Below are 115,343 nucleotides of genomic sequence, written 5' to 3' on the forward strand. Positions count from 1 at the left end.
ACCGGACCCCGGCCTGGGGGGGTGGGGGGTAGCGGAACTGAGTTTTCCAGGCTAAAGTGGGGCACAGGAAAATACTCAACACACCGGGGCCGCCAAATTCCCCAGGCCGCCCCGTCAAAGCGCGAGGGGGTTGGCCATGGGCCGCGGCCGAGCTAAGGCAAAGCAGACCAAGGTTGCAAGGCAACTCAAGTACAGCTCGCCGTCCACCGACTTCGAGAGCCTTCAACGAGAGTTGGCGGGCGGTGCAACGAACTCGCACAGGGACGAGGTCTTCGCCGACCAGGGTTCCTCCGGTTGGGACGACGACCACGAGGACGACTGGCGCCGCTGACCAGACGTGTACCACCAGCGGAGGGGGAGCCGAATCATCGGCTCCCCCTCCGCTGGTGGTGTAATCAGGTAGTCCCCGGCCACATCTTCACAACATGGCAAAGGTCGGGGTGCTGCGCACACGCAGCACCCCGACCTTTGCGAATCTCCGGTCTGTCCCGGTGAAAATCAGAAGCGCGGGTGATCGCCCAGAAGCAGCGCACGCTCACCGTCGGCGTCCTGCGCCTTGCGGACAGTACCGAGAGTCCAGCTCTCGATGTGCCGAGCCGTGAGCACCGCAAGGGCGCGGTCGACGTCCTCCGGCGCGACGATCGCGACCATTCCGACGCCCATGTTGAAGGTCTTCTCCATCTCAGCGCGCTCGACCCGACCGCGCTGAGCGATGAGGCCGAACACGGGTGCCGGACTCCACGTGGTGCGGTCGAGTTCCGCGACGAGGCCCTTCGGCATCACGCGTCCGAGGTTGGCAGCAAGCCCGCCACCGGTGACGTGGCAGAAGGTGCGCACCTCGGTCTCGGCGGCGAGAGCCAAGCAGTCCTTCGCGTAGATCCGCGTCGGCTCGAGCAGTTCCTCGCCGAGCGTGCGGCTGAACTCGTCGACGTGGGCCGTCAGGCTCATCTTGCCGATCTCGAGCAACACCTTGCGCGCGAGGGAGTATCCGTTGGAGTGCAGTCCCGACGACCGCATGGCAATCACGACGTCGCCCGGGCGGACGCGGTCGGGTCCGAGGAGCTTCTCGGCCTCCACCACACCGACACCGGTCGCGGACAGGTCGTAATCACCGTCGGCCATCACGCCCGGGTGTTCGGCGGTCTCGCCGCCGAGGAGAGCGCAGCCTGCCTGGACACAGCCCTCGGCGATGCCGGAGACGATCTCGGCGACACGCTCGGGCACAACGCGCCCGACAGCGATGTAGTCCTGCAGGAACAGCGGCTCGGCACCGCACACGACCAGGTCGTCGACGACCATGGCCACCAGGTCGAGACCGACGGTGTCGTGCTTGTCCAGTGCTTGCGCCACCGCGAGCTTCGTACCGACGCCGTCGGTGGACGCGGCGAGGAGCGGTTCCTTGTAGTCGCCCTTGAGTGCGAACAGGCCCGCGAAGCCCCCGAGACCTCCGAGCACCTCCGGTCGTGTGGCCCTCTTCGCGTGCGGTGCGAACAGTTCGACGGCCTTGTCGCCCGCCTCGATGTCCACGCCTGCCGCTGCGTAGGACGCTCCGGGGGTTGTCTCCTCGGTCATGGGTTGTCGGCTCCAGCTTCGAGTTGTGAATAGGGTTGTCGGTTGCGTGACGGCACGTTCGTGACCGAAATGCAGGGTGGTCGGTGTCCGTCGGAACGCATGCGAAAGCGGGCCCGAGAGAGCCGACCGCGCACTCACGGTACCGGAACCGGATCTACGGGCGGCTCAGAACATCCGCGTTGGCGTTGTCCAGGACGGTCGGAGTGACCGATTCCGCATCGACGACACCTTCGAGGACGTTCTTGCCGATCGCATACTCGGTGGGCAGCGCAATCGGGTACTGCCCGTCGAAGCACGCCGCGCACAGGCGCGAGGACGGCTGCTCGGTGGCGCCGATCATGCCGTCGATCGAGATGTAGCCGAGCGAATCGGCACCGATCGACCGGCGCACCATCTCGACCATCTCGTCGTAGTCGTGCTCGTCGACGTCGGTGTCGCGGTGACCGCCACCATTGGCGATGAGCTCGGTGGGCGAGGCGAAGTCGATGCCGTAGAAACAGGGCCACTTCACCGGGGACGACGCGATCCGGACGTGGATCTCGAGCGCCCCGGCCTCACGCAGCATGCGGATCAGTGCACGCTGGGTGTTACCACGCACGATCGAGTCGTCGACGACGACGAGACGCTTGCCGCGGATGACCTCGCGCAGGGGATTCAGCTTGAGCCGGATACCGAGCTGACGGATCGTCTGGCTCGGCTGGATGAAGGTGCGGCCAACATAGGCATTCTTCATCAGACCCTGCCCGTACGGCAGGCCCGAGCCCTGGGCGTAGCCGACCGCAGCGGGAGTGCCGGATTCGGGGACCGGAATCACGAGGTCCGCGTCGATCGGGTGTTCCTTCGCGAGGCGCCGTCCGATCTCGACGCGGGTCGCATGCACCGAACGTCCACCGATCGTCGAGTCGGGACGTGCCAGGTACACGTACTCGAAGACACAGCCCTTCGGCTCGGGCGCCGCGAAACGGGACGACCGGACACCGTCGGAATCGATGGCGAGCAGCTCACCGGGCTCGATGTCGCGGACGAAGGACGCACCGACGATGTCGAGCGCCGCGGTTTCGCTGGCGACCACCCAGCCACGATCGAGGCGGCCCAGACACAGCGGACGGATGCCCCAGGGGTCGCGAGCCGCGTAGAGGGTGTGTTCGTCCATGAAGGTCAGGCAGAACGCGCCACGGAGCGTCGGAAGCAGCTTCATCGCGGCGCCCTCGATCGTGCTGTCCGCCGCCGCATGGGCGAGGAGCGCACCGACGAGATCGGAATCGGAAGACGCGGCGCCCGGACGATTCTGGTCGAGCGCGCCCAGCTCCCGAGCCTTCTGTGCAAGTTCGGCAGTGTTGACGAGGTTGCCGTTGTGGCCGAGTGCGATACCGGTGCCGGCCGCGGTCGTGCGGAAGATCGGCTGCGCGTTCTCCCAGGTGGTCGACCCGGTCGTCGAATAGCGGCAGTGGCCGACGGCGATGTGGCCGGGCATCGCGGCGAGCGTCTGCTCGTCGAATACCTGGCTCACCAGGCCGAGATCCTTGAATACGAGCACCTGCGAACCGTCGGAGACGGCGATGCCCGCAGCCTCCTGACCTCGGTGCTGAAGAGCGTACAACCCGTAGTACGTGAGTTTCGCCACGTCCTCGCCGGGAGCCCACACTCCGAAGACTCCGCACTCTTCGCGCGGCTCGTTCTCGGGTTCGTCTGAGGCGAGAAGATTGCGTGTGTGAACCGACAGATCGGCACTGGTCACCGGGGTGCTCCCTGGGGCTGGACAAAATCGGGGCATCCCCATTCTACGTGCCGTCGGGGACGGCCCTGACCACACACCCGAAAGGGCTCCCGGATCAGAGGCGCAGCAGGGGAAGCCAGTGCGCGATTTCGCCCGTCCGAGTGCCCGACGCATCCACGCCGCCGGTATTCACCGCGTCGTCGAACACCTCGAGACCCACCACGAGGCGCAGCCACGTGCGCGGGTCCGTCTCCACGACGTTGGGGGGCGTCCCACGCGTGTGCCGGGGGCCTTCGATGCATTGCACCGCGACGAACGGTGGCACCCGCACCTCGACACTGGAACCGGGCGCGATCTGCTCGAGGATCCTGGCGCTGAGCCTCACTGCCGCCGCGAGGTCGGCCCTCGCGGGTTTCTCGTCGCTGCCGCCCGACACCCACGGCCCGACTCGGAGGAGGGCCGCACGGAGTTCAGCGGGATCGACGGTCTTGCGCGGTGCCATGGCAACCCAGCGTAATTCGCCGGCTACACCTGTTCGGACGCGGTCCGGGCCGTAGCATCCCCCGTCGCTTCGCTCGCCCCCGTAGCATCCCCCGTCGCTTCGCTCGCCCCCGTAGCATCCCCCGTCGCTTCGCTCGCCCCGTCGCTTCGCTCGCCCCCGTAGCATCCCCCGTCGCTTCGCTCGCCCCCGCGACAACCCGCACTGCGATCGCGCCCCCGACGTTGACCGCGAGATGGGCCAGGGCCGGAGCGAGCACGCTGCCGCTTCCCCTGCGCAACCACGCGAACGCCAGGCCCGACAAGCCTGTGACGGCCACTGTGGCCGCAATGTTGTCGCCGGCCACGATCGCGGGACGCACATGCCACAGTCCGAAGGCCACCGCCTGCGGAAGGGGCCCGACGAGCGCCGTCAACGCGCCTCGGAAGAGCAGCTCCTCGGCGAGGACGGTTCCGATCGGAATGTGCAGTCCGATCCATTCGTAGAAGTCCTCGCGCCGGCCGCGCTCGCCGTCGACGAAGTGGATGCGCAGCGCCGGAACGGACAGCGCGACGACGTAGCCGGCCCCTATCGCGCCCGCCGCCACCGTTCCCCAACGCAGACCGGCACGCAACCGCGACACGTCGAGGCCCAACGCGTGTCGATCGAGACCCGACGCGCGGGTCAGCGCCACGGCGCCGATCCCGGCGCCGACGGCAAGCAGCGCGCGGCCACGCGGCCCGACGGGGGCTGCGGGAAGAATCGCACCGAGTGCGACCGCAGCCCCCGCGGCGACCGGTCCGCGCCACGACCCGACTCTCACTTCTCCGGCCCCTGCGTCTTGCGCAGCGCCTCCAACGCGATCCGGACCCGTTCCGTGTCGGTGTCGGTCCACCCTTCGGGTTGCGTCACCGCCACCCATCCGTCGAGCACGGTGGTGCCGTAGTTGTGCCCGTGCCCGTCCGGCACGCCCGCCGCATTCGTGAGATCGGCGGAGACCTGCCAGAACGTGACGAACGGGAACCACCGCATCTGCGGCAGCCGGTCCGGCCCCGGCGGCTCCGACAACCAGTCCGGCCGCGTGAACAGCAGTTCCGGCGACCACCACACAACGGGATCCGACGCGTGCTGGATGTACAGCACACGCGGCGACAACCACGGAGTGTCGGGAACACCGATCTCCTGTCGGCTGTCCGCGAACCGTACGACGAGCCCATCGGCATACACCGGCTCGACCTCGGTACTGCCCGGATCTCGGCGCTCGACGAGCTGGCCCCACAGGCGATTCGAATTCGGCGGTCCGACCCACAGCACACCGTCGACGGTCTCCCGGATCTCGGCAAGACTGTCGAAAGCGCCCTCACCCGACTGGGTTCCGAGGCTCTCGCCGTAGACGAACAGTTCGGGTCGCTGGTCCTCGGGGAGCTCGAGCCACCGCTGGTGCACGCGGTCGATCAACATCTCGCCTGCAGCCGCGGCCTTCTCCTTGTCGGCGAGGAACGAGATCCAGCTCGGCAGGAACGAGTACTGCCACGCGACCATTGCGACATCTCCGTTGTGCACGAGTTCCATCGCCTGCGCCGCCGTGGGATTGACCCAGCCGGTCCCCGTAGTGGGGATGAGTACCAGCACAGAGCGGTCGAAGGCGCCGGTCCGCTCGAGCTCGTCGACGACCAGATCCACACGTTCCTCGGGTGTTTCGGCTGTGTCGAGCCCGACGTAGACGCGAATCGGCTCCTGCGCGGGCCCACCGTTGATCGCGGTGAGTTCGTCGGCGTCCAGCCCCCGCGACACGAAGTTCCGGCCCTCGAAACCCAGGGTCTCCCACGGCGCGAAGGATTCGGGGCTTCCGGATTTCGAAGGGTCCAGCGGCTGTACAGCACCGGGCCGGGTGGTGTCGTCCTGGAGGCTGAATGCCGAGTTCGTGATCGCGTACGCGACACGGAGGAGCACACCGTCGATGAGCATGAAGGTTGCGAGTACGACCAGCATCACCGCGAGGGTGCGCGCGAGGCCCACCGGCATCCGTGTGCGGCGAATGAGTTGTCCGGCGATCCAGCGGCCGATGTCGCGCAGTCCGCGCCACAGCGAGATCAACAGCGCGGCAACGGCCAGGCTCAGCAGGCATGTCCGCAGGTAGCCGGACGTCGTGGTGCCCTCGGCATTCATGAGTGCGGCCAGCTGCCGTTGCTGACCGGCGGCGAGCACGAGCGCGACCAGAGCCGCGAGAACTCCGGCGACGGGCACCGCCACCATGATCGCGCGTTCGACGGGCAACGGCAGAGGCCACCACGATCTGCCCCTGAGCACAAGTCGGGTGACGGCCCAGCCGACGACGCAGCCCAGCCCGTACCCGATCGCGGCGTTGATCCCGCCGATGATGCCTTGGAACAGCCAGTCGCGCGGCAGCAGCGACGGCGACAGTGACCAGCAGAAGAACAGAGCGGCGAATGCTATCCCGGTCGTATCGAGGCTGAGCCACCCCAACACCCGAGCGGTGGAGGGGTGGCGTTCACCGAAATCGGTGACTGCAGCGATGATCTGTCCCTGACGGGCTTCGATCGCTGCCAGCCTGTCGACCTGGGCAGCCGCCATCCGGTTACCCGAACAGCGCCGGCAAGGTGCCTTCGTAGACCTCGCGGAGTTCGCTCATGGGCACGGAGAAGTGTCCCTGGACTTCGACCGAGTCCGATCCCTCGTCGACAACGCCGATCCGGACCCACGGCAGGTTGCGCGCCGTGCACATACCGGTGAACCGGGACTCCTCGGTACGCGGGACGGCGACGAGCACCCGGCCCGCGGATTCCGAGAACAGCGCCACGAACGGATCCGCATCCTCGGGCAGCAGAATCCGGCATCCCGTCTCCCCCGCGAGTGCGGCTTCGACGACCGCCTGGGCGAGCCCGCCCTCGGACAGGTCGTGGGCAGCGGAGATCAGTCCGTCGCGCGACCCGGCGAGGAGGATCTCCGAGAGCAGACGCTCGCGCTCGAGGTCTACCTTCGGCGGCACACCACCGAGGTGATCGTGCTCGACCTGCGCCCAGATGGATCCGTCGAACTCGTCGCGGGTCTCCCCCAGCAGGATCAGCGTCTCGCCGGGTTCGAGACCCAGTCCGGTGGGGATGCGACGGTGCACATCGTCGATCACACCGAGGACCGCGACGACCGGCGTCGGCAGGATCGGCGTGGAACCGGTCTGGTTGTAGAAGCTGACGTTGCCGCCCGTGACCGGGATGCCCAGCTGCGCGCAGCCGTCGGCGAGGCCGCGCACGGCCTGCTGGAACTGCCACATCACGCCCGGGTCCTCCGGCGACCCGAAGTTCAGGCAGTTGGATACGGCCTTCGGGGTGGCACCGGTGGTGGCGACGTTGCGGTACGCCTCGGCGAGCGCGAGTTGCGCCCCCGTGTACGGGTCGAGCTGCGTGTAACGGCCCGACGCATCGGTAGCCAGCGCGATACCGCGGCCGGTCTCCTCGTCGATACGGACCACACCGGCGTCGGCGTGCTCGGCCAGAACGGTGTTGCCACGCACGTACCGGTCGTACTGCTCGGTGATCCATTTGCGGCTGCACAGAGCCGGCGATGCGAGCAGCTCGAGCAGCGTGGCCTTCAGCTCGTCGTTCGTCTCGGGACGCTTCAGCTTCGCGGTGGTATCGGCGATGAGCGCATCCTGAGTGTCGGGGCGCTGCACGGGACGCTCGTAGACCGGGCCCTCGTGCGCGACCGTGCGCGGCGGCACGTCGACGACGGTCTCGCCGTGCCACGTGATGACGAGACGCTCACCGTCGGTGACCTCACCGATGTCGGTGGCGAGCACATCCCACTTCTTGCACACGGCCATGAATGCGTCGACGTTCTCGGGCGCCACGACCGCGCACATACGCTCCTGCGACTCCGAGGAGAGCACCTCGGCCGGGGACATACCCGTCGCACGCGTCGGAACACGCTCGAGGTTGATGTGCATGCCGCCGTCACCAGCAGCGGCGAGCTCGGATGTCGCGCAGGACAGTCCGGCACCGCCGAGGTCCTGGATCCCGACGACGAGCTTCTCGCGGTAGAGGTCGAGGCAGCACTCGATGAGCACCTTCTCCGTGAACGGGTCGCCGACCTGCACACTCGGGAGCTTCTTCGGGCGGCCGCCGCCCGAGCCGTCGAAGGTCTCGGACGCGAGAACCGACACGCCGCCGATGCCGTCCAGACCGGTGCGCGCACCGAACAGAATGATCCGGTTACCGGTACCGGACGCGAACGCCAGATGCAGATCCTCGACGCGCATAGCGCCCGCGCACAGGGCGTTGACGAGCGGGTTGCCCTGGTAGGACGAGTCGAACACGGTCTCGCCGCCCACATTGGGCAGGCCGAGGGAGTTTCCGTAGCCGCCGACACCGCGCACCACACCGTCGACTACACGCCGGGTATCGGGGTGGTCGACCGCGCCGAAGCGCAGCTGGTCCATCACCGCGATCGGGCGGGCACCCATTGCCATGATGTCGCGGACGATGCCGCCGACACCTGTCGCTGCACCCTGGTAGGGCTCGACGTAGGAGGGGTGGTTGTGGGATTCGACCTTGAAGGTGACGGCCCAGCCGTCGCCGATGTCGACGACGCCGGCGTTCTCACCGATGCCGGCAAGCATCGACGAACGCATCTCGTCGGTGGTGGTCTCACCGAAGTACTTCAGGTGCACCTTCGACGATTTGTACGAGCAGTGCTCGGACCACATCACCGAGTACATCGCCAACTCGGCGTCCGTGGGGCGGCGCCCCAGGATCTCCGTGATGCGGGTGTACTCGTCTTCCTTCAGCCCCAGCTCCCGATAGGGCTGAGCGACATCGGGGGTTTCGGCGGCGTGGGTGACGGTATCCACGTGCGATGACACTGGGCGTCGGGTCCCTTCACTCTGGGATCGAGAAACAGCAGGATCGAAAACAGCAGGCCGGGCGGGCACTGCCGGGAGTCAGTCTATCGGGGGTCGGGCCCCTCCGGCGCTTCCGGTGCCGTGGCAGTGTCGGCGGCCACTGCACGGCCATTGTCCGGAGGGCCCTTCACGCTGTGTCCGGCAGGTGCAGCAGCCCCCTGATCTTCAGGTGCGGAAGCGTCCTGTTCGGCGAGTCCGCGGAGGTCCACCGTGACCTCGTTGCCCGCTGCGGTCAGCGTCGGTGCGCCGCTGTGTTCACCGTCGTACCGATACCAACCGGAGTCGAGTGTGAACACCGCAATCACCGGCGGACCGGTGAGATCGACGATCCAGTACTGCGGAATCCCCGCCTCCGCATACTCCGAGAATTTCGTGACACGGTCGGTGCGGGCAGTGCCGTCGACGGTGACCTCGAGCACCAGCCGCACCTCGGAGGACGGAGCTCGATCGGGATCCGCATCGACGAGGGCCCGATCGACCACGATGGCATCGGGCACGCGCACCGTGAGCGGCTCCGACATCACCAGAACCTCCACCCCACCCAGCACACACAGATTGCCGGGGAGCTGGTCGTCGAGCTGCAACGCCAGCGCAAGCGCCGCGTGGTCGTGTGCCGACCCGGGTCGCGGTGATGCGACCAGAACCCCCTCGCAGAGCTCCACGTGGAAGCGGTCGTACTCGGGCAGCCGTACCCACTCGTCGAGGCCCAGCAGGTGATCGGGGAAGGACGGAACACTCACCTCGACACCCCCGATCGCGAACCGGACTGGACGACCTCAGTCTCGCATCGGCCGGCGCGCCGGTCTCAGGAATGCGACAAGCGCGGTGTGAGAAACGCGGCCAGTGCATCCGCATATGTCGTCACATCCGCCGCACCCATCAACTCCCGCGACGAATGCATCGCAAGTTGCGGCGCACCGACGTCGACGGTGGTCAGGCCGGTCCGGGACGCAGTGATCGGGCCGATCGTCGAACCGCACGGCAGGTCCGCCCGGTGGACGTACCGCTGCAGGGGAACACCGGCCTGCTCGCACGCGAGGGCGAAGGCACCGGCGCCCTCGGCATCGGTCGCGTACCGCAGATTCTGGTTGACCTTGAGCACCGGCCCCCCGCCCACCGCGATCCGGTGGGCGGGTTCGTGCCGGTCGGGATAGTTCGGGTGCGTCGCGTGTGCCATGTCGCCGGATGCGACGATCGACCCTGCCAGGGCACGCAGGAACTCGTCGCGCCCACCGCCGCGCACCAGCACGATGCGCTCCAGGACGGTGTTCAGCAGATCGGAGAACGCCCCCCGGTCGGACATGCTGCCGACCTCTTCGTGATCGAACAGGGCCAGCACGGGCATCGGCCCCGCATGCTCGGCGACGTACCCGGTTGCGGCGAGAAGCGCCTGCTGGCCCGCGTAACACGTGGCCTGGTTGTCCAGTCGCGGTGCGCTGACGAGATCTCCCTCGGCGCCGACGAGCGAACTCGGGGCGAGGTCGTGGGTCATGAGCTCCCAGCCGAGGACCGCCGAGGCGTCGATACCCGTCTGCTCCGCGAGGTATTCGATGAACGACCGCGGTTCGCGGCCGATCCCCCATACACCGTTGACATGGCGTTGCGGGTCGAGTTGCACACCCTTCCGGTCCTCCGACAGATGGATGGCGAGCTGCGGCACGCGCAGAACAGGCTTGTCGACTCGCACGAGCACGTCCTCGGTGGCGTGCCCGGAACGGACTGTGAACCGTCCGGACACCCCGAGGTCGCGGTCGAGCCACGAATTGAGCCACGCCCCTCCGTACGGTTCGAGACCGACGAGCTGCCACCCCGCCGACGCGAGATCCGGGTGCTGCTTGACCCGCAGATTCGGGCTGTCGGTATGTCCCCCGACGATGCGGAACGGCCGGGCCGGGCTCGTGTCGTCACCTTCGGTGCTCCACGCGATGAGCGAACCACCTCGGATCACGTAGTACCTGCCCGGATCGGCCGGCCAGCCGGTGGTCTCGTCGAGTTCGGTGAACCCGTTGTCGGTCAGCGTGGCCGCAACGGTCGCGCACACGTGGAACGGTGACGGCGACAGATCGACGAAATTACACAGACCCTGGGCATCGGCATGCGTGATCGAAGGCATACCAGCATCTTCGCACTCGCTGCTGCGCCCTCGCCGGCGCCACCGTCGCCTTCTACTCAGCGTCCCGACACCGCAGGATGGGCCTGCCCCACACTCACCGTGACGGTGTCCTGGTAGAACGCCACGAAGCCGCGTATCCGAGCGACCTGCTCCCACGGCTCCTCATAGCTCCAGCACAGCGGCTGCTCGCCGTCGCCGTCGAAACGCCAATACGTCGCCTCGCCCTTGAACGGACACCGCGACCCGCCGTCCCCTGCCGGTGTCAGTTCCACCACGACGTCCGCGCGTGGGAAGTAGAACACCAGGCCGTGGTCCTGCTCGTCGACCAGCAGAGATGCTGTGGTCTCGGCGAGGAGCACCCCGTCCAGAGTTGCGCGCACCACGTTGCGGCGGGCATGGATATCGACCCGGTAGTCCGGCCTGGCCGCGAAGCCCGTGCTGCCCTGAGGGCGTGGCTCGGCGTCGTGCACACTCATCGGCACTCTCCTGTGCTGTGTTCCGGCGGTCTCACAACCGCGCGCTTGCGGGTATCGCAGAGTGGTCGGCCTGCAACGGCCGGATCATCGCTTCCTGAGTGAACGATGCGAGCAGTTCCCCGCTTTCGGTGTGCACCTGTCCTCGAACGTAGGACATTCCGCCACCCACCTGGGTGCTCTCGTGCGAGTAGAGCAGCCATCCGTCCCATCGGACGGGGTCGTGGAACGCGACCGACACGGTCATGATCCCGGTCGAAATCGTCCGATGGGCCTGGCTCGTTCCGACCCCGTCGTGTGCACGCATGGTCGCGGAGACCGACAGGTGCCCGGTGAAGTGCGCAATGAGCGCCTTGGCCAGGTCGGTACGCGTCGGGATCGGGTCGTAATGCAGCCAGGCATACAGTTCCGGCGGCCCGACCTCCTCGGGGCTGCGGACGTCGACGACATCGACGACCCTGAGCTCCCGCCCGGTCATGGGCATTTCGTTCCGATGGGCTTCGCCGGGCGGGGCGACGTCGGGCCGGGGTGCGTGATGGCGGATCACATCCGGGGTGGGGAGGTCCGCGAGGACCGCCACCATCGCGTGGCGTCGACCGTTCTGGCAGACGGCCACGTCGGCGCTGACCATGGTGCGTCCCGCATGAACGACATCGATCTCGAAATCGACCGGCTCGTCCGCATCGACCGCGCGCGAGAAGATCGCCCGCGCAGATCGGATCTCCTTGTCGGGAAATCGCTTCGCTACCGCAACGATCGATTGGGCGAGCAGTTGGGTACCGTCGACCACGCGTCGCCCTCCGCCGTCGCTCTCGCCGGTGAAACTGTCCTCCCCGGTGGGCGTCACGTCGAAGATACGCAGCATGCGCTCCACCGAAGACTCTTCGGGCACAGGTGCTTCGCCTGCAGTGGCGGGATTCGCAGCGACGGGATCGGACGGTGCCGTATCCGGAAATGCCATTTGCCGGTCCTTCATGAGTGGGATCGGGAACAATGCGCTACAGCGTACGTCCGCACGGTCCAACTGTGGATACCCAAAGTTTGCGTATTCCTACTCAGGACAAGATCGGTCGAGTCCGGCACACTCGAGGTCGGCGCCATCGGAGGGGGATGGGGGTGGCACCGGCTCGGGACTCGATCGGGGGGTTGAATTCCGGGTGCAATACGAGCGAGGGACCTCGAAGCCGATCGGGACGGCAACGGGGTCCCTCGTTCAGTCTACGAACGACAAGACTCCGCTACCCAGGGGCAGCGGAGTCTTGTAGTGCCACGAATTCAGGCGGTCACAACGGTCAGGCGTTCACAACGGCGTCGAGAACGCTGTAGAACATGCCCAGCCCGTCGTCGCTGGGACCGGTGAGCGCCTCGGTGGCGTGCTCCGGATGCGGCATCAGACCGACGACGCGACCGTTCGCCGACGAGATGCCCGCGATGCCGCGCTGCGAACCGTTCGGGTTGTCGCCCGCGTAACGGAACACGACACGCCCCTCGCCCTCGAGCTCGTCGAGCACCTGCTCGGAAGCCTGGTAGCGACCCTCACCCGACTTGAGGGGCACGAGGATCTCGGCGCCCGATTCGTAGCGCGACGTCCACGCAGTGTCGGTGGCCTCGACCTTCAGCCACTGGTCGCGGCAGATGAAATGCAGACCGGCGTTGCGGGTCAGTGCGCCCGGCAGCAGACCGGCCTCGCACAGCACCTGGAAGCCGTTGCAGATACCGAGGACGGGCATACCGCCCTGCGCTGCCTCGACGACCTTGCCCATCACCGGAGCGAAGCGGGCGATCGCGCCGCAGCGCAGGTAATCGCCGTAGGAGAATCCGCCGGGCACGATGACCGCGTCGACGTTCTTCAGGTCGGCGTCGCCGTGCCACAGGCTCACGGCCTCACCACCGGCGAGCTTCACCGCGCGGGATGCATCGACGTCGTCGAGCGTTCCCGGGAACGTGATGACCCCGATGCGGGCGCTCATGCCTCACCGTCGATTCGACGGACCGTCCAGTCCTCGATCACGGTGTTCGCGAGGAGACCTTCGGCGATCTTCTCGAGCTCGGCGTCGTCGACGCTGCCGTCGATCTCCAGCTCGAACCGCTTTCCCTGACGGACGTCGGTCACGCCCGCGAAGCCCAGCCGCGACAGCGCCCCGACAATGGCCTGGCCCTGGGGGTCGAGAATCTCGGTCTTGGGCATGACTTCGACGACGACACGCGCCACGTGCTGCTCCTCGGTAGTAGTGCTGACGTCCGGAGACGGACACCGGACACGCTGCAGTTTACCGGCCCACACGGAACGGTCGAGCCCGGCATACTCGGATCCATGCGACTCACGCACTTCGGACACTCCTGCATCCTCCTCGAACACAACGGCACGACGATCCTGTTCGACCCGGGCAATTTCTCGCACGGATTCGAGGGGATCACCGGACTCGACGCCATCCTCGTCACCCACCAGCATCCCGATCACGCCGATCCGGCGCGACTTCCCGCGCTGCTCGAGGCCAATCCCGGCGCCGAGCTGTTCTCGGATCCTCAGTCGGCGTCGATGCTCGACGGCGAATGGTCGGCGGTGCGTCCCGGCGACACGTTCGCCGTCGGCACCCTCACCGTCCGCGGCACCGGCGGACGCCACGCGGTGATCCATCCCGAACTGCCCGTGATCGACAACACGGCGTACCTCGTCGGCGACGACGAGAACCCGGCCCGGCTGCTCCATCCGGGCGATTCGCTCTACATCCCGCACGAGCAGGTCGACGTGCTCGCGCTGCCGTCGGCAGCTCCCTGGCTGAAGATCTGGGAGTCGGTCGACTACCTGCGCGCGGTGAACCCGCGGGTCGCGGTGCCGATCCACCAGGGCATCATCACCGACCAGGCCAGCGGAATCTTCTACGGCCGGTACTCCGAGATGGCACCCGAGGGCACCGAGTTCCGGGTGCTGAAGCACGAGGACGACCAAGAACTCTGACAGGTCACCGGGCTCTGCCCGATCACCGGCATCCGGTGGATCAGCGGGCGGCGCGACCCGCCGCCCGGCCCGAGAAGATGCAGCCGCCGAGGAACGTACCCTCGAGAGCCCGATAACCGTGGACGCCTCCGCCACCGAAACCCGCGACCTCGCCCGCGGCGAACAGACCGTCGAACACCGATCCGTCGGCTTTGCGGACCCGCGATGACAGGTCGGTTTCGAGTCCGCCGAGCGTCTTGCGGGTGAGCAGGTGCAGTTTGACGGCGATCAGCGGGCCTGCCTTGGGGTCGAGGATCCGGTGCGGCGACGCGATCCGCGCGATGCGGTCCGGCTTGTAGGCGCGGGCTGCGCGCAGCGCGGCGACCTGCAGGTCCTTCGTGTACTTGTTGGCGATCTCGCGGTCGCGGGCCTCGACCACCGACCGCACCGTCGCGTAGTCCAGCGGCGCGTCCGGGGTGAGTTCGTTCATGCCGGCGACGAGATCGGCGAGGTTGTCGCGCACCACGAAGTCGACGCCGCGTTCCTTGAACGCCTCCACCGGGCCGGGGGCGCCGGACTTCACGCGCTGCAACAGCAGTCGGATGTCGCGACCGGTCAGGTCGGGGTTCTGCTCCGAGCCGGAGAGCCCGAACTCCTTTTCGATGATCTTCTGATCCAACACGAACCAGGTGTGATCGTGGCCGGTACCCACGATGTGCTCGAGTGTGCCGAGGGTGTCGAAACCGGGGAACAGCGGCACCGGAAGTCGCTTGCCGGTGGCGTCGAGCCACAGCGACGACGGTCCGGGCAGAATGCGGATGCCGTGGTTCGGCCACACGGGGTCGTAGTTGGTGATGCCCTCGGTGTAGTGCCACATGCGGTCGCGGTTGACGACGTTGCCACCGGCGTTCTCGGTGATCTCCAGCATTCTGCCGTCGACATGCGCGGGCACCCCGGTGAGCATGTGCGCGGGCGGCTCACCCAGCCGCTTCGGCCAGTTCTTCTTCACGAGGTCGTAATTGCCTCCGATGCCGCCGGAGGTGACGATGACAGCTCCGGCGGAGAACTCGAAGTCGCCGACGGCGGTGCGCGACGACTTCACGCCGCGTGCGGCAGTGGTCGGTTCGAGGACGGTGCCGCGCACGCCTGTGACCGCGCCGCCCGTCACCACCAGCTCGTCCACCTGGTGGCGGTGCTTCAGCGTCACCAGCCCGCGGTCGACACCGTCACGGACCTTGCGCGCGAACATCTCGACGAGTGCGGGACCGGTTCCCCACGTGATGTGGAAGCGCGGAACTGAATTGCCGTGGCCGCCGGCGTCGTAGCCGCCGCGTTCGGCCCAGTTGACCATCGGGAAGATCTTCAGGCCCTGCTCCCGCAGCCAGGCGTACTTCTCGCCTGCCGCGAACTCGACGTAGGCCTGCGCCCAGCGGCGCGGCCAACGGTCCTCGTCGTCACGATCGAAACCTGCGGTGCCCATCCAATCCTGGAGGGCAAGTTCGTACGAATCCTTGATGCCGAGGCGACGCTGATCAGGGCTGTCGACGAAGAACAGTCCGCCGAATGACCAGAATGCCTGTCCGCCTAGGTTGTTCGAATTCTCTTGGTCGACGAGCATCACCTTGCGGCCGGCGTCGATCAACTCCCCCGTTGCGACCAATCCTGCGAGACCCGCGCCCACCACGATCACGTCTGCGTCCATGGACGGAAAGACTACCGATCGGTAGTACACGATGGGAGGTGAGTCCGATCATGTCTCCGAGTGGACTCAGGCCACGCTGCGATCGAATACGGTGCGCTGCCAACGGTAGACGCTGGGCTCGGCGCCGTGATGCAGCGCGATGTCGACCGCATCGAGCATCGCTTGCCGGGGCCCGGGCTTCGCAAGATGCGCCCCCGAGATCGCGACACGCAGCAGTTCGCCACGACGGGCGACGCGCCCCGCCCCGATCACCATCGCGCGACACCACCACGGTTCGGTCTTCGCACCGTCCCCGATCCCGTAGACGCGGGACTTGACGACGGTGTCGCGTTCGAGATCGCGGATGCCCGCGATGTCGGCCATGAGACGGAACCCGGCCTGAGGGAGCGCGGCGACCGCCCCGGGCGACGCGAGCCAGCGCGGCGGCGCGAACAGGCGAGTGCGCAGGCCCGTCTCTTCGAGCACCCGGTCGGCCGCGAGCAACCGCAGGCGCGCCTCGTGTTCGGGCAACGCGGCGAACTCGGCGCGACGCCGTTTTGTGGCGGCCTGGTCGTAGCCGTGCAGCACGATCGCGTCGCCGCCCTCGCGACGTTCGAGCAGCCACTCCTGGGTCTCCGGATCGTTGATCAGCCGGTAGTGGTCCTTGAGCCTCGGCGCCACGAACAGCGACAGCGCCACACCGCGTGCGTCCATTTCGCGCGCAAAACTGTCGATGACGTCACGCGTCGCGTCCCTGATCCCCGACACCGACACGATCAGTTGTCCGCTCATGCCCGCCACGATGCCCCACGCGCGTGAACGGAAATCGTCGGGGGCCTGAAAATCGGCACAACACGTACTCGTGTCGGCACAGTGCCCACCGGAGTGGACTCGATCCGCCTCCCGCACCGCTCAGGTTTCGACGCTGATCTGCCAGACGTGGCCATCCGGGTCGGCGCACAGTGCCGTGTATCCCCAGGGCCTGTCTTCCGCTTCGGCGAGGACTCGGCCTCCAGCGTTACCGATGCGCTCGGCGAGGTCGGCAACCTCCTGCTCCGTGGCCACTCCCATGCCCAGAACGCACTCGCTGGTCCCGGTAGGAGCCAACGCACGGCTGTCTCCGAGGACGAAGCCGAGGCCGCCCGACGGAATGAGCGCCAACACGGTGTGCTGGTCGACGCGAAACATCAAGGGTTCCGGCACACCGTCCTCTGCGGGTTCGCCGACAGTCTCGAAGCCGAAGGTGTCGAGGTAGAACCGCATCGAGCTGACGCGATCGGCAATCGGCAGACTGATATGGACGCCACGGGCCCTCACTGACATCACTACTCCGTTCGGTTGATCACCCGGTCCCCACTACTGACCTCCGGCGACCACAGAAGTCATCACCTGTGCGACGAGACGTACTCCGCATATCCGGCGGCGCTTTCATGTCGCTGTCCACTTCTTGTTGTGCGGAGACGTGTGGGAGCGGTCTCGAAGGCCGGGACCGCGCCGGCATCGCGGCCGCGAGGAGTCTACTTTTCGGGCGTGACGAACCGGCTTCAGACGTACCCCAGCTTGCTCTCTCCCGGCACCATCGGCCCCATCTCGCTGGACAACCGGGTGGTGCTACCCGCGATGGACATGAACCTGTGCGAGGACGGAGAGATCGAGCAGGGCGACATCGATCATTTCGTTGCCCGCGCCGCCGGCGGAACCGGGCTGATCATCACCGGCTGCTGCGCCGTCGCGTACCCGGCGGGGTGCGCCAGCACGAAAGAGCCCGGCCTGTCGGAGGATCGATTCATCCCCGGGATCAAGGCGCTCGCCGACGCCGTTCACGAGGCCGGTAGCAAGCTGTGCGTGCAGATGACACACCACGGCAAGGTCGCGCGCATCGACACGATTCAGGATCGGCCGCAGTTGGTTCCGAGCGCGCCGAAGCCGCCGAGCGACATGAGCGCGTTCATCGACAACACCCCCGAAGAACTGAAGAAGATGGCCGGCGTCTCGGGGGGCAAACAGACCACGTATCACGAAGCCACCAAGGATGATCTCGAGTGGCTGGTGCGGATGTTCGCCGAGGCAGCCGGCCGTGTGAAGACGGCCGGAGGCGATGCCGTCGAGATCCACGTCGCCCACAACTACGTTCTCGGCGCGTTCCTGAGCCGATACTCGAACCAGCGCACGGACGAGTACGGCGGGTCGCTGGAGAACCGTGCCCGGCTGACGGTCGAGGTGATCCGCGCGGTCAAGGACGCGGTCGGCGGCGACCTGGCCGTGATCGTGCGACTGGCCGGGCAGGAATACGGCGAGACCGACGGTCTCACCATCGAGGAGTCCACCGCCGCCGCCGTCATGTTCGAGCAGGCCGGCGCGGATGCCATCCACGTCACGGGCACCGCACTGAACGCCTTCGCGAACTTCACCGACGGCCCGCTGCCCGACAAGGTCGGTTTCTACACCGACAACGCGTCGGTCATCAAGCGTGCGGTGTCCATCCCGGTCATCACGGTCGGGCGCATGCTGCCCGAGGTCGGCGAGAAGATGATCGCCGAGGGCCGCACCGACTTCGTGGCGATGGGTCGCCAATTGCTGGCCGACCCCGATCTGGTGAACAAGCTCGAAGCGGGGCGCACGGAACAGATCCGCCCCTGCATCAACTGCTACGTGTGTGTCCAGGAGAACTTCTGGGACGCCACCCCGATCTGCGCGGTGAATCCCGCGCTGGGCGACGAGGCACTCGTGCCGTTCGTGCGAGGCGCGACGAGCAAGAACGTCGTGGTGGTCGGAGCCGGACCGGGCGGTCTGGAGACGGCCCGGGTCGCGACCGAGCGCGGTCACCGCGTCACTGTGATCGACAAGACGGACCGGCTCGGTGGCACGCTGTGGTTCTCGTCGCTCACCACGCCCGACAACGAACGCCTGCTGAAGTGGCTGACGGAGGAGGTCACCCGGCTCGGCATCGACGTCCGGCTCAACACCGAGGCGACTTCGGAATCGATCCGTGCACTGGACCCGGACGTCGTGGTCGTGGCCACCGGCGCGGTCCGTGAACGACCGGCGATCCCCGGCGGCACCCTCCCCCACGTGCACACCGGCGACAGCATGCGTGCGCTGATGACAGGTACCGGCGACGCGTCGGACCAGTCGCTCTTCCTGCGTGTCGCGGGCAAGCTCGGCAAGCTGGCCCGCATCACCACGAGCCCCGAGAAGATCCGCACCCTCAGCCGCAGGTACCTGAAGTTCGTGCCGATGGCGAAGGACGTCGTGGTGATCGGCGGCTCGCTGGTCGGGCTCGAACTCGCGGAGTTCATGGCCGAACGCGGCAGCCACGTCACGCTGCTCGCGGAGGGTCAGCAGCTCGGGGTGCCGATGGCGATGCCGCGCCGGTGGACCGCCGTCAAGCACGCGCGCGAGGTCGGTCTCGAGGTGCACCGCAACGCGACAGTGCAGCGCATCACGCCGAAGACCGTGGAGTTCGTTGTCGACGGTAAGGCCATGTCTGCGAAGGCTCGCATGGTGATCGTCGCGTCCGGCGTCTCGGCCGCGGCGCCGCTCGCCGATCAACTCGCAGACTCCGGCCTCGATGTGCGCGTCGTCGGCGATGCCGGGAGCGTCGATTACATCGAGGGCGCCATCCACACTGCGTGGAAGGTCGCGACCGAACTCTGATCAGTCCCGATATCCGCAACGGCCGCCGACATGGGAATGTCGGCGGCCGTTGCGGTCCGATGTCAGGCGTCGGCTGTGTAGTGCGCGTCACGCCTCCGCGATGTCCTGCTCGAGTGCGGTGCCCACGAACGTGTCGCGGTGCACGGCGTCGGTGAGCGGGCGCCCGGTGCGCCACCCGAACCGTTCGAGGTCGGGGACCTCCTGCAACGCAGTGACCGGTCCGACACACAACCACGCGATGGGCCGGACCGGGCCGGAGGCACCGACGAAGTCGGCGAGGAACGGCTCCTCGTAGAACGACACCCAGCCGACACCGAGGCCCTCAGCGGTCGCGGCGAGCCAGAGATTCTGGATCGCGAGCACCGCGGAGAACAGGCCGGACTCGTCGATGGTGTGACGGCCGAGGATGTGCTTGCCCCCACGTTCCGGGTCGTAGGTGACGACGATGCCCGTGCCCGATTCGACGATGCCCTCGACCTTGATCGGACCGAAGGTCCCCTTGCGGTCCTCCGGCAGCGAGTCGGCGAACGCCTGACGGCATCCGGCCACGTGCTCGGCGAACTGCTCGAGACGTTGCCGATCCTGCACCACGATGAAGTCCCACGGCTGGGTGTTGCCGACGCTCGGTGCGTGGTGCGCGGCCCCGAGGACACGCCACAGCACATCATCGGAGATCACGTCGCCGCTGAACTCGGCGCGCACGTCGCGGCGCATTCGGATGATGTCGTACAGCGCGTCGCGCGCATCGGTGGAAAACATGTCTCTGCTGCTCTGTTCTCGTGCTGTGTCGATCAGGATCAGGCCGGAAGGATCTCTTCGAGCGCGTCGATCACTTCGGGTGCGTCGGGCTCGGTGCGGGGGCGGAAGCGGTTCACGACCGTGCCGTCGGGCGCGATCAGGAACTTCTCGAAGTTCCACTGGATGTCGCCGGCTTCACCGCTCGCATCGGCCTGCTTCGTCAGCTCGGCGTACAGCGGGTGCCGGTTCTCGCCATTGACCTCGATCTTCTCGAGCAGCGGGAACGTGACCCCGTAGGTGGTGGAGCAGAACTCCTGGATCTCCTCGGCGGTGCCGGGTTCCTGACCCATGAATTGGTTGCACGGAACACCGATGACGAACAGCCCGCGATCGGCGTAATCCTTCGCGAGCTGTTCGAGCACGGTGTATTGCGGTGTCAGGCCGCACTTGGAAGCGACGTTGACGACGAGCAGCGCGTGGCCGTCGTACGCACCGAGGGTGGTGGGCTCACCTGAAAGGGTGTTGATGGCGATGTTCTGCAATGGCGTGGTCATACGACCAAGCTATCGTGCCTGCTGCGCCACAGGCCCGGCACAGCCGCGCGGCCTGCGGACAGCCGCGCTGGGTCGGCACGATTTTTCTGTCCGCAGGCGTCGCGGTCGCGTACTTCGAACGCTATGCGTCCACCTTCTCGAGCCGCGACGGCTCTTCGGACCGTGCGGGCACGTCGTGGTCGTCACCGAGCATGCTCTCGTCGAACGGCAGCCGGCCCGAGAGCACCTCGTCCACGCGATCGCGGTCGACGGAACGGGTCCAGGTGCCGATCAGCAGCGTGGCGACGGCGTTGCCGGAGAAATTGGTGACCGCGCGCGCTTCCGACATGAAGCGGTCGACGCCCACGATCAGCCCGACACCGTCGAGCAGGTCGGGGCGATGACTCTGCAGGCCACCCGCCAGTGTCGCGAGGCCGGCACCGGTGACCCCGGCCGCACCCTTCGAAGCGATCACCATGAACACCAGCAGCGACACCTGCTCCGACAGCGTGAGCGGACTCCCCATGGCGTCGGCGACGAACAACGCGGCCATCGTCAGGTAGATCGCGGTTCCGTCGAGGTTGAACGAGTATCCCGTGGGCACGACGACACCCACGGTGGTGCGCTCGACGCCGAGGTGCTCCATCTTGGCGATCAGACGCGGCAGCGCGGACTCGGAAGACGACGTCGCGAAGATCAGGAGGTATTCACGGGCCAGATAGCGGACGAGCCTGAACACCGAGACTCCCGCCACGGCCTTGAGCAGCGAGCCGAGCACACCGAACACGAACACCAGGCACGTGAGGTAGAAGGCGAGCATCAACGCACCCAACTGCACGACTGCGTTCAGCCCCGTCTGACCGACCACATTGGCGATTGCGCCGAAGGCTCCGATCGGTGCGAGCCACAGGATCATCGTCAAGATCTTGAACACGAGTTTCTGGATATGCGCGACACCGCGCAGGATCGGTTCACCGGATTTCCCGATGCCCTGGATCGCAAAGCCCACGAGCAACGCCACGAACAGTGTCTGCAGCACGCTGCCCGCGGTGAGCGACGACAGCAACGACGTGGGAATGATCGACGAGATGAACTCGGCAGTGCCGCCCGCAGCGTGCGCCTGCTCCGCGAGTGCGGCGCCCGAGTCTGCGGTCGCCGGATCGAGCGTCAGGCCCGAACCCGGGTCGAGAAGATTCCCGACGCCGAGCCCGATCGCGAGGGCGACCGTGGACATCCCGATGAAGTAGGCCAGGGCCAGTCCACCGATCCGGCCGACGCTGGCCGCGGCACGCACCGATCCGATGCCCAGCACGATGGTGCAGAAGATCACCGGGCTGATCATCATCTTGATGAGATCGACGAACATCGTGCCGAGCACACCGAGCGACTTGCCGGTCTCGGGTGCCTGCCATCCGACGATCACGCCCGCGACCACCGCGACGATGACTCCGATGTACAACCAGTGGGTGCGGTCGCGGCGTTTCGCCCCGCGCGTGGTGATACTCATGTGTGCCCTTCACGTTGTGGTGCGGTGTCGGCGACGAACCTGCTCGAGGCCGCGGCGACGACGGCGTGACCCGCATCGGGGTTCCACCGGCTCGGATCCGGTGACCGAAGTCACGCTCACTTGTGAACATGGTGGAGTGAAGGGCGTTGTCCGCAGAAGATTGCGTGCATTGTGTTCACGAGGACACGCGCGCGTGAACGATCGACGAAATCGCGCAGCGGGAGGTCGAGATGAGGTCGGGACCGGGTCGTGGCCGTCCCCTGAGCGTCGCGCGGCAACTGCTGATCCTGCAGCTGGTGGTGTTCACAGTGATGGCCGTCGTGGCGGGGGTCCTCTTCGTGCTCGACGAACGCCGCGAGGCCGATAGCGCAACCGGTCGCGAAGTGATCGATATCGCCGACACCTTTGCACAGTTTCCCGAGGTCGCCGAGGGCATCGTCGCGGGCGACCCGGACGGCGACCTGCAGGTGCGAGCCGAGCAGGTTCGCACCTCCATCGGGGTCGATTTCGTGGTCGTGATGGGCATGAACGAGATCCGGCTGACCCACCCCACCCCCGAACAGATCGGGCTGCCGTACACGGGCCACACGGACGCCGCCCGGGCGGGCGAGACGTTCACCGAGACGTACACGGGTTCGCTCGGCCCGTCGATCCGGGCCGTCGCGCCCGTGTACGACGATGCGGACGACCTCGTCGGCTTCGTGTCCGTCGGCGTGACGCGCACACATATCTGGGAGGAGTTCGTCGCGGGCCTACCCACGATCCTCGGAGTGGTCGCGGCGGGAGTTGCGGTATCGGCGGTCGGCGCGTACTTCATCGCCCGGCGGTTCCGCCGGCAGACATTGGGGCTCGACGCGCGGCAGCTCCGCACTCTCTACGAGCATCACGACGCGGTGCTGCATTCCATCGGCGAGGGATTGCTCGTACTCGACATCGACGCGCTCACGCAGAAGAAGCATTCCGCGTCGTCACGACCGCGGATCGACGTCGCCAACGACGAGGCCCGTCGACTCCTCGATCTACCACGCACGGGTCCGGTGCCGTTCGACGCGCTGCCCGCCACTCTCCGCGATCTGTCGACCCGCCACGACGTGCGGGACGAACTCCACGTGACCGACGGCCGCGTACTCCTGGTCAACAGCGATGCGGTGCGGTGGGACGGGCGGACGCTCGGCACGGTCGTGACGCTGCGGGACCACACGGAACTGCAGAGCGTGCTCGGAGAACTCGACGCGGTGAAGGGTTTCGCCGATTCACTGCGGGCGCAGGCCCACGAATCCGCCAACCGTCTCCACACGATCATCACCATGGTCGAACTCGGCAGAACCGCCGAAGCGGTCGCCTTCGCGACCGACGAGCTCGCGCTGTCGCAGGCTCTCATCGACCGTCTCACCACCGCCGTGCGTGAACCCGCGCTCGTCGCGCTGCTGCTCGGGAAGAGTGCGGACGCCTCCGATCGGGGTATCGAGCTGACGATCACCGAGGACACCGCGCTCGAATCCACCTCGACCATGAGCACTCGCGACCTGGTGACGCTCGTGGGCAACCTCATCGACAATGCGATCGACGCCGCGCGCACGTCGGACGAACCATGGGTCGAGGTGGGGATACGGCAGGATGAAACCACCATGATCGTCGAAGTCGCCGACAGCGGGCCGGGCATGTCCGCGCAGACCCTTGCCCGAGCGACTGCACGTGGCTACTCCACGAAGTCCGATCATCACGGGCTCGGTCTGGCGTTGGTGAACGGGCTCGTCAGCAAGTACCGGGGAAGCCTGCGTACCGAGCAGTCCCTCGGCTCGATGGTTGTCGTGGAGATCCCGCTCGGTCGCACCGGCGCCGACGGTGTCCTCGCCGCCGATCCCGGAGACGGCGAATGATCCGTGTGCTGATCGTCGAAGACGATCCGCTGATCGCACAGGCCCATCGCGAATACCTCGCTCGCATACCGGGTTTTGTCGTCACTGCGGTCGCGCATGCCGGGCGGGATGCGCTGCGCGCTGTGACCACCGCAGCCCACGGAGGCGAGCCGATCGATCTCGTGCTCCTCGATATCGGGCTACCCGACACCAGCGGACTCGACGTCGCAGCCTCACTCAGCGTGTTCCAGCCGAGTCCCGACATCATTGCCGTGACCTCGGCCCGCGAACTCGAGGTGGTGCGTACTGCCGTTGCCCGCGGGATCGTGCTGTATCTGCTCAAGCCGTTCACCTTCGCAGCCTTCCGCGACAAACTCGACCACTACGTCGCCTACCGCGAGGCGCTCGGGAGTGCGGGCAAGGCCGCCGGTCAGCACGAGATCGATCGGGCAATGGCCGCATTGCGCTCGTCCGACAGCCGGGCCTCGAGCCCCAAGGGAATCGCCCCGGCGACACTCGATCGGATCGTCGGCTACCTCCGCGAGGCCGACGGCCCGTGCACCGCAGCCGAGGTCGGGGCCGGAATCGGGGTGTCCCGGGTGACGGCATGGCGCTATCTCGAACGCCTTGCCGACGACGGCGCGCTCGTGCGGGTCACCGAGTACGGCCGGGCCGGAAGGCCGCAGGTGCGCTACACCCGTCGGCCATGACCGGCGTGAGCCACCTCCGGCACAGGAGCCGGTGACCGAGGCGGTCGCACCCGTCCGGTTTCACTTGTCAGACAAGTACTACTCTGTGTATCTGCGTTCCGAAGGACCGGAGCCGGAGAACGACAACTGATGAGGACCGCATGACCATCGACAACCGCCCCCCGGTCCTCCAGGTACACGACGTCAGCGTCGTGCGCCAGGGCCGCCCGCTCATCGCACATATCGACCTCGAGGTCCGTGCGGGCGAACAGTGGACGCTGCTCGGGCCGAACGGCGCCGGAAAATCGACGCTGCTCGCCTTGTGCGGGGCCCGACTACACCCGACCACCGGCACGGTACACGTCCTCGGACACCGGCTCGGGCGCGTCGACATGCGCTCGTTGCGTACCCACATCGGCCACGTCGACCCGCGCACCCACATCGACCCTCACGTCACCGTGCACGAGGCGGTGCTGACGGGGCTCTACGCGTCGAGCGCGCTGCCACCCCGGGCCGAGCCCTCGGTCGTCGAACGACAGAAGACCGCGGAATTGATCGACATGCTCGGCCTCGGTGCAATCGCGGACAGTCCCTGGTCGGTGCTCTCACAGGGAGAACGGGGCCGCGCCTTGATCGCGCGCGCCCTGGTCACCGACCCGGACCTGCTGCTCCTCGACGAGCCGACCACCGGTCTCGACCTTGCGGCTCGCGAGATTCTGCTCGGCGTCATCGCCGAGCTGCAGCAGCTTCGTCCTGAGCTGTCCTCGGTGCTGGTCACCCACCACCTCGAAGAACTTCCGGCGTCGACGACACATGCCCTTGTCCTCGCCGGTGGCGCAGTGGTGGCCCGCGGCAAGGTCGACGACACGTTGACCTCCGAGACGATCACGCACGCGTTCGGGCACCCGATCGTCCTCGAGCGCCGCTCCGGACGATGGTCGGCCACGGGAGCAGTTCGAGCACACAGCAGCCGGACCGGGTGTTCCGCGGTCAACGCGTACCTGTGAACTCCACGACCGTCGAGCCCCAGCCGATCGCCCCGAATCGCGGTTCCCCGCAACCGGCTTCGGAAATCAGCGCGGACAGTTCCGCCTCGGTGCGGTGCCCCGATCCGTGAAGGCACAGTTTCAGAAGGTCGGCCTCGGTTTCGTGGTCGTCGGTGGTCTCCGGGTCGAGCAGATCTGTGACGACCACGACCCTCCGCGCGGACGCGCCGAGCGCGCCGAGAAGCATTCGCGCGTCGGCGTCCGGGTGGCAGTCGACGATGTCGACCGCGACAGCCAGGTCGACGGGTGTCGTGAGGGCGGTGAACTCGCTGGAGTCGATGTGTTCGATCCGGCTGCGGCGAGACTCCGCCACGTCGACGAGGTTCCTGGTGTTCTGCGCTGGGAGTCCGACGAGGGTCACCTCGAGCTCCGGGAGGACTCGGGCGAGGTTGTCGGCGTACACCCCGGCCCCTTCCCCGTAGATCGCGACGGTACGTACCCCATCGAAATCGACCGAGTCGGGTAGTGCCGGCGCGCGGTAGACGGACCCGAAGGCGACCTCCTCGTGGTAGCCATCGACGAACGTGGCGTCCTGCTGCTTGTCCGCGAATCCGTGTCCGGCCGCGGGGGCTCCGGTCCGAACCGACTCGAGCAACCCCAGGAATGCCATCTCGAGCCTGGTGTGAATCTTGTCGAAGTGGAGAGCCTGGCTGGCGAACGCATCCTGATCGGCGAGGATCATCCCCATCTCGGTGAGCGCGAAACGCCCCTCTCGAACCGAGACCAGATCCATCAGCACGAGATGGCGCAGCAGTTTCGCCGTCGCACCGGGGTGTGTCCCGCACTCGGCGGCGACCGCCTCTGCCGTGTCGGCGCCGCCGTCGATCGCCTCGAACAACCCGAGGGTGACCGCCGTCCTGATCGCCAACGGTGGCAGCAACTCCGACATCTCGTGCAGCTGCTCGTCCGGGTCGATCTCGACTTCCGCGGCGACCGTTGACGCCGGCCCTGCCTGCGCGACCTCACGGTGACGCCAGTATCCGGCGATCTCGACGAACTGCTTGCCGATCTCCTTGTCCTGCTTCGCCCAGCGTCGCAGCGGCTTGATCGTCAGAGTCTCGCCCGCGACCCACAGGTATGGCTGGCCCGGCCTCCACTGCGCTGCCCGCACCGTCTCGACCAACCGCGACTCACCGCCGTTCTCGGAGCGGAACAGCCACGTGACATCCAGGGGCGCCTCGCATTTCAGCTCCTGTCGATGCGACGGCTCGGCAACCTCGATCACCACCGTCGCGGGTAGATCCGAGGAAAGCTGCTCGAGGCAGTGCGCGATCGCGGGCAGCGCCGTCTCGTCACCCGCGATCAGCATCCAGTCGACGCCGGCGGGGAGGCCGGCCGAGTGCTTCGGCCCTGCCATGAGGACCGTCTCCCCCGGCTGCACGCGATTCGCCCAGTCCGAGGCCAGCCCACCCTCGTGCATCGCGAAATCGATCGCCATCTCGCGCGTGTCCTCGTCGAAGGAACGAACCGTGTAGGTCCGGGCGTACTGGAAGGATCCCGACGGCCACTCGACGGCGCCGCTGTCGGAGTTTCGCGGCACCTCGAACGGCAGTTCTCCGGTCCGGGGGTCGACCGGCAACAGCTTGACGTCGTCGTCGAAACCGCTGGTTCGCACCGGCGGCAACTCGACGCCGTCTCGAACGTGACTGTCCATGGACGGCCCGCCGACCGTCACCCGGCGCATGCCGGGGGTGACATCCTCCACCCGGAGAACGTCCACCTCCCGAATACAGATCGGAAATATCTCGACCTCGCGGACAGTCCCCGCCATCGATCGACCTTTCTCTAGAAGAATTCAGTATTCGCCGAGCGCAACGGCAACCCAGTGTGCCACGGTCGGATCGGCGGCGAGCGTCGGGAAATCGAGGTCCTGAACGCCCGCCGACCGCCATCGCTCCACAAGCCCCATGATCCGGATCGAATCGAGCCCCTCGTCGAGCAGATTCAGCTCGTCGCTGATCGCTTCCGGCGGCTGATCCAGAGCAGCGGCGATATCTCCGATGACGGTCTCACGAGTGAGCACAGTGCTTCCTTCCACATATCTCATCTTGCATTCTCGGCACCGTCGATGCCGAGTTCCTCGGCGCCGTCGGCGCGAGCAGAATCTCCGGTTGACGGACCTACTCGAGTGCGGGCAGGATCTGCCGCCATCCGGTATCGGTCACGATTCCGTCGTGATCCTCATCCACGGGGTGAACGACCAGTTCACCATCGTGGATCTGCCTCCACCGCTGCGCGAAGCCATCGGACGGCTTCCCACGCTGCGCCTCGAACAACGTCACGATGCCCGAGTACCCGGGAGCCTTCGCAGTCCTCAGCAGCGAGGACGTGTAGGCGAAGTTCTCGGCGATGTCGCCTGCCAGCTCCGCCGGAAGCTCACGTGCCGGCGCAGCCGGAGCGTCGGCTCGTCGCCCATCCAGCGGCTCGCTGTCCACGAGGCCGACGAAGGCGATCGTCTCCCCCGCATCCGTCAACATCGCGGCCATCGCGTGAGCGAGCGTTCCGCCGAACGAGTACCCGAGCAGGCGGTACGGCCCCCGCGGTTGTTCACGACGTACCGCACCCACGTGATGTTCGACGAGTTCGTCGAAGGTGCCCGGACGATCTCCCTGGGGAAGCTGCAGCCCGACGACCGGACGATCGAGCATCGACGCCAGTGATGCGAACTGCCAGGCGTAACCCCCGGCCGGATGGATGCAGAACAACGGCTCGCCTGTTCCACCCCGCCCGAATCGGATGACATCGTCCGGTACCTCGTCGACACCACCGTCACGCCGGGAGTCGATGAGTTCCGCAACCGACGCAACGGACTGACGCTCGAGCAGCTCCCGGACGTCCACTCGAACGGATGTGTCGCGCTCGAGCCGAGAAACCAACCGCATGGCGGCCAGCGAGTCGCCCCCGCAGTCGGCGAAGCCGTCGTCGGCTCCCACTTCATCCAATCCGAGCAGCTCGCAGAAGAGGGCGGCTACGGTCCACTGGGTCGGTGTACGCAACGAATCTGCGACGTTGCGACGCGGCGGCTCCGGCAGCGCCGCGCGGTCCAGCTTGCCGTTGACTGTGAGGGGGATCGTGTCCGCTCGCACGATCTGCGCCGGCACGAGGTGCGCGGGGACGATCTCGCGCAGTTGTGCGCGCAGGTCGCTCTCCGAGGCGACCTCCTCGCCCACGACGTAGCCGATCAGTCGCGCCACAGGGCCGTTCGATCGGACCGTTGCGGCCGCTCGCGTCACGCCGGGTAACGCTTCGAGTGCCGACTCGACTTCGCCGAGTTCGATTCTGATGCCGCGAATCTTGACTTGGCGATCGACCCGTCCCAGGTATTCCAGGCGGCCGCCGGCGAGATACCGCACGAGGTCACCGGTGCGATACATCCGCTCTCCGGCTGCGAACGGATCGGCGACGAACACGGAGGCCGTCTGTCCGTGCCGACCGCGATACCCGTGCGCGACACCGTCACCGGACATGTAGAGCTCACCGACTGCTCCGACGGCGACCGGACGCAGCCCGGAATCGAGGACACGTGCGAAGGCGTTGCGGATCGGCCGACCCAGGCAGGGACTTTCACTGTCCGCGACGGCCGATCCCATCGCATTGATGGTGAATTCGGTCGGTCCGTAGAGGTCGTAGCCGTCGATTCCGTCCTGTTCACGCAAGCGAGTCCACAATTCCTGCGGAACGGCCTCGCCACCGAGCATCACCAGCTTCGGGGCCCGCTCGTCGTCGAGCAGACCGGCCGCGATCAGCTCCCGTGCATACGACGGAGTCACGTTCACGACTTCGATTCCGACACTTCGATAGTGCTGGACCAGCGTGCGCGGATCGGCTCGCGCCGCCTCGTCGATGACATGCACGTGGTGGCCTGCCAGCAACCAGAACAGCTCTTCCCACGACATGTCGAAGGAGAACGACACGGTGTGCGCGATGCGCAATTGCCGGCCGTCGACGAGCTGCTCTGTCCCGCGGAAGATCTCGTCACGGTGATTGTGATACATCGTCGTCAGACCACGATGACCGACCTGGACGCCCTTGGGTGTACCCGTCGATCCCGACGTGTAGATGACGTAGGCGGGCTGGTCCGGATGGACGGGTCCACCGATGCGGCGCGTCGGCACATCCGGTGCGGGACGAGACCCCGACAGCACCTCGGCCACCGCGGGCTCCGCGAGATCGACGACGGAAATCCCTGGCAGTCCGGCAACTACCTCCCCCGCCCGCTCGGTCCGCGCATCAGCCGTGACGACAGTGCGGGCGCCGCTGTCGAGCACGATCTCCCGCAGTCGCGAACCCGGATGTTCGAGGTCGAGCGGCAGGTACGAGGCGCCGGCGCGCATCACCGCGAAGATCGCCACGACATGATCGGCGATACGCGGCAGCATCAGCGCGACCAGATCGCCGGCGCCGACGCCGGACGCAACCAGGTACCGTGCCAGCGCGGTCACGCGGTCGTCGAACTCCCGAGCTGTCAACGTCTCCGGGCCACAGGTCAATGCGGGTGCATCAGGAGTCGAGGCAGCACGCTCGCACAGGAGTGCGTCGATACTTCCTCCCACTGCGCCGGGCAGCGGGATCGCCACGCGGGGCGCCGTCAGCGCGGTAGGTTCGAGTTCGCTGTATCCGCGGCCGGATTCGGCCACCGTGACCGCACCTCGCGCCTGAAGTCCTGCGATCTCGACGAGCATGCCCGTCATGACCTCGAGAAGCGACGCGGCGGTCTCGTCGTCGACGAGATCGGGGCGGTTCTCGATGGTCACCTCCATCGCACCGCTTCGACTCCTGGGATCGACATCGACGGTGATCGCATAGTGAGTGGCGTCCGTCGCGTCCGCAGCGATGATCCCTGCGCGCTCGAACACACCGAATCGCGTCGCGTCTCCACCGACGTTGCGGAACACCAGCAGCGTGTCGAACAGCACCCCGAAACCGGCTGCCCGGGCGATCTCGCCCAGCCCGGCGTGCTGGTGTTCGATCAGACGGCTCTGTTCGACGAACAACTGGCGCAGCATGTCCGACAGGGCCGACGCCGAGCGCAGGCGCACGCGGACGGGCACGGTGTTCAGCGTCAGCCCGACCATGCGATCGACGTCGGGGACCAGCGGGTCGCGACCAGACACGGTGGACCCGAAGACCACGTCGTCGCGGCCGGTGAACCGGCGCAGCGTGAGCGCCCACGCGAGCGACATCACGGTCGACACGGTCACGCCGTGCTCCGCTGCGACCGCCGCGATCTCGTCACGTACGGAATCGTCGAGCCCGGCAGTGACGCGGTTCGGCAGGGACATCGTGCCCGGGTCCGCGTTCGGTGCCACCAATGTGGGTTCGTCGAGGTCGGCCAGGTGCAGTGCCCACGCCTTCGCCGCGACCGTCGTGTCGCGGTCGGCAAGATAGCGCAGGTGATCGGTGAAGTCGGCTGCCGGAAGCAGCACGCGCTGCAGGGCAGCCGCCACCTCCCGATCGCCCTCGCCGCCCTCCTGATGCAATCCGACCAGCATCTTGGCGACGCCGTAGAGGGTGAACAGCTCGGTGAAGAGCACTCCCTGGGACCACGCGTCCGACAGCAGATGATGCTGGGTCAGCACCAGCTGCTCCGCCGAATCGGATCCCGTCGCGAGTACCGCGCGCACCAACGGCGCGCGATCGAGGTCGAAAGGCCGAGAGAACTCCTCCGCCGCCACGACATCGAAGTCGGCGGAGGAATCGATCGTGCGTTCCTCGACCTCGAGTGACACCGGAACGACGACCGCGACCGGCTCCGGGAACATCGAATGTGTGAACGCCGCACCGAGGTTCGGGTAACGACGGACTGTCGCGGTGAGAGCGGCAGCCAGTGCCCGGCGATCGACGGGCTCCGGGAACGTGAAGCGATGCTGGACGTGGTAGCTGTCCGTGGCGCCTCGCCCGCCGGTGACGGATTGGAAGTACATGCCCCGCTGCAGCGGTGTCAGCGGCAGTACCTGCTGCCAGCCCGGATACTCGGCCTCCACGAGTGCTCTTGCAGCGGAGTCCATCTCGACGAGTTCGGAACGCTCGTGCGCCCCGTCCTCTCCGGTCGTCATCCGTACGGCACGGTCGGCCAGTTCGCCGAGCGTGTCGCACTCGAACACGTCGGCGACGGCGATGCGCACACCGCGTCCGGACGCGGACGAGACGAACCGGACCGCGGCGATGCTGTCGCCGCCGAGCGCGAAGAAGTTCGACTGCAGGTCGATCTCGGTACCGAGCACTTCTTCCGCTGCCGCAGCGAGATCGGCGGCAACCGATACCGGCACCTGTTCAGCGGTGGCCGCGAGCGCACTGCTCACCGACGCCGTCTCGGACGGTAGTGACGTCGGAGACGGCAGGGCTGCACGGTCGAGCTTGCCGTTCAATGTGCGGGGCAGTGTCTCGACAACGGTGATCGACTGGGGAACGAACTGATCCGGTAGTACCTCCGCGAGGGCCTGACGCATCCGGGCGGGATCGGCGGTCGCGCCGTCCGTGACGACGACATACCCGAAGAGTCGGGCGCTTCCGTCCGCGATCGCAGCGACCCTCGCTGCCGCGTCACCGACGCCGGGCAACGCACGCAACGCGGTCTCGACTTCACCGAGCTCGATCCGGAACCCGCGCACCTTGACCTGGTCGTCCGTGCGCCGCAGGTATTCGATCCGGCCGCGACGTGTGCGTACCGCGTCGCCGGTCCGGTACAGGCGCTCCCCCGGCCGCCGAGGGTCGGCGACGAAGCGGGCTGCGGTGAGGGCCGGTCGATTCAGGTAGCCGCGGGCGATCTGTGTGCCACCCAGATACAGCTCGCCGAACGCCCCTTCCGGAACCTCGCGGAGGAGGTCGTCGAGGATGCGGGCCTGCACGTCGATCCAGGGTTCACCGATCGTGACCGGCGCGCCCTTCGTGAGCCGGTCCGCCGTCGCCCACACCGTGGCTTCCGTGGGGCCGTAGACATTCCAGACCTCGTCGCTCACGGTGGTCAGCTGCTCGGCCAATTCTGCGGGTACCGCCTCACCGCCGACCAGAGCACGCGTCACGCGCACCGAGGGCACGGTCAGGAGCAGTCGCCACAGCGAAGGGGTCGCCTGCACGACCGTGGCGCCGGTGGTCGTGATCAGCGCAGAGAGCTTCTCCGGATCGATCACCGACGCACGCGGAGCCACCACGACGGACGCGCCGACCACCAGCGGACACAGCAGTTCGAGCACCGCGATGTCGAACGACACGGTGGTCACCGCGACCACGCGATCGTCCGGACGGACCCATTCCAGCGTGCTCACCGCATCCGCGAAGGCCGCGAGATTGGACGAGGTCACCATGACGCCCTTGGGTTTTCCGGTCGTCCCCGAGGTGTGGATGATGTACGCCAACCCGTCGTCGGCGACGGGCACTTCCGGCAGTGCCGCATCGGCATGCCGGTCTGGATCTGCGGCGTCCACCCGCACCGTCGGAAGGTCCATCCACGCGATGTCGTCGACGGTGGCGCCCGATGCCAGTACACAGACCGGCCGGGCGTCGTCGATCATGTACCGCACGCGATCACGGGGGTAGTCGACGTCCAGCGGCAGATAGGTGGCACCGCACCGGAGTACCGCGAGCAAGGCCACCGGAAGGTCCCTGTCCCTGCCGACGGCGACCCCGACGACGGATCCTGGCCGCACCCCGCGTGAGGTCAATTCGCGCGCCACCGCGTCCACGTGAGCTCCCGCCTCGCGATAGCTCGTCTCCTGCCCGTCCGCGACGATGGCTGTGGCCTCGGGTCGCTCGCCGACCTGGAGCAGGAACCGCTCCACGATCGACTGCGGGGCCACCTCGCGCATCGGTCCGTTCGCGGCGACGATGCGATCGAGTCGTGCGATGGGCCGGTCCGGCTGCTCGATGATGTGGATGAGCGTGAGGTGAAGCTCGTCGAGCATATGGACAACCGTGTCGGCATCGAACAGGTCGGCCGCCGCTCCCAGACGGATCTCGGCCTGAGCATCGCGCTCACGGAGCCAGACGGCGACGTCCATGCGCGCCGGCGGATCGAGCGGTTCGACGGGAGTTGCGGTGACATCTCCCAGCGCGATCGGTGCGCCGAGGACCTCGTGCCCGACCATCGTCTGGAACAGCGGGTGGCGTCCGGCCGCACGCTCGGGTGCGATCGCGTCCACGACACGATCGAACGGCACGTGCTGATGCTCCAGTGCGTCGAGCCCGGCGGTACGCACCCGGTCGAGGACCTGTCGGGGCGTCGGGTTTCCACTCAGGTCGATCCGGTGCACGGTCGTGTTCACCAGGTACCCGACAGTGTCGCGGAATCGTCCGTCCTCGAGGAGTTCCCGATCCGAGACCGTCGTGCCCAGAGGAATGTCGGTGCCCGCTCCGAACCGCTGCCACGTCAACGCGACTGCGGCCTCGAGCAGCATCAGTGCCGATACCCCGTGATGAATCGCAGCACGCTGCAGACCCTTCGTCGTCGTCTCGTCGAGCCGGCGTGAGGCTTCGACGGATCGATGCGTCGACTGCCGCGGGCGTGGCCGATCGGTCGGCAGTTCGAGCTCGGACGGCAGGGCGACGAGCTGTGCGGACCAGTACTGCAGTGCACGTTCCGCATCGGCAGAGCGCGTGCGTGTCCGGTCTGCCGCGGCGAACTCGTCGAAGGCGGGTACTGCGGAGGGCAGTTGTGGAGCCCTCCCCGCCAGTCGTTCGCGATATGCCAGGGCCAGGGCGTCGAGCAGCACTGGCACCGATGCACCGTCCACCGCGATGTGGTGGATCACGATCACGATGGCCACCCATCCGGGCCCCCGGAGTTGGGCGGCACGTGCAGGCACGTCGGACTCGATGTCGAATGCCGAGTCCGGGTCCTGGATTTCGAGGCGCACAGCAGTGTCGAGGTCGAGGCCTGTGCTGCGGTCGCGCAGTTGCGGGATCGCCGTCTCCGGCAGCACGTGCACTCGGGGTTCACCGTTGTCCCCCGCGGGATAGCAGGTACGAAGAATCGCGTGGTGTTCCAGCAGATCTCGCCATGCCGCGTTCAGGGCCTGAGTGTCGAGGGCATCGGACAGCGCGAGGACGATGGGAACGTCGTGAGCTCGGGATCCGCTGTCCAGCCGCTGCACGATCCACAGACGTTCTTGGGCGGACGACAGCACCGATTCGCCGGAGAGCTCCGGTGCGGGTGCATCCGGCACCTCGAGCGCGTCGACGCTCTGCGCGCGGACCGCAAGTGCGCGGGGCGTGCGCGCCGCGAAGATGTCGGCAACCGTGACGACGATGCCTTGCCGTCGCAGGCTGCTCACCGCACGCATCGCCACCAGCGAGTGCCCACCGCGATCGAAGAAGTCGTCGTCCGGGAGCAACGCGGTCTCGAGTACCTCACCCAACCGCGCCGTGACGGTGTCCACGACGTGCGGCGCCCCCGAACCTCCGGTGGCCGCCGGCACGCGCGGGGCGATGCTCCGCGGCGGCAGCATCTCGATCGTGTCCGGCACGAACTCGGCCGCCGGACGATCCAGGCCCTCGATCATGTGGGCGAGCACGATCGGAAGCGCCTCCGCGATCATCTCCGCCGTTCGCCCGTCCACGACCACCGGGTTGTGGTCGACGACCAGGCGGAAGCGGTCGCCGGGGGGAGCCAGCAGCGACAACGGGTACTGCGTCGTGCTGATGTTGCCGATCCCGATGATGTGTGTCGAATCGCCGGAATCGGCAGAGTCCGCACCGAACCTCGCGGGATAGTTCTCGAAGACCACCAGGGTGTCGAACAGACCGGTTCCCCCTCGCACGGTGCTGCAGGTCTCGATCTCGGACAACGGCAGGTGCTCGGCGTCACCGAGGTCGTACTGTTCACGTTGGCTGTCCTGCAGCACTTCCCGCAGCGGGCGATCATCCATGCACATGCGGACCGGCACGGTGTTGCTGAAGAGTCCCACCATCGTTTCGACCCGCGCGAGATCGGCGGGTCGCCCGGACACCGTGGTACCGAAGACCACATCGCCGCGCCCGACGAGCGCGGACAGCACGGCACTCCACGCCCCCTGTACGAAGGTGTTGACGGTCAGCCCGTTCTCACGCGCGGCATCCGCGAGCCGCGGACCGAGCGCGTCGTCGACCGTGATCTCGGTTGCCACGGGGTGTTCCGCGGTGCCCTCTCCTCGAGCGACCAAGGTGGGCTCGGTCAGCCCTTCCAGACGCCGACGCCACGCTGCGTGCAGTGCGTCCCGGTCCAGGCGTGCCAGCCACCGCAGGAAGTCGGCGTAGTCCGGCGCACTCGGCAGACCGGTGGCGCCGTGGTTGTAGAGGTGGACCAGTTCGCGCAACACGATCGGAGTCGACCACCCGTCGGTCACGAGGTGGTGCGCATTGAGGATCAGTTGTGTCCGCGCCCCGGGAAGCCGCAGCACGTGTGCCGCTAGCAGCGGTCCACGACGGACGTCGAAGACCCGGCCCGTGGCACTGCGGTGTGCCTCTGCCGCTGCGGCTTCTGCCGCAGCCTGGGGAAGATGACCGAGATCGGAGACACGCCAGGGGATGTCGGCGACCCGCGGGATCGTCGCTGCAGGCTCGTCCACGCCTTCGAAATGGAAGCCGGCCGCCAGATTCCGGTGCCGGGCGACGACGGCGGTGAATGCGGACTGCAGCCGATCGACGTCGAGTTCGCCGGCGAGATCGACGACCGCTGTCAGGACGTACGGGTCGTGATCGGTGAAGCGGGCCGCGTGCGCGAGCAGACCCTCCTGCAGTGGCGAGAGCGGCAGGATTTCGGCCAACGGTCCGGTCACGGATTCCAGAGCGGAGATCTGACTCTGGGTGACAGCGACGTCGGCGCAGTCGGCCGCGCTCAGGCCGCCGGGGTGAATCGCCGAGTGCGCCGCCAGGCTTTCCAGCGCTCGGCCGAAGTGGTCCTGGAGTGCGGTGACGGCTACCGCGTCGAGCAGTTCGCCCGCGGCGGTCCATTCGATCGACAGCGCCGGACCGTCCGGGCCGTCGTGCACGAACGCGTTGATCGCCAACACTTCGGTGAGCGTTCGCCCGTCCGGCTCCACCACCCCGAATCCGTCGTCTCCGACCGTGCGCCACCCGGCGCCCGACAGACCCGCGGGTTTACCGAGGTAGTTGAGCACGATCTGAGGGGCCGGAAGTGTCGTGAGCGGTTCACCGGCCTCGTCCAGGAATCGCAGAACCCCGTATCCGATTCCGTTGTCACGGAACGACCGCCGACGCGCCTTGATCTCGTGGAGGACCTCGGCGAGCACGTGCCCGCCGCCCGCCGCTTCGGCCAGGCGCTCGTCCGAGTCGATGATCGCGGCCGGCACCGAGACCGGATATTCCGTCGTGAACCAGCCGACGGTCGATCCGCGCTCGACACCTGCGTCCGCGTCGCGGCCGTGCCCCTCCATCAGGACCGGGAAGTCACCGGTCGACGTTCCGCGGAACGCACGTATCGCCACGGCCAGCGCCACGAGCAGCACCTCGTCGGGGCGTGCGCGGTACTTGGAGCACAGGTCGTCGAGGACGGCGGCGGTGACCGCGGACGGCGTGTCCGTTCGCGTCACTGTCGTCGTCGAATGGGTGTCGATTCCGCGACGCAGATCGGATTCTACGAGCACCCGCGATCCCGATCCGAGGACTGCACGCCACGCATCCAGTTCGTCGACGTATCGGTGCATCGCACCGCGGGAGGCCAACTCGGCCGCACGGTGACGCCACGACTCACCGGTGGTGGGCGGGAGTGCCCGACCACCGCAGGCCGCCACCAGGTCGGTCATCAGGACGTTCCAGGACACGGCGTCGACCGCGAAGTGATGGACCACCGTCAGCACGCGATCGCTGCCGTCGGACATGCGAACGATGATCAACCGCAGCAGGTCTCCGATGGCCGGTGACAGTCCGGCCGCAGCCTCGCGTATCCACGATGCCACGTCACGAGTGAAGTCGTCGGCGGAGACCGGTCCGCGTTCCCCGATCTGCACGGGCACGTCGGTCGCGGCCGGGATGTCCACGGATTCACCGTCACGGACGATCATCCGCAGCGCCGGGTGCCGTTCCAGCAGGGTCTTCGCGGCCTCGACCAGCGCGTCACGGTCGACGCCACCGTCGATCTCCACCGCGGTCCACTGTGCGTAGGAGGCCACGTCATCGACTGTGTTGACGGGGTCGACGGGGTCGACACTCAGAATGTTGCGCATGATCGGTGTGGTCGGCGCCGACCCGATTCCGTCGTCGTCCGCGATCTCCGTGTCATCGGCGACCAGCTCGCGTCCGATCTGTGCGAGGGTCGCCAGATCGCGGCCGGACAACAGTTCCTTGGGAGTGAGCACGAGCCCGTGGGTGCGCAGACGGCTGCTGATGCTGATCGCACCGATACTGTCGCCGCCGAGTGTGAAGAGGTCTGCGTCCAGCGACACCTCTGCGACGCCCAGCACCTCGCCGATGACGGCACACAGGGCGTACTCCGCGGGCGTGCCGGGCCTGCGGTTCGCTCCGCCGCTCCCAGCACCGGCGCCGAGCGGATCCGGCAGTCGCTTGCGATCGATCTTGCCGTTGACCGTCACCGGCATCTCGTCGAGAACGATGACGACGGAGGGAACCAGGTGATCCGGCACCCGGGACAGCAGCTCACGCCGGATGTCGTCGCCGGACAGTGCATCATCTTCGGACGTCACGTAGCCGATGAGCTTCGCCGACAGTCCGGATCCCACGACCACCGCGACCGCAGCGGAAACGGAACGGCACTGCGACAACGCGGTTTCCACCTCGCGCAGTTCGACGCGGTGGCCTCGGATCTTGACCTGATCGTCGGCACGACCACGGTATTCGAAACCGGTCTCCGGATTCCAGCGCGCAAGATCTCCGGTGCGGTACATCCGGCCGCCCCCCGCACCGGAACGAACTGCACCGAATGGATCTGCGACGAAGCGGTCGGCCGTAGCACCGGGACGCCCGAGGTAGCCACGGGCGAGTTGAGGTCCGGCCAGATAGAGCTCACCGGTCTCCCCCTCGAGGACGGGCTGCAACGCCGCGTCGAGGAGGTAGGCCGCGGTACCTTCCAGCGGCGTACCGATGTGCACATCGGATCCGGTGACCTCGGCCGCGATCGCGTCCACGGTGGCCTCGGTGGGCCCGTACATGTTGTAGACCCGGGCCGGACTCCGCCCGACCTGTTCGGCCAGCGCAGAGGGCAGTGCTTCACCACCGACGACGATCGTGCCGACGGAGTGCCGCGTGTTCTCGGGGGAAGTCGAGATCAGTCCCGCGTCGACGAGGAACGCCGCCATGGACGGGGTCGTGTCGACGACGTCGATCACGTCGTCCGTGAACTTCTGGATCTGCATATCGGCGTCGCGCTGGATATCGCTGCCGTAGAGATGGATTCGATGTCCGTCGATGATCCACAACAGCGGATCGAGAGAAGCGTCGAATGCGAACGAGGTGGTGTGGGCGACGTGCAATTGCCGTCCACCGGCGCGTGCACGCGCGTCGGCGTACACGGTGCCGCGCTGTCGATGAACAAGATGCGCGAGGCCGCCCGAGCGGACGACCACGCCCTTGGGGGTGCCCGTCGAGCCCGAGGTGAACAAGACGTAGGCCATGTCGTCGGGGTGCGGAGTGGTCGCCAGTTCGTCGGCACGCAACCGGTCGCCGGCGAGTGCGGCGAGCTCGGACTCGATCGGCTCCGATCCGAGTCGCACGATGTCGCATTCCGCATTGGTGACCGGGGGCTCGTCGCTGCAGAGCAGCAACGACGGACGTGCTAGATCGACCAGGCCGTCGAGACGCTCCGTCGGGTACGCCGGGTCGAGCACCACGTAGGCGGCACCGGCCTCCCAGACCGCGAAGATGCATGCCACGATGTCGACGGTCCGCGGAAGCGCGATCGCCACGATGTCGTCCGACCCGACCCCGCGAGATCGGATCAGCCGTGCGAGCCGGTAGCTACGCTCCGCGAGTTGCACCGCAGTCAGGGATGTTTCGGAGTCGGTCAGCACGACGTCGCCGGCGTGGAGAGCCACCATGTCCGCGAACATGTCGGCGACCGATCGCGACCCCGCACCCGGCAGCGCGGCCGGACTCCACCCGTCGGCGGGTCCTCGTCCGCTCAGATCCACCCGGCCGAGCGGCGGGTGATCGGGTGAAGACAGCGCACGAACCAGCGTGGCCAGCCCCTCTACCCTCGCGTCGACCTCGGCCGCGGACACAGTGCGGGCGTCGACCTCGAACCCGAGCATCATTCGCCCACCGTCGATGGGCGTAGCCGTCAGTCCCAGTTCCTCCGGTGGACCACCCGCGACGTTACGCAAGGTTCCGGCGGCCCCGGCGAAGTCGAGGTCGAAATCGAATGCCTTGAGGTTGATCCCGACACCGTGCAGGACGGCACCCGCTCCGGGTGCGGCCAGGTCACGTACGAGATCCTCACCGCGATAACGCTGGTGCTCGCGCAGCTCACCCAGCGCGGTCGCGACCGTCGATCCCAGCGCAGAGATGTCATCGGAGAGCGACACCGAGACCCGCAGCGGCAGCACGTTGACGGCCATCGACGGAGTCGTGAGCGCGGTGCGCGTTGTGCGCACCATGATGGGCAGCGCCAGCACGACGTCGGTGGTCCCGTGCAGTCGTGCAACGAATCCCGCGTAGGCACCGATCAGCAGGTCGGCCCACGTGCATCCGCACTCGTCGGCGATCTGCTCGAGCCGCTTCCTGACGTCGGCATCCAGGATCGCGCGCGCGGAATGCGTCTGCGCAGCAGATCCGAGGTCGGCGCCGCCGCGGCGGCCGTGCAACTCGGGCAGCGGATCGAGGCGTGCGGTCCAGTAGGCACGGTCCAGCGCCGCCTGCTCGGAGTTCCGGTACTCCACGTCCTCGGTGACGACATCGGTGATCGAGCCGAAGGTATTCGGGCGGAGACGCTTTCCGGTCATCGCGGCTGTGTAGCGCGTCGCCACCCGACGGGAGATCATCGCCGCGGAGTAACCGTCGACGATCAGGTGGTGGTACAGCTGAACACACCACACCTGCGTCGACGACAACCGGAGCAGTGTGTAGGTGAAGAGTTCCCGGTGCTCCATGTCGCGAGCTGCACGAGCGGCTTCGGCGCGGATCCGGGTGACTGCCTCGTCCGCTGCGGCGTGAGGATTCTCCTCGTTGCCGAGCTCCAGGACGGGGATCGGCAGCGCGTCGCCGGGGGCGATCCACTGGCGGGGTCCGTCTTCGGTCTCGACGAATCGCAATCTCATCGTCTCGGCCTCGGTGACGGTTGCCGAGATCTCCGCGATGAGCACCGCCAGATCGATCTCCACCCCCGCCGCGGAGCCGTCGATCTCGAGTACCTCACCCACGAGGTAGTACGGCGAATCCGGCTCGAGTCGTTGCGCGTTCCAGATTCCCAGTTGCGCTCCAGTGAGCGGAAGCAACGTCGGGGAAGCGGTCGTAGCGGCAGCGGTCGGGGCCGGGCGTCCTTCGGTGAGTGTCATCTTCCCTGACTCTTCTTGTCGATCTTGCCGACCGACGTGGTCGGAAATTCGGTGACGAATTCGAATCGATCCGGAATCGTGTACGCAGCCACCTGCCGTTCGGCTCGGAGGAAAGCGCGCAGCTGCGACACTGTGGGCATCCCGGACTCGGGGTCGCGCCGGATCACGTACGCACAGATGCGTTCACCCAGAGCGTCGTCCGGAATACCGACGACGGACACGTCGTGGATTTCGTGGTGTGCCAGCAGGTGGTTCTCCACCATCGCCGGCGCGATCTTCTCGCCTCCGCGATTGATCTGGTCCTTGCTCCGGCCCACGACGGTGAGATATCCGCGCGGGTCCCGGACCACGATATCGCCGGTCGCGTAGAACCCATCGGCTGTGAACGACTTCCGGTTGTGCTCCGGCGCCCGGTAGTAGCCGCGGATCGTGTACGGGCCGCGCGTCTGCAGGTGACCCGCCGCGCCGTCGGCCACCGGTGCGCCCGCGTCGTCGACGACCCGTATCTCGTCGTCGGGAGAGATGGGGCGTCCCTGCGTGGTGGTGACGGTCTCGTCGTCATCACCGATGCGCGTGTAGTTGACCAGCCCTTCGGCCATGCCGAATACCTGGGTCAGCGCGCATCCGAGCTCCGGGGCGACCCTGCGGGCCGCTTCCTCCGGAAGTTTTGCGCCGCCCACCCAGACGGACTCGAGGGAGGAGATGTCGCGATCGGCGAGGGCCGACGAGTTCAGCCACGCGATCAGCACCGGCGGTACGAGCGCCGCGTGAGTGACCGCGTGTTCTTCCACCAGTCGCAGGCAGGTGTCCGGGCTGGGATCCGGGGACATCACCACACAACCACCGACGGCGATCATCCCCAGCAGACCCGGCGAGCTCATTGTGAAGTTGTGCGAGATCGGCAATACCGCGAGCATCACCGAGGAACTGTCGATGTCGCAGATGCGCGCGCTCTCCCGCACCGAGTACAGGTAATCGTCGTGGGTGCGCGGGATCAGTTTCGGGGTACCGGTGGTGCCACCCGAGAGCTGGAGGAACGCCACATCCGAGGGCAGAGAGCGCTCCACTCGAGGCAAGGGTGGACCTGTTGCCCAGGATTCGTCCCCTATCGGAACGACGAAGGTCGAGATGTCAGGGAAATCGGTATCGATCTCGGTCGCGAGGTCCCCGTACGAGGTGAGACCGAACTTGTCGACGGTGACATACCCGCGGGCCGTTGCCGCCGTGCAGAACTGGCGGATCTCGGCGGAACGGTGTGCGGCCAGCGCGAACACCGGCAACGCGCCGATCTCGAACAGCGCGAACACTACCTCGACGTACTCGACAGTGTTCGGCATGTGGACGATCACGCGGTCGCCGCGGCCGAGCCCCTCGGCGGCGAACGCACCCGCGATGGCCTGCACGCGCTCCGAGAGTTCGGCGTAGGTCAGTGTGCGTCGCGGATCCACCACCGCCGGTCGATCCGGATGTGCCGACACCGCGCTGTCGAGGAGCGCCGAATGTGTCTGCCCGATCCAGTATCCCTTCTCGCGGTACTGCGCAGCGAACTCTGCTGGATAGTCCACCACCCCGTCGAGCCGAAGCGGGGAGATGGACATCGTGTGAACGGAACTCTTCGTCATTGCATCCCTCTTGCTTCGGTCTTCAGCGGGATGATCGACTCCGCCCGCTGCACTGTGAAGTCCTGTACTGCGCGCGCGATCATCACCGATGCATGCTCCACGCATCCCACAGTTCGCAGTAGCGGCCACCGCGTGCGATCAATTGCTCGTGGGTACCTTCCTCTGGCACCGTCCCGTTCTCCATCAACAGAATTCGGTCTGCGTCTCGGGTCTGCCCCAGACGATGTGCGACGACGAGCGCGCTGCGCCCGTCGAGCGCCGCGCGGGCGGCACGCTCGAGCAGCGAAGCACCGGCGCTGCCGGCATCGGCGGTGGCCTCGTCGAGAATCACCATCGGCGGGTCGGCAAGCACCAGCCGCGCCAATGCGAGTTGCTGGGCCTGCATGGGCGTGAGCGGATGTCCGGCGTCGCCGACGACGGTGTCGAGCCCGTCAGGAAGCAGATCGAACCAGTCTCCGGCGAGCACGGTCCGCAACGCCGCCTCCATCGCGGCGTCGTCGGCTGCCGGATTCGCCAGAGCCAGATCGTCACGCAGCGATCCGGCGAAGACATGCACTTCCTGCGTGACCAGGGTGATCCGCTGCGCACGCTCGGTTTCCGGTACATCGACGATGTCGACGCCGCCGAATCGGATGGCGCCCGAATCGGGGGTCCGGACGCCTGCGAGCAGTGCCGCCAGCGTCGACTTACCCGCCCCCGACGATCCGACGACGGCGACGGTTTCGCCGGGTGCGACATCGAGGTCGATGCCGCGGATGACGTCGCGTCCGGGCGCGTATCCGAACGTCACGTTCCGAACTGCGAGCGCGCCCCGCGACGGCAGACGTGGCTTCCGCGATTCGGCAGTCCGCCCCTCATCGCCCTCGCCTTCCTCGCTCTCCTGTGCGGCGCGGACCTCGATCACACCGACGATCCGTGCGAGCGACGCGAGCGCCGACTGCAACTCGTCGATGACGAGGAGGAGGTCGTCGATCGGCGCGAACAGCCTGAGGAACAGCAGCATTGCCGTCGTCGTTGCCCCCACGGTCAATGCATCGGCACCCACCAGCAGGTATCCGGCGACGAGCAGGCCTGCCATGACGATGAACTGACCGGAATTGAGCCGTCCGTAGAACCGGTTCTGCACGATGCGTGCACGCATCGACCAGCGCACGACTTCCCACGAGTGCGATCCGATGCGCTCTGCGAGTCTCGGCGACAGGTCGTACGCGTGCACCGTGCGGAGCCCGCGCACCCCGCCCAGAACCTGCTGCGCTCGAAGCCCCATCGCCGCCCGCTCGGCCGCGTAGATCGCCGGCGCCTTGCGCAGGTACCAGCGGACCGCGAACACGTAGATCGGCAGAGCCACCACGAGCACCGCGAGGAAACGCCAGTCCAGCGCGGTCAGTCCCACGGCGGTGAGCAGCACCGTGAACAGCGATGTCGACAGCGCCGGCACCACCGTGCTGATCGCTCGGGACACCTCTTCGACGTCGTCCGTGGCCCGCGATACGAGATCGCCGCTACCCGCAGCCTCGACACGTTCGAGTGGCAATGAGAGGCTCGTCGTGAACATCCGCTCACGCAGTCGCGCCAGAATCGTCTCGAAGAGCCTGGAAGACAGGATGACTCCCAGTGATGTGAATCCGGCAAAGGCAAGCGCCGCGCCGATCATGGCCGCGCCCAGCAGCCAGATCCGGCCCGTACCGTTTCCATCGATGACGGTGTCGACCATGCGGCCGAGAGCCCAGGGCGGAACGAGGCCGAGCGCGGCTCCGACGACCATGGTCGCCACTACCGTGATCAGGCGGGTGCCCTGCCCGTGCAGTGCGCGACGGACCTCGTGCCACACGGATCGCGCGTCGGCGATCGGAAATTTCGCTGATTCGGAAATCGACTGGGTGGTCATCGCGAAGGCTCCATCAGCGTCGAATCTTTATCGGTGCTCGTTTCCCCGGAGGCAGCGTCGATACGCCACACGCTCGATGCTGCCGCCAACAACGCCGGCGACGAGGTGAACACGATAGTGGTCTTTCCGGCCCGTGCAGCCGCGATGCGCCCGGCGACGGTCGCTTCCGTCACCGAGTCGACGGCCGTCGTCGGGTCGAGCAGGACCAGGATGTCCGGGTTCGCGGCGAGTGCTCGTGCCAGCGACACGCGCTGCCGCTGGCCCCCCGACAGCAGCCGACCGGCCTCTCCGACATCGGTGGCAAGCCCGTCGGGAAGCGTTGCCAGCACATCGTCGCAGGCTGCTGCAAAGACAGCACGGGTCACGGTGTCGTCGGTGACGTCGGTAGCCGCGGTGATGTTCTCCCCGATCGTTCCCTCGAACAGGTCGCTCTCGTGCGGGGCGACGAGCAGGGTTCGTGTGCGTGCTTCATGATGCAGATCTCGGACATCCACTCCGCCGACGGTGATCGCGCCGGCGTCCGGGTTCGCCTGTCCGGCGAGCACGTCGGCGAACGCAGCAGTGGTGACGGCGTCCGTTTCGACAGCGACGAAATCTCCCTCGGGGACGTGGCGGTCGACATCGATCGCGGCACCGCACGCAACACCGTCGAAGCGCAGTTCGAAGCCGTGCAGAGCCGGCGCGTCAGCGGCGTCTTCATTCGAGTACGGTGCCTGCAGCACGGTGAGGACGCGTTCCGCCGAGGCCAACGCCTGAGCCCAGATAGCGCCGAAGTTCGCGGCGAATGCTTGAAGAGGTCCCATCACGAACTGGGTCACTGCGACCACGGTGATGAGCTGGCCGATAGTGAGCTCACCGCCGACCGCCATCAATCCGGCAGCGATCGCGACCCCGGCGATGAACAGCCCGGAAACGATCTCCATCGATCCCAGGTAACCCGCGCGCGCGACATTCGCCTTGAGCGTGCCCTGCAGAGCACGTTCGCTGGCAGCCAGGTACCGGCGTCCCGCCTCGTGTTCCGCGCCCAGGCCCTTGACGATCCTGAAGCCACCCACGAGATCCGCTGCGGTACCTGCAGCCTCTCCTGCCACCTGCTGTTCCTGCATGCTTCGCCTGCGCAACGGTGAGCCTGCGCGGTCCATGACCCAGAGCATCAATGGCGCAGCCACCAGGATCGCCAATCCGAGCGGCCAGGAGATGAAGAGCAGGATCAGCGCCGAGAAGACCACGGCGGCGAATTCGCCCAGGGGGTACACGACGACAGCGACGGCCATGGCGAGCTGGCGTGCGTCGGATGTCGCGATGCTCAAGAGCATTCCGGGTTGCCGCCGCGGACCACCCATTCCACGCGCATCGAGGATCCGGTCGGTGATCCTCGTCCTCACCTGGTGCTGAATCGACTGCATCCCGAGGAACCCGATGCGGGATCCGAACCGGAAGGTGAACGACACAAGTGCGAAATCGACGGCGAGCACGACGACCCACAGCACCAGTTGGCCCGAGTCGTTGGTGCTGATCGCACGGTCGATTGCCACGCCCATGATGACCGGAACCAGCGCTCCGCACAGCTGATGGATGATCAGCAGAAGACCACCCGGGACCGTGTATTTCTTCGCAGCGAACATCGTCCGCAGCGTCAACTCCCGCGGGGTCGTGCTTTCGGTGACCTCTATGTGTTTGGTGCGCAGCGGTGTCGCAGGCGCCTCGAAGAAGACTGGCAGTCGCATGTACTCGGCTCTCCTGGCCATGGCGGAGCCACCGATGACCAGCGGCTCCGAGCGGTAGGTAGGTCAGTGGGTCAGCACGGTGCCGAACACTGCGGGTGACCCGTCCCGGCGTTCGTGCGCGCACGGAAGTAGGCTCGTGGCGGGCCGAGAGCGAATCCACGGGCATCCAGGTGCACGAATTCAGCACTGGCACAACATGAGCCCGAACTTACGCACAGAACCCGGACACGCTCCGTAGACACAATCCGCCCCTCACCCGACATCAGTAATGGGAGCCTAACCTACCTAGGGTCCGCCAGTACAGAGCTAGCCCGAAGCGTGGCGCGCCGACCAGCATGCGCAGCTCATCGTGGGCCGGTTTCACCCGACAGAAAGGCCAACGAGGTGGTCGATACGGTCCGGCGCCGGGCAGTCGTAGGCAAAGCAGACTCCTCGCCATGGAAGCATCCAAGGCGAGGCCGGCTATGGAGGCGCTGCCCCGCCCGGCATGCCAGGTACCTACGAGTCCCGGCCGCCGGCCTGTTGAGCACGCAGCACGCCCAGCCAGTGCTCGATCCGCTGGTCCTCCGCCAAGGAGATGAAATCGACGCCGGGTAAGCCGGCAGACCTCCAGAGTTGCACGATTTCCATGACTCGTACCGAATCCATCCCCTGGTCGCGAAGGTCGGCATCGATGTCCAGGTCGTCGACATCGACATACAGAATGGATGCGATATCGGACAGGGCTTGTTCCTCGGTGACGCTCATCTGCTCGCTTTCGATACGACTCGGTTCCAACTCAGCTGGTGAGGTCCTGTTCGACCTGGTCCAGCAGCGCAAGCTGCCCACTGGGTGAGCCGAAGATCAGGTCACGCTGGAAGGCGAACACCTGACCGTTCTGCACAGCCGGAAGATTCATGTAGAGCGGATTGCCTTCGAGCGGCGTCAGCGAGTTCTCGTCCGAGTCCGCACCCTTGGTGGTCACCAGAACATCGACGTCGGACAACTGGCTCAGTTCCTCGACGCTGATCGTCACGCCTTTGCCATCGTTGGATCGTGCACCCTCGTACACGTCGATTCCCAGATCGTCGTACACCGAGCAGATCGCCTGGCACGCGAGGTACACCTGGCCATCGAAGAACGACGCCGGGGCAACGGTCAGTCCGTCGGCTCGGGAACCGATGGCCTCCTTCACTTCGGCAATCCGGTCCTCGTACGTCTTCGTCCATGCGTCGTACTGCTCGGTGCGATCGAGATCGCGAGCGGTCTGCTCGAAGTGCTCACGCCACGGAGTACCGTCGAATCCGTTGTAGCTGTACGTCGGCGCGATCTCCGGAAGCGTCGTCAGCGTGTCCGGCTCGTACGCAAGGCTGTTCAGAATGAAGTCCGGATCGGCGGTCGCCAGGGTTTCGTAATCGAACTCCGGGAAGTTCGCGAAGGTCTGCACACCCTCGATCGCGTCGGACGGGAGATACGAGGGCAGGCTGTCGTACTCGGCCCGAATCGGCTGCAGCTTCGCCAGCGGAAATCCGAGGGTGAGCAACACGTCGACATCGGTGGTGTACATGCCCAGTGCCGCTTGTGGATCCGTGGGGATCTCCACCGTGCCGTTCGGCGACTCCACCGACCTGGTCCCGGAGTCGCTTTCACTGTCCGAACCACACGCGCCGACTGCGAAGGCCGTGGCCATCGCAGCCACTCCCGCCACGGATCGGTGAAAACGTCGATTCATTCTTGTCCCCTTCGCTACATGCACTCGCGATTCTGTGGGTGTTTTGTCCCGAGTGTCGCTAGTCAACATAGCCGAGCTCTAGGGCTTCCATGAGGTCGCACTCGCGATGAAAGCGTTGCAGGACATCAAGAATTCGGCGCCGGTGACACCCTCGCCGCGTCGGAAAGGCTGGTAGAGGTCGATGCTCAGACCGAGTTCGGCGCTGCGAGTAGCCACCTCGACCGCGGGCAGCGGCGACTTTTCAAGGTCTGCGTCGAGGATCTCGACGCCGTCGAACCCTACCGTGGCGACGCCGTCGAGTTTGTCCTCGAGAGTTCCGCCGAGCGACACCGTGGCGATCCAGGTCTTCACTGATTCTCCTTTGTAGTCATTCGCTCGACCGGCCGGTTACAGACCGGCCGCGTCGTAGAGGCGAGAGACTTCGTCGACGACCTCCTCGATGTCACGGTCACTCTCGTACAGAGCGCGCACCGTCGCTTGAAACTCTTCGCCGAGTGCGTCGTATCGCGCTCGCCATTCCTCCGCCTTGTCGGTCCAGTAACCGATGCTCTTCTGGCCGTCCGGGGCCAGTGCTCTTTCGTGTCGGAGGTATGAGCGGGCAGTGCGGGTCAGACGCGTCTCACCCGCGACCCAGACATACGTCTCGTCGTCGATGGTCAAGCGGCGTAGTGCTTGGAGCAGCTCGCTGGGCGAGTATCCGTTACCGGTTCCACGTAGCCATGTGTAGGCGACGCCGTCAGCGTCTGCTGTGAGCTGGAACTCCTGTCCGCGAACCTCTGCGATCAGCACTGTCTCGATGTCGCTCGACGTCGACTCCGCGAGACGAAGTGCTGCTGGCAGCGCGGGCTCGTCGGCGATCAGAACCTGCTTCGTTGCCCAGTGCGGGCGTGCGTACAGCGCCTTGGGGGGATTGATTCCCACAGACTGTCCCGCGCGTGCCTGCCCAGCCCATACGGCGGCGATACCGCCTTCGTGGACGACGAAATCGATATCGATCTCTCCTCTTCGGTGCCCACGAATGGTGTAGGTGCGCATCTGGGAAGGCGCCACATCCTCCGGGTACTCCCAACCTCGATCCGTGACGAAGGGTAGCCGCACGTCGTCGTCGGGAGAGTCGGGGAAGAACAACCGGACGAACTCGTCCCCGACACCGGTAGTCGGATAGTCCTGCATGTCGGCCCCTCCGAACACGACCCGAATCATGCCTGGGCCGAGGCGACGTACGTCGATCACTTCGGCGCGGTGAATACGGGGCTCGTACGAGGCGGGTAGGTCCGGGTAGTATTTCGTTGCGCTCAATTTTCCTCCGCTATCTCGATTACGATGAATTGCAGCTTCTCTCGACCGGATACGGTCTTGCCGGTGTTCGATCGAACGTATCGTCCGCATTGACTGAGGGAGCCGCCGGCCAAGCGGCATTGTCCCAGGGCCGCCGATCAGTAGACCGCGTTCGCCGCTGCTTCAACCTGCGACAACAGCATCAGGATTGCGCAGCCGCCCGGAACCTGCTCCAGGCAGACCAGAGCTCCGCGTAGCGACCACCTGCAGCACTCAGGTGCTGATGGGTACCCTCTTCGACGATCCGGCCTTCGTCCATGACCAGGATACGGTCGGCGCGCGCGGCCTGGCTCAAACGGTGCGCCACCACCACCGCGGTGCGACCACGCAGCGCGGCCTGCGCAGCATCCTCCAACGCGTCGGCATCCGAACTGTCCGCGTCCGCAGTGGCCTCGTCGAGAATCACCACCGAAGGGTCCCGAAGCACCAACCGCGCAAGTGCAAGCTGCTGCACATGTTTCGGTGTGAGCTCGTGGCCACCGGCGCCGATCGCAGAATCCAGCCCGTCCTCGAGAAGCGATACCCACTCCCACGCACCCACCGTCTCCAGTGCGCGCTGCAGCGATTCTTCGTCCGCCTCGGACGCAGCGATCCGCAGATCCTCGGCTACCGTCCCCGAGAACACGTGCACCTCCTGGGTCAGAAGCACCGGCGTGGCCTCCTCCGGAAGCTCCGCCAGATCAGTTCCGCCGATCCGGACCGAACCCGAATCCGGCACGTGCACACCAGCTATCAATGTGGCAAGAGTCGTCTTTCCGGCACCCGAAGCGCCGACGACCGCCACCGTCTCTCCCGCCGCGATCGTGACAGTCACATCATCGACTGCCTGGTGATCGGCACCGTCGTACCGGAAGCCGAGTGAGTCGATGCAGATCTCGACCGCCTCCGGCGTCTCGACAGGTGACTCGTCACGCGCCGCAGAGGGCCGACCGAGGTCGTTCTCGACAAGGTCGACCACACCGACGATTCGGCCGAGGGAAGCAGCACCCGTTTGGATCTCGTCCATCACCATCAAAAGCGCGCCGATCGGGCCGAATAACCGGAGGAAGAGCAACATCGCCGTCGTCACGGCACCGACTGTGATCGCATCGGAATCCACCAGATAAAACCCGATCAGCAACACCGTCGCCATGCCGACGAACTCCGCCAGATTCGCCTTGCCGCCCAGACGATTCTGCACAATCCGTGCGCGCATCGACCATCGCACCACCGACCAGGATCCGTTGCCCACACGGTCCCGGGATTGATCGATGAGGTTGAACGAATGCACGGTCGGCAGGCCCCGGATCGCTCCCAGCATGTGGTGCGCACGTACAGCCATTGCCGCCCGCTCCTGCCGGTAGACCGGCGGCGCGGAGCGAAGGTAGCGGCGCGCACCGATCCAATGAACAGGGAGCACAGCGAGGACCACAATGAGGAAGCGCCAATCGAGCGCACCGAATCCGGCGATCGTGGCACCGATCGCGAACCCCGACGTCGCCAGAGCCGGAACCCCCCGCGAGATCGCTTCACTGACCACGTTCACGTCATCGGTCGCACGCGATACAAGGTCGCCGGAACCGGCCTCCTCCACACGTGCCTGCGGCAACCGAAGGGCGGCGCCGACCATTCGTTCACGGAGTCCGGCAAGCGCAGTCTCCAGAAGCTGTGCCGAGAGCGCGATCCCCAACCCTGTCAGCGCAGCTGAGGCGATTGCCGCCGCGATCTGCCAGCCACCGATGCGCAGGATCTCGAGGACCCCGCCGCCGTCGATCGCAGTATCGACCATCAGGCCGTATCCCCACGGAATGACCAGTCCGAGCCCCGCGCCGAGCAGCAGGATCACTGCCACCCCCAACAACGCCGGCCACTTGCCGCCGAGAAGTCCGCGTACGAACTTCACCGTGGTTCGCCCGTCTGCCACGGGAAAATACCCCGATGACCTCGCCGTGTCGGCGGTCATGGTCACGTCGGCGGTCATGCGGTGACCTCGGCTTTCGCAGTCGTGTCGGCGACCCGACCGGTGGCACTGATCGTCAGGACATGGTCGGCCGCCGCAATCAGAGTCGGCGAATGCGTGAAGATCACCGTTGCCGTCCCGGCACGCACCTGCGGTAGCCGCTCGGCGATATCGGCTTCGGTGACCGAATCGACCGCGCTGGTCGGATTGACCAGCACCAGCGTTCGGGTGTCGGATGCGAGCGCGCGGGCAAGCGCCACCCGCTGACGCTGACCTCCCGACAGCAATCGCCCGGCCTCGCCCACCGAGGTGTCCAGACCATACGGGAGCGTGCTGATCACGTCGTCGCAGGCCGCGGCGAGCAACGCCGCGGCCACGCGGTCGGGCTGCTGTGGGGAACCTGCCGTCACATTCTCACCGACGGTGCCCTCGAACAGTGTGCTGGTATGCGGTGCGACGCGTACCGCCCGCAGCGCTGCTGGTTCCGACAACTCGTAGAGATCGTCTACGCCCGCCCACACCGTGCCCGATTCCGGTGTCTTCACGCGCGAGAGCAAGGTGGTCAACTTCGCGGCCGTCGCCGCGTCGCAGACCAGCGCGGTCACCCCGGAGACCGGGAGCGTGAGATCCAGGGCCCCCTGCCCGACATCGACACCGTCGAAACGCAAGGGAACAGCGTCCGCTGCCTCTTGCTCGCGGTGTCCCGCCGTCCGCGCAAAGGGAGCGTGCAGGACCATCAAGACGCGCGCCGCGGAGGCATGCGCGGCGACCCATACCTTGCCGAAATTCGTACCGAGCGCCTGCATGGGCCCCATTGCCACGGACGTCAAACCGACGACGGTGATCAGTTGTCCCACGCTCAGAGCGCCGTTGACGGTCTTGATTCCGCCGACCACGCCCACCGCAACGACGAAGACGGCCGCGATGGCCTCCATCGCACCGACATACGCGCCGTGCGACCGACGGGCCTTGATCACCGCGGCCAGTGCCCGCTCACTCGCCGAGCGGTACCGGCGTTCGGCCTCGGCCTCGGCATGCATGCCTTTGATCACGCGGAATCCGGTGACGAGGTCCGTCGCCGAGCCGGCCGCGTCCCCGGCCGCCCGTTGTTCGGCCGCGCTGCGCGCGCGCAGCCGGCCGCCGGCCTTGTCGAGGCACCACAACAACGCCGGGGCTCCGAGCAGAATCAGCAGGCCCAGCTCCCAGGAGATCGACAGCAGTATGATCCCGCAGAAGATCACTGCGAAGATTTCTGCCACGGGGTACAGGCCGAGAGCCACCGCCATCGCGAGTCGCTGCACATCGGTGGACGCAATCGACAACAGGACGCCGGGAGTGTGGCCACCGCCCAACCCGCGAGGATCGAGGATCCGATCCGTGACCTGCGTGCGCAGACGATGCTGAACCGTGTTGATGCCGAGGAAGCCGATCCGCGAGCCGAATCGGTAACTGAACGACAGGAAGGCGAAAACCAGTCCCAGCACGAGCACCCAGCGGACCGTGGCCGCCATGTCACTCGTCTTGATCGCTTGGTCGATCGCAAGGCCCATGACGATCGGCACCAAGACCTCGCCGACTTGATGGCCTACGAGCAGCACTGCTGCCGGGACAGTCCTGGGGAGGTCGGCGAACATCGTTCGCAGCACCAGTTTCCGTGGCGTGGTTTCGGCATCGATCGCGATAGGTCGGTGCGGAGGTTGCTGTTCAGCTGCCTCGAAGAACACCGGCAGCCGACCGTCGGTCCAGTCGCTCATATTCTCCTTTTCCCTCCGTTCCCGCGGGTTGGGAGCGGATTCGATCGCGCGATCCTAGGGTAGCCTAACTTGAAACCGTGGCCTGTCAACGCATGCGCACTCGTGCCGCCGCTCATTGAAGTTGCGCCACCCAACCAAACGGAGGGAATCGATGACCTCACCAGCACAGCTTTGTGCACGCCCCATCCTCGACCAGCGTGTTGAGGCACTCCCGGTCGACTGCATATCAGCACCGCAGAACGCAAAAATCGTTCGTCCCCAAGGTGTGTCGTCGTGATCATGGTCGGTTCAGGCGCTTTGGTCTGGCGTGCCGCGATGCATGCCGCTTCGGCAGGTAAGCCGGTCGAAGCGGTGATCCACCCTCACGGTGAGGATGTGCCGGCGCAGGCGGTGGAGTTGAATTGCGTAGCAACCCACGATGTGAACGAGTTGGCCGAGTACATCGGTGGTCTGTCCATCGACCGGCTCGTGTGCTCGACAGGAAATCCGTTCATCTTCCGTACCCCCATCTTGGATCTCGGGTTGACGATCGTAAACGTGCACGGAGCGCCGCTGCCGCGCTATCGTGGACTGCCGTTGGCGACGGCGGCATTTGCCATCCTGCGGTCGGAACGAGAATTCGGCGTAACCCTCCACCGTGTCGATGCGGGAATCGATACCGGTCCCGTCGTTGATCGGCGCACGTTCTCACTCTCGTCATCGGTGACTCTGGAAGAACTGTCGCTACAGGTCACCGACGCATGCCATGAGATCCTCACCGACAATATCGACGACCTCGATCGCGTGCCGGAACAGGACGTCGACGAGTCGTCGCAACCGGGCGAGTACTTCGGGTTCACCCAACTGGCCTCGATCAGCACCTACCGCGATCATCCGAACTTCGATCGTGCAACGGATCTCGGGGTGCTCGATGAGTTCTATCCTTCATACGCGGAACTGTTCGAGGCCGCCCGCAGCCGTACAATTCGCTAGGTCGCCGCGCTGTCGAGTTCGTCGACCCAACGATCCAACAGCATCGCAGCCTGATCTGGCCCCAGGACCTGCAGATCGATGCCCTCCGTGGTGGTCCGGTATCTGGCGACGATGTCGTAGAAAGACTCAAAACCTTCCAGCAGAGTTGGGTCTGCGGTCCGACCGTAGAGTCGTGTCAGTAGAAGGCCCGGCTTCGGCGCTCCCCGCAGTTTCTTGCGGCCCCGTCTGTTTTGATAACGCAGCAGGTCGTGCCAGGGTGCGTAACCTGCCCAGGAGCCCGCCTGGTCGTGCCCGAGTCGGGGGTACACGACGGTCAACGCGCCGGGGAGATCGTCGGCGTCGGTACGTGCCGCCCGTAGGTGCGTCCGCAGATCCCACTCCAGGTCGACGGCACCCTCGCCGTCCGACCATCCCACAACAGCTGCCAGGAATGCTGTCTCGATGACTTCTGGTGGTGCAGGGGACTCGATAGGCCAGCTCACTCGGGTGGTGTATAAGGTGAGTTCGCCTGCGGGGTGGGCTGCTACCGGCAGCGTGTTCAGGTAGTCGGCCCACTCGACCATTGCTGCGTCGGATTCTGCCGATGCAGCAATGTTGTCGAGGACTTCCGATGTGTCCGCAATCGATCGCACGGTGGCTGCCGCCGCGGTCGTGACCCCATTTACCTGCGCCTGCACACGGGCGGCGAGCTGGTGCACGGTCCGACGGTCTGCGGCGAGGCCATGTACGGCGAGGACAAGGTGGACGCCCTTGGCGGAACCGACGATGCCGGCATGTAATGCTCTTCCGGCAGTGATATCGATGTGTTCGACGAGCTGCGCACGGACTTCCTTGACCGCCCGATCGGACGTGGAATCGGGCCGTTCGTGGAGGGAGATGCTTTCTGCGACAGATTGTTCTGTGTATGGCATGACCTCGGCCGTCCACAGCAAACGGTGGTGCGGGGTCACGCGCTGGCGAAGTGTGTCGATGTCGTGCAGCACCGACGCTATGGCTGACTTCACCTGCGCCGAGTCCACTGCTTGTGGCAGATCGATCACCTCGGTGATGAGATGGTCGTCGATCGGTGATCCCGACAGTCGCAGCCGGTGTTGGTTCACCGTGGGTGCGATGGGGATCGGGTCTCCGGCGGTGGCGGACGGTGGCCCGTCGTGCTGGGGCGTCACGCCGGGCGAGGTGGTGACGCACGCGCTGGCGAGCCGAGCGGGGGAACGCAGGGCGAAGACGTCACGGATGGTGAACGTCAACCCCCTCTTATTTGCTTGGCGCACCACTGATATGGACGAGATGCTGTCTCCGCCGAGACGGAAGAAGTCGTCGTCGGCGGACAGGACGGTCGTCCTGCCGAGCTTCAGGACCTCACTGAATATGGCCGCTAACGCGATCTCGGTGTCGGTCTCCGGCGCCCTACCGCCCGTGGCGCCGGGCCGCGTATCGGGCACCGGCAGGGCAGTCTTGTCGAGTTTCCCGTTCACGGTGACCGGGAACTCGGCGAGTCGGCTGAAGGTGGTCGGGACCATGTAATTCGGCAACCGCGCCGCCAATTGGCCCCGAAGAAGATCTGCTAGCGCCGCGTCTTCGTCTGTGCCGTGGTCGGCAACCGTGACATATGCAGCAAGAAACTTCCCACCTGTGGGATGATCGAGGGCCACCACTGCCGCGCCCGATACGGCGTCGAGCTGTTCGAGGGCATTCCGGACTTCGTCCAGTTCGATCCGGACGCCGTGCAGCTTCACCTGATCATCCGACCGGCCCTGGTACTCCAGTGCGCCCTGCGTACTCCATCGAACGAGGTCACCTGTGCGATAAAGCCGTTCGCCGGTCTTGCTGTGGGGGTCGGCAATGAACCGCGCCGCGGTCAGCGACGGCTGGCCGACGTATGCGTCGGCGAGCTGGGCGCCACCGATATACAGTTCGCCCACCACTCCGGGGGCGACAGGTCTCAGCCACGAATCCAACACCCGCACCAGAGTGTTCGTTACCGGGGAGCCGATCGTGACGTCGTCGTTGGCCACGGCAGCGGTAGTGGCATCGCCTGCGACCTCGGTCGATCCGTAGAAGTTGTGGATCACTGCACCCGAAGCTATCTGCCGCATCGCTTCCGCTGTCGAGGAAGTGAGTGATTCACCAGAGGACACCCACTGTCGTACAGACGCCAGCGCTGTCGCTGCGTCTGGGACCCGAATCAGGGCATCGGCCAAGCTCGGCACAGTCAGCAGATGAGTCACCCCATATCGGTGAATCGCGTCGGCCAACGCCGCCGGATCGCTTGCGGACTCTTCGGTGGAGACCACTACGGTCGCACCGGCTGTCAGTGGACCGAACAGCTCCGTGGCGGCGTCGACGAATCCCAATCCGCTTTTCCACAACGCCACGCAGTCCGGACCGAAGCCAAGCACCTCACGCCCCCAGGTCAGGCGGTTCACCAGCGCCCGATGCGACATCGTCACTCCCTTAGGGCGTCCCGTCGTGCCTGACGTGAAGATCACGTATGCCGCGTCGTGTGCCGTGAGAGCACGGACTAGCACCGGAGGGGCCTCTCGGCCACGATCAAGCGCCCCCACGACCCCTCTGTCGTCGGTCTTCAGCAGGCGCACCCCGGAAGCAGCCAGCACCCTTGTGTACGCCTCCGAAGTGTGTCCGTCGGTGATGACCACTGCGGCACCCGAGTCTGCAACGATCTGCCCGATTCGTTCGGCCGGGTACTCGGCGAGCGGGACACACGCAGCACCCGCACGCATCACACCTGCGAGCGCGACCACTAGGTCAACGGAACGCGGCAGCAAGACAGCAACGCGATCCCCCACCTCGATACCGTATTCCACGAGAAGTGCAGCCAGTGCATTCACGCGCGAATCGAGCGCCGAAAACGACAGCTCCACCGCGTCCGTGTCGTCGGCAAGCGCCACCCCCGTGCCCGCGGCGGCCTGGTTCTGCAGCAGCGCATCTACGGTTACCGCTGCAGTATCTCGGTCCTCACCAGATGACCATGCGGCGATCTGATGTCGATCGCGCTCCCGCACGAGCGTCAGGTCAGCGAAACGACGACCGACACTGCGGGTCTGCGCGTGCGTGCTCAATGTCGCGAGGGCTGCACCCCAGAGCGCGGCGAGGTCGTCGACGTCAGCTTCGTCGATGATCCCGGTCGCGAACCTGAACGAGCCCTGCAGCACCAGTCCGTCTGGGCCCGGTACCGCGGCGATGTTGATATCGACCACCGCCGGGGAGCGCAGCGTGTCGGGGGCGTGCCATTCGATTCCTGGCTTTTCGGGGGCAGGATGCCAGATCGCAGCGCTCTTGGCGCCGGCGTTCCCGAATTGACCGAGATAATTGAATCCGATCTGGGGTGCGTTCTCGGCTGCGAGAGCGCCGGACGTCGTGGGGTTGAGATATCGCAGCAGCCCGTATCCCATCCCTCGATCCGGCACGTGTCGAAGGGCGTCCTTTACTCGCAACACCGCATTCGCCGCGGCAGCGGGGTCGGTAAGCGCAGCAGTGGGATCGATGTCGCAAGTGTCGAGGGCGACCGGAGACCAGGACGTGAACCACCCGACGGTGGAGGACAGGTCCGCACCGGCGATGAGGGACTCTTCCCTGCCGTGACCTTCCAACCCGATCACCACACGTCGGTGGTTTACCCCTCGTCGGGCGCGCCAGGCGCCGACTGCGACCGCCAGTGCACCCAAGAGCACATCATTGACCTCCGATGCCAAGGCGCGCGGCAGGTCGGATAGAACAGAGCGGGTCACGTCTTCAGGCACAGCTATCTGTACCTCGCCGGAGGCCGCGTAGGTGTCCAGCTTCGGATCAAGGGGGCGCGACCCCAACAACGGATCCTCGCCAGCGAGCACGTCGGTCCAGTAGTCGACCTGCGCGACGACGTCGTCATCGCCAGCCCGGGAGGTGAGCGCCGCCGACCAGGTCGGGAAACTCGTCCCCACCGGCAGTAGCGGTTTCGTGGACGCACCGGTCTCGAGCTGCCAGGCCTGTGCCAGGTCGTCACCAAGGATGCGCCACGAAACGCCATCGACAACGAGGTGATGGATCACCAAAAGCAGTCGACCATGTTCTTCCTGGTCGTTGGTGAACCACATTGCTCGCCACATCACCCCGTTCTCGGGGTCCAGTGCCTCCGACAGCTCTGTCTTCACCGCCGAGACTCGGTCACGCCACGAGTCCGACGCCCACGACACGCTCAGCGATTCCACCGTGATTCGCTGGTCTGCCGCGGCAATTGGGTTCGGTGTCTCGAACCGCCATTGATCCAGGGTCGTTCCCCGGACCACGCGACCGTGCAGCGCAGGATGGTGGTCGACCACTTGATGCAGAACACGCTTCAGTGACTGCTTGTCGAGACCGGCGGGGGTGACGAATGTGGACGATTGTGTGAACTGCTCGAAGCCTGGAAGGCTCGCATGTGCTGCCGCTATCGGCCACAACCCCGACGCCCGCGTGGCAGTCAACCGCATCGGCGGATCTGACTGTAATGCAGTCAGATTCGATCCATCTAGTGGGTCATTCCCGGTAAGGTAGTTCTCGTCGACCATCTGCGTACCCGATGCCGAACCTACGATCAGTTCGACCGCACGGAGGTAGAGGTCAACGATCTGATCGGCTACCATGTCGTCGATTGCCGCGCGGTCGTTAGTCAATTCGACCGCTACCGACTCGTGCAAGTTGACCAAGGCGCTCAGTCGGTAGTGGGGGTTCTCGATGTAGTGGATGGGCCCCAGCTGAAGGCGGTCACCGGTCTCCGGAGGCTGCAGATTCTGGATGGCGAACAGGGTATCGAAGAGTTCGTTCACGCCCAGCGACGCGTGCACGTCGAGAAGCGGAACGTGCTGATGGTCGAGCACGGTGGTCTCAGCGGCAACAAACCGCTGCACGATCTCATCGACGGTGTCGTGCAGGGACCAACGCACCCGCGTGGGCACGGTGTTGACGAGCATCCCGACGATTCGATCGAGACCTCCGACGTCTTCACCGCGGCCCGCCGTGGTGGATCCGAAGACCACATCGGTGCTGCTCATGATGCAGCCGACGGTAATTCCCCAGGCCACCGTCAACACTGCGGCCTCCGTCACCGCCTGGCTGCGCGCGTAGGTGCGCAACGCCCTCCGCTGGTCGGAGTCCAAGCTGCGACGCCGTCGTCCGAATCCAGTTCCTCCTTCGGGGCGGGGCAGCAGATCCGAGACAAGCGTGGGAGTATCAACCCCGGTGAGGTAACGGCTCCACGCGGCTACTTCACGCTCGGGGTCTCGATGATGCACCCACCACCGGAGGAAGTCGGTGAACTGGGGAGCTGGGGATTCGAAGACCTGCCCTCGGTAGGCTGCCATGATGTCGTCCCAGATCAGGGCGACCGACCAGCCGTCGGCGATGAGGTGATGTGCTGTCTGCACGAGACGATGGTGGTCTTCGGCGATGGTGATCAACGCGTAGCGCAGCAACGGCGGTTGCGTGAGGTCGAAGCCCCGAGCGCGCTCCTGATGTGCGACCTTCGCGACGAACTCCTCCGTTTCCGACTCACTTCGCCCGATAAAGTCCAGCGTCCGGAATTCGGGTGCCACAGTGGCGCCGATCGTCGAGATGAGCCTGCCCGATGCAGTGGTGTGGAACCCTGCGCCGAGGGCTTCGTGGCGGTCAATGGCCGCACGCGTGGCCTGCTGCAGTCTGGCCGGCTCCAGCGGGCCGATCAGGTCGACGACCTGTTGGACGATGTAGGGATCGTCGTCCGGTGCGGCGAGCGAATGGAAGTAGATCCCGGACTGTACCGACGTCAGCGGCAGGACCGCGCGGAGGTCGGCCACCGTGGCGGCGAGGTCGGCGGCGTCTTCGTCGTCGAGGACGACCAGCGGGCGATCGGAGATGGATTGGTTCTTGTCAGTGGTGGCGTCGGAGTCCGTGATTGTCGCTGCCAGGCGCCTGGCGGTGCGGTGAGCTGTGACGTCCTTGGTGCGCACCTTGATCCGCTGGGAGCGCAGCGCCCGCACCACGGTGACGGCCATGATGCTATCGCCGCCGAGGGCGTAGAAGTCGTCGTCGACCCCGACTTCGTCGAGGCCCAACGCCTTCGCGAAGATGTCACACAGGAGGGCCTCGTGCGCGGTTGTCGGCGCGGTGAGACCTTCGCGCTGTACCTCGGTTGGAGCCGGTAGCGCGCGACGGTCCACCTTGCCGTTGGTGTTGACGGGGAACGAATCCAACACCATCAGCTGGGTGGGCACCATGTAGTCGGGCAACCACTCTCGACACCATTGCCGTAGCACATCGACATCGAGCGTCGATCCGGGCATCTCAGTGGCATAGCCGACCAAGCTCTGAACACCGGAATCGTTGCGGTGCATCGTCACCACTGCATGTCGGACGCTCGGGTGGCGAGCGATCGCTACTTCGATCTCTTCCAATTCGACACGTCTGCCACCGATCTTCACCTGATTGTCGGCGCGCCCGAGGAACTCCAGCGAGCCCTCCGTGGTCCACCGAGCGAGGTCGCCGGTGCGGTACATACGCGCACCGTCCGGATCGAATGGGTTGGCCACGAACCTGCCCGCGGTCAAGGCTGCATTGCCGACGTACCCGCGGCCGAGGAGAAACCCGGCCACGTACAGTTCACCCCCGTCCCCGACCGGGGTTGGGGAGAGGTTGTCGTCGAGTACATAGAGTTGGGTGTGAGGATTGGGACGGCCGATCGACGTGCTGATCCGTTCTGCGCGATCTCGGTAGATCACATGCGAAACCCCGATCGTCGCCTCTGCAGGGCCGTACCCGTGGTAGAGCGTCGTCGACAACTGCTGCCGGAACCTGTCGAACAGGTCTGGCGTCAGGACCTCGCCGCCACACCACACGTGCTGCACACTGGTCAATGCCGACCCCTCGCATGCCGCGCGTTCGAGATCCAACGCCAGCATGGCATCGAGCATCGACGAGACGAGGTACAGGTAGGTGACCCGCTCCGCGGTAATGAGGTCGAGCAGATAGTCGGGATCCTGCTCGCTACCCGATGCGGCCACGACGACATAGCCACCGGATATCAACGGCAGCAAGATCTCGTTGACAGAGATGTCGAAGGCGAGCGGAGCCTTGAACAGTGACGCGTCGCCAGGCCCGAACAGGATCACGTGATCTCGCTGCCAGGTCAGTCGCTCAGCGATCGCCTCATGTCGGATCATGGCCCCCTTCGGGGTGCCGGTCGACCCCGATGTGAAGATCACGTAGGCCAACTGGTTCCCCACGATCGCCGGAGGCGAAGGTAGGGGGTCGGGTTCCTCGAAGCGCCAGTCGTCCAGGCTCACGACGAGCTCTTCTGTCGGCAAGGATGCCTGGTGATCGGGGGCAACGAGCGCGATCCGTGCCGACGAGTCGGCGATCACCTGTGCTCGGCGAGTCGCCGGCCACTGCGGGTCCACCGGAACGAAGGCGCCGCCTGCAACCATGCTCGCCAGCACGCCGATCACCATTTCGGCCGAGCGAGGCATGCAGATCGCAACCACCTCCTCTGCGGCAAGCCCTGATTGGCGAAGACGGTGGGCCAATTGTTGCACTTTCGCCGAAAGTTCCGCGTACGTCAGGCGACGCTGGCCGTCGACGAGGGCGGGCGCATCCGCATGCGAGCGGACCGCTTCGGCAAACAGTTCGGGGACAGTCGTTGTTGTCGCCGGGGTCGAACGGTCATTCCACTGCTCCTGCAGTGTCACGATATCCGCTTGCTCGGCCTCGATACCCAGTTGCTGCGTCATCGGGTTATTCACCGTCCTTCGTCACCGTCAGACTCTTGCTGCGGCGTTGCGGCACCTGCACGTCGAGGCTCTCCGTGGTGAGGAATCTCTTCAGGTCGGTTATCCAGGCAGCGATGCCCTTCTCGGTCAGCATCATGCTGTTGTGGTCCTCTCGAACGAGCAGCGTGCGCAGATTCTCTACGAATCCGTCCCATAGCGACGTTGCTTCTTCCGGGTAATCGTGGCTCTTTCCAGCGCCTTCGGTCGCGACGACGAGAAGCGTCGGCACCTTGGCCATGTGGCCGGTCGTCATTTGCGACATCAGCAGATTGGTTCGAGAACTCGCGACCGCGATCGCCCTTCGCTGCAGGTCGTCGATTCCTGCGAACAACTCCGTGGGGACTTCGTCCGTCCCCTCGTCGATGAGCTCGATAGCGAGGTTCTCCTGAATTTCAGGATCGGTGAGGATCCGACTCATCGGCACAGCTGGAGCAACTGCACGCACGGAACTTGCCGTCGAGGGCAACGCGTCGACGATCACGAGGTGGGCCACGTCCCGACCCCGGGAGACGAGTTCGTTGGCGACTGCGAATGCGATATGCCCACCGTATGACCACCCCAGCAGATTGAGCTCACCGTCTGGAACCACCGACTCGATGACATCCGCATAGGCATTCGCCAGCTCGGTGATCGTAGAGAAATCGACCACCATTCCGGCGTGCACGGGGTCCTGGATTCCGTAGAGACTCCAGCTGTCCGGGATTCCACGAAGAATGCGCGAGTACATCGTCGCGAAGCCTGTGAACTCGTGGAAGCAGAAGAGCACGCCCGGAGTCTGGGTCTTTCGCATGGTGATCAGGACCGCATCGAGCAATGATTGCTGCGTCGGATCGCCCTGTTCACCCTCGAGTAGTACCGCCAACTCGGCCGGCGTCTGGTGCCCGAACACATCTTTGACCCTGGCTTCGTGCTTGCCTCCCGAATTGATCCGCGCCACTAGTCGCATGGCCAACAGTGAATTGCCGCCCGACTGGAAGAAGTTCGCGTTGACTGACAGTCGTTCGACACCGAGCAGCTCGGCAGCTGCCTCCACGACCACGCGTTCAGTGGCGGTAGTCGCGGCGACGAACTCTGTGTCTGCCGCTTCGATCGATGGCAACGCGCGGAGGTCCACCTTGCCGTTCACGTTCAGTGGGATCGCTTCTATTTCTGCTATTCCTGCTGGAATCATGTACTCCGGAAGGATTTCTCCGGCGCGTTTCCGTACTGCATTCACGTCCAGTTGAACGTCGGTGGCAGCTACCAGGTAGCCATAAAGCTGCGTTACTCCATGGTGGTCTGCGCGGGCCACAACGGTGGCTCCCGCGACTGCCGGATCGTCTGCCAATACGTCGGCGACTTCCCCGGGCTCGATCCGATATCCGCGAATCTTCACCTGGTCGTCGGCCCGCCCCAGGTAGGCGATGTTCCCATCGGGTGTCCTCCGTGCGAGGTCACCGGTTCGGTACATCCGATTCCCCGGCTCGAATGGGCATGCTGGGAAGCGTTCGGCTGTGAGTGCTGGTTGCCCCCAGTAACCTCGCGCGATGCCGTCGCCCGCCAGGTATAGCTCTCCTGGCACACCAGGCAAGGCAGGGTCGAGAGTCTCATCAAGGATGTAGGCACGCGTATTGAATATCGGCGTTCCTACGTTGGGCACCGGGCTGTCCGCGAGATCCGCCCCCAACGCATTGATCGTGTATTCGGTGGGGCCGTACAGGTTGTACGATTCGACGCCCGGCGCTTGACGGAGCTGCTGCCACAACCTGTCCGGGACCGCCTCGCCTCCCAGCGAGACGAACACCACCCCCGGCGCATCCGCAGCCACCGACCGGGCCGACGGCCGGTCTCGGTCGAGTAATCCCTGATCTACGAGCAGTTGCCCGTAGGAAGGCGTCACGTCGAATCCGTCGATACGTTGCTCATCGTAATATGCCATCAATGCGGCCGGTTCGCGCCGTAGTTCTTCGTCGATGATGTACACGGCATGACCGTTGAGCAGCCAGAACAACTGCTCCCACGAAGCGTCGAAGGAGAACGATGTGGTGTGCGCGATCCGCAGACGTCTCCCGGCTTGATGGGCAACCACTCGATCGAATATCTCGAACACGTGGTTTGCGTACATGTTGGTCAGTCCGCGGTATCCCACCGCGACGCCCTTCGGGCGCCCGGTCGAACCCGACGTGAAAATCACGTATGCGAGGAGATCGGGATGAATCGGTCCGCCACGCTCGGTGTCGGACACCGCGAAAGCGTGCGCCGCCTTGATCTCGGCCAGCACCTTCGGCTCGTCCAGGTTGACAATCCGGCCTGCGGTGGCGCCGAGACGAGCAAGGTCACGGTCGGTTGCGAGGGTTGCCGTGGGCCGAGCCACCTCGAGCATGTAGTCGATTCGTTCGTCCGGGTGTTCCGGGTCGATCGGGACGTACGCCGCGCCGACTGCGAATACCGCGAACATCGCGATGACCATCCGCTCGTCTCGGGGCAGAAAGAGCGCTACGCGATGCTCTGGACCTACGCCTCGCGAGATCAGCAACCGCGCATATCGATTCACCTCCGCGTCGAACTCACCGAAGGTGTAGCTGCGACTGCCGGCGACCAATGCGGTCGATCCTGTGGATCTTGAGACCTGGTCGCGAAGGAGATCGGCCACCATCGCAACGCCCACATCCTCGCCCCGACCGGCCGCTGATTTCAGGGCCTCGGCTCGTTCGTTGTCGGTGAGGATGGGGATTGTGCCCACTGGACTGTCGAGATTCGCGACCAGTTTCTCGAGTACGGCAACGTAGCGGTCGAGCAGATCATTCGCCTGGACTGTGGAAAAGACATCGACTCGGTACGAGAGTCGAACATGGACCTGCGCGACACCCTCCGCCTCCCAAGGATTGACAGCGAAGGTGATCGGGTAGTGCGTGGCGTCGTTGAGGCCCCCGCCGGTCACCTCGGGACCATCGTCAGCCGAAGCGCCGATCTCATGGGGGAAGTTCTGCACCACGAAGAGGGTGTCGAACAATGCCCCCATCCCTACGCGTCTCTGAATCTCGGTGAGGGAAGCGTACGAATGCTCCATCACGTCGAGTTGTTCCCACTGCACCCGCTGGAGCAGTTCTCGGACGGACTCGAACGGTTGCACCCGGACACGGAAGGGAAGCGTATTGAACAGCAGGCCGATGATTCGGTCTGCATCCGCCAGCTCCGCAGGACGTCCCGACACGGTGTTACCGAAGATGACGTCACTTCGGCCGACGAGCCGTGCCAACACCAACGCCCACGTGGTCTGCAGGAGCGTCCCCACCGTCGAACCGGACTCGCGGGCTGCGGCATAGATGTGTGCCGCAAGGTCCCCATCGATATCGAAATGGCACTCGCCAGTTTCAGCGACCGACTGCATCCCGTCCATCGTGTTCAACACGGACGGTCCGGTGAGGTCGTCGAGGTAGCGGTCCCACGCCATATAAGCCCCGTCGGTATCCTGTTCAGCCAACCAGGTGAGGTAGTCGCGGAATGAGGCTGGGGGGATCGATCGCACCCGTTCCGGTGCCGCGTAGGCCTGCAGGAGTTCATCGAGAAATGCGTTGAATGACCATCCATCCATGAGGATGTGTTCGAAGGTCATGACCAGCAACCACTGGTTGTCGAGGCATTCAAGAAGTGTGAAACGGATCAGCGGCGGATTCTCGTGGGTGAACGGTTTGGCCCGCTCGTCGCGCAGAAAGGCCTCGACGTCTTCGCTCGCCGATCGCCATTCGGTGCCCGCGATAATCTCGAAGGGTACCTCGGTCTGTGCCGGAATAACCTGTACCTCACCGTTGCCCACGACGGTGAATCCGGCTCGTATGTTTGGATATCGATCGAGCATGAGAGCTACGGAGTCTCGCATTCGATCCGGATCGACTGGACTGGCCAGCTCTCGCGTGACCTGGGACACGTAGGTGTGGCGATCACCCGACTCCGCCGCCCGAACCAGATGGTACAGAAGGCCACTCTGCAACGGCGAGAGCGGAAGTATCTGTGATCGGGCACCGAATCTGTTTCTGATTTCCGCAGCCTCCCGATCAGAAAGCGGAAGTCTGTCCGCCCGCTCCACGCTCAGGGGGCTTTCGCGATCATCTGCCGGTATCCGACCACTCGATACGATCGCTTTGAGTACACCGTCCGCGAGATACCCCGCGGAGAGCCCACCTTCGCAGTCGGTCCGCACGTCGACCGAGACAGGGACCTCACCGCCCTCCTCCGCAGCGATGTACACCACCACCGAGATCGGTGTCTCCCCATCTGGGCACCACTGCCTCGAGTCCACATCTGACAGTTCGATGTCGGTCCAAAATATCGCCACTTGCACGGTGGCCGGAGGGACGTCATCGAAGAACGGTCCGAACGTCGTGCTACCCATCGCGGCACGCAGCTCGGCCGCGCGGCGACTGGGTATGCGCATCGTGTCAGCGGCCACCGAGGCTTCGGCGGGGACCAACACAGGAAACGAATACAGGCCGCCGCGCGTATCCGACTCCAGCAGGTCCACGACGACGTCGGTAGTCGCACCGATGCCTGCCGTAATCGAGTCGACGATCGCCGCTCGGAAGTCTGATATGCCGCCGATACTGGGGCTGCGCAGACGACCACGACGCAGTGCTCGGCGCTCCCCTAGCTGAATCTCACATCCCTCCGGCACCGAGCCCTCGGCGTCGGCGAACCCGTCGACCCACTCCTCCCAGTACGGATCAAGAAGGTGATCACCCAACTCCTGCTCGGTGAGATGGAATTCGTCGTGGCGCCAGGCGACCTGCAGTGCGGTTCCTTCCCGGTGGCCGTCCACGAGTTTTGTTCCTGCAGACAGGCAGGCATCCAGGGTATCTGGCGATCGCAGCCCGATCCCTTCGAGCCAGTGAACGCCGCCCTCGTCCTTCTCGACCGTCACCGCCAATTCCAGTGCTGCTGAGAGCTGGCTTGCGGCAGCTGCCCAGAACTCACTGTCGGTGCCCCCCAGAGCACCGAGGTGCAGACGAACCCGTGCTCCCTCCGGCTGAACGGCCGAGGTATTCAGGTGTGCTGCCACCAGGTTCACAAGGTTCTGGGTCGGTAAGTGCGGGAAACGGGTTCCCAACGCGAGGAACAGGTGGGTCCTGCGCAGAAGCCGGGTGGCAGTCTCGGTGCTGAACAGTTCCTGCGCCGAATTCAGACGCAACACAATGTTGTCGGACTGTCGAACGATCGCGAACACGAGGTCGAAGAAGGCTGCTCTCGCAGGCGATCCCTCGCCGGCCTCCGTCGCACTCAGCTCACGCTGTCGCACTGCGGCATCGGGATCTGACTGCGTACTTCGCTCGTCAATATAGGCGGCCATCGTCTGGAAGAACGGCGAGACGCCGGGGATTCGCGGAGGATTGATGTGCTCGACGATTGTTTCAAATGGAACGAGTTTGTGGGAAACGGCGTCGATGACATGATCTCGCACCGAGTTCAACAGGTCGGCAAAAGATCTCGATGCTACCGGCTCTGGGCAGATCACCACGGTGTTCACGAAGTAGCCGACCAGATCGGACAGCATCGGGTCATCGCGGAGGCTCACCGGCGTTCCGACGGGGATCTTCGACGACCCGGGGCTCTCCGTATGCAATGCTAGAGACAACGCCGAGATCAGTAGCTGCAGCGGGGTGACACTACGATCGCTCATGCACCGATCAAGCTGCAGACACTCGGTATCCGACAGCGCTATATCCACATGCTGCGTGGTCCGGCTGTCACTTTCATCCCTGGCGCGATCGAGGGGAAGTGGTGTCTCTGGGGGGACACCATCGAGCCTGTGCGTCCAGTAACGGAGGTGTTTGCTGAAGTCCGATTCCGGGTCGCGCTTGTCCCCTAGCGTTCGCCGCTGCCATACGGCGAAGTCGGCATATTGCACTGGCAGGTCCGGATATACCTGCCACTTCCCCGTTGCGATGTCATGGAAGAAACACTGGAGATCCTGGAGGATCGCCGCGATCGACTGATCATCGGTAGCCAGGTGGTGTCCATGCACGATCAGGATGTCGTGGATTCCGTTACTGATCACCGTGAACTGGGTCGGGAACTCAGCCTCGAGATCGATGGGTGTAGCGATGATTGCAGCTATGCGTGCATCGACGGATGTGGCATCGGGTAGCACTTCAGTGTCGTCGAACCGGACACTGGGCCCCGACGGATGGATGACCTGGTACACCTCGCCGAATTCGTCGTGCCGGAATCGAGTACGCAGGATTTCGTGTCGGGAGCACAGTCGGGCAACCGCCGCGGCTAGGTCGTCGCGGCTGACTTCAGCGCCGATGTCGAATGCGGTCCCGAGCAGGTACGGTGCTCCACCGCCGATACGATCGATCAGCCAGAGTGCTTGTTGACCGTAGGATGCGTGGATCGGTTCGGAACGCGGGTACTCTCCGACTCTCGGACCAGTTGCTATCCTCGGCGTGCTCTCGACAAGCTGCGCGAGAGCCGCGATTGTCGGGTTGTTGAAGAGATCCCTGAGGGTGAGCGCGCAGCCGAGTTCTCCGTTGGCGCGCGCGACAGCTCGAGTGGCCAGGATGGAGTGGCCACCGAGCCGGAAGAAGTCGTCATCGACGCCGAGGAGGGTACCCGACTCGATAGCCAACACGTGGCCGAAGATGCCAGCGAGGGTCTCTTCTGTGTGGCCTTGCGGCCCTCTTCCGGAAGCTGCAGGTCGGGTGGGCTGCACCGCAGGGAGGGCTTTCAGGTCGAGCTTCCCGTTCGGGGTGGTAGGGAACCGCTGGAGATGAGCGAATCCGGTGGGGACCATGTATCCGGGGAGCTTCTGCTGGAGGTATTGTTGGAGCTCCTCAGCCAACGCCGCGAAGTCGTCCTGGGTCGACGCCGAAAGATAATACGCCACAAGTCGGGTTCCGAGAATATCGTCCTCGACGGCCACCACTGCGGCCTGCGCCACCGCCGGATGGGTTTCCAACGCTGCGCGGACCTCGTCGAGCTCGACTCGGTTGCCGCGGATCTTTACCTGATCGTCAGTGCGCCCGAGGTATTCGAGCGCACCGTTGGCGTTCCAGCGGACGAGGTCACCGGTGCGATACAGCCGACCCCCTGCAGTGGCGGCGAACGGGTCCGCGATGAACCGAGTTGCTGTCAGGCCCAGTTGATTGAGATAGCCGTCGGCGAGACGATGGCTTCCAATGTAGAGTTCGCCCGCGACGCCGATCGGCACGGGATGGAGCCACGAGTCCAGCACCCAGGTTCGATAGTTGTCGACCGGCTTTCCGATCGGCACCGTCGGACCGCGGTCCGTCTCCGCAACGAAGTGGTGCGTTGTGGCTTCGCCGGCCTCAGTGGGGCCGTACAGGTTCACCACATCCCCGGCGCAGACGTCGCTGTAGCGGTGCGCCAGTGATGTTGGGAAGACCTCACCCGTGATCATCGACACGGCTACATCCGCCGTTCCTGTAGGCGCGTCCTCGACGAATGCCGTCGCCATGGACGGGACGAACGTGACGCGGGTGACATCGTGGTCGCGCATGGTCCGATCAACGTAGGCCGGGTCGCCGTGCAATGCGTCTTGACTAACGACCAGGACGGCACCTGTCGTCAGCGGGGCGAAGGTCTCCAAGATCGCAACATCGAAGGAGAACGGCGTCTTCAGAAGCGCCCGATCCGTTGCGGTCATCGGGAACCGGTACTGGTACCACGCCAGACGTTGGCAAATCCACGCATGCGACATCACCACCCCTTTGGGGCGGCCGGTTGTCCCGGAGGTATAGATGACGCAGATCGTGTCATCGGCCTCGATCGGCCGGGACAGCTCGGGCGGCCCGATCTCCGCCCGTGTTCGCGCAGCAAGAACCTCGATGCTGTCCAGGCGGAGAATCGCCAGGTCCTTCTGCGCATCGGTTGATCCACCGAGGAGCGTCTCGGTGTGCCGTGTGAACGCCGCAGCGTCGACAACAGCCAGGGTGGCACCGCTGTCGTCGAGGACGTAGGCGACTCGATCGGCAGGATAGTTGGGATCGATGGGAACGTATGCGGCACCGGTGCGGACTACCGCGGCCACTGCGACGACCGCGTCGATCGAGCGCGGCAACAGCACCGCAATCGTGTCACCGACGCGGACACCGCGCTCGATCAACACGCGGGCGAGCCTGTTCACCGACTCGTCGAACTCAGCAAAACTCAGATGTGTTCCTGCATCGCTGCAGATTGCTTCGGATTTTGGGGTTCGTTCGACCTGCATTCTCACGAGTGCGTCGACCGACCCGCCGGCGGCAGCGACTACGTCGTCGATTCGGGTACCGGCTGGCCCCACCGACCATTCGGCGATCCTGTCACGCTCGGAGTCCGGCAATGGCACCGGGAAGTCTGCGAGGATCGACTGCACTGGGTCGGCGAGGAGCATTCTGTCCAGAAACTCGGCGAAACCTGTCGCATAGCTGCGTAGTTCATGGTCTGGGATGAGCGCTTCGTTTCCGAAGAGATCAATGCGGAACCCATGAACCGGATCCGCGTAACACACCAGGTCCAACCTGCCGATGATGCCGTCGCTGACCGTTTCCTGACGGGCCCGTACGTCGCCGAACTCGACCAGATAGTCGAATGCCTTGACGTTGATGCTCGGGATGCAGCGGTAGTCAGCTTCGCCGCCAGGCCACCGCGCTGCGTATTCCTCCTCGGATACGCCTTCGGCAGCCTTTGCTGCCCTGATCGCGTCGGCACACGCCCTCGCGAAGTCGTAGACACTCATCGATGGCGAGATCGGTATCACCACAGGCAAAATCGTCACCAGCATCGACGGCGTCTTCAGTCGAGCCGGGGTCGATCGCATCATGAAATGAACCCTCAGCACAACCGAGGTACGGCCACTGACGCGTGCGGTGTACATCCCCCACACGGCGGTCAGGAGATCCACCCAGCTCAGTCGGTATGACCGGGCGACCTCTTGAATCCGAGACCATAGGACGTCGCCGCCACCTACCACCTCCTTGTTGATGGAGCCTGCGAAGACCTCGGCGGTCTCCAGGCCACCGGAAGCCTTGTATGCCTCTATGTCTGCAAACCCTTGCCCCGGATCCACCCCTGGGCGCTGTCCCGAACCGGTGACCACGTCTGTCAGACTGGCGAATTGCCGCTCACGTACCCCGCTGCCCGCGACATCGGCCGAATAGATCTCGGCCACCCGACGTGTGAACACCCCCAAGCCGTATGCATCGACCAGAATGTGGTGGGTAGTGAACACCCACGCCCATCCGCCGTCGGTTCGGCGGCGCAGGAGCGATTCGTTCAGAACGCCCGTAAAGAGATCCACCGCGGCCAGCCCCGATTGTCGGGCCTCGTCGCGGATCACGTCGTCGGCGGCGGAATGCCCCCGAACGGCAGTATCAAGCACCAGGTCGTCGACGATCTCCTGATATGGCACACCGTCGTGTTCCACGAATCGGACACGCAATGCTTCGGCTTCACTGAAGGCCTGAGACACGGCTTCGGCGAAGGCGTTGCAGTCGATCTCGCCTTCGAACCACATCACCTGAGTGATCCGGAAGACCGGGCTGTCGGGCACCAGACGCTGCCCCGCCCAGACACCTTCCTGCGGCCCGGACAGAGCAATCCTCGTCATCCAGCCCCACTTCCCTTCTCATGCTCACTTCTACGCGCGGACGCCTCAGCACAACTCGGTCGACGCCATCTGGGGCGCCCGGACCGTCTAAATCGCTCTGGACGAGAACTGGTCGACGGCGCCGGGCACCGCCTCGGAGGGATCGTGTCCGAGCCTCACGATCTTGTTGTCCGCGTCGACGTGAACCACCTTCGGTGCATGCGCGGCGAGCTCATCATGGTCGACGGTCACATAAGACATGATGATCACCAGATCGTTCGTGCTGACCAAGTGGGCAGCTGCACCGTTGATGCAGATATGGCCCCCACCTGAAGGACCGACGATCACATAGGTTTCGATCCGCGCCCCATTGGTGATGTCGACGATCTGAACGCGTTCCCCTTCGACCAAGCCCGCCGCGTCCACCAGATCTGCGTCGATCGTGACCGACCCGACGTAATGCAGATCGGCGTGGGTCACCGTTGCGCGGTGGATTTTTCCACCTAGCACTGTACGCAACACGAGAACTACCTCCTAGCTTGTTACGGGGAACCGGAGTCGGCCCCCGTGCGGATGCTGCCCCTGCGGCTGAAGGTGATTCGGACTACCGCCTTCTCGACGGCCGATCCGAATCCATGGGGCAGTCTCCCTCCGGATTGTGATCGTGCCTCGGTCAGATACATCACATCATGCTTAGGGTAGCCTATCGCAACAGGGCGTCCGTTATCGGACCACCAATCCACAACGCGCCCAACACGCACCGCTCTAACCGCTCCCTCATCCGGAGGAGTGCGATGCAGCATCCGGTCACCAGGAGGAGAACAGCAACCCCATGAAGGTCACCCGCGAACAGGCTGTTGCCGATGTAGCAGATGCACTTTTCCTCGACGCCGAGGACGTCGACCACGAACTGGACCTGGAAGAACAAGGGCTCGACTCGGTCCGGCTGATGCAGCTAGTGGATCGCTGGCGCGATTCCGGCGCAAAGGGGATCGACTTCATAGCGCTTGCCGAGGATCGTCGCCTATCCCGGTGGCTGAAGATTCTTGACGATATTCAGACCTAGAGCACGAAAAGTACAGAAACGCGAAATGCGCATGGGAGTCGGTATGAGAACTTGTATGGCCACGGTGTCACTGGGCGGAAGCCTCGAGGACAAGCTGATCGGTATCGCGACGGCCGGGTTCGACGCGGTCGAGCTACTCGATGAGGACCTTCGTCAGTCCGGGTTGTCGCCCAGCGAGTGCGGACGTCTCTGTGCCGACCTGGGATTGACGATCGACCTCTACCAACCGTTCCGCCGAGCTGAGGGAGTATCGCCGGATGAGTTCGTCGAAGTGCGGGCCCGATTCGACCGCGATCTCGGTGTGATGAAGTCGCTGGGATCAGATGCGATTCTGGTGGTGTCGAACACTGACGACGACGCCGACAGCAATCGAAATCTGTCTGTCTCGCAGGTCTCGGCGCTTGCCGTCGCTGCTGCCGAACAGGGTATGACCGTGATGTTCGAGGCGTTGGCGTGGGGTACTCACATCAACCGTGTACTCGATGCGTGGGATGTCGTCCGAGACGCCGATCAGCCCAACCTCGTACTCGTCGTGGACACCTTCCATTTGATCGCCGGCGGCGAGGATGCCTCGGTCTTGAATCAGCTACCAGACAATTCAGTGGGGTTCCTGCAGGTTGCCGACGCGCCCTGGTTGTCGATGGATCTCAAACAGTGGAGCCGCAACCATCGATGCTTCCCCGGCAGTGGGGCGTTCGACCTTGCCAGCCCCGTCGCAGCGGCGATCTCCAACGGCTACCGAGGAGCGATCTCCCTCGAGATCTTCAACCCCGAGTACCGGGCGCTCCCGCCAGCGGTTGTTGCGGAGCGGGGTGCACAGTCCCTAGACGAACTGGTCGGTCAGCTTCCCGGACTGGGCGTGAAGTGAATCGTCTCTGCGATTCAGGGTCAAGCGGGGCCAACGACCGATTCGCGCTGGCTGCGTTTGCTGATCTTCCCGACCGACGTCTTCTGGAACTCTTCGACCAACTCGACGACATCGGGCATTTTGTAGGCAGCCAAACCTCGTCCACGCAGGAACTTCCGAAGTCCGACTAGGGTCAAGTCCTGCGCGTCACTTCCCGGGCGCGGGACAATCAGGGCCTTGACGCGTTCGCCGAGAACGTCGTCTGCGATGCCCACCACCGACACATCGTGGACGCCTTCGTGGGATAGCAGGAGGTTCTCGACCTCTTCAGGGGCAACCTTTTCTCCCCCGCGGTTGATCTGGTCCTTGGACCGCCCTACGACCTCCAGGTAGCGATCTGCGCGCTCACATACGATATCGCCGGTGACGTAGTATCCATCGGGTGTGAAGCATTCAGCGTTGTCCTGGTCCGCACGGTAATACCCCCGAATCGTGGACGGACCCCGGGTGAGCAGGTGCCCAGATTCGCCGCGCGCCACCTCGTTCCCCTCGTCGTCGATTATTCGTACCTCATCGCCGTCTGAGTTGGGGCGTCCCTGGTAAGACGTGATTGCCTCCTCGGCATCATCCAGGTTGGTGAAGGTAGCCAAGCCTTCCGCCATACCGAAGCTCTGCTGCAGGGTGGCACCCAATTCCGATCGCACTCGGCGTGCTGCAGTGGCGCTGAATTTCGCACCGCCCACCCGTAGGACTCTCAAACTGGTGAGATCGAAATCCGATTTCAATGAGGTGTTGAGCCAGGCCAGTGCAAGAGGGGGAACGACCGACACGTCGGTGATCCGATGCTTTTGGATCAATGAGAATGCGGCATCGGGGCTGCCGTTCTGTGAGAGAACGACCGTTCCGCCGGAGCCCAACACTCCGAGGTAACCCGGCGATCGCATTGCGAAGCTGTGCGACAGCGGCAGCACGATCAACTGGATGGTGCCACTTGTGATTCCGCAGTGCCGCACCGCACTCCGAACGGAGGTCAGATTCGCTTCGTGCGTGTGTGGGATCACCTTCGGCCGCCCGGTGGTACCACCCGAGAGCTGAACGAATGCAACGTCCGAGGGCAGTGAGCGGCGCCTATGTGTCAGGGCTCCATGTGACAGGAGTCCGTCGAGGTCTCCGCCGCGTCCATCGGGCGCCAGTATGATCGTGTGCTCCAGCGTCGAGGACGACGCCTTCATGTCCTCAGCGAGAGCTGCGAGATCATTTCCGTTGTGCCGCTCGACCGTCACGTAAGCACGCGCTTGGGTGAAGTCCACGATATATTCGATCTCATGACGCTGATGCGCCGCGAGCGCCAGCACAGGTATAGCCCCGAGTTCGTATAACGCAAATACCAACGGGACATAGTCCGCCACATTGGGCAGGTGCAGCACTACCCGATCGCCTCTTCCGATTCCCAGATGTTGAAACCCGGCGGCAAGCCTGAGGATCCTGTCGCCGAGTTCGGCGTACGTCAGTTGAATATCGCCGGCTACTATCGCGACTTTTTCAGGATTGCGCTCAATGCTCTGGAACAGGAACTCAGAGTGCGTCTGATCAATCCAGTACCCCTGATTCCGGTACCGAACAGCGAATTCTTCAGGGTAAGGGACAAACCCGTCGAGCACTAGCGGATCCACACGCGTCATGGGGCACATTTCCTTTGCTGATCGTCTCGGCAGTAGGTTGATCTGAACGAGGTGTCGAGCGGCTGATCTGCCAATCAATACATAAACTGGCCGCCATCGACGATGATCTTCTGTCCATTTATGTAGCGCCCCCCTGGCCCGACAATTACCCCAAGTGCCTCCGCGAACTCTTCCGGTTCCGCGATACGCCCCGCGGGAATTCCAGCGAGGGCGACATCCCGGGAGGATGACTCAGTCAATCCGAGCCGGTTCCACGCCTCGTCGGTTCGGATCAGGCCCGGAATCAAGGTGTTCACCGTCACCGTTGGCCTCAGCTCAAGGGCTGAGGTCTTGGTCAGATGGTGCAGAGCGGCCTTACTCGCACAGTAGTTGGCACCGTCGACCCGTGGCCGAATCCCGGTGGTGGCACCGATGTTCACAATCGACGCAGCAGGCAGTGAGATCATCTTCGAGCCGAGTTCCCTGGTGAGGATGAATGGTGCCCGCACATTGACCGCAAAAACGGTATCCCAGTCGTCATCGTTGATGTCGAACAGGGGTTTATCGATATTGATTCCTGCGCAATTGATCAGGAGCGTTGGTGGACCGAATTGCCTGAGCACCGCATCGGCGAATCCGGCGCACAGCGTCGAGTCGGCAAGGTCGACCTGGATCAACGTCAGGTTTTCCGATTCAGGATCGGCAGAAACGCTCTTGTTGTAGGTGCCGACCACTGTCCAGCCCCGCGCTAAAAGCCACTGCGCCAGTGCGCTTCCCAAACCCGTGGCGGCGCCCGTGACCACTGCGATACCGGGGCTGAGCGCACCGACCTGCACTTCCGTATCGATCGAGGTCATCGACATCAACCGGCGCGATGCCGCGCGATGTGATCTCGCAGCGACTGCGGCCGAAGGTCGGTCCAATTCTCGTCGATCCAGTCGAGTACCTCTGTTCGCGGCTTGCCGACCGGATCGCCGTAGACAACTCTCCATCCCCCGGGTACCGGCTTGAACGTTGGCCACATCGAATGCTGCCCTTCGTCGTTCACGAGGGCATAGAATGCTCCCCCGTCATCGTCAAACGGGTTATTCGACACTTCGACTGCTCCAATCGTGGATTTCGTTGAGCCGCGACCTCTGCTAGCGCCGACTGCAGGTTAGCCTAGCCAATATTCGGGCACAACCGGCCGTGTTGACTCATCCAGAATGCGAACGAAGCCGTAGTCGTTGCCTCACATGAGAATGCGCGCGCAGCGAGCGAAGCCCTCGCGGGCCATCCCGACATGAGGCAACATGCGAGGCTTGCCGGAGCTAGCGATCACAGGCGTAAACGGCGGGAGCGACACCCCGAGACATAACGCAGCGTAGCCTAACCTCAGTTGCACATGTACTCTCCGTGGGGGACCTGGGACCCACTCAGGGACAGGGCAGGATTCCCCTGCGTCAACTCACTCCTTGTGGAAGGAAAGCAGACGTGCAGCGCACCGATGTTCATACGGTCCGGCCAGTGGTACGTCTGGAAAGTAGCAGTGGCAGCGATATTGCCGCACAGGACAGCACTTCCCTCGCGCGCCTCCTCTTCGTCATGCAGGTCATCCGTAGTTTTGAGATGGCGCTCCTGCAAGCTTCCAACGACGGGCGGCTGCACGGTCCAGTACACACCAGTGTCGGTCAGGAGATCGTTCCAGCCACTTTGTTGGCCTACACCAGGCCTGGAGACTGGGTTTTCGGCGGACACCGCTCTCACCATCATCTGATCGGTCAAGCCCTCTCTCGGCTGCTGCCGACGGACTGGAACGCCGCGACGGACACCGTTCCCGAGTCGGTTCACCACTTCTTGACAGCAGCGATGGCCGAGATCGTAGGTTGCGAAGGTGGACTAGAGGGTGGTGTCGGTGGGTCCATGCACCTGAGGGCACCGGGGATAGGTTTCGGCGGCACCAGTGCCATCGTGGGCGGGGCCATACCTCTTGCCGCCGGCGCGGCACTGAGCGCAAAGCTGCGCACCACCGACGGGGCTGCAGTCTGCTTCATCGGCGATGGAGCACTCAACCAAGGCGTATTCCATGAGACCGCTAATCTATCTGGGCTGCTGAGTCTTCCGCTTCTCATAGTGGTTGAGAACAATGGTTACGCTGAGGCGACCACGCCGTCCGAGGCATCTGCGCTGCCCGCGCTCGCATCGCAGGGGGCGGCACATGGGATGGCCGCTTGGCAGGTCCATGGGGACGATCCGGCCGCGCTACTGGCCGCCGCTGCCGAGTGCTGGAGCGTGATTCGAGAAGGCCTACCGGCCATGATCGAGGTCATCACCTACCGACACTTCGATCACACCGGCCCTCATCCAGGTAGCAAGGCCGGTTATCGGTCGGTTGAGGAGGAAGCGGACGCGTGGCGCAGGGATCCACTCGAATCGATCCCCCCGATTCTCCGCACACATGGCCTGCTCGACTCCGTACAGGTACGTCAGGTGATCGGTTCAGCACATGCACTCATCGACACCATTGCCGACGATGTGTCTGCACGTCAGGTCGCGAGCCACTCACTCGACGTCGCCAGCCTGCTCCGCTCCCAAGAGCCTCTCGCGGACGCGACCTGCAACATGCGTGAACACTCTCCACAACTGCCTGCCGGCCCCTATCGATTCCGCGAATCGATCGCTGCGGGTATTGCCAACGCCCTACGCACGCGTACGGATGTGGTCTTCCTCGGCGAGGAGGTCGGCAAGCCGGGAGGAATACTGTGGCAGGCTGGCCTGCTGGGAGCGGGCAGGTCCCTGCCCCGTGTGATCAACATGCCGATCTCCGAGGCCGGCTTCGTCGGGCTGGGCGGAGGATTGGCCATGACCGGGATGCGTCCGATCGTCGAGTTGATGTACGGCAGTTTCGTACTGGTGGCCGCGGACCAACTGTTCAACCACATCGGTGCCGTCCGCGCGCTCTACGGCGGTAACGCCTCCGCCCCCGTTATCGTGCGCACGAAGGTTCCCTACGGGCGTGGATACGGAGCCCAGCACGGACTTAACCCGGTAGCCCTGTTCGCATCGTTTCCCGGGTGGCGCATAGCGGCGCCCGCGACTCCCCAGGAGTGGTTGGGTACATTCAACTCCGCGTTGGAATGTGAAGATCCGGTCCTGATTCTCGAGTTCACCGAACTGTATGACGAGAAATTCGACGTAACCCCCGCAGAGTTCACGACTTCGTTGCCGTTGTGGGGACACAACAGAATTCGTTCGGGATCTGATGCAACCATCGTCACCTACGGACTCGGCGTATCGCTAGCAACACAGGCAGCTGACCTGCTGGCTGCGGCGGGAACCCAGGTCGAGATCATTGATCTGCGGGCCCTAGACATGCTGAGTATCGATGTCGCGGGGCTGCGTCGAGCCCTGTCACGCACTGGCCACGGGCTCTTCGTCGAGCCCTCCCCCCAGAGTCACACCATCGCACCCCGACTGTGGGCCGAGATCGGGCAGGTGGACGGGCTGGTACTCAAGAGCCTGTCATGTGCGGATGTCCAGCCGGTTGCGCGAGCCCTCGAAGCGCAAGCACTGATCGATGTGAAGGACATCGTCCAAGCCATCGAGGAGATCAAGTGCTGCAGCACGGTCGAAGACGCTCAACACAATCGAGTGGGCTCTGGCGTTCGGGAATAGTAGCGCACTGGGCTTGTTCCTATCCGACAGAGTCGCGGCGCCCACCGCTTCGATCTCTGCCCAGCGGAACAACCTGCGGTGTCCCGGCCACCGGGTCGGGCACCACCACACATCGCAGCCCAAACACCTCTTCGACGAGTTCAGCAGTGACGATCTGCGCCGGTGCACCCTCCGCGACAACCTCACCGTCACGCATGGCAATGAGATGCGTCCCGTACCGCGCGGCATGGTTGAGGTCATGCAGAACCGCCACCAATGTCCGTCCCTGGTGGTTCAGGTCGGTCAGCAGTTCCAGCAAGTCGACCTGGTGGGTGATATCGAGATACGTGGTCGGCTCGTCCAAGAGCACGATGCCGGTCTCCTGCGCCAGGACCATCGCCACCCACACCCGCTGCCGCTGCCCGCCGGACAACTCATCAACAAGCCGTCCGGATAGCCCGGTGACCGCCGTTGCCTCCATCGCTGCGACCACTGCCCGTTCGTCGGACTCGGTCCACTGACGGAGGAAATTCTGATGCGGATACCGACCGCGTGCCACGAGGTCGGCGACGGTGATCCCATCCGGTGCCGTCGACGACTGCGGCAGCAGCCCCACCTGCCGCGCCACCTCTTTCGCCTTGTACGAATGGATATCCGCCCCGTCGAGTACGACGCTTCCCGCTTTCGGCGCCAGCAACCGTGACAACGTGCGCAGCAGTGTCGACTTTCCGCACGCGTTCGGTCCGACGATCACGGTGAAGGACTGGTCCGGGATCGCCACCGACAACTCTCGCGAGATGATCCGCTTGTCGTACCCGAACGTCGCATTCTCCACCCGCAGCCGGGACTCGGTCCCCGCCGACGCTGTTGCGGCGTCCACTCCTCGATCCTTCTCGGTGACAGCCATGGATCTCCCTTCTGCTCCCGGATCCTCAGACACGGCGGCGGGCCTCCCGGATGAGCAACCAAATCAAGTAGCCACCGCCGACGATGACGGTCACTACACCGACGGGAAATGACTGCGGCAAGAGGTGCTGGGCGACGAGATCGGCTCCGGCGAGCAGCAGCGCACCGGTGAAAGCGGCCGGAACCAACGCGATCCCCGGCGAGCGCGCCAGGCGCCGAGCGATCTGTGGTGCCGCGAGCGCAACGAAGGCGATCGGCCCGGCGGCGGCGGTCACCGTCGCCGTCAGCGCGACGCCGATCACCATCACCACCAGGCGCACCGGCTCGGCACGCACCCCGGTCGCGGCGGCCGCATCGTCCCCGAGCTCCAATTGCCGCAGCCCTCGTGCCGCTGCGGCCAGTCCGACCAATAGCACCAGCACGACGAGGCTGCCGATCCCGGCCTGTGCCCAGGTGATGGCCGTGAGCGTCCCCGCGCCCCATACGGCGGCCGTCATCGCCACTTCCAACCGTGCCGTCAGCATCAACCAGACGTTGATCGAACCCAACACCGCGGAAATGGCGATCCCGACGATGATGAGTCGGAACCCCTGAATACCGCCTCTCCAGGCAAGCAGATACACCAGTGCGGCGACCACGAGCCCACCCGCCAGCGCACCGCCGGCAACCTGCGCATAGCCGCCGCCGATGAGGATCATCACGATCAGCGCGCCGGTATATGAACCGGTCGAGAAGCCGATGATGTCCGGGCTCGCCAACGGGTTGCGGGTCACGGACTGGAACACCGCGCCCGCAACACCGAGCGCTGCGCCGAATGTCACGGCAGCCAGTACACGCGGTAACCGCCATTCGAACACCACAATCCGCGCGAAGCCCGCATCGGGATCGTTGGCCAGCGCGGCCACAACCTCCCACACTGTCAGTGGGTACTCTCCTCGCGTCAGTGCCCATATCGTCACTGCCACCGTGAGCGCGCCCAGCAGGGCGCAGATGATCAGCGGTCGCACGCGCCAGCGCAGCGCAACCCCGCCGGTCCGCGTCACCATGATCCGGTGGCCGAAGTCGACTCGTCGGGCAGTCTGCGCTTCCGGGGAATTCATCGGCGATTCGACATCGATCGTCACAGCCCACTCACCTTTTTGCGGCGGACCAGCACGATGAGCACCGGCGCACCGATACAGGCGGTGACGATCCCGACCGGGAACTCTGCGGGGCGGATCAGGACGCGACCCACGATATCCGCGGCGAGCACCAGCGAGGGAGCCAACAGCGCGGTGTACGCGAGGATCCAGCGTTGATCGGGGCCGACGACCCAACGGGCGATGTGGGGCACCATAAGACCCACGAAACCGATAGGGCCGGCGACCGCCGTCGCACCGCCTGCCAGCAGCGTCACCGCCGTGACCACGACGACGCGGGTGAGCATGACGTTGGTTCCCAATGATCTGGCGAAGTCGTCGCCGAGGGCGATGGAGTTCAATGCCGGTGTGGCACATGCCGCAAGCCCAAGACCGACGACGAGGAAGGGAACCACCGGTAGTGCGACGTCCCAACCGCGATTGACGATACTGCCTGCGTTCCAGTTCCGCATCTGGTCGAAGGTCAGCGGATCGAGTAGCACCATCGCGGTCACGATGCCACCTAGGACTGCTCCGAGTGCGACACCAGCGAGGGTGAGCTGTATCGGGTCTGCGCGAGCACGCCCGGCGGAACCGATCAGGTACACCGCGACGGTCACCACGAACGCCCCGGCGAACGCGAACCACACGTAGCCCTGAATCGAGCTCACCCCGAATACCGCCACACCCAGAGTCACGAAGAACGCCGCTCCCGCGTTCACACCGAGAATGCCGGGGTCGGCCAGCGGATTTCGGGTCAGTGCCTGAATCAAGGCACCCGCCGCACCGATCGCCACGCCGACCACGACGCCGACGAAGGTGCGCGGGATCCGCATGTCCCAGATCACGTACGCATCACCCTGAATATCGCCGTGCACCAGCGCATCGACCACCCCCGACAACGGGATGATCTTCGATCCCACAGCCAGGCTCACCAGCAACAAGGTCGTCAGGAGGGCGATCGCCAGCACCAAGCCGACGAATCGCCTTCTCCCCAGGGACATGCCAGATCGTGGTTTCCCGCCGGTGGAGTCGGCAGCAGCGGAGTCGGCAGCGCCCGGGCGGAGTGCTGCAGAGTCTGCCCGTGCAGTCATCGAAGGTTCCTCACGTTTGTCCGCCCACATCCGGGCGCCGAGCAGCCCCCAAGGCGACTTCGCCCTGGGGGCCTGAGGGACGACTGGTCAGCGAACTACCAACTACTCGCTGCTCTGGTTCAGTGCCGACTCCTCCAACTGAGGTACGGCATTGTCGAGCCACCACAAATAGCTCGTGGACACTCCGCCATTGAGAGCCGTCCACTCCTGGGGGGTCAGGTAGATCAGGGTGCCGTTCTGGGCCGACGGTAGTTCGGCCACCCGCGGGTCGGACCGAAGGGCCTCTTTGAATTCGGTGTTGGGCGTGGTTCCCTTTTCGGGGATGATGAAGAGTACATCGGCGGTCAGTTGGTCGACGTTCTCCAGCGAGAACTTCGGGGCGGTGAGACCCTCCACACCTGTCGTCGGCTGACCTTCACCGGGCTCGAGACCCAGGCCGAGCAGCGGCTCGTTGGCATAATCGGACAGTTGAAGAATGTTGTCGCCTGCCAGGACCGCAACCTGGAAGGTCTTACCTTGCAACCCGGGCAACCGCTCCGCCGCCGCTGCCAGCTCCGACGCGTAGTCGGCCTTGATCTCCTCCACAGATGCCGAGTCGTGGCCGGTGAGCGTGGCCAATGCCGCCAGCTCGTCCTGCCATGAGGTCTGGGTATCCGGATCAATGCCCACATAGGTCGGCGCGATCTGCGAAAGCTGGCTGTAGAGTTGGTCGTCCGCACCCCAGATATTCGTCAGAATGAGGTCGGGGTCCAGCGCGGCGATCGCCTCAGGCGACGGCGTGTTGTCAGCGGTGATGAGATTCGTGGCGGGCTCACCCTCGAACGACCCCTCCAGCCACGGATAGAACTCCAGCAAGGACTCGCTGTCCTCGAACGGCGCCGCCGAGTACTCGAAGGACTCCTCGCCAAGGAGGTGCAGCAGTTCGATATGCCGCGGTTTGAGAGCGATGATCCGCTCGGGCTTCTCCTCGACGGTGATCTCACCACGAGCGGTGTCGATCGTCGCCGGGAAGGCGCCGGATACCGCCGCCGATCCCTGGTCTTCCTCTGCGCTGGGCGTCCCGTTCGAACAGCCCGCAAGGACCAACGTGGCACCGATCAGGGCAGCGAGGGTCGCTGTGATGCGCTTTCGCGCGGTGGGCAGCGGCATAGTGCTTTTCCTACTCTCGTCGGTCTCGACCACTGTGTCGCCATCGGCCCAGTGATCCTCGGCTGCCCGTCAGCCGCAACGCTGAGTCGCGCGGACCGACGCCAGCGCACCGGGCGGGTGACAGGGTGGTGCGTGCATTGTCTGAATCAGACGGATACTGCAGGCATGAGCTTAGCCTCACCTCAACGCCGTTTGCTATACCCCCAGACGACTTAATTCTTCATGTCACGATCGAGAGTCGGTGGGTTGCCTGTGTCCTCGCACGCAATGGCGGATCTCGGCGACGTTCGTAGCCCGACAAACGTCAGCGCGAAGGACGTTGCAGCGCCAATCCCGGGAAGAGGCCACGATGAGATTCTCCACGTGGCGCACTCAGCCCTGGACGGCCGCGGCGATCCAGCTTGCAGCGGGGTGCGCTGGCTGAGTCGATCGTGAGGTCGAGAATGCGACTCCGGCCGGGTTCAACAAGGACTACCAGCAGCACACTGACTGCCGACAGATCAGTACCGGCGAAGGATCCAGTCGGCTCCCTTGCGGTCGGATCGAACTGGCGTGGCGAAGGTGAGCCGGAGATGGGATGGCCGAGTATGTTTCGGGCCACACCAGCGTCATCGATCAGCAGTGCGTACTCTGACCCAGGTATGCCTACCCTATCTACGGAGCGCAGGTGAGGAGTCGCATGACACAGCAGAAGGTGATAGCCGACGTGGTCGGAATCGGGGCCGGGCCATCGAACCTGGCTCTCGCGGCGGCTATCGACGAGCGAAATCGCACGGGCCAACGTCCGCTGACCATGACAATTCTTGAGCAAAAGCCCTCCTTCGGCTGGCACCCGGGGATGCTGCTGGAGGGAGCGACCATGCAGATCGCATTCCTCAAGGATCTAGTGACGATGCGCAACCCTCGCAGCCCCTTCTCTTTCCTGAGCTATCTGGAAGCCCGGGGGCGCCTCGTCGACTTCGTGAATCATCAGACATTCTTTCCCACCCGGGTCGAGTTCACCGACTACCTTTCCTGGGTGGCCGACACCGTCGCGGCGTCCATCGAATACCGCTCCACCGTCACGGCAATCGATCGGTTGGACGCATCCTCAGGCGACGATGCGCGGTGGCTGGTTCGGCGCTCCGGACCCGACGGGGTGCGCGAGCTTCGCGCCCGATCGGTCGTGGTCGCGACCGGACTGCGCGAGCGTCTACCCGAGTGGGCCATCAGAGGGCCCCGGCTATTCCACAATCACCGACTCCTGGAGCACATCGAAGCAGCAGACCTGGCTATCGACCGACCTCACCACTTCCTCGTGGTCGGCGGCGGACAGAGCGCCGCGGAGGTGGTCCAATACCTGCACCGCGGCTACCCAGAGGCCATCGTGGACAGTGTGTTCAATTCCTACGGCTTCCAGCCCGCCGACGACAGCCCGTACGCCAACCGCGTCTTCGATCCCGCTGCAGTGGACGACTTTTTCGATGCCCCAGCCGATGTTCGCACCGAACTCATGACCCGACATTCCACCACCAACTACGGCTGCGTCGATCTGGAATTGATCAACGAACTGTATGCGGCGGAGTACCAGGAGAAAGTCACCGGCCGCCAGCGTCTGCGGATACGACCGGTCACTGTTGTAGAGTCTGCGAAAACTTCAAACGATCCCACCGACGGCGTGCGGGTCACCCTGGTCGATCGGATGCATGGCACGCGCACCGTCGAGGACTACACCGCCGTCATATGCGCCACCGGATTCCACTCCGTCGGGGTTTCCGATGTGCTGTCTGGTTGGGGCGTCACACCCGAACGCATGGCGGTGTCCCGCGACTACCGCCTAACCATCGACGGCGAACCCCTCAACGGCCTGTATGTGCAGGGCGCCACTGAACAAACCCACGGCCTTGGGTCCACGCTGCTGTCGAATGTGGCTGTGCGCGCAGGGGATATTCTCGACACCATCGCCGCCGACACCGACCTGGCCGCCGCCACTGATCTGGCCGCCGCCACTGATCTGGCCGCCGCCACGAGAGGAGCGTAATGCGGGTCGTCACCTTCGGCTTCCAGACCTGGGGCCACCGCACGCTGTCAGCAGTGCTCGACGCAGGACATGAGGTTGCGCTCGCCGTAACCCACCCCGTATCGGATAACCCATATGAAAAGATGTGGAACGACTCGGTAGCGGAACTCGCCACGGACCGCGGTGTCCCCGTGCATATAGCCAAGCGCCCTGACGAGGATCTATTCGAAGCCGTCACCGCAGCCGCACCCGACATCATCGTGGCGAACAACTGGCGTACCTGGCTACCGAAGTCGATCTACTCGTTGCCACGGCTGGGAACCCTCAACATCCACGACTCACTACTACCCCACTACGCCGGCTTCTCACCGCTTGTCTGGGCTCTGATCAACGGCGAGAGTCATGTGGGCGTTACCGCTCACCTCATGGACGAGGGACTGGACACCGGACCGATCATCGCGCAGCAATCGGTCCCCGTTGGGCCGCGGGACCGCACCGTCGACCTCTTCCACCGCACCGTCGATCTGATCAGCCCCCTCGTCTCCCGATCTCTAGAAGAACTTGAATCCGGTACGGCACAACCGATCCCGCAGGACCTGACTGACGCCACCTACTTCCATAAGCGCTCCGATGCCGATAGCCTCATCGACTGGACCTGGTCCGCCGACTCGATCGAGCGGCTCATCCGCGCCCAGTCCGACCCTTACCCTAACGCGCACACCGTCTTCCAAGGGAAACGACTCGCCATCACCTCAGCATCGGTGTCCATCAAGCGCTACGGCGGCACACCCGGACGCATCTGTGTGCCCGACGGGGACGGCATCGCTGTGGTCGCCGGTCCCGATGCGTGGCGCGGCGGCAATCCGGCGTTGATCGTCGAGCGGGTCCGCACTTCACAGGGCACGGAGTACCCGGCAGCGAAGATCCTCGGGGACTCCGGCGCCTATCTCGGCTGATCGCAATCCGCGGTAGCCCGATAGCGATGTTGTCCCCGTCCCCTGACATCCCGGGTGAGTCCGGAAGTTGGACATGCTCCGTTGGTGCGGTGATCGGGGCACGCGAGCCCGGTCCGAGGTGCTGCCGTTGCTGCACCTGCATGGCCTTTCCACCAGCGATTTCGGGCCCGCACTGGAGCAGTTCCTCGGATCCGGCACTGGGCTTGTCCGCCTCGTCGGTCGCCCGGCTGATCACACAGTGGCATGACGAGGCGAAGGCCTTCGCCTCTCGCAGTCCGACTGCGTGTATCTATGGAGCGAGGGCATCTACCTGTAGATGGTTACCAAGGCCCGAGCTCCGGGCGGCGGGAACGGCGATGGCCTACGAGGCGGCTCAGGCGAGGTGGCGGGCCGTCAACGCTCCGCACTTGGTCACTCTGGTGTAGGCCGGGGTCGGTATTCCATCAAGAAACGCCCCTCGAACGTCCCGTCGAAATGACCTCGGAACCGTCACCAGATGCCCCAGCGCCCGAGGTTGCCTGACGAACTCAAATCCACAGGTATTGGACAATCGCTTTCTACTGGGGAATCCATCGCTCGTGAAGGGCACCGGAAATGTCGAGCACCCATGCGAACTCGAATGCGACCTCGCGCCACTTCTCGTACCTGCCTGACACGCCGCCGTGACCGGCACTCATCTCGGTCTTGAGCAGCAACGGCGAATCGCCCGTCTTCGTCGCGCGCAACTTCGCGACCCACTTGGCGGGTTCGACGTACAGCACACGGGTGTCGTTGATGCTCGTGATGGCGAGGATCGCCGGATAGTCCTTCGCCTCGACGTTCTCGTAGGGGCTGTACGAGCGCATGTACTCGTACACCTCCGGGTTCGCGAGGGGATTACCCCACTCGTCCCACTCGATCACCGTCAGCGGCAGCGACGGGTCGAGGATCGAGGTGAGGGGGTCGACGAACGGCACGTTGGCGAGGACGCCCGTGAACAGCTCCGGTGCCATGTTCGCGACCGCGCCCATGAGCAGTCCACCCGCGCTGCCACCGTCGGCAACGAGCCGACCGGGGCTCGTCACGCCGGTGTCGACGAGGTGCCGCGCGCACGCGACGAAGTCGGTGAAGGTGTTCCTCTTCGTGAGCGACTTGCCGTTCTCGTACCAGTGCCGGCCCATCTCGCCACCACCGCGCACATGCGCGACCGCGAACACCATGCCGCGGTCGAGCAACGACAGTCGCGCGACCGAGAAACCCGGGTCGATGCTGGCCTCGTACGAGCCGTACCCGTACAGCAGGGTCGGGGCGTTCGCAGGTGTGCCCTTCTTCGCGACTATCGAGACCGGGATCTTCGTGCCGTCGTCGGCCGTCGCCCACTCACGTCGCTGCTCGTAGCGCGACGGATCGAAGTCGCCGAGCACAGGCTGCGACTTGCGCAGCAACAGCGCGCCGGTGCCCACGACGTACTCGTAGACGCGGGTCGGGGTGATGAACGAGGTGAACCCGAGTCGCAGCACGGGCTGCTTCCACTCGGGATTGCCGCCCGGTCCGACGGCGAACAGTTCTTCGTCGAATTCGAGTTCGTGGAGGTCGCCGTATCCGTCGTCGGTGAGCGGCCACACCGCGAGCCGGGTGAGCGCCTCGCGTCGGTAGCTCAGCACGAGGTGCCCTTCGAACGCCTCGACATCTTCGAGGCGGACGTCCTTGCGGTGTTCGATCAGGGTGCGCAGCGCCGACGGATCATCGACGGGAGCTTCCGCAAGGACGAAGTTCTCCGCCTTCTCGCCGGTGTCCGGGTCGGCATCGTTGTGCAACACCAGGAACCGGTCCTGGCCTCCGACCACGGCGTGCTCGGCGCCGTATTCGACACCTTCGCGCCGAGGCAACAGAACGCGGAACGCACCTGTGGGATTGTCGGATTCGAGAACCCATCCTTCGGTGGTGATCTTCGATCCCACCCAGATCATCAGGTACTTCTCGCTGCGCGTGGCACCGATCGACACCCAGTACCGCTCGTCGGGCTCGTGGAAGACCTTCACATCGTCGTCGACGGCGGTGCCGAGCCGGTGCCGCCACACGGTGTCGGGGCGCCAGGATTCGTCGACCGTCTGATAGAAGATGTGACTGTGGTCGAGCGCCCACGTGGCACCGGGAGCGGTGCCGGGGATTTCGTCGGCGAGGAGTTCACCGGTGGTGAGGTCCTTGAACTTCAGCGTGTACCGTTCGTCGCCCACCACGTCGGTCGAGTACGCGAGCAGCGTGCCGTCGTGGCTGAGTGAGAAAGCACCGACGGAGAAGAAGTCGTGCCCCTCGGACTCGACGTTGCCGTCGAGCAGCACCTGCTCGCCGGGCAGTTCGGTGCCCGCCGTGACCTCCGGCGGAGTCCAGTCGTCCGGGTCGGTGATCGGGCACCGGCACTGGATTCCGTATTGCTTGTCCTCGACCGTGCGGGCGTAGTACCACCACTCGCCCATGCGGGTGGGGACCGACATATCGGTCTCCTGAGTCCGGGACTTGATCTCATCGAAGATCGACTCCCGCACCGGTGCCAGATGCGCGGTCTGCGCCTCGGTGTACGCGTTCTCGGCTTCGAGATACGCGATCACCTCCGGGTTGTCCTTGTCGCGCAGCCACTCGTAGTCGTCGACGAACGTGTGGCCGTGATGGATGCGCTCTCGGGGAACCTTCGTGGCAACGGGCGGGGTCGGGGAGGTCATCGTGGTCAGCCGATCCAATCGTCGAAGGACAGTCCGGAAATGCGTTCGTAGGCTTCGATGTAGCGCGCACGGGTCTTGTCGACGATGTGCTGCGGCAACGCCGGGGGCGGGGTGTCGGTCGCACGATCCCAGCCGGATTCGGCGCTGGTCAGCCAGTTGCGGACGATCTGCTTGTCGAAGCTCGGCTGCACCTTGCCTTCTTCGTATTCGGCCAGATCCCAATAGCGCGACGAATCGGGGGTGAGCACCTCGTCGGCCAGCACGAGATTGCCGGCCTTGTCGAGACCGAATTCGAACTTGGTATCGGCGAGCATGATGCCGCGCTCGTACGCGTAGATCGAGGCACGGTCGTAGATGTCGAGGGTGTCCTGACGCAGCTGCATCGCCAGGTTCAGCCCGATCTTCTCTGCGACCTGCTCGAAGCTGACGTTCTCGTCGTGATCACCGAGTGCGGCCTTCGTCGCGGGCGTGAAGATCGGCTCGGGAAGCCTGGATGCCTCCACCAGTCCCTCCGGCAGTTGCACGCCGCACACCGAGCCGGTGGCCTGGTAGTCGGCGAGACCGGACCCAGTGAGGTAACCGCGGGCCACACATTCCACCGGCACCATCTCGAGGCGCTTGACGATCAGCGCGCGTCCGAGGACCTCGGCGGGAATCCGCTCGTCGTCGGGTTCACCGGCGAGGTGGTTGTTCGCGTCGAGAAGGTCGAAGAAGAACACGCTCATCGCGGTGAGGACCCGCCCCTTGTCGGGGATCGAGGTCTCCAGGACGTGGTCGTAGGCCGAGATCCGGTCGCTGGCCACGAGCAGCAGGTGCTCGTCGTCGACGATGTAGAGGTCGCGGACCTTGCCGCCTGCCAGGTGTGAGTAGGACTCGAGTGAAGGACGCACGGTGACACCCTAGTGGTCCACACCGACGCGTACCGCACGCCGTGGCGGATATCCCATCGACCACAATCGACGGAAGAGGCCACGAAGATCGCTCCCCCGGACGACGACGCGGCAGAACCAACGGGAGGTGTGAGGGCCGTGTCGGACCGCGTGGACGTCGGCTTCCGGTCGGAGCGAGGACCGATCCTGATCGCCCTGATGCTCGCGACCGCGCTGGTGGCGCTCGAAAGTACGATCCTGGCAACCGCGATACCGACAATCGTCGGTGACCTCGGCGGATTCACCCAGTTCCCCTGGCTGTTCTCGAGCTATCTGCTCACTCAGGCCGTCCTCGTGCCCGTGTACGGAAAGCTGTCCGACATATTCGGGCGCACGCCGGTCCTGCTGTTCGGTATCGGCGTATTCGCAGCGGGTTCGGTGCTGTGCGCGATGGCGTGGAGCATGCCTGCGCTGATCGCCTTCCGCGCCCTGCAGGGGATCCGGGCGGGCGCGGTGCTACCGATGGCGCAGACCATCGCGGGCGACATCTACACGGTGGCGGAGCGTGCGAAGGCCCAGGGTTACCTGGCCGGTGTGTGGGGCATGTCGTCGATCGTGGGACCCACGGTCGGTGGTGTGTTCTCGGCTTTCCTGTCGTGGCGGTGGATCTTCTGGTTGACTACTCCCCGCCCTGAAAGACGGGGACTCTCGGACTCACATCCGAGAGTTCCTGTTTCACCGGCGAATGCGGACGGGAAAACCCGTGCCGTCTGACATCGCCTCCACAGGCGTTTCGTGTCTCCGCCAGCCCGGCGGCGACAAGGATGTTCTTCGCGGCATTGACGTCCCGATCATGCCGGGTACCGCAGTCGGGGCACGACCAGCGGCGCGACCCGAGGGAGAGTGTGGCGAGCAGATGCCCGCACGCACTGCACGTCTTCGAGCTGGGAAACCAGCGGTCGATCACCACCAACCGGCGACCGGCCCGCTCGGCCTTGTACTCGAGCATCGACCGGAACTCACCCCACCCGCATTCGCTGATCGACTTCGCCAACCGGCGGTTGCGGACCATATTGCGCGGGGCCAGGTCTTCGACGGCAATCGTGTCGAACCGCGCCACGAGATCCGTGCTGGTCTTGTGGAGGAAGTCACGTCGGGCATCGCGGACACGGGAGTGCGTGCGTGCCACCCTCGAACGTTGCTTGGCGCGGTTGTTCGAGCCCTTCTGCATCCGCGCCAGGCGCCTCTGGTGGCGGCGCAGGCCACGTTCGTGCCGGGCCATGTGCCTCGGATTCCCGATCTTCTCCCCGGTCGAGAAGACCGCGAAGTCCTTGATTCCGAGGTCGACGCCGACCGACTCGCCAGTATCCGGAAGCGGAGCGGGATCGGACGTGTCGACGGCGAATGTCACGAACCACCGCCCGTCCGCCTCGCGGGAGACGATCACCATCGTCGGGTCGAGCCTGGCAAGGTCGATGCCGGGCCAGGACCACGCCACCTTCATCGGCGCGGTGGTCTTCGCCAGCCACAATCCGTCCGGTTCGATGCGGAACGCCGAGCGGGTGTAATGCGCGGACTGGCGAGAATGCCGGTTCTTGAACCGTGGGTACTCGGCGGTGCCCTTGAAGAACGACTGGAACGCGGTGTGCTGGTGGCGCAGCGTCTGCTGCAGCGGCACCGAGGACACCTCGCCGAGGAACGCCAGTTCCTCGGTTTTCTTCCACTCGGACAGTGCGGCGTCGGTGTCCTTGTACGAGGTCGATTTCTGTTCGGTGGTGTACCGGCGTTGCCGGTCGGCGACGGTCTTGTTCCACACGACGCGCACGCAGCCGAACGTGCGACGCAGCAGCGCCGACTGTTCGGGGTCCGGGTAGGCCCGGACCTTGTACGCGGTCCTCATCTGCCCATGACAACAGAAGGGTCCGACATGTCGAACGCCATTCCTGCCCGCCGTGAACGGCGGGGCATCCTGGCGAGGTCCCGGCGAACGTGCTCCTCCGCGCAATTGCGGCGTGGGTACTCGTGCGCAGTTCCACGAGTCGAAGCCCGGCGGTCCGCGACGCCCCATCGATTGGACGGGCGCATCGACCATGGCCGTGGGTGCGGCACTCCTGATCCTCGGGCTGCTCGAGGGCGGGCAGGCGTGGGCGTGGACGTCGAATACGAGCATCGCGATCTTCGCAGCGGGCGTGGTGCTGCTCGTCCTGTTCGTGTGGATCGAGACCCGCTTAGCCGAACCGATCCTGCCGGTCTGGGTGCTGACTCGCAGAGTCCTGATCACCACCAGCGCGGTCTCGTGCCTGGTCGGTGCTGTGGTGTTGGGCCTGACGTCGTACGTGCCGTCGTTCGTGCAGGGCTCGCTGGGCACGACCGCGCTGGTCGCTGGATTCACATTGGCGGCGATGACGCTCGGCTGGCCGGTAGCCGCGTCCCAGTCGGGACGCTTGTACCTGCGCCTCGGGTTCCGCACCACCGGCCTCATCGGTGCGGTCCCCCTTCTGACCGGCACGGCCCTCCTGACGCAGACCGGACCGGATTCGACGCCGTGGCAGGTCGCGGGGTGCTGTGTCGTCATCGGCCTGGGCATGGGCCTGATCGCGAGTCCGTCGCTCATCGCCGCCCAGTCCAGCGTGGAATGGTCGGAACGTGGCGTCGTGACCGGAGCGAACGCATTCGCCCGTTCGATCGGCAGTGCTGTGGGCGTGGCCGTGTTCGGTGCGCTCGCGAACGCCGCACTGACTCGCTCCGGTGTGGTCGACGGGGCCACCCCGGACGCCGGACAACTCGCGTCGTCCGTCGCCCCTGTGTTCACAGCCGTTCTGGTGTGCGCGCTCGTGCTCTCGGCCTGCGTCGCCCTGATACCGAACAGGCCGGGCCAGGAACGCCGACGCAGCTGAAAGCTGACCCGGCCGAATCGGATCAGGTTCCCCTGGCGTGCTGGGGACGATGACGAATCAGGACGAGCACGAACCGCGGCGACAGGTGCGCCGAACCCCATTCGAGACAACTCCGCGACCGTGTCGTGATCGTAACGGAACCGCTTGTTTCGTTCTGCCGCACGATGGGGCACCATCTCTCCGGTGAGGACCAGACGCGGCGACAACAGATCCACCGACGACATCACGTACATCCCCCTCGGCTCGTCCGGCCAGGCGTCGAACGAACTGCGGAATGCCACGGCGATGCAGGACACGACCGACTACGAATCACTGCGCGCGGCAATGGACGCAGAGTATTACTGGCGCGGCGTGAAGGAGACGTTCCAGATCGCGGATGATTCGTTCACCACGGTTTCGAGGGAGACACGCGATCGCCTCGACATCTCCGCGGCCGTGATGGCGCGCGCATCCCACTGGGTCAGCACGATCGAACTGGCCGCCGAGGGAGCGCACCTGTACGGAGCTCTCGTGGCCTACACGCAGGGTGTCGGCGACAGCTACTCGGCGATCGAGTCGTGGGCACGCACCACCAAGAACGCTCTGCGCCCCTGATCCGTGAACAGTCGTTCGGGCACGCAGACGGCCCCCGGGATCGGGGGCCGTCGGGGCATGTGGGGCCGCAGGTTCGCACCCGCAGCGAGGTTTTACTGCTGCGACTGGTTGGCGGGTAGCTTCTCGAGCGCTGCATCGATGGAATCGAGCGCGAGGAGCGCGGTTTCGTAGGTTGCAGCGTTGGCGTGCTCTACGGCGACGAGGTTACCGGCCTTCACTGCGGGCAGTTCCTTCCACAATGGTGAATCGAACAGTTCCTGCAGTTCCGGGGTGACGGAGCCATCCGCTTCGACGCCGTAGACGATCACATCGACGTCTCCGAGATTCTCCGGCAGCTGCTCATACGAGAGATACTCTCCGTGGGCGTCCTCGGGGTCGACCGGCTCGCCGGGGAAGGTGAAGCCGAGGTCTCCGAGCAGATTCGTGGTGTAGGACGACCCGTATTCGCGCATGTACTCGCCAGGGTTCGTGCCGCACTCGCTGCACACACCCGCAAACGTCAGGTCACCGAGTGTGCCGGCGTACTTGTCTGCGAGTTCCGCAGCGCGCGCGTCGTACTCGTCCTTGAACTCTCCGTAGGTGCCGCTGACGTTCGCGGCATCGGCGAACCGCTCACCGAGTTCACGCCATTCGCTCGGGATGGTGGGGCCGAGGAACACCACCGGCGCAAGCGCTTCCAGCGAGGCCATGTCGAGCTGCTCCTGGGCCATCGCGGGCACACCCATGATGATGAGGTCGGGCTCGGCCATGGTGATGGCCTCGTAGTTGATGTCGGCGACCGACATGTCGGGAGCGACCTTCGGCAGCGCCTCGTATGCGGCGAGGGTCTCGTCGTTCATGTTCTCGGTCTCGCGCGTCCACTCGCACACTGCAGCGAGGTTGGCCTCCGCCTGGATCAGAGGGAGCACCGCGTAGCCGCAGGCGACGATTCGCTGTGGGTCGGCCGGGATCTCGATGGAACCGTTCTGCGCCTCGAACGTGCGCGTCTCCGACGAAGCAGCGGTGTCGGTATCGCCATCGGCACTATCGCTGTCGCTCGAGCATCCCACCAGCCCGACGGCCAACAAGGCCGCCGCGCCGAGCACTGCGGCGCTGCGCGCCCGGCTCCGTTCCAGAACCCGCATCGTGTTTCTCCCACATGTTCTTACGCCGCGGCGCATTGCCCCGGTCACGATTGGTTAGGCTAACCGAAAGGATCGACCAGGCCAAGCGCCCTATTCATCCTGTTTCGTCCGAAATTTTTCGGGGCTCCGATCCACGCCGGGGCGCGACGCGCCTCGAAGCGCTCGCAAAGGTAAGGCTAACCGTATATCTTCGTCACCGGTCGTGCGCAGCCGCCGTGGCCGATCAGCCGTAACCGAAAGGCGTGAGCATGCAAGCACCGGTCGCCGTCGCAACCGCAACCGACCGGGCCGGACGGATCGCACCACCTTCGTTCGTGCTGTCCCGCCCTCACGGCACCGTGCTCGCCCACGGTGTTCACACCCGCTTCGACTCCGCCGCCGACGCCGCGTCCGCACTGCGCACCGGACGGGTCCGCACCGTGGCCGGGGCTCTGCCCTTCGCCCCCGACCACCCGGCAGCGCTCACCGCGCCCGAGGTTCTCGAGCACACCCCCACCGCATTCACGACAGAAACGCCTGCGCTACCGACGATCCGGATCTCCGGAGTCATGCCTGCCGAGGGTGAACACGTCGACCGCGTGACCACGGCACTGGGCCTGCTCCGTGCCGACGACAACACTCTGGAGAAAGTCGTCCTCGCCCGAGCCCTCACTCTCGAGGCCGAGAGCCGCATCGATCCCGAGGTACTTCTTGCCGCTCTGGTGTCCCACGACACCGTCGGCAACGGTTTCTCCGTCGATCTCAGCGCGGCCGGCGCGCAGTGGTTCGGACGTCACCTGGTGGGGGCAAGCCCCGAGGTACTCATCCGCCGCCGTGGCGACCTCGTCACCGCTCACCCGCTCGCCGGTTCCGCACCCCGGAGTTCGGACCCCGAACTCGACCGCGCCACCGCCGAGGAACTGCGCGCATCCGCCAAGAACCTGGGTGAACACACCCACGTGGTCGATTCCCTGCGGGCATCGCTCGAGCCGCTGTGCTCGGAACTGGATATTCCTGAACACCCTTCCCTCACCAATACTCGGCAGCTATGGCATCTGGGAACGCCGGTGTCGGGCATACTTCGTGATCCGTCGGTGACCGCCCTCGACCTGGCACTTGCCGTCCATCCGACACCCGCGATCTGCGGTACCCCCACCGAATCCGCCCGCGATCTGATCAACGAACTCGAAGGAGACCGCGGTTTCTACGCGGGCGCACTCGGCTGGTGCGACGAGAACGGCGACGGCGAATGGATGGTCACCATCCGCTGCGCGATCCTCGAACCCGACGGCACGACACTCACCGCCCATGCGGGCGGAGGCATCGTCGCCGACTCCGATCCGTTCGACGAATTGGCCGAGACCACAGTGAAATTCGGGACCGTCCTCGATGCGCTCGGAGTTCGGCGATGACCGCGCCGGTCACTCTCGTCGTCGGCGCAGCCCAGGGCATCGGGCGGGCAACCGCCCTGACACTCGCAGCCTCGGGGCATCGCGTCGTCCTCGCCGATCGCGATCTCGACGGAGTGCACGAGACGGCGGCATTGCTGGAGAACCCTGCTCCCTCATACCAACTCGACATTCGCGACCGCGACGCCGTGGACACCGTGATCGCCGACATCGAACGCATCCACGGCCCGATCGAGGGCCTCGCCCACGTCGCCGGCGTGTTCTCCGTCGCCTCGATCCTCGACTGCGATCCGGACGAATGGCAACGCATCCACGACATCAACGTCACCGGACTCGTCTCGGTCCTGCGGGCTGTCGGACGCGCCATGCGCGACCGCGGGTCCGGATCTATCGTGGTGGTCGGCTCGAATTCTGCGGGCGTGCCCCGCATGGGTATGGGAGCCTACGGGTCGTCGAAGGCGGCCGCGACGATGCTCGTGCGGATCCTCGGCCTCGAACTCGCGCAATACGGGATCCGCGCCAACATCGTCGCGCCCGGTTCCACCGACACCGCAATGCAGCGGACGCTGTGGGCCGACCCCGACGACGCTGACGGAGCACGTGGCGCCATCACGGGCGATCTCGCGCAGTTCAAGGTCGGTATCCCGCTGGGACGCATCGCAGAACCGGTCGACATCGCCGAGTCGATCGAGTTCCTGCTCTCCCCGCGTGCACGGCACATCACCATGCAGACCCTGTACGTCGACGGTGGCGCCACGCTCAGAGCGTGATCTGCCCCGGACGTTCTCCTCACGCGGCGACGGGTTGCTCGACACGCGCGGCGAGCGAGGCGTATCGGCCACCGAGCGCGACGAGCGCGTCGTGTGATCCGCGTTCGGCGATCCTGCCATGGTCGAGGACGACGATCTCGTCGGCATCGCGGACCGTCGAGAGCCGATGCGCGATGGTGATGGTCGTACGTCCGTGTCGCGCGGTGTCGATCGCCTGCTGCACCAGACGTTCGGTTTCGTTGTCGAGCGCGCTGGTCGCTTCGTCGAGCACGAGAATCCGCGGATCGCGGAGCAGGGTGCGGGCGATGGCGAGGCGCTGCTTCTCACCACCGGAGAAGCGGTGACCGCGTGCTCCGACGACGGTGTCGTAGCCGTCGGGCAGCGTCACGATCAGGTCGTGGATGCGCGCGGCGCGGGCGGCGTCCTCGATCTCCGTGTCGGTCGCGTCGGACTTCGCGTAGCGCAGGTTCTCACGCACGGTCGCGTGGAGGAGATAGGTCTCCTGCGAGACCACACCGACCAGCGCGGCGACATCGGCGAGCGTCATGTCGCGCAAGTTCACGCCGTCGATCGTGACGTTTCCCGACGCCGGGTCGTACAAGCGCGCGACGAGCGACCCGAGTGTGGTCTTGCCGGATCCGGTCTCGCCGACCAGCGCGACCTGCGAGCCTGCCGGAACGTCGAGGGTGATGTCGTCGAGCGCGAGGCGGTGCGCGTCGTCGTACCGGAAGTCGACGTTCTCGAATCGCACTGCACCCGAAACCCGATCACGGTCGATACGGACCGGCTTCTCCGGGTCGCCGATCTCGACGGCGAGATCGAGGTATTCGAAGATGCGGCTGAACAGCGCGAGCGAACTGGTGATGGAGATACCGACGTCCAGCAGGCTCATCAGCGGCCGGAACAGCGTCGCCTGCAGGCCGGTGAAAGCGACAAGGGTGCCTATCGTCATGCCACCGGACGTCGCCGGTAGCCCGGCCACGAGGTAGAGCACCGCGGGGATCGCGGAGAAGACGATGTTCATGGTGGCCATGCGCCAGCGTCCGGACAGTTGCGCGTGCAACTCGAGTTCCGCGAGCTCGTCGGAGGTCTGCGCGAACTTGCCGGACAGGGCGGGCCCGGTGCCGAGTGTCTTGACGAGCAGGACACCGCTGACGGACAGACCCTCTTCGATCTGCGTCTGCATGTCGGCCATGCGGCGCTGCTGACGCGCGGTGATCACGCGTCGCATCATTGCGACACGGCGAGTGAGCCAGATGGCGGGCGGCAGCACGATCAGCGACAGCAATGCGAGCCGCCAGCTGAGGATGGTCATCGCCACGGCGGTACCGACCACGGTGGTCACGTTGGCGGCGACGGACGTGGCGGTGGAGGTCACCACCGACTGCATTCCGCCGATGTCGTTGGTGAGCCGCGATTGGATCTCACCGCCGCGAGTCCGCGTGAAGAAGCTCAGCGATTGCCGTTGCAGGTGGGAGAACACACGCGTGCGCAGGTCGTGCATGATCCGCTGCCCGACGGTCGTGGAGATCCAGGTCTGGGCGACACCGAGCAGCGAGCTGGCCACGGTGACGGCCAGCATGCCACCCACCGTCCAGAGCAGCAGTGCGACGTTCTGGTGTGGGATCGCGTCGTCGATGACGGCGCGGACGAGGAATGGGTTCGCGAGCGAGATGACCGACGACGCGACGATGAGGGCGACGACGACGGCGATCTGCCAGCGGTAGGGAGCGAACAGGGCGCCGATGCGCCGCAGGCTGACGGGTGATTCCTTCAGCTGTTCGATGTCTTTGGGGTCGACCTTGGATCCGCGGGCTCTGCCGCCGCCCTGGCCTGGTGGGGGCTGCATCATGTGCGCACCACCTCGATTCATGATTCGTTCGTACTTAGTGAGGTTGCCTCATTAAGAGGCAACAGTCAACTGAGGTATGGTGAACGTCATGTCGGTCTCCCCCGCCACTCTCCGCGACCTCCTCATGACAACCACCCGTACGCTGCGAAAACGGTGGCACGAGAGGATCCGCCCCTGGGAGCTGTCCCCGCACGAACACCGGGCACTGAGGGTGATCGGTGGCGCCGATGAACCAGTGCGCCTGGGCGTCGTCGCGAAATCACTGCATATCGTGCCGCGATCGGTGACAGAGGTCGTCGACCGGCTCGAGTCCCGCGGCCTGACCGAGCGACTGCCCGACCCCGCCGATCGGCGCGCGGTGTGTGTGCAGCTCACGTCCGACGGGCGGCGCCTGCTGACCGAGCTCGACGCCGCGCGCGACGCCGACGCGGCCGAGGTCTTCGCCCGACTCGATGCTGCCGAACGCACTGAGCTCGCCCGCCTGCTCCTCAAGCTCACCGGCGATGACGGCAGCGGAGCGAACGTCGGAAAATCCGTTGCCCAGGCGAACGAGTGCCCGTAACGTCGGCGGACGTCCCACTCATCCCAGAACGGAGGCAGAACATGCTGCCGGTCACCGAACGCGACATCAGGTCGTCGTTCATCAACTGCTCGAAAGGTGACGCGAAGCGCCTGTCCGTCCCCGCCGACCTGGACGGTCTCCCCTGGGACGACCTCGACTTCCTCGGCTGGACCGATCCGTCGTATGCCGGCCGCTGCTACGTGGTCACCCAGCAGGGCGATCGCCTGGTCGGAGTCGCCCTGCGGCACGAGTCCGGCGGCAGGCGGCCCGCGCAGATGTGCTCGATCTGCCAGACCACCCACCCCAACGGTGGGGTGCATCTCATGGCCGCACGCAAGACCGGCGACGCCGGGCGCCGAGGCAATACGATCGGCACCTACATGTGCGCCGACCTCGACTGCTCGCTCTACGCACGACGCAAGAAGACACCGAGCGGGGGCCGCCTCTACCGCGACGACTCCCCGCTGGACGACCGGATCGAGCGCGTCCGGTCCAATCTCGACGCCTTCATCGCCCGCGTCGGCGCCTACTGAACGCCGATCACATCGTCCGCGAACCGGCGGATCGCGTCGAGGCGGGCCTGCGAGTCGAACGGATCGGCGCCGTACATGCGCCAGGGCGCCACACGCACTCGGGTGACCCCTATGTCGGCCAATCGCCGGTACCCACCTATGTCGGAGACATCGGTGGGCGACACATCGATCTCGAACGGAACATCGGCGCGACAGAATTCGGAACGCAGCTCCGCCAGTCGCCCGATCGCCGACGTCAGCTGTGCGACATCGGTGTTGACCGAGATCCAGCCGTCGCCCAGTCGCGCCGCACGCCGCAGCGCTGCCTCACTGTGCCCGCCACCGTAGATCGGAACAGGCCGATCAGGCGCGGGGCTGATCATGAGGCGGTCGAATTCGTAGTGCTTACCATGGAATTCGACCCACTGCGGCCCCTTCCCCGCACACACCGCCTTGATGATCGCGACGGCCTCGTCGGTGCGGACACCGCGAGTGCGCATCTCGGTACCGGTGAACTCGAATTCTTCGGGTATCCAGGACAATCCGACACCGACGGCGACTCGGTTCTCCGACATCACCGCCATCGTCGCGATCTGCTTCGCGGTGAGCAGCGGGTCGCGCAGCGGCAACTTCAGCACGTTCGTGTAGAACCGCACTCGCTGCGTGACGGCAGCCATCGCGGTCATCGCGATGAACGGGTCCGGCATCGGCGTCTCCGGAGCCCACATCCGCTTGCCGTCGGGTGAATACGGGTAGTCGGCAGACACCGTCTCGGGGTAGAACACCGAGTCTGGCAATGCAATCGCGTCGTAGCCGCATTCGTCGGCGACGCGGGCGAACTCCGGCAGGTCGCCCGCTTCGATCATCGCGGCGGGCAGTGCCCATTTCATGGGCCCTGAACTCTTCATGACACCGAGCTCACAGCTTGACCACACGTGACGTCGGGATCGGATGAGAATCGGCCTTGATCCAGCGCATCGCCCATGTGCCCTCGGCGTGCGAATCGGTATCGATCCAGTTTCCGTAGCCGGGATCCTTCGCGGCGACGACGATGGTCAGCGTGCCGTCGTCATTCAGTTTCGCGGTGTGGTTGTTGATGTAGACGTTCGTCCGGTCGTAGTCGAGCGACTCGACCCAGAAGTTCTGCAGCACAAAGTTGTAGTACTCGCAGTTCGGCACCTCGGTCTCGATGACCCAGGCTTCGTCCTCGGCAAGCTTCCAGTACCCGTGCAGGTAGAAGATCGTCGGGTCGCCACCGGCGTTCTGGAACTGCTCCTGACCCCGATCGAAGATCTCGTTGGGCTCCGGCTGGAACCTGCGGGACCACTCGAGAAAGGTTTCCGCCATACCCTTCACGATCCCGACCGCCCCGGTCAGTCGCTCGCCCATCTTCTCCGGGCTCAACGGCTCGAAATCCCCGTCCGGGTCGAGGCACTCGATCGACAGCTCACAGACGACCTCGTTGCGCCGGTCCTGGTGAGTCGCGCGAACCGAGATGAGGTTGCTGTCCGGTGCCAACGGCAGCCAGGCGCCCTCGGCGGGCTTGTCCACACTGGCGATGAACTCGAAACGGCCGTTCTCGTCGACCTCGAGATCATGAATGTGCAGGTCGCCCGTCTGCAGCATGGTGCCGTCGACATGGTACCTATTGATGCGCGAACCGAAGGTGATGAGCGGGACAGTGCCCCGGCTGCCGATGATCCGGTAGCTGTACTTTCCGGAGATGTTGGCGCGCATGTAGACGTTGTCCGGGTTGTCGGCACCGATCTTCGTCATCATGTTGGGGTTGGGCGCCGACGTGAACTTCGGCCACCGCGGATCGGTGTACTCGACGCAGTTGATCGTGCCGTACCGCAGCAACCGGCTGAGGTAGCGCACGCCCTCGGCCTGCGTCAACGGATCCTGAGGAACGATGTCGTCCTCGAGGACCTTTCCGACCTCGAGCAGATCTGTGCAGAACTTTTCCCAAGTAGCGTTCATATGACTATCCCTGTTCTGGTTGACGTTTCGAAACTACTCAGACAGTGGTGGCGAACTTCGCCTCGACGTCGGCAGCACTCACACCGAAGTCCTCGAGCGAATAGCGGTGTGACGGGCGGCGGTGCTCAGCGAGGCTTGCCCGGTGTGAACCTTCCACGGCAACGCGTGCAGCATCCGTGAACGGCAGGGCGAACTTCGCATAAATCGCCTCGACGGTACCGATCGCGTCGGAGACGAAGTCCTGATAGTCGACGTCGATGAATTGATCGGGGTTGTAACGGAGGCGTGCACTGTTGAAATGCGCGTGACCGCGCGCCCACAAGTCGAGCTGAGTGCGCCCGATCGCCGGTCGGTCGAATGCGCTCGACATGTCGTGGCCGCCCTGCTCCGCAAGGCTGAACGTGGACGCCATCGACGTCAACGGGTCCCGGAAGGTGCGAACGAACAGCGCGTCGGGGTAAACGGACATGATCTCATCGATCGCGAAGACATGACTCGGGCTCTTGAGCACCCATCGTCGGTCCGAGTCGTGCAGTCCGATCAACTGCAGGTTCTTCTTGTGCCGCGCATACGTTTCGGTCCAGTCCTGCTCCGCGAGCCACCTGGTGTAGCTCGGTATGTAGGCGACGGTTTCGAATGCGGTCGAGAGCATCGTCTGCTGGAGCAGACGCCAACATTCCTCGACCTCCTCCGCGCCCATGAAGTGCACCTTCATCAAGTCGGGCTCGTTGGCCTGACGCGCTCGATAGAAGGCATCTGCACGCAGAAAGTCCTCGTTCTCGGACCACTTCTCACGGGCGGGGCGGGGCTGCGGCGCCTCTGCCAGCCACATCTCGGCACCCTGATGCGCGGGGTCAGCACCGAGCAGCCGGTGCAGTGCGGTGCTGCCGGTGCGCGTCAACCCGACCACGAAGATCGGGCGTTCGATCGGAACATCGTCGTGCTCGGGGTATTTCGCGAAGCCGGCCTCACTGACCAGCCGGCCCGTGAGCGCGGCGACGATCATCTTCCGCGCGATCACCTTGCCGTGGGGAGTGAGGTCGGCCTCCTGCTCGAACGACTCGAGCAGAACCCGCAGCCCTTCAAGATAGTCATCGCTGCCGAAGTCGCAGTATCCGGTCGCCTCGCGCGCCGCCTGATGCAAGTCCTCGATGGAACCGATTCCGGCGTAATCCTGTGTCATTCCTATGTCCTTGTGAGAGTGAATCAATGGTGCGCGTGACCGCAGTTGACGTCCAGACACTGCCCGGTAATCGCGCGAGCGAGATCGGATGCGAGGAACAGTACGGCGTTCGCGATGTCATCGGGTTCGGGCAGTCGGCGCAGATCGGTGCCCGCCGCGATCTCGTCATAGACCACAGACGGGTCTACGCCACGCTCCTCAGCCTGCTTCTCCATCATCCGCTGGACACGCTCGGCCCAGATATACCCTGGCGCGACCGAATTCACCCGAACCCCCATCGGTCCCAGCTCCACCGAGAGGCTTCGTGCGAGGGCGAGTAGTCCGGCCTTCATCACGCGGTAGGCCCCGAAGTTCGGCAGCTGGTTGCGCAGCACCATCGAGTTGATCATCACGACCGAGCCCTCGGACTTCTCGAGGGCGGGTGCCAGTTTCCGGGTCAGGTTGAGTGCCGCGAGCAGGTTGATGTCCATGCCCCGCCGGACCGACTCGAACTCGGTGTCGAGCAGCCGCTCGTGGGGCGGCTGCACGAACGCGTTGTGCACCACCGCGTCGACGACTCCGAACTCCGCGAGCGCCGACTCGGCGAGATTGGTGACGGACGCGTCGTCGGTGAGGTCTGTCGGCACGGACAGCGCGGTACCGCCGAGTTCCCGAATTTCGTCGGCGACCTCCGTCAGCCGCGATTCGGTCCGCGCGGCCAAGACCACCCGCGCACCGGCAAGTGCGCCGCGGACGGCCACCGAGCGCCCCAGCCCCGCCCCGACACCGGAGACGACCACGACCTTACCGTCGAGCAGCGCCGGCATCGCCCTCCGCAACCCCACCGTCACACCCTGGCCTGCGGGTCGATCACGACGCTGAGCGAGATGATCCGGCAGTCGTCGTCGAACTCGAAGAGGTCGCTGGCGAGGAACGCCGGCATCCCCTCGCGCTCCACTCGCACCTGCATCGCGGCGTACCGGCCGGTGACGACGATCGGCGAGTGGCGGCTCACCGTGAAGTCCACCTTCGCATTCTCGATGTCGAACTGGCGGATCTCGTCGAGACCGCGGTAGGTCCGCACACCGAGCGGCTCGTGTTGTACCGCGTCATCCGCGAAGAGCGCCACCAGTTGGTCCACATCGTGGTTTCCCAGGTGCTCGACGTACGACTCGAGTGCCGAACAGATTTCGTCCCTTGTGGGCAAGAAACATTCCTTCCGTGACGGGTGGTATTCGGAAACTGATTCAGGCGATCGCGCCGCGGCTGCGCAGCAACTCGATGATCTGCGCGCTCGCGTCCTCAGGTGACGTCGCGGTCGTATCGATCCTCAAGTCGGGATGCTCCGGCCGCTCGTACGGCGAATCGACCCCGGTGAAATTGATCAGATCACCGCGCCGCGCCTTCTTGTAAAGCCCCTTGGGATCGCGCTGCTCGGCAACATCGATCGGGGTATCGACGAACACCTCACAGAACTGGTCCGCGCCGATCACCTCGCGTGCCGCGCCGCGGTCAGCGCGAAACGGAGAGATGAACGACGCCAACACGATCAGACCGGCATCGGCCATCAGCCGGGCCACCTCCGTGACACGCCGGATGTTCTCCACCCGGTCCGCCTCGGTGAAACCGAGGTCACGGCCCAGCCCGTGCCGGATGTTGTCGCCGTCGAGCAGATAGGTATGACAACCCAACGCATACAACTTGCGCTCGAGATCGTTGGCGATGGTCGACTTACCCGACCCGGACAGACCGGTGAACCACAGCACCTGGGATCCGTGGCCGTTGAGCACCCTGCGGGCATCACCGTCGATGTCCACGGCCTGCCAATGGATGTTGTCCGAGCGGCGCAGCGAGTGCGCGATCATGCCGGCACCGACCGTGGTGTTGGTGAGCCGGTCGATCAGGATGAACCCGCCGGTATCACGGTTCGCAGCGTAGGCGTCGAACGGCACCGGCCGGTCGAAGCTGATGTTGCACACACCGATCTCATTGAGCGCAAGCGTGTTCGTCGCGGTCTTCTCGAGAGTATTGACGTTGACCTTGTACTTGGGTTTGGTGATGCGGGCCTGCACGGTCATCGTCCCGATCTGACACACATAGGGACGCTCGGGCAGCATGTCGTGTTCACCCATCCACACCACGTGCGCCTCGAACTGGTCGGCCACACCGGGCAGCATCTGCGCCCCGGCAAGCACATTCCCACGGCTGACATCGATCTCGTCGGCGAGGGTGAGGGTGACCGACTGCCCGGCGACGGCCTCGTCGAGGTCGCCGTCCATGGTGACGATCCGCGCGACGGTGGATTCCTTGCCGCTGGGAAGAACTCGCAGCCGGTCGCCCGGACGCACAGTTCCGCCGACGATCTGGCCGGAGAAACCGCGGAAGTCGAGGTCGGGGCGGTTGACCCACTGCACCGGCATGCGGAACGGGCCGGTGCGCAGGTCGTCGTCGATCTCGACATGCTCGAGGTGCTCGATCAGCGTCGGACCGTGATACCAGGGTGTGTTGGAGCTGCGTTCGGTGAGATTGTCACCGACGTACGCCGACATGGGGATCGCGACGACGCCTGCGAGTCCGATGTCGTTCGCGAAACTCGTGTATTCGCCGACGATGTCGTCGAAGACGTCCTGCGAATACTCGACCAGGTCGAGTTTGTTGACGGCGATCACCACGTGGCGGATGCCGAGGAGTGAGACGAGGTACGAGTGCCGGCGGGTCTGGGTGAGCACACCCTTGCGGGCGTCGATGAGAATGACCGCGAGGTCGGCGGTGGACGCCCCGGTCACCATGTTGCGGGTGTACTGCTCGTGGCCCGGGGTGTCCGCAACGACGAACTTGCGTTGCTCGGTCGAGAAGTAGCGGTATGCGACGTCGATGGTGATGCCCTGTTCGCGTTCGGCGGCCAGGCCGTCGACGAGGAGCGCGAAGTCGAGGCCCTCGCCCTGGGTGCCGACCTTGCGTGAGTCCGCTTCGAGCGCGGAAAGCTGATCCTCGAAGACCAGTTTCGACTCGTAGAGCAGGCGACCGATCAGGGTGGACTTGCCGTCGTCGACGCTACCGCACGTGATGAAGCGCAGCATGGACTTGTTCGCGTGCCGCGCGAGGTACTGCTCGATGTCGTCGGCAATCAGCTCCGAAGGCTGAGTCATCAGAAGTACCCTTCCTGCTTCTTCTTCTCCATCGAGGCGCTGGAGTCGTGGTCGATCACGCGGCCCTGGCGCTCGGAGGTGGTGGTCAGCAACATTTCCTGGATGATGTCGGTCAATGTCTCGGCCGTGGATTCGACGGCGCCGGTGAGCGGGTAGCAGCCGAGGGTGCGGAAGCGCACGCTCTTGAGTTCGGGGACCTCGCCGGGCAGCAGCGGCATCCGGTCGTCGTCGACCATGATCAGTGTGCCGTCGCGCTCGACGACGGGTCGCTTCGCCGCGAAATAGAGCGGGACGATCGGGATGGTCTCCTGCCGGATGTATTCCCACACATCGAGTTCGGTCCAGTTCGACAGGGGGAACACCCGCAGGGACTCACCGGGCGATTTGCGGACGTTGTACATTCGCCACAGCTCGGGCCGCTGCTGTTTCGGATCCCAGCGGTGCTCGGCGGAGCGGATCGAGAAGACGCGCTCCTTGGCGCGGGACTTCTCCTCGTCGCGGCGCGCGCCTCCGAATGCGGCGTCGAACTTGTACAGGTCGAGGGCCTGCTTGAGGCCTTCGGTCTTCCACATGTCGGTGTGGGTCGCCGAACCGTGCGTGAACGGGTTGATGCCCTTCTCGACACATTCGGGGTTCTGGTAGACGAGCAGGTCGAGATCTGCGGCGGCAGCGGTCTCGTCACGCAGCTTGTACATCTCGCGGAACTTCCACGTGGTGTCGACGTGCAGCAGCGGGAAGGGTAGTCGTGACGGGTAGAACGCCTTGCGGGCCAGGTGCAGCATCACGGCACTGTCCTTGCCGACCGAGTACAGCATCACCGGGTTCTCGCTCTCGGCGACTGCTTCCCGCATGATGTGGATGCTCTCGGCCTCGAGACGCTCCAGGTGTGTCAGGGTTTTTCCGATGGTGGGACTGCTCATCGTCCGAGTACCTCCAATGCGTGGTCAGCCAGTTCGGGGCGGCAGATCAACATGTCGGGCACCCAGGGGTCCTTCTGGTTGTAGCGGGGTTCGGAGCCGTCGATGCGTGAGACGTGCAGGCCCGCGGCACGAGCAACCGCGACGGGGGCGGCGGAATCCCACTCGAACTGGCCTCCGGTGTGGGCATAGATGTCGATCTCGCCGCGCACGACGGCCATGGCTTTCGCGCCGGCCGATCCCATCTCCACGAGCTCGGCGCCGAGCGCGCGCGCGAGGGCGAGGACGGGTTCGGGTTTGCGGGTGCGGGACACGGCCACGCGAGGAGTTCGCGGTAGCGGCGAGAAGGTGGTGGGGGTGTCGCCCGTCGAGTAGGTGATACCGAGGGCGGGTATCGCGACTGCTCCGGTGGTCAGTAGTCCGTTCTCGACGAGGGCGACGTGCACGGCCCAGTCGGTGCGGCCGTGCTCGCCGAATTCGCGGGTGCCGTCGAGGGGGTCGACGATCCAGACGCGGTCCGCTCCGAGCCGGGCGAGGTCGTCTGTGCCTTCTTCCGAGAGCACCGCATCGTCGGGAAACTTCTCCGCCAGTGCGAGGGTGAGGTAGTCGTGACTCCGCAGGTCTCCCATCCGCCGGAGCTGATCCGGATCCGCGTCCGCAACCTCGGTATCGCGCCGAAGGCCGAGGAGCAACTCCCCTGCCGCAGTGGCCAATTCAGATGCGGCGAGCGCATCGCCGGTATTCCGGGAGGGATGAATCGATTGTGTCGCCGAGCCGGCGCAATGGTCCATGAATGAGACTCTAACCACAGAACGAACATTGTTCAATCCCATTTCGAACAATGTTCGATCTCATTCGGCAACACCACGCCGATGCGGGCATCGGCAATCACCGCACCCCGGCTACGGTGGGACGATGGGCGAATCGAGCAACAAATCGATCTACGGAGACGCGGAGGCCCGGCGTCGCCGCACACTCGACGCGGCCGCAGCCCTGCTCGACGAGGGCGGGTACACGGCACTGACGATCCGCTCGGTCGCGAAACGTTCCGGAACCAGCGTCGGACTGATCTACCAGTACTTCACCGACAAGCAGGACATCTTCACCTCACTGCTCAACGAGAGCCAGATCGAGTCCCGTTCGTTCGTGGCGACGCTGCCCCGCAACCGGGGAGTCGCAGCACTGCTGGCGACGGTCCTCCCCGAGTCCACCCGCCAGTGGGGCCGAGTCGGCCGCTTCACCGCCACCTGGCGCGACATCGAAGGCGACAACCGCACCGAACGCGAATCGGTCCGAGAGGTGCGGCGGACCGCACGGGAGTACAACACCGAACTCCATGCCGCGCTCACGGAGGCCGCAGAATCCGAAGGCCGCGTCCTACGGGACGACCCGTCCATGCTCCCCTTCGTCCTGTCCACCCTCCAGGGCGTGGCCGACACCATCGTCCACAACTGGGCAGCCGATCTCGACCACACAGAACTCACCCGATTCGCCGCCGAGTCACTGACCAGGGCGATCACGGTGGACGACGGGTCGCGGACACAGACCTGACATCCGCCCGGCGGAACGTCCCACTCACCGGTATCCGGCCGATGTGACCACGCGCACAACCATACCGTGCTTCCTCGAAGCCTCACGGAATTCAGGAGCTCGCATGAGTACATCGGTGATACCCGATCGGCCCCGGTCGACACGCGCACAACGGCGATACGAACGCACCAGGCCGGTCTGGTTGATCGTGTCCGTGCTGATCGCAGTGGAAATCATCAGCGCGTTCGAAACATCGATGATGTACGCCGCGCTCCCGACCTTCACCCAGGTCTTCGACACCAACGCAGCATCGGTCGGATGGACGGTGACGGCCTTCCTGCTGGTCGCCGCAGCCTCGGCCGCAGTGTGCGGCCGCCTCGGCGACATGTACGGCCGAGAACGGGTCCTGATCGTCGTCCTGATCTGCGCAGCGGTCGGATCCATCGTCAGCATGGCCTTCGGCTCCCTGTGGGCGATCATCATCGGACGCGCGATCCAGGGTGTCGCGGGTGCGATCCTGCCGCTGTGTATCGGCCTCGCCCGTGAACACCTCCCGGCGAAGAAGGTGCCGATGGCGATCGCGTTGATCGCCGGATCCGCAGTCGCCGCCGGTGCCGCCTCGCTCCTGGTGGCAGGCGTGCTCATCGACCTCGGCGACTGGCGGTACATGTTCGTCGTCACCGCCGTCTATGCCATCGGGTGTGTCGTGCTCGTCGAAGCCGTGCTGCCGTGGCGTCATCGCGACACCGAACGTCAGCAGGTCGACTTCGTCGGCGCGGCCGGCCTCGCGATCTCGGTGACCGCCATCCTGCTGGCCCTCACCCAGGGCAAGTCCTGGGGCTGGGGCGATACCCGAGTGCTCGGTCTCCTCGTGCTCGGAATCGCGATCTTCACCTGGTGGGTGCGCTGGGAACTGGGCCGCACGTCCCCGATCATCAACCTTCGCCTGCTCGCCGAACGCAACGTCTCGTTCACCATGCTCGCCACGATCGCACTGGGTGTCGGCCCGATCGGCGTGACGACCATGCTGATCCCGATCATCATGCAGACTCCGACCACTGCACCGTTCGGGCTCGGCCTCTCGGCGACCCACGCCGGGATGCTCTCGTTCATCGGCGCGATGATCGGAATGCTCTTCACCCCACTCGCAGGCAAGATCGCTGCGGCAGTCGGCGCGCGGGCCTCGTTGCTGCTCGGCACCACTGTGTTCATGATCGCGTGTGCCGCATTCTTCGTCTTCCGTGGTTCCGTGGTCGGCATGACCGCGCTGGTCGTCACCGTATCCATCGCGACGGCCTTCGCCTATACGGCTCTGCCGAACCTGCTGGTCGAGTTCGTCCCCGAACACAACACCAGCGAGATCACCGGAAGCCAGTCGGTCGTGCGCACCGCGGCGATGGCGGTCGGTACCTCGATCACCACGGTCCTGCTCGCCACCCTGGTGGTCCCCGGGACGTCGACCCCGACGGTGGCCGCGCTCGGCGCCGTCTGCGCGATGCTCGTGGTCATGTGTGCCATCACGATCGCGCTCACGCTCGGAATCAAGTACGCCAAGAACTGACGAGCAGACAGGATCGGCCGACGGTCTCGAACCGTCGGCCGATCCTTCATCCTGGCGTGCGGCTAGGGCACGAACACGACCCTGCCCACGGTCGTTCCCTCACCCAGCCGCGCAATTCCGTCGGCGACCTCCGTCAGCGACAACCGCTCGCTGACGAGTGGAGCGATCGCCCCTGACGCCGCGAGTGCTGCAAGTTCGGTGTGGCATTCTTCGATGACCGAGCGGTTGTACTCCTTGTAGAGACCCCAGTGCAGTCCGATTATCGAATAATTCTTGATCAGTGCGTGATTGAGGCCCGGGGTAGGGATAGTTCCGCCCGCGAACCCGATGATCACGATCCGCCCCTCGAACGCGATGCATTTCGTCGACCCGGCGTAGGCGTCGCCGCCTACGGGATCGAACACGACGTCCGCGCCCTTGCCGCCCGTGAATTCCTTGACCAGAGGCACGAAATCGTCCGTGTGCCGATCGATCACGAGATCAGCACCGAGCCGCCTGCAGTATTCGGCCTTCTCGGGTCCACCCACCACACCGATGACGCGCGCACCTGCTGCCTTTCCGAGCTGTACCGCGGCGCTGCCGACACCTCCTGCAGCAGCGTGCACGAGAAGCGTCTCGCCGCCTCTCAGTTGTGTTCGGCGATGCAACGCGAACCATGCGGTCTGATACCCGATGAACAGCGCGGATGCCTCGGCATCGTCCAGTGACGCCGGCGCAGCGAAGGCGTTCACCTCGTCCATCAGGGTGTGCTCGGCGAACGCGCCGAGAGGCAGATTCGGATTCCCGATCACCCTGTCGCCCACGGAGAACCGGGTGACACCCTCTCCGACGGAAACCACCTCGCCGCACAGTTCGACGCCCGGGGCGAACGGCAGCGAGGGCTTCACCTGGTACTTACCCCGGCACAACAGCACGTCGGGGAAGTTCGCGGGCGCCGCCAGTGTACGGACGAGCAACTGCCCTGGCCCGGCCACCGGATCGTCGGCCTCCTCGAACCGGAGCACATCTCGAGGCTCGCCGAGTTCGTGTACACGCCATGCTTTCACGGAATCACAGCCTTCAGTTCAGTGGTTGTCGGGTCGGTCAGATTCCGGCATCGGCGGCCACCGCCATGGCGGCCGCGACGAGTGCGTCGACACGCTCCACGGTCGGGGTGCTGGCGGCTGCCTTGTTGCGCGGGTCGTCGCGGGCGCGTCTCATCACACCTTCGGCGATGATGGCCACTTTCCACAGGCCGAGCGCATGCCAGAATTTCAGGGCTGCAGGGTCTCGGCCGGTTTCGGCAAGATACATCTCCACGAGTTCGGCGCGGTTCGGGAAGCCGTCGAGCTGGGTTGCCGGGAAATCCCCCGAGGTGCGCTCACCCGGTTCGCTCCAATACGCGAGCGTGCTTCCCATGTCTGCCAGGGGTTCTCCGAGCGTGGACAACTCCCAGTCGAGGACAGCTCGCACGTCACCGTTCTGCGGTGCGGTGATGAGGTTCCGCAGGTGGAAGTCGCCGTGCACGAGTGTCACTTCCCGCTGCTCCGGGACGTTGGCCAGCAACCGTCGAGTGAGGTCGTCGAGGTCGGGTATCTCTCGTGTCTTCGAGCGTTCCCATTGGCCCGACCACCGGGTGAGCTGGCGCAGGGCGTAGGGCTTGTGGCTCGCGAGATCCACCAGCCCCACCTCGGCAAGGTCGACGGCGTGGATCGCCGCGAGAGTCCGCGGCAGGCGGATCCCGATCGCGCGTCGCTGCCCGGGTGTGAGTTCCTCGGCCACGGTCATCCGGTCGACGACGAGTCCGTCGACGAATTCCATCAGGACGAGCGGCGCATCGGTGACCGACGGGTCGTCGGTCACCGCAAGCACGCGCGGTACCGGAACGGCCGAGTGCTCGAGGGCCGAGAGGATCCGGGCTTCCCGCGCAACATCGTGTGCGGAGGCGAGCAGCGCACCCAGGGGCGGCCGGCGCAGCACCCACCGTCGGCCGGATGCGTCGCTGATCAGGTAGGTCAGGTTGGATTGTCCCAGCCCGATCCGCTCGAACGTCAGCGGCCCCGCGAACTCCGGCACGATGCCGGAGACCCACGCCGTGACCGCTTCGGTCGCGATCCCGACCACCGCGGTGTCAGACATCGCGCGCACTTCCCTGCCGGAACGACTGCGCGTTGCCGAGCAACCGGCCACCGTCGATCACCATCACTTCACCGGTGATCCACTGCGCCGCATCCGATGCGAGAAAGTGCACGGCGGATGCGACATCGACGGGTTCACCGATACGGCCGAGCGGCGTCGCGGCCGCGACGCGGGGTTCGTGATCCTTCCACAGTGCTTCTGCCAGCTTGGTTCTCACGACACCGGGTGCGACCGCATTGACGCGGACCATCGGCGACAGCTCGAGCGCGAGCTGTTTGGTGAGGTGGATCAGCGCGGCCTTCGACGCGTTGTACACACCGATGTTCGCTTCGAACTTCATTCCGCCGATCGACGCGGTGTTGACGATGCTGCCGCCGTGCTCACCCATCCACGCCTTCACCACCAACGACGACCACAACACCGGACCCCACACGTTCACGTCGAAAGTCTTCGCGAACCTCGCGTGGTCCTGCTCGATCAGCGGGCCGTACGACGGGTTGGTCCCGGCGTTGTTGACGAGAATGTCGATACGGCCGAACTTCTCGAGGGTGATGTCGATGCATCGCCGCGCAGCATTGTCGTCGACCGCGTGCGCTCCCACACCGAGCGCAGCCGGACCGATGTCGGCTGCGGCGGCGTCCGCCGACTCCTGGCTGCGCGAGGTCACTACGACGTTCGCGCCCGCCAATGCGAGACCGCGGGCGGTCTCCAATCCGATACCGCGGGAGGCACCGGTGACGATCGCGGTCCTGCCCGTCAGATCGAACCCCGTCACGACGCGGGCCGCAGGTCTCGGTACTTGCGCAGTTCCTGCTTCGCGATCGCGCGCTTGTGCACCTCATCGGGGCCGTCGGCCAAACGCAGTGTGCGCAGATGCGCGTACGCCATGGCGAGAGGGAAGTCGTCGGTGACACCGCCACCGCCGTGGACCTGGATCGCCCGGTCGACGATCTTGAGTGCAATGTTCGGTCCAGCGACCTTGATCGCCGCGATCTCGGTGCGCGCTTCCTTGTTGCCGACCGTATCCATCAGGTACGCGGTCTTGAGGGTCAGAAGGCGGATCATCTCGATCTCGATGCGGGCCTCGGCGATCCAGTCCTGGATGTTGGCGTTGTCGGCGACGGGCCTGCCGAATGTGACGCGCGATTGCGCACGCCGGCACAGCAGTTCGAGGGCGCGTTCGGACACACCGATCGCGCGCATGCAGTGGTGGATGCGCCCGGGCCCGAGACGCGCCTGGCTGATCGCGAAGCCTTCGCCCTCACCCACGAGAACATCCTTCGACGGCACGCGCACGTCCTCGAACAGGATCTCGGCGTGGCCTTCGCGGTCGTGGTAGCCGAAGACCGGCAGGTTGCGCACCACGGTGACGCCGGGGGCGTCGATGGGGACGACCATCATCGACTGCTGCCGGTGGGGAGCCGCGGTGGGATCGGTCTTGCCCATCACGATGAGCACCCTGCAATTCTTGTGCTTCGCGTTGGACGCGAACCACTTACGCCCGTTGAGGACGTAGTCGTCGCCATCACGGACCATCGACATCTCGATGTTGGTAGCGTCCGAACTGGCGACGTCGGGCTCGGTCATCGCGAAGGCCGAGCGAATCGTGCCGTCGAGCAACGGCTTCAGGTACTTCTCTTTGTGCTCCTCCGTTCCGAAGAGCGTGAACACCTCCATGTTGCCGGTGTCCGGTGCGGCGCAGTTGCAGGCCTCCGATGCCAATGGACTCCGGCCCATGATCTCCGCGAGGGGCGCATACTCGAGATTGGTGAGCCCCGGGCCCCACTCCGGATGCGGATGGAAGAGGTTCCACAGCCCGCGCGAGCGCGCTTCCGCCTTGAGTTCCTCCATGATGGGCGGGTGGAAGTGCGGATCGCCGGCTTCCTCCATCTGACGGTGATAGACGGCCTCGGCCGGGTAGACGTGGGAATCCATGAATTCCAGCAGGTCCGCCCGATATTTTTCGGCGCGCGGCGACAGGTCGAACAAAGACACGACAAGCTCCTCGAAGAGTTGATCAGGACTCGGACATCAGAGACCGCTGGTAGCGCCGCATTCCGCGCAGCCACCGGTCGTAATCGGCACCCTTGTTCCGGTACATCTGGAGTACCTCCGGGTGCGGAAGAATCAGGAACTGCTCTTCCCGGATGCCGTCGAGCACGATCTCGGCGACGTCGGCGGGTTCCAGCACGGCCGCGGAAGACGTCACGGCTCGGGTGCCGAGGTCTCCGAGCGACTCTCCGGAGTTGCTGCCTGCGTAGAGCAATGGCGTGTTGACGCCCATCGGGCAGATGCAGCTGACGCGGACGCCCTGGTCGCCGTAGGTCACCGACAGCCACTCTGCGAATCCGACGGCGGCGTGCTTGGTGACGGAATATCCTGCCGCACCGATCTGGGTGAGTAGACCTGCCGCGGACGCGGTGCTCACGAAGTACCCTTCACCACGCTCGACCCATCCCGGGACGAGAAGTTTCGCGGCGCGGATGTGCGCCCGGAGGTTGACGTCGAAGACGCTCTCCCACTGGTCGTCGTCGAGGTCGAGTCCGTGCATGCCGGTGATTCCGGCATTCGCGAAGTACAGATCGACCCGCCCGAAGCGGGTTTCGGCGATCTCGATGATCCGCGCGATCGCGGTGGCATCGGATGCATCGGCACCGGCGGCGACGGCACTGTCGGGGTGTTCCGCCACGATGCGCGCGACCGTCTTCTCGGCAGCGGAAGCGTCGAGGTCGACCACCACGACCCGGGCTCCCGCGTGCGCGAGGCGGGCAGCAAGGGCATCACCGATCCCGCTCCCCCCGCCGGTCACGATGGCGACTTTCCCTGCAACGTCCACTTTGCCTCCCGACAGCCGTGCTCCTCGTCCCCGCACTATAAGTTGAATACGGCGTCAACTTCAACTGTTGAAGCCTGACGCGCCGGGTGGCTTTCCCCTACTTGCGTGGGTTGCCCAAGGAAAAGAACCAACGGAAACCCGCGAGACGAAGAGGAAGGATGCCGGAACTAGGCCTGCGGAATCCGCAGCGCGTTGACCCACAGCCGGGTCGCGGTGTACACGAGCTCGTCCATGTCCACGGACTCGTCCTCGTTGACAACGAAGTGGGAGAAGGCAAGCCGGCTGATCATGCCCGACAGCGCCCTCGACGCCAGAAGTGCGTCGACCTCGCGGTCGGCGAGTCCGCGGCCCTGCAGATGCGCGATGCTGCGCGCGTTGCGCCGGATGAACGCGTCGCCCCGCTTCTGACGCAGTTCGCGGAACACCGGATCAATGTGCGAAACCTGTTCCAGCAGGCCCATCAGCTTCGCATTGCGCCGGTACGCCTCGAGATACGCCCGGTTACTCGCCTCCACGACCGCGGCCGGATCGTCCTCGTCGGCCACGCGCGGCATGCCCGGATGCAGCATGTCCTCCTGCGCCAGCTCGAGCACCGCCGCGAAGATCTCTTCCTTACTCGAGAAGTACGTGTAGAACGTGCCGGCCGAACACTTCGCATGCTTCGTGATGTCGACGAGCCGGGTATCGAGGTAACCGGTGCTCTCGAACACCGTCCGAGCAGCGGCGATCAACGACGACCGCGTC

General features: G+C 65.3%; 78 protein-coding genes and 3 pseudogenes (1 of these 81 running past the window's edge). 22 read left to right on the plus strand and 59 right to left on the minus strand.

Translation table 11 applies throughout. From position 1 onward, the window contains the following. The first annotated feature begins 136 nt into the window (after positions 1-136). On the plus strand, positions 137-331 hold the full coding sequence (locus Q7514_RS16000; RefSeq protein ID WP_054718054.1) for a DUF3073 domain-containing protein: 195 nt from the start codon (positions 137-139) through the stop codon (positions 329-331). Positions 332-498: 167 nt separating this feature from the next. Here Q7514_RS16000 and purM read toward each other — a convergent pair whose 3' ends face one another. The 12 genes from purM to purS form a co-directional block, all read right to left on the minus strand. Further along, positions 499-1,572: a phosphoribosylformylglycinamidine cyclo-ligase gene (gene purM / locus Q7514_RS16005; protein ID WP_132475429.1), complete on the minus strand. Its 1,074-nt coding sequence runs from the start codon at positions 1,570-1,572 to the stop codon at positions 499-501. Positions 1,573-1,726: 154 nt separating this feature from the next. Beyond that, positions 1,727-3,310, minus strand: coding sequence for an amidophosphoribosyltransferase (gene purF, locus Q7514_RS16010; protein ID WP_330134272.1), 1,584 nt, complete (start codon positions 3,308-3,310; stop codon positions 1,727-1,729). A 94-nt stretch (positions 3,311-3,404) separates the two neighbouring features. After that, positions 3,405-3,791 (minus strand): sterol carrier family protein, encoded by a 387-nt coding sequence (locus Q7514_RS16015; RefSeq protein ID WP_330134273.1) that lies wholly within the window; start codon positions 3,789-3,791, stop codon positions 3,405-3,407. After that, positions 3,760-4,590 (minus strand): CPBP family intramembrane glutamic endopeptidase, encoded by an 831-nt coding sequence (locus Q7514_RS16020; RefSeq protein ID WP_330134274.1) that lies wholly within the window; start codon positions 4,588-4,590, stop codon positions 3,760-3,762. The genes Q7514_RS16015 and Q7514_RS16020 overlap by 32 nt, the downstream gene beginning before the upstream one ends. Further along, positions 4,587-6,362, minus strand: a complete 1,776-nt coding sequence (locus Q7514_RS16025; RefSeq protein WP_330134275.1) for an alpha/beta hydrolase — start codon at positions 6,360-6,362, stop codon at positions 4,587-4,589. Before Q7514_RS16025 ends, Q7514_RS16020 begins: the two co-directional genes overlap by 4 nt. A gap of 4 nt (positions 6,363-6,366) precedes the next feature. Further along, positions 6,367-8,646, minus strand: a complete 2,280-nt coding sequence (purL, locus tag Q7514_RS16030) for a phosphoribosylformylglycinamidine synthase subunit PurL (RefSeq protein WP_330134276.1) — start codon at positions 8,644-8,646, stop codon at positions 6,367-6,369. An 83-nt stretch (positions 8,647-8,729) separates the two neighbouring features. After that, a complete protein-coding gene (locus Q7514_RS16035; protein ID WP_330134277.1) occupies positions 8,730-9,425 on the minus strand; it encodes a Uma2 family endonuclease in 696 nt (231 codons plus the stop codon). Positions 9,426-9,490: 65 nt separating this feature from the next. Further along, entirely contained in the window at positions 9,491-10,798 is a 1,308-nt protein-coding gene (locus tag Q7514_RS16040) for a M18 family aminopeptidase (protein ID WP_330134278.1), read from the minus strand. A gap of 56 nt (positions 10,799-10,854) precedes the next feature. Beyond that, positions 10,855-11,274, minus strand: coding sequence for a DUF427 domain-containing protein (locus Q7514_RS16045; protein ID WP_330134279.1), 420 nt, complete (start codon positions 11,272-11,274; stop codon positions 10,855-10,857). A gap of 31 nt (positions 11,275-11,305) precedes the next feature. Continuing rightward, positions 11,306-12,136 (minus strand): acyl-CoA thioesterase, encoded by an 831-nt coding sequence (locus Q7514_RS16050; RefSeq protein ID WP_330134520.1) that lies wholly within the window; start codon positions 12,134-12,136, stop codon positions 11,306-11,308. Positions 12,137-12,563: 427 nt separating this feature from the next. Then, entirely contained in the window at positions 12,564-13,241 is a 678-nt protein-coding gene (gene purQ, locus Q7514_RS16055) for a phosphoribosylformylglycinamidine synthase subunit PurQ (RefSeq protein WP_330134280.1), read from the minus strand. Further along, a complete protein-coding gene (gene purS, locus Q7514_RS16060; RefSeq protein WP_054714511.1) occupies positions 13,238-13,483 on the minus strand; it encodes a phosphoribosylformylglycinamidine synthase subunit PurS in 246 nt (81 codons plus the stop codon). The genes purQ and purS overlap by 4 nt, the downstream gene beginning before the upstream one ends. Before the next feature lie 102 nt (positions 13,484-13,585). On the opposite strand from purS, the gene Q7514_RS16065 reads away from it, so the two are divergent. Beyond that, positions 13,586-14,230 carry an MBL fold metallo-hydrolase gene (locus Q7514_RS16065; protein ID WP_330134281.1) on the plus strand — a complete coding sequence of 215 codons (645 nt, stop codon included), beginning with the start codon at positions 13,586-13,588 and terminating at the stop codon, positions 14,228-14,230. A 40-nt stretch (positions 14,231-14,270) separates the two neighbouring features. Here Q7514_RS16065 and Q7514_RS16070 read toward each other — a convergent pair whose 3' ends face one another. The 3 genes from Q7514_RS16070 to Q7514_RS16080 all read right to left on the minus strand — a co-directional run bounded on the left by Q7514_RS16070 (position 14,271) and on the right by Q7514_RS16080 (position 17,213). Then, on the minus strand, positions 14,271-15,911 hold the full coding sequence (locus tag Q7514_RS16070; RefSeq protein WP_330134282.1) for an FAD-binding dehydrogenase: 1,641 nt from the start codon (positions 15,909-15,911) through the stop codon (positions 14,271-14,273). Positions 15,912-15,977: 66 nt separating this feature from the next. Further along, complete coding sequence (locus Q7514_RS16075; protein ID WP_330134284.1) at positions 15,978-16,682, minus strand: DUF2334 domain-containing protein; 705 nt, start codon at positions 16,680-16,682, stop codon at positions 15,978-15,980. Positions 16,683-16,802: 120 nt separating this feature from the next. After that, positions 16,803-17,213 (minus strand): VOC family protein, encoded by a 411-nt coding sequence (locus Q7514_RS16080; RefSeq protein ID WP_330134285.1) that lies wholly within the window; start codon positions 17,211-17,213, stop codon positions 16,803-16,805. Positions 17,214-17,420: 207 nt separating this feature from the next. On the opposite strand from Q7514_RS16080, the gene Q7514_RS16085 reads away from it, so the two are divergent. Then, positions 17,421-19,547, plus strand: coding sequence for an oxidoreductase (locus Q7514_RS16085; protein ID WP_330134286.1), 2,127 nt, complete (start codon positions 17,421-17,423; stop codon positions 19,545-19,547). Between the two features lie 87 nt (positions 19,548-19,634). Here Q7514_RS16085 and bluB read toward each other — a convergent pair whose 3' ends face one another. The 3 genes from bluB to Q7514_RS16100 form a co-directional block, all read right to left on the minus strand. Next, positions 19,635-20,306 (minus strand): 5,6-dimethylbenzimidazole synthase, encoded by a 672-nt coding sequence (gene bluB, locus Q7514_RS16090; RefSeq protein ID WP_330134287.1) that lies wholly within the window; start codon positions 20,304-20,306, stop codon positions 19,635-19,637. A 38-nt stretch (positions 20,307-20,344) separates the two neighbouring features. Then, positions 20,345-20,839: a glutathione peroxidase gene (locus tag Q7514_RS16095; RefSeq protein ID WP_330134289.1), complete on the minus strand. Its 495-nt coding sequence runs from the start codon at positions 20,837-20,839 to the stop codon at positions 20,345-20,347. A 121-nt stretch (positions 20,840-20,960) separates the two neighbouring features. Continuing rightward, positions 20,961-22,325, minus strand: a complete 1,365-nt coding sequence (locus Q7514_RS16100; protein ID WP_330134290.1) for a cation:dicarboxylate symporter family transporter — start codon at positions 22,323-22,325, stop codon at positions 20,961-20,963. Positions 22,326-22,555: 230 nt separating this feature from the next. Here Q7514_RS16100 and Q7514_RS16105 point away from each other — a divergent pair, with 230 nt between their 5' ends. From Q7514_RS16105 to Q7514_RS16115, 3 genes are all read left to right on the plus strand, one after another. Continuing rightward, entirely contained in the window at positions 22,556-24,205 is a 1,650-nt protein-coding gene (locus Q7514_RS16105; RefSeq protein WP_330134291.1) for a sensor histidine kinase, read from the plus strand. Then, complete coding sequence (locus Q7514_RS16110; RefSeq protein ID WP_330134292.1) at positions 24,202-24,894, plus strand: response regulator; 693 nt, start codon at positions 24,202-24,204, stop codon at positions 24,892-24,894. The genes Q7514_RS16105 and Q7514_RS16110 overlap by 4 nt, the downstream gene beginning before the upstream one ends. Positions 24,895-25,034: 140 nt before the next feature. Continuing rightward, complete coding sequence (locus tag Q7514_RS16115) at positions 25,035-25,880, plus strand: ABC transporter ATP-binding protein (protein WP_330134293.1); 846 nt, start codon at positions 25,035-25,037, stop codon at positions 25,878-25,880. Here Q7514_RS16115 and Q7514_RS16120 read toward each other — a convergent pair. The 12 genes from Q7514_RS16120 to Q7514_RS16175 all read right to left on the minus strand — a co-directional run bounded on the left by Q7514_RS16120 (position 25,864) and on the right by Q7514_RS16175 (position 53,338). Then, on the minus strand, positions 25,864-27,690 hold the full coding sequence (locus Q7514_RS16120) for an SIP domain-containing protein (RefSeq protein WP_330134294.1): 1,827 nt from the start codon (positions 27,688-27,690) through the stop codon (positions 25,864-25,866). The genes Q7514_RS16115 and Q7514_RS16120 overlap by 17 nt on opposite strands. Positions 27,691-27,714: 24 nt before the next feature. Continuing rightward, positions 27,715-27,942 carry a phosphopantetheine-binding protein gene (locus Q7514_RS16125; RefSeq protein ID WP_330134295.1) on the minus strand — a complete coding sequence of 76 codons (228 nt, stop codon included), beginning with the start codon at positions 27,940-27,942 and terminating at the stop codon, positions 27,715-27,717. A 97-nt stretch (positions 27,943-28,039) separates the two neighbouring features. Next, positions 28,040-41,359, minus strand: a complete 13,320-nt coding sequence (locus Q7514_RS16130) for a non-ribosomal peptide synthetase (protein ID WP_330134296.1) — start codon at positions 41,357-41,359, stop codon at positions 28,040-28,042. Next, positions 41,356-42,981 (minus strand): (2,3-dihydroxybenzoyl)adenylate synthase, encoded by a 1,626-nt coding sequence (locus Q7514_RS16135; RefSeq protein ID WP_408016109.1) that lies wholly within the window; start codon positions 42,979-42,981, stop codon positions 41,356-41,358. Before Q7514_RS16135 ends, Q7514_RS16130 begins: the two co-directional genes overlap by 4 nt. Before the next feature lie 82 nt (positions 42,982-43,063). Beyond that, positions 43,064-44,869: an ABC transporter ATP-binding protein gene (locus tag Q7514_RS16140; RefSeq protein WP_330134297.1), complete on the minus strand. Its 1,806-nt coding sequence runs from the start codon at positions 44,867-44,869 to the stop codon at positions 43,064-43,066. Then, positions 44,866-46,596, minus strand: coding sequence for an ABC transporter ATP-binding protein (locus Q7514_RS16145; RefSeq protein WP_330134298.1), 1,731 nt, complete (start codon positions 46,594-46,596; stop codon positions 44,866-44,868). Before Q7514_RS16145 ends, Q7514_RS16140 begins: the two co-directional genes overlap by 4 nt. 498 nt (positions 46,597-47,094) lie before the next feature. Continuing rightward, on the minus strand, positions 47,095-47,343 hold the full coding sequence (locus Q7514_RS16150) for a phosphopantetheine-binding protein (protein WP_330134299.1): 249 nt from the start codon (positions 47,341-47,343) through the stop codon (positions 47,095-47,097). A 31-nt stretch (positions 47,344-47,374) separates the two neighbouring features. After that, entirely contained in the window at positions 47,375-48,307 is a 933-nt protein-coding gene (locus tag Q7514_RS16155; RefSeq protein WP_330134300.1) for an ABC transporter substrate-binding protein, read from the minus strand. A gap of 78 nt (positions 48,308-48,385) precedes the next feature. Further along, the gene (locus tag Q7514_RS16160; protein ID WP_330134301.1) at positions 48,386-48,658 is read right to left on the minus strand and encodes a hypothetical protein; all 273 of its coding nucleotides are present in this window, start codon (positions 48,656-48,658) and stop codon (positions 48,386-48,388) included. A gap of 36 nt (positions 48,659-48,694) precedes the next feature. Then, positions 48,695-49,606, minus strand: coding sequence for a siderophore-interacting protein (locus Q7514_RS16165; RefSeq protein WP_330134302.1), 912 nt, complete (start codon positions 49,604-49,606; stop codon positions 48,695-48,697). Between the two features lie 181 nt (positions 49,607-49,787). Next, entirely contained in the window at positions 49,788-51,605 is a 1,818-nt protein-coding gene (locus Q7514_RS16170) for an ABC transporter ATP-binding protein (RefSeq protein ID WP_330134303.1), read from the minus strand. Then, entirely contained in the window at positions 51,602-53,338 is a 1,737-nt protein-coding gene (locus tag Q7514_RS16175) for an ABC transporter ATP-binding protein (protein WP_330134304.1), read from the minus strand. Before Q7514_RS16175 ends, Q7514_RS16170 begins: the two co-directional genes overlap by 4 nt. A 279-nt stretch (positions 53,339-53,617) precedes the next feature. Here Q7514_RS16175 and Q7514_RS16180 point away from each other — a divergent pair, with 279 nt between their 5' ends. Then, entirely contained in the window at positions 53,618-54,310 is a 693-nt protein-coding gene (locus Q7514_RS16180) for a formyltransferase family protein (protein ID WP_330134522.1), read from the plus strand. Here the strand turns inward: Q7514_RS16180 and Q7514_RS16185 are convergent. From Q7514_RS16185 to panD, 3 genes are all read right to left on the minus strand, one after another. Next, a complete protein-coding gene (locus Q7514_RS16185) occupies positions 54,307-62,049 on the minus strand; it encodes an amino acid adenylation domain-containing protein (protein WP_330134305.1) in 7,743 nt (2,580 codons plus the stop codon). The genes Q7514_RS16180 and Q7514_RS16185 overlap by 4 nt on opposite strands. A gap of 4 nt (positions 62,050-62,053) precedes the next feature. Continuing rightward, entirely contained in the window at positions 62,054-71,671 is a 9,618-nt protein-coding gene (locus Q7514_RS16190) for an amino acid adenylation domain-containing protein (protein WP_330134306.1), read from the minus strand. Between the two features lie 87 nt (positions 71,672-71,758). Further along, positions 71,759-72,172: an aspartate 1-decarboxylase gene (gene panD, locus Q7514_RS16195; RefSeq protein ID WP_330134307.1), complete on the minus strand. Its 414-nt coding sequence runs from the start codon at positions 72,170-72,172 to the stop codon at positions 71,759-71,761. A gap of 310 nt (positions 72,173-72,482) precedes the next feature. On the opposite strand from panD, the gene Q7514_RS16200 reads away from it, so the two are divergent. Together Q7514_RS16200 and Q7514_RS16205 are read left to right on the plus strand one after the other, a co-directional pair. Continuing rightward, positions 72,483-72,716 carry a phosphopantetheine-binding protein gene (locus Q7514_RS16200; protein ID WP_330134308.1) on the plus strand — a complete coding sequence of 78 codons (234 nt, stop codon included), beginning with the start codon at positions 72,483-72,485 and terminating at the stop codon, positions 72,714-72,716. 55 nt (positions 72,717-72,771) lie between these two features. Further along, a complete protein-coding gene (locus Q7514_RS16205) occupies positions 72,772-73,584 on the plus strand; it encodes a sugar phosphate isomerase/epimerase family protein (protein WP_330134309.1) in 813 nt (270 codons plus the stop codon). A 20-nt stretch (positions 73,585-73,604) separates the two neighbouring features. On the opposite strand, the gene Q7514_RS16210 is transcribed toward Q7514_RS16205, so the two are convergent. The 3 genes from Q7514_RS16210 to Q7514_RS16220 form a co-directional block, all read right to left on the minus strand. Then, positions 73,605-75,245: a (2,3-dihydroxybenzoyl)adenylate synthase gene (locus Q7514_RS16210; protein ID WP_330134310.1), complete on the minus strand. Its 1,641-nt coding sequence runs from the start codon at positions 75,243-75,245 to the stop codon at positions 73,605-73,607. 74 nt (positions 75,246-75,319) lie between these two features. After that, positions 75,320-76,081, minus strand: a complete 762-nt coding sequence (locus Q7514_RS16215; RefSeq protein WP_330134311.1) for an SDR family NAD(P)-dependent oxidoreductase — start codon at positions 76,079-76,081, stop codon at positions 75,320-75,322. Positions 76,082-76,086: 5 nt separating this feature from the next. Next, on the minus strand, positions 76,087-76,320 hold the full coding sequence (locus Q7514_RS16220; RefSeq protein ID WP_330134312.1) for an MbtH family protein: 234 nt from the start codon (positions 76,318-76,320) through the stop codon (positions 76,087-76,089). A 377-nt stretch (positions 76,321-76,697) separates the two neighbouring features. Here Q7514_RS16220 and Q7514_RS16225 point away from each other — a divergent pair, with 377 nt between their 5' ends. Beyond that, positions 76,698-78,878, plus strand: coding sequence for a thiamine pyrophosphate-dependent enzyme (locus Q7514_RS16225; RefSeq protein ID WP_330134313.1), 2,181 nt, complete (start codon positions 76,698-76,700; stop codon positions 78,876-78,878). Between the two features lie 19 nt (positions 78,879-78,897). Here the strand turns inward: Q7514_RS16225 and Q7514_RS16230 are convergent, their stop codons facing one another. The 4 genes from Q7514_RS16230 to Q7514_RS16245 all read right to left on the minus strand — a co-directional run bounded on the left by Q7514_RS16230 (position 78,898) and on the right by Q7514_RS16245 (position 83,124). Beyond that, positions 78,898-79,764 carry an ABC transporter ATP-binding protein gene (locus tag Q7514_RS16230; RefSeq protein ID WP_330134314.1) on the minus strand — a complete coding sequence of 289 codons (867 nt, stop codon included), beginning with the start codon at positions 79,762-79,764 and terminating at the stop codon, positions 78,898-78,900. A 25-nt stretch (positions 79,765-79,789) separates the two neighbouring features. Further along, entirely contained in the window at positions 79,790-80,863 is a 1,074-nt protein-coding gene (locus Q7514_RS16235) for a FecCD family ABC transporter permease (RefSeq protein WP_408016116.1), read from the minus strand. A gap of 20 nt (positions 80,864-80,883) precedes the next feature. Next, complete coding sequence (locus tag Q7514_RS16240) at positions 80,884-81,975, minus strand: iron chelate uptake ABC transporter family permease subunit (protein WP_408016110.1); 1,092 nt, start codon at positions 81,973-81,975, stop codon at positions 80,884-80,886. Positions 81,976-82,077: 102 nt separating this feature from the next. Then, entirely contained in the window at positions 82,078-83,124 is a 1,047-nt protein-coding gene (locus tag Q7514_RS16245) for an ABC transporter substrate-binding protein (protein WP_330134316.1), read from the minus strand. A gap of 706 nt (positions 83,125-83,830) precedes the next feature. On the opposite strand from Q7514_RS16245, the gene Q7514_RS16250 reads away from it, so the two are divergent. From Q7514_RS16250 to Q7514_RS16260, 3 genes and pseudogenes are all read left to right on the plus strand, one after another. After that, positions 83,831-85,144: a lysine N(6)-hydroxylase/L-ornithine N(5)-oxygenase family protein gene (locus Q7514_RS16250; RefSeq protein WP_330134317.1), complete on the plus strand. Its 1,314-nt coding sequence runs from the start codon at positions 83,831-83,833 to the stop codon at positions 85,142-85,144. Beyond that, a complete protein-coding gene (locus Q7514_RS16255; RefSeq protein ID WP_330134318.1) occupies positions 85,144-86,079 on the plus strand; it encodes a methionyl-tRNA formyltransferase in 936 nt (311 codons plus the stop codon). Before Q7514_RS16250 ends, Q7514_RS16255 begins: the two co-directional genes overlap by 1 nt. Before the next feature lie 112 nt (positions 86,080-86,191). Next, a pseudogene (locus Q7514_RS16260) lies at positions 86,192-86,392 on the plus strand (IS256 family transposase); the annotation flags it as partial. 244 nt (positions 86,393-86,636) lie between these two features. Here Q7514_RS16260 and Q7514_RS16265 read toward each other — a convergent pair. Next, positions 86,637-88,778 (minus strand): S9 family peptidase, encoded by a 2,142-nt coding sequence (locus Q7514_RS16265; RefSeq protein WP_330134319.1) that lies wholly within the window; start codon positions 88,776-88,778, stop codon positions 86,637-86,639. A 5-nt stretch (positions 88,779-88,783) separates the two neighbouring features. Then, complete coding sequence (locus tag Q7514_RS16270) at positions 88,784-89,668, minus strand: phosphoribosylaminoimidazolesuccinocarboxamide synthase (protein WP_330134320.1); 885 nt, start codon at positions 89,666-89,668, stop codon at positions 88,784-88,786. A 129-nt stretch (positions 89,669-89,797) separates the two neighbouring features. Here Q7514_RS16270 and Q7514_RS16275 point away from each other — a divergent pair. After that, positions 89,798-90,334 (plus strand): annotated as a pseudogene (locus Q7514_RS16275) (MFS transporter); the annotation flags it as partial. Here Q7514_RS16275 and Q7514_RS16280 read toward each other — a convergent pair. Next, complete coding sequence (locus tag Q7514_RS16280; RefSeq protein WP_330134321.1) at positions 90,327-91,547, minus strand: RNA-guided endonuclease InsQ/TnpB family protein; 1,221 nt, start codon at positions 91,545-91,547, stop codon at positions 90,327-90,329. The pseudogene Q7514_RS16275 and the gene Q7514_RS16280 overlap by 8 nt on opposite strands. Before the next feature lie 86 nt (positions 91,548-91,633). Here Q7514_RS16280 and Q7514_RS16285 point away from each other — a divergent pair. Together Q7514_RS16285 and Q7514_RS16290 are read left to right on the plus strand one after the other, a co-directional pair. Continuing rightward, a pseudogene (locus tag Q7514_RS16285) lies at positions 91,634-92,544 on the plus strand (MFS transporter); the annotation flags it as partial. A 183-nt stretch (positions 92,545-92,727) separates the two neighbouring features. After that, on the plus strand, positions 92,728-93,138 hold the full coding sequence (locus Q7514_RS16290; RefSeq protein ID WP_330134322.1) for a hypothetical protein: 411 nt from the start codon (positions 92,728-92,730) through the stop codon (positions 93,136-93,138). 92 nt (positions 93,139-93,230) lie between these two features. On the opposite strand, the gene Q7514_RS16295 is transcribed toward Q7514_RS16290, so the two are convergent. After that, positions 93,231-94,262, minus strand: coding sequence for an ABC transporter substrate-binding protein (locus Q7514_RS16295; protein ID WP_330134323.1), 1,032 nt, complete (start codon positions 94,260-94,262; stop codon positions 93,231-93,233). A 248-nt stretch (positions 94,263-94,510) separates the two neighbouring features. Between Q7514_RS16295 and Q7514_RS16300 the strand changes: the two genes are divergently transcribed. Then, entirely contained in the window at positions 94,511-95,653 is a 1,143-nt protein-coding gene (locus Q7514_RS16300) for an isochorismate synthase (protein WP_330134524.1), read from the plus strand. Further along, positions 95,650-96,420, plus strand: a complete 771-nt coding sequence (locus tag Q7514_RS16305; RefSeq protein WP_330134324.1) for an SDR family oxidoreductase — start codon at positions 95,650-95,652, stop codon at positions 96,418-96,420. Before Q7514_RS16300 ends, Q7514_RS16305 begins: the two co-directional genes overlap by 4 nt. 19 nt (positions 96,421-96,439) lie before the next feature. On the opposite strand, the gene Q7514_RS16310 is transcribed toward Q7514_RS16305, so the two are convergent. Then, complete coding sequence (locus tag Q7514_RS16310) at positions 96,440-98,272, minus strand: ABC transporter ATP-binding protein (RefSeq protein ID WP_330134325.1); 1,833 nt, start codon at positions 98,270-98,272, stop codon at positions 96,440-96,442. Positions 98,273-98,348: 76 nt separating this feature from the next. Between Q7514_RS16310 and Q7514_RS16315 the strand changes: the two genes are divergently transcribed. Further along, positions 98,349-98,834: a MarR family winged helix-turn-helix transcriptional regulator gene (locus tag Q7514_RS16315; protein WP_330134326.1), complete on the plus strand. Its 486-nt coding sequence runs from the start codon at positions 98,349-98,351 to the stop codon at positions 98,832-98,834. A gap of 41 nt (positions 98,835-98,875) precedes the next feature. Next, a complete protein-coding gene (locus Q7514_RS16320) occupies positions 98,876-99,367 on the plus strand; it encodes an FBP domain-containing protein (RefSeq protein ID WP_330134327.1) in 492 nt (163 codons plus the stop codon). On the opposite strand, the gene Q7514_RS16325 is transcribed toward Q7514_RS16320, so the two are convergent. Genes Q7514_RS16325 through Q7514_RS16360 form a run of 8 tightly spaced genes read right to left on the minus strand, consistent with a single transcriptional unit; the run spans position 99,361 to position 107,345 of the window. Further along, the gene (locus Q7514_RS16325) at positions 99,361-100,236 is read right to left on the minus strand and encodes a TIGR03619 family F420-dependent LLM class oxidoreductase (RefSeq protein WP_330134328.1); all 876 of its coding nucleotides are present in this window, start codon (positions 100,234-100,236) and stop codon (positions 99,361-99,363) included. The genes Q7514_RS16320 and Q7514_RS16325 overlap by 7 nt on opposite strands. A gap of 28 nt (positions 100,237-100,264) precedes the next feature. Then, positions 100,265-101,326, minus strand: a complete 1,062-nt coding sequence (locus Q7514_RS16330) for a DUF1214 domain-containing protein (protein ID WP_330134329.1) — start codon at positions 101,324-101,326, stop codon at positions 100,265-100,267. A 37-nt stretch (positions 101,327-101,363) separates the two neighbouring features. Beyond that, positions 101,364-102,509 carry a sulfotransferase family protein gene (locus tag Q7514_RS16335; RefSeq protein WP_330134330.1) on the minus strand — a complete coding sequence of 382 codons (1,146 nt, stop codon included), beginning with the start codon at positions 102,507-102,509 and terminating at the stop codon, positions 101,364-101,366. A gap of 23 nt (positions 102,510-102,532) precedes the next feature. After that, positions 102,533-103,315 carry an SDR family oxidoreductase gene (locus tag Q7514_RS16340; RefSeq protein WP_330134525.1) on the minus strand — a complete coding sequence of 261 codons (783 nt, stop codon included), beginning with the start codon at positions 103,313-103,315 and terminating at the stop codon, positions 102,533-102,535. A 20-nt stretch (positions 103,316-103,335) separates the two neighbouring features. Beyond that, positions 103,336-103,695, minus strand: coding sequence for a nuclear transport factor 2 family protein (locus Q7514_RS16345; protein WP_330134331.1), 360 nt, complete (start codon positions 103,693-103,695; stop codon positions 103,336-103,338). 40 nt (positions 103,696-103,735) lie between these two features. Next, entirely contained in the window at positions 103,736-105,637 is a 1,902-nt protein-coding gene (cysN, locus tag Q7514_RS16350) for a sulfate adenylyltransferase subunit CysN (RefSeq protein ID WP_330134332.1), read from the minus strand. Continuing rightward, on the minus strand, positions 105,637-106,557 hold the full coding sequence (cysD, locus tag Q7514_RS16355; protein WP_330134333.1) for a sulfate adenylyltransferase subunit CysD: 921 nt from the start codon (positions 106,555-106,557) through the stop codon (positions 105,637-105,639). The genes cysN and cysD overlap by 1 nt, the downstream gene beginning before the upstream one ends. After that, positions 106,554-107,345 (minus strand): 3'(2'),5'-bisphosphate nucleotidase CysQ, encoded by a 792-nt coding sequence (locus Q7514_RS16360; RefSeq protein ID WP_330134334.1) that lies wholly within the window; start codon positions 107,343-107,345, stop codon positions 106,554-106,556. The genes cysD and Q7514_RS16360 overlap by 4 nt, the downstream gene beginning before the upstream one ends. A gap of 124 nt (positions 107,346-107,469) precedes the next feature. Here Q7514_RS16360 and Q7514_RS16365 point away from each other — a divergent pair, with 124 nt between their 5' ends. Together Q7514_RS16365 and Q7514_RS16370 are read left to right on the plus strand one after the other, a co-directional pair. After that, on the plus strand, positions 107,470-108,105 hold the full coding sequence (locus Q7514_RS16365) for a TetR/AcrR family transcriptional regulator (protein ID WP_330134335.1): 636 nt from the start codon (positions 107,470-107,472) through the stop codon (positions 108,103-108,105). A gap of 103 nt (positions 108,106-108,208) precedes the next feature. Then, complete coding sequence (locus Q7514_RS16370; protein WP_330134337.1) at positions 108,209-109,645, plus strand: MFS transporter; 1,437 nt, start codon at positions 108,209-108,211, stop codon at positions 109,643-109,645. Between the two features lie 62 nt (positions 109,646-109,707). Here the strand turns inward: Q7514_RS16370 and Q7514_RS16375 are convergent, their stop codons facing one another. The 6 genes from Q7514_RS16375 to Q7514_RS16400 form a co-directional block, all read right to left on the minus strand. After that, entirely contained in the window at positions 109,708-110,691 is a 984-nt protein-coding gene (locus tag Q7514_RS16375) for an NADPH:quinone oxidoreductase family protein (RefSeq protein WP_330134338.1), read from the minus strand. A 37-nt stretch (positions 110,692-110,728) separates the two neighbouring features. Next, positions 110,729-111,763: a phosphotransferase family protein gene (locus Q7514_RS16380; RefSeq protein ID WP_330134339.1), complete on the minus strand. Its 1,035-nt coding sequence runs from the start codon at positions 111,761-111,763 to the stop codon at positions 110,729-110,731. Further along, positions 111,756-112,538 carry an SDR family oxidoreductase gene (locus Q7514_RS16385; protein ID WP_330134341.1) on the minus strand — a complete coding sequence of 261 codons (783 nt, stop codon included), beginning with the start codon at positions 112,536-112,538 and terminating at the stop codon, positions 111,756-111,758. Before Q7514_RS16385 ends, Q7514_RS16380 begins: the two co-directional genes overlap by 8 nt. Beyond that, positions 112,535-113,758, minus strand: coding sequence for an acyl-CoA dehydrogenase family protein (locus tag Q7514_RS16390; protein WP_330134342.1), 1,224 nt, complete (start codon positions 113,756-113,758; stop codon positions 112,535-112,537). Before Q7514_RS16390 ends, Q7514_RS16385 begins: the two co-directional genes overlap by 4 nt. Positions 113,759-113,780: 22 nt before the next feature. Beyond that, complete coding sequence (locus tag Q7514_RS16395) at positions 113,781-114,599, minus strand: SDR family oxidoreductase (protein ID WP_330134343.1); 819 nt, start codon at positions 114,597-114,599, stop codon at positions 113,781-113,783. Between the two features lie 167 nt (positions 114,600-114,766). After that, positions 114,767-115,343 carry the 3' portion of a TetR/AcrR family transcriptional regulator gene (locus tag Q7514_RS16400; protein WP_330134344.1) on the minus strand. The gene runs 101 nt beyond the window's last position, so only the last 577 of its 678 coding nucleotides appear in the window; the start codon falls outside the window, past its right edge; it ends in the stop codon at positions 114,767-114,769.

The organism is Rhodococcus artemisiae, from assembly GCF_036327795.1.
GTDB classification, from domain to species: domain Bacteria; phylum Actinomycetota; class Actinomycetes; order Mycobacteriales; family Mycobacteriaceae; genus Rhodococcus; species Rhodococcus artemisiae.

Excerpts from the sequence above, each read along its gene's own strand:
- Q7514_RS16150 (WP_330134299.1), bottom strand. The coding sequence starts at position 47,343 with ATGAGCGTCACCGAGGAACAAGCCCTGTCCGATATCGCATCCATTCTG.
- purQ (WP_330134280.1), bottom strand. The coding sequence starts at position 13,241 with ATGAGCGCCCGCATCGGGGTCATCACGTTCCCGGGAACGCTCGACGAC.
- Q7514_RS16255 (WP_330134318.1), top strand. The coding sequence starts at position 85,144 with ATGCGGGTCGTCACCTTCGGCTTCCAGACCTGGGGCCACCGCACGCTG.
- Q7514_RS16190 (WP_330134306.1), bottom strand. The coding sequence starts at position 71,671 with ATGACGAGGATTGCTCTGTCCGGGCCGCAGGAAGGTGTCTGGGCGGGG.
- Q7514_RS16320 (WP_330134327.1), top strand. The coding sequence starts at position 98,876 with ATGCTGCCGGTCACCGAACGCGACATCAGGTCGTCGTTCATCAACTGC.
- Q7514_RS16280 (WP_330134321.1), bottom strand. The coding sequence starts at position 91,547 with ATGAGGACCGCGTACAAGGTCCGGGCCTACCCGGACCCCGAACAGTCG.
- Q7514_RS16095 (WP_330134289.1), bottom strand. The coding sequence starts at position 20,839 with ATGACCACGCCATTGCAGAACATCGCCATCAACACCCTTTCAGGTGAG.
- Q7514_RS16170 (WP_330134303.1), bottom strand. The coding sequence starts at position 51,605 with ATGACCGCCGACGTGACCATGACCGCCGACACGGCGAGGTCATCGGGG.
- Q7514_RS16340 (WP_330134525.1), bottom strand. The coding sequence starts at position 103,315 with ATGCCGGCGCTGCTCGACGGTAAGGTCGTGGTCGTCTCCGGTGTCGGG.
- Q7514_RS16145 (WP_330134298.1), bottom strand. The coding sequence starts at position 46,596 with ATGCGACTGCCAGTCTTCTTCGAGGCGCCTGCGACACCGCTGCGCACC.
- Q7514_RS16080 (WP_330134285.1), bottom strand. The coding sequence starts at position 17,213 with ATGTCAGTGAGGGCCCGTGGCGTCCATATCAGTCTGCCGATTGCCGAT.
- Q7514_RS16205 (WP_330134309.1), top strand. The coding sequence starts at position 72,772 with ATGGCCACGGTGTCACTGGGCGGAAGCCTCGAGGACAAGCTGATCGGT.
- Q7514_RS16050 (WP_330134520.1), bottom strand. The coding sequence starts at position 12,136 with ATGCTGCGTATCTTCGACGTGACGCCCACCGGGGAGGACAGTTTCACC.
- Q7514_RS16365 (WP_330134335.1), top strand. The coding sequence starts at position 107,470 with ATGGGCGAATCGAGCAACAAATCGATCTACGGAGACGCGGAGGCCCGG.
- Q7514_RS16315 (WP_330134326.1), top strand. The coding sequence starts at position 98,349 with ATGGTGAACGTCATGTCGGTCTCCCCCGCCACTCTCCGCGACCTCCTC.
- bluB (WP_330134287.1), bottom strand. The coding sequence starts at position 20,306 with ATGTTTTCCACCGATGCGCGCGACGCGCTGTACGACATCATCCGAATG.
- Q7514_RS16360 (WP_330134334.1), bottom strand. The coding sequence starts at position 107,345 with ATGGACCATTGCGCCGGCTCGGCGACACAATCGATTCATCCCTCCCGG.
- Q7514_RS16040 (WP_330134278.1), bottom strand. The coding sequence starts at position 10,798 with ATGCCTTCGATCACGCATGCCGATGCCCAGGGTCTGTGTAATTTCGTC.
- Q7514_RS16120 (WP_330134294.1), bottom strand. The coding sequence starts at position 27,690 with ATGGCGGGGACTGTCCGCGAGGTCGAGATATTTCCGATCTGTATTCGG.
- Q7514_RS16155 (WP_330134300.1), bottom strand. The coding sequence starts at position 48,307 with ATGAATCGACGTTTTCACCGATCCGTGGCGGGAGTGGCTGCGATGGCC.
- Q7514_RS16210 (WP_330134310.1), bottom strand. The coding sequence starts at position 75,245 with ATGACGCGTGTGGATCCGCTAGTGCTCGACGGGTTTGTCCCTTACCCT.
- Q7514_RS16325 (WP_330134328.1), bottom strand. The coding sequence starts at position 100,236 with ATGAAATGGGCACTGCCCGCCGCGATGATCGAAGCGGGCGACCTGCCG.
- Q7514_RS16200 (WP_330134308.1), top strand. The coding sequence starts at position 72,483 with ATGAAGGTCACCCGCGAACAGGCTGTTGCCGATGTAGCAGATGCACTT.
- Q7514_RS16065 (WP_330134281.1), top strand. The coding sequence starts at position 13,586 with ATGCGACTCACGCACTTCGGACACTCCTGCATCCTCCTCGAACACAAC.
- purM (WP_132475429.1), bottom strand. The coding sequence starts at position 1,572 with ATGACCGAGGAGACAACCCCCGGAGCGTCCTACGCAGCGGCAGGCGTG.
- Q7514_RS16265 (WP_330134319.1), bottom strand. The coding sequence starts at position 88,778 with ATGACCTCCCCGACCCCGCCCGTTGCCACGAAGGTTCCCCGAGAGCGC.
- Q7514_RS16130 (WP_330134296.1), bottom strand. The coding sequence starts at position 41,359 with ATGACACTCACCGAAGGACGCCCGGCCCCGACCGCTGCCGCTACGACC.
- Q7514_RS16025 (WP_330134275.1), bottom strand. The coding sequence starts at position 6,362 with ATGGCGGCTGCCCAGGTCGACAGGCTGGCAGCGATCGAAGCCCGTCAG.
- Q7514_RS16100 (WP_330134290.1), bottom strand. The coding sequence starts at position 22,325 with ATGAGTATCACCACGCGCGGGGCGAAACGCCGCGACCGCACCCACTGG.
- Q7514_RS16370 (WP_330134337.1), top strand. The coding sequence starts at position 108,209 with ATGAGTACATCGGTGATACCCGATCGGCCCCGGTCGACACGCGCACAA.
- Q7514_RS16070 (WP_330134282.1), bottom strand. The coding sequence starts at position 15,911 with ATGGACGCAGACGTGATCGTGGTGGGCGCGGGTCTCGCAGGATTGGTC.
- Q7514_RS16000 (WP_054718054.1), top strand. The coding sequence starts at position 137 with ATGGGCCGCGGCCGAGCTAAGGCAAAGCAGACCAAGGTTGCAAGGCAA.
- Q7514_RS16300 (WP_330134524.1), top strand. The coding sequence starts at position 94,511 with ATGCAAGCACCGGTCGCCGTCGCAACCGCAACCGACCGGGCCGGACGG.
- Q7514_RS16330 (WP_330134329.1), bottom strand. The coding sequence starts at position 101,326 with ATGAACGCTACTTGGGAAAAGTTCTGCACAGATCTGCTCGAGGTCGGA.
- Q7514_RS16180 (WP_330134522.1), top strand. The coding sequence starts at position 53,618 with ATGGTCGGTTCAGGCGCTTTGGTCTGGCGTGCCGCGATGCATGCCGCT.
- cysN (WP_330134332.1), bottom strand. The coding sequence starts at position 105,637 with ATGACTCAGCCTTCGGAGCTGATTGCCGACGACATCGAGCAGTACCTC.
- Q7514_RS16140 (WP_330134297.1), bottom strand. The coding sequence starts at position 44,869 with ATGACCACCCAGTCGATTTCCGAATCAGCGAAATTTCCGATCGCCGAC.
- Q7514_RS16135 (WP_408016109.1), bottom strand. The coding sequence starts at position 42,981 with ATGACGAAGAGTTCCGTTCACACGATGTCCATCTCCCCGCTTCGGCTC.
- Q7514_RS16115 (WP_330134293.1), top strand. The coding sequence starts at position 25,035 with ATGACCATCGACAACCGCCCCCCGGTCCTCCAGGTACACGACGTCAGC.
- Q7514_RS16305 (WP_330134324.1), top strand. The coding sequence starts at position 95,650 with ATGACCGCGCCGGTCACTCTCGTCGTCGGCGCAGCCCAGGGCATCGGG.
- Q7514_RS16335 (WP_330134330.1), bottom strand. The coding sequence starts at position 102,509 with ATGACACAGGATTACGCCGGAATCGGTTCCATCGAGGACTTGCATCAG.
- Q7514_RS16215 (WP_330134311.1), bottom strand. The coding sequence starts at position 76,081 with ATGACCTCGATCGATACGGAAGTGCAGGTCGGTGCGCTCAGCCCCGGT.
- Q7514_RS16075 (WP_330134284.1), bottom strand. The coding sequence starts at position 16,682 with ATGAGCGGACAACTGATCGTGTCGGTGTCGGGGATCAGGGACGCGACG.
- Q7514_RS16310 (WP_330134325.1), bottom strand. The coding sequence starts at position 98,272 with ATGATGCAGCCCCCACCAGGCCAGGGCGGCGGCAGAGCCCGCGGATCC.
- Q7514_RS16110 (WP_330134292.1), top strand. The coding sequence starts at position 24,202 with ATGATCCGTGTGCTGATCGTCGAAGACGATCCGCTGATCGCACAGGCC.
- Q7514_RS16175 (WP_330134304.1), bottom strand. The coding sequence starts at position 53,338 with ATGAGCGACTGGACCGACGGTCGGCTGCCGGTGTTCTTCGAGGCAGCT.
- cysD (WP_330134333.1), bottom strand. The coding sequence starts at position 106,557 with ATGAGCAGTCCCACCATCGGAAAAACCCTGACACACCTGGAGCGTCTC.
- Q7514_RS16240 (WP_408016110.1), bottom strand. The coding sequence starts at position 81,975 with ATGACTGCACGGGCAGACTCTGCAGCACTCCGCCCGGGCGCTGCCGAC.
- Q7514_RS16295 (WP_330134323.1), bottom strand. The coding sequence starts at position 94,262 with ATGCGGGTTCTGGAACGGAGCCGGGCGCGCAGCGCCGCAGTGCTCGGC.
- Q7514_RS16380 (WP_330134339.1), bottom strand. The coding sequence starts at position 111,763 with ATGTCTGACACCGCGGTGGTCGGGATCGCGACCGAAGCGGTCACGGCG.
- Q7514_RS16105 (WP_330134291.1), top strand. The coding sequence starts at position 22,556 with ATGAGGTCGGGACCGGGTCGTGGCCGTCCCCTGAGCGTCGCGCGGCAA.
- Q7514_RS16185 (WP_330134305.1), bottom strand. The coding sequence starts at position 62,049 with ATGACGCAGCAACTGGGTATCGAGGCCGAGCAAGCGGATATCGTGACA.
- Q7514_RS16045 (WP_330134279.1), bottom strand. The coding sequence starts at position 11,274 with ATGAGTGTGCACGACGCCGAGCCACGCCCTCAGGGCAGCACGGGCTTC.
- Q7514_RS16235 (WP_408016116.1), bottom strand. The coding sequence starts at position 80,863 with ATGAATTCCCCGGAAGCGCAGACTGCCCGACGAGTCGACTTCGGCCAC.
- Q7514_RS16245 (WP_330134316.1), bottom strand. The coding sequence starts at position 83,124 with ATGCCGCTGCCCACCGCGCGAAAGCGCATCACAGCGACCCTCGCTGCC.
- Q7514_RS16015 (WP_330134273.1), bottom strand. The coding sequence starts at position 3,791 with ATGGCACCGCGCAAGACCGTCGATCCCGCTGAACTCCGTGCGGCCCTC.
- Q7514_RS16230 (WP_330134314.1), bottom strand. The coding sequence starts at position 79,764 with ATGGCTGTCACCGAGAAGGATCGAGGAGTGGACGCCGCAACAGCGTCG.